101 protein-coding genes, 1 tRNA gene, 1 other RNA gene and 1 riboswitch (1 of these 104 only partly in view) are annotated in these 113,215 nt (G+C 48.0%); of the genes, 49 read left to right on the forward strand and 54 right to left on the reverse strand.

Annotation, left to right across the window (positions count from 1 at the left end):
• The 3 genes from mazG to clpB form a co-directional block, all read right to left on the reverse strand.
• Positions 1–606: the 5' portion of a nucleoside triphosphate pyrophosphohydrolase gene (mazG, locus tag BMZ56_RS20595; protein WP_090630185.1), read on the reverse strand. The gene continues 198 nt to the left of window position 1, outside the view; 606 of the gene's 804 nt are visible here — the first part of the coding sequence; its start codon is at positions 604–606; its stop codon lies off the left edge, out of view.
• Positions 607–642: 36 nt separating this feature from the next.
• Positions 643–3,147, reverse strand: a complete 2,505-nt coding sequence (locus tag BMZ56_RS20600) for an ATP-binding protein (RefSeq protein WP_177195238.1) — start codon at positions 3,145–3,147, stop codon at positions 643–645.
• A 151-nt stretch (positions 3,148–3,298) separates the two neighbouring features.
• On the reverse strand, positions 3,299–5,890 hold the full coding sequence (clpB, locus tag BMZ56_RS20605; protein ID WP_090630466.1) for an ATP-dependent chaperone ClpB: 2,592 nt from the start codon (positions 5,888–5,890) through the stop codon (positions 3,299–3,301).
• Between the two features lie 225 nt (positions 5,891–6,115).
• On the opposite strand from clpB, the gene BMZ56_RS20610 reads away from it, so the two are divergent.
• The 5 genes from BMZ56_RS20610 (at position 6,116) to BMZ56_RS20630 (ending at position 8,073) form a co-directional block, all read left to right on the forward strand.
• Positions 6,116–6,454 (forward strand): PadR family transcriptional regulator, encoded by a 339-nt coding sequence (locus BMZ56_RS20610; protein ID WP_090630190.1) that lies wholly within the window; start codon positions 6,116–6,118, stop codon positions 6,452–6,454.
• Positions 6,451–7,149, forward strand: coding sequence for a hypothetical protein (locus BMZ56_RS20615; protein ID WP_090630192.1), 699 nt, complete (start codon positions 6,451–6,453; stop codon positions 7,147–7,149). The genes BMZ56_RS20610 and BMZ56_RS20615 overlap by 4 nt, the downstream gene beginning before the upstream one ends.
• 74 nt (positions 7,150–7,223) lie before the next feature.
• On the forward strand, positions 7,224–7,592 hold the full coding sequence (locus BMZ56_RS20620) for a hypothetical protein (protein ID WP_090630195.1): 369 nt from the start codon (positions 7,224–7,226) through the stop codon (positions 7,590–7,592).
• 134 nt (positions 7,593–7,726) lie between these two features.
• Positions 7,727–7,924, forward strand: a complete 198-nt coding sequence (locus tag BMZ56_RS20625) for a DUF2683 family protein (protein ID WP_090630197.1) — start codon at positions 7,727–7,729, stop codon at positions 7,922–7,924.
• A complete protein-coding gene (locus BMZ56_RS20630) occupies positions 7,915–8,073 on the forward strand; it encodes a type II toxin-antitoxin system YoeB family toxin (RefSeq protein WP_090630200.1) in 159 nt (52 codons plus the stop codon). Before BMZ56_RS20625 ends, BMZ56_RS20630 begins: the two co-directional genes overlap by 10 nt.
• Before the next feature lie 48 nt (positions 8,074–8,121).
• On the opposite strand, the gene BMZ56_RS20635 is transcribed toward BMZ56_RS20630, so the two are convergent.
• Positions 8,122–8,832: an LOG family protein gene (locus BMZ56_RS20635; protein ID WP_090630203.1), complete on the reverse strand. Its 711-nt coding sequence runs from the start codon at positions 8,830–8,832 to the stop codon at positions 8,122–8,124.
• Between the two features lie 126 nt (positions 8,833–8,958).
• On the opposite strand from BMZ56_RS20635, the gene recR reads away from it, so the two are divergent.
• Genes recR through BMZ56_RS20650 form a run of 3 tightly spaced genes read left to right on the forward strand, consistent with a single transcriptional unit; the run spans position 8,959 to position 11,196 of the window.
• Positions 8,959–9,573 carry a recombination mediator RecR gene (gene recR, locus BMZ56_RS20640; RefSeq protein WP_090630206.1) on the forward strand — a complete coding sequence of 205 codons (615 nt, stop codon included), beginning with the start codon at positions 8,959–8,961 and terminating at the stop codon, positions 9,571–9,573.
• Complete coding sequence (locus tag BMZ56_RS20645) at positions 9,554–10,381, forward strand: class I SAM-dependent methyltransferase (RefSeq protein WP_245893329.1); 828 nt, start codon at positions 9,554–9,556, stop codon at positions 10,379–10,381. Before recR ends, BMZ56_RS20645 begins: the two co-directional genes overlap by 20 nt.
• The gene (locus BMZ56_RS20650; protein WP_090630211.1) at positions 10,378–11,196 is read left to right on the forward strand and encodes an SDR family oxidoreductase; all 819 of its coding nucleotides are present in this window, start codon (positions 10,378–10,380) and stop codon (positions 11,194–11,196) included. Before BMZ56_RS20645 ends, BMZ56_RS20650 begins: the two co-directional genes overlap by 4 nt.
• 12 nt (positions 11,197–11,208) lie before the next feature.
• Here BMZ56_RS20650 and BMZ56_RS20655 read toward each other — a convergent pair whose 3' ends face one another.
• The 5 genes from BMZ56_RS20655 to BMZ56_RS20675 all read right to left on the reverse strand — a co-directional run bounded on the left by BMZ56_RS20655 (position 11,209) and on the right by BMZ56_RS20675 (position 15,902).
• Positions 11,209–12,408 (reverse strand): MFS transporter, encoded by a 1,200-nt coding sequence (locus BMZ56_RS20655; protein ID WP_090630213.1) that lies wholly within the window; start codon positions 12,406–12,408, stop codon positions 11,209–11,211.
• Between the two features lie 94 nt (positions 12,409–12,502).
• The gene (locus BMZ56_RS20660) at positions 12,503–13,468 is read right to left on the reverse strand and encodes a bifunctional metallophosphatase/5'-nucleotidase (RefSeq protein ID WP_090630216.1); all 966 of its coding nucleotides are present in this window, start codon (positions 13,466–13,468) and stop codon (positions 12,503–12,505) included.
• Complete coding sequence (locus tag BMZ56_RS20665; RefSeq protein ID WP_245893328.1) at positions 13,443–14,210, reverse strand: 5'-nucleotidase C-terminal domain-containing protein; 768 nt, start codon at positions 14,208–14,210, stop codon at positions 13,443–13,445. The genes BMZ56_RS20660 and BMZ56_RS20665 overlap by 26 nt, the downstream gene beginning before the upstream one ends.
• 75 nt (positions 14,211–14,285) lie before the next feature.
• Positions 14,286–15,293 (reverse strand): EamA family transporter, encoded by a 1,008-nt coding sequence (locus BMZ56_RS20670; RefSeq protein WP_245893327.1) that lies wholly within the window; start codon positions 15,291–15,293, stop codon positions 14,286–14,288.
• Positions 15,294–15,428: 135 nt separating this feature from the next.
• Positions 15,429–15,902 carry an Lrp/AsnC family transcriptional regulator gene (locus BMZ56_RS20675; RefSeq protein ID WP_090630221.1) on the reverse strand — a complete coding sequence of 158 codons (474 nt, stop codon included), beginning with the start codon at positions 15,900–15,902 and terminating at the stop codon, positions 15,429–15,431.
• A gap of 174 nt (positions 15,903–16,076) precedes the next feature.
• On the opposite strand from BMZ56_RS20675, the gene BMZ56_RS20680 reads away from it, so the two are divergent.
• Genes BMZ56_RS20680 through BMZ56_RS20695 form a run of 4 tightly spaced genes read left to right on the forward strand, consistent with a single transcriptional unit; the run spans position 16,077 to position 22,238 of the window.
• Positions 16,077–16,721 (forward strand): TetR/AcrR family transcriptional regulator, encoded by a 645-nt coding sequence (locus tag BMZ56_RS20680; RefSeq protein ID WP_090630224.1) that lies wholly within the window; start codon positions 16,077–16,079, stop codon positions 16,719–16,721.
• Between the two features lie 33 nt (positions 16,722–16,754).
• Complete coding sequence (locus tag BMZ56_RS20685; protein WP_090630226.1) at positions 16,755–18,110, forward strand: TolC family protein; 1,356 nt, start codon at positions 16,755–16,757, stop codon at positions 18,108–18,110.
• 12 nt (positions 18,111–18,122) lie between these two features.
• Positions 18,123–19,175, forward strand: a complete 1,053-nt coding sequence (locus BMZ56_RS20690) for an efflux RND transporter periplasmic adaptor subunit (RefSeq protein WP_090630229.1) — start codon at positions 18,123–18,125, stop codon at positions 19,173–19,175.
• 6 nt (positions 19,176–19,181) lie between these two features.
• Positions 19,182–22,238: an efflux RND transporter permease subunit gene (locus BMZ56_RS20695; protein ID WP_090630231.1), complete on the forward strand. Its 3,057-nt coding sequence runs from the start codon at positions 19,182–19,184 to the stop codon at positions 22,236–22,238.
• On the opposite strand, the gene BMZ56_RS20700 is transcribed toward BMZ56_RS20695, so the two are convergent.
• Together BMZ56_RS20700 and BMZ56_RS20705 are read right to left on the reverse strand one after the other, a co-directional pair.
• Entirely contained in the window at positions 22,235–22,420 is a 186-nt protein-coding gene (locus tag BMZ56_RS20700) for a hypothetical protein (protein ID WP_090630234.1), read from the reverse strand. The genes BMZ56_RS20695 and BMZ56_RS20700 overlap by 4 nt on opposite strands.
• 58 nt (positions 22,421–22,478) lie before the next feature.
• Complete coding sequence (locus BMZ56_RS20705) at positions 22,479–23,663, reverse strand: AI-2E family transporter (RefSeq protein WP_090630236.1); 1,185 nt, start codon at positions 23,661–23,663, stop codon at positions 22,479–22,481.
• On the opposite strand from BMZ56_RS20705, the gene BMZ56_RS20710 reads away from it, so the two are divergent.
• Positions 23,664–23,933 (forward strand): hypothetical protein, encoded by a 270-nt coding sequence (locus BMZ56_RS20710; protein ID WP_090630239.1) that lies wholly within the window; start codon positions 23,664–23,666, stop codon positions 23,931–23,933.
• Between the two features lie 445 nt (positions 23,934–24,378).
• Here BMZ56_RS20710 and BMZ56_RS20715 read toward each other — a convergent pair whose 3' ends face one another.
• The 10 genes from BMZ56_RS20715 to fsa all read right to left on the reverse strand — a co-directional run bounded on the left by BMZ56_RS20715 (position 24,379) and on the right by fsa (position 33,647).
• Positions 24,379–25,149, reverse strand: coding sequence for a hypothetical protein (locus tag BMZ56_RS20715; RefSeq protein ID WP_090630241.1), 771 nt, complete (start codon positions 25,147–25,149; stop codon positions 24,379–24,381).
• 26 nt (positions 25,150–25,175) lie between these two features.
• Positions 25,176–25,757: a hypothetical protein gene (locus BMZ56_RS20720; RefSeq protein ID WP_090630243.1), complete on the reverse strand. Its 582-nt coding sequence runs from the start codon at positions 25,755–25,757 to the stop codon at positions 25,176–25,178.
• 8 nt (positions 25,758–25,765) lie between these two features.
• Positions 25,766–25,984 (reverse strand): hypothetical protein, encoded by a 219-nt coding sequence (locus tag BMZ56_RS20725; RefSeq protein WP_090630246.1) that lies wholly within the window; start codon positions 25,982–25,984, stop codon positions 25,766–25,768.
• Positions 25,985–26,033: 49 nt separating this feature from the next.
• The gene (locus BMZ56_RS20730; RefSeq protein ID WP_090630249.1) at positions 26,034–26,378 is read right to left on the reverse strand and encodes a HepT-like ribonuclease domain-containing protein; all 345 of its coding nucleotides are present in this window, start codon (positions 26,376–26,378) and stop codon (positions 26,034–26,036) included.
• Positions 26,359–26,676 carry a nucleotidyltransferase family protein gene (locus tag BMZ56_RS20735; protein WP_090630250.1) on the reverse strand — a complete coding sequence of 106 codons (318 nt, stop codon included), beginning with the start codon at positions 26,674–26,676 and terminating at the stop codon, positions 26,359–26,361. The genes BMZ56_RS20730 and BMZ56_RS20735 overlap by 20 nt, the downstream gene beginning before the upstream one ends.
• Before the next feature lie 53 nt (positions 26,677–26,729).
• The gene (rnr, locus tag BMZ56_RS20740; protein ID WP_090630253.1) at positions 26,730–28,859 is read right to left on the reverse strand and encodes a ribonuclease R; all 2,130 of its coding nucleotides are present in this window, start codon (positions 28,857–28,859) and stop codon (positions 26,730–26,732) included.
• A 137-nt stretch (positions 28,860–28,996) separates the two neighbouring features.
• Entirely contained in the window at positions 28,997–29,710 is a 714-nt protein-coding gene (locus BMZ56_RS20745) for a 3'-5' exonuclease (RefSeq protein ID WP_090630256.1), read from the reverse strand.
• Between the two features lie 2 nt (positions 29,711–29,712).
• Positions 29,713–32,115 (reverse strand): penicillin-binding protein 1C, encoded by a 2,403-nt coding sequence (pbpC, locus tag BMZ56_RS20750; RefSeq protein WP_090630258.1) that lies wholly within the window; start codon positions 32,113–32,115, stop codon positions 29,713–29,715.
• Between the two features lie 361 nt (positions 32,116–32,476).
• Positions 32,477–33,010: a Fur family transcriptional regulator gene (locus tag BMZ56_RS20755; RefSeq protein WP_256213849.1), complete on the reverse strand. Its 534-nt coding sequence runs from the start codon at positions 33,008–33,010 to the stop codon at positions 32,477–32,479.
• On the reverse strand, positions 32,988–33,647 hold the full coding sequence (gene fsa, locus BMZ56_RS20760; protein ID WP_090630261.1) for a fructose-6-phosphate aldolase: 660 nt from the start codon (positions 33,645–33,647) through the stop codon (positions 32,988–32,990). Before fsa ends, BMZ56_RS20755 begins: the two co-directional genes overlap by 23 nt.
• 152 nt (positions 33,648–33,799) lie before the next feature.
• Between fsa and BMZ56_RS20765 the strand changes: the two genes are divergently transcribed.
• Complete coding sequence (locus BMZ56_RS20765; protein WP_090630264.1) at positions 33,800–35,008, forward strand: MFS transporter; 1,209 nt, start codon at positions 33,800–33,802, stop codon at positions 35,006–35,008.
• Positions 35,009–35,014: 6 nt separating this feature from the next.
• Here the strand turns inward: BMZ56_RS20765 and BMZ56_RS20770 are convergent, their stop codons facing one another.
• From BMZ56_RS20770 to BMZ56_RS20800, 7 genes are all read right to left on the reverse strand, one after another.
• Complete coding sequence (locus BMZ56_RS20770; protein WP_090630266.1) at positions 35,015–35,500, reverse strand: GNAT family N-acetyltransferase; 486 nt, start codon at positions 35,498–35,500, stop codon at positions 35,015–35,017.
• The gene (locus BMZ56_RS20775) at positions 35,497–36,402 is read right to left on the reverse strand and encodes an EamA family transporter (protein ID WP_090630269.1); all 906 of its coding nucleotides are present in this window, start codon (positions 36,400–36,402) and stop codon (positions 35,497–35,499) included. Before BMZ56_RS20775 ends, BMZ56_RS20770 begins: the two co-directional genes overlap by 4 nt.
• A gap of 63 nt (positions 36,403–36,465) precedes the next feature.
• Positions 36,466–37,860, reverse strand: coding sequence for an exonuclease domain-containing protein (locus tag BMZ56_RS20780; RefSeq protein WP_090630272.1), 1,395 nt, complete (start codon positions 37,858–37,860; stop codon positions 36,466–36,468).
• Between the two features lie 243 nt (positions 37,861–38,103).
• Positions 38,104–38,586, reverse strand: coding sequence for a hypothetical protein (locus tag BMZ56_RS20785; RefSeq protein ID WP_090630274.1), 483 nt, complete (start codon positions 38,584–38,586; stop codon positions 38,104–38,106).
• Between the two features lie 6 nt (positions 38,587–38,592).
• Positions 38,593–39,165 carry a hypothetical protein gene (locus tag BMZ56_RS20790; protein ID WP_090630278.1) on the reverse strand — a complete coding sequence of 191 codons (573 nt, stop codon included), beginning with the start codon at positions 39,163–39,165 and terminating at the stop codon, positions 38,593–38,595.
• Between the two features lie 116 nt (positions 39,166–39,281).
• Complete coding sequence (locus BMZ56_RS20795; RefSeq protein ID WP_090630280.1) at positions 39,282–40,304, reverse strand: NAD-dependent epimerase/dehydratase family protein; 1,023 nt, start codon at positions 40,302–40,304, stop codon at positions 39,282–39,284.
• An 11-nt stretch (positions 40,305–40,315) separates the two neighbouring features.
• On the reverse strand, positions 40,316–41,707 hold the full coding sequence (locus BMZ56_RS20800; RefSeq protein ID WP_090630283.1) for an arginine decarboxylase: 1,392 nt from the start codon (positions 41,705–41,707) through the stop codon (positions 40,316–40,318).
• Between the two features lie 194 nt (positions 41,708–41,901).
• Between BMZ56_RS20800 and argS the strand changes: the two genes are divergently transcribed.
• From argS to BMZ56_RS20830, 6 genes are all read left to right on the forward strand, one after another.
• Positions 41,902–43,686, forward strand: coding sequence for an arginine--tRNA ligase (gene argS, locus BMZ56_RS20805; RefSeq protein WP_090630286.1), 1,785 nt, complete (start codon positions 41,902–41,904; stop codon positions 43,684–43,686).
• 68 nt (positions 43,687–43,754) lie between these two features.
• Positions 43,755–44,822, forward strand: a complete 1,068-nt coding sequence (locus tag BMZ56_RS20810; RefSeq protein ID WP_090630288.1) for an oxidoreductase — start codon at positions 43,755–43,757, stop codon at positions 44,820–44,822.
• Position 44,823: 1 nt separating this feature from the next.
• Positions 44,824–46,032 carry a BaiN/RdsA family NAD(P)/FAD-dependent oxidoreductase gene (locus tag BMZ56_RS20815; protein ID WP_256213850.1) on the forward strand — a complete coding sequence of 403 codons (1,209 nt, stop codon included), beginning with the start codon at positions 44,824–44,826 and terminating at the stop codon, positions 46,030–46,032.
• Between the two features lie 67 nt (positions 46,033–46,099).
• Positions 46,100–47,365 (forward strand): sugar MFS transporter, encoded by a 1,266-nt coding sequence (locus BMZ56_RS20820; RefSeq protein WP_090630291.1) that lies wholly within the window; start codon positions 46,100–46,102, stop codon positions 47,363–47,365.
• Positions 47,366–47,397: 32 nt separating this feature from the next.
• Positions 47,398–47,784: RNase P RNA component class A (gene rnpB / locus BMZ56_RS20825), an RNA gene on the forward strand.
• Positions 47,785–47,797: 13 nt separating this feature from the next.
• Positions 47,798–49,213: a sigma-54-dependent transcriptional regulator gene (locus tag BMZ56_RS20830; protein WP_090630294.1), complete on the forward strand. Its 1,416-nt coding sequence runs from the start codon at positions 47,798–47,800 to the stop codon at positions 49,211–49,213.
• Positions 49,214–49,231: 18 nt separating this feature from the next.
• Here the strand turns inward: BMZ56_RS20830 and BMZ56_RS20835 are convergent, their stop codons facing one another.
• From BMZ56_RS20835 to BMZ56_RS20850, 4 genes are all read right to left on the reverse strand, one after another.
• Positions 49,232–49,414, reverse strand: coding sequence for a hypothetical protein (locus tag BMZ56_RS20835; RefSeq protein WP_143072982.1), 183 nt, complete (start codon positions 49,412–49,414; stop codon positions 49,232–49,234).
• Between the two features lie 94 nt (positions 49,415–49,508).
• A complete protein-coding gene (locus BMZ56_RS20840) occupies positions 49,509–50,690 on the reverse strand; it encodes a homoserine dehydrogenase (protein WP_090630298.1) in 1,182 nt (393 codons plus the stop codon).
• A gap of 22 nt (positions 50,691–50,712) precedes the next feature.
• A complete protein-coding gene (locus BMZ56_RS20845) occupies positions 50,713–51,771 on the reverse strand; it encodes a homoserine O-acetyltransferase family protein (RefSeq protein WP_090630304.1) in 1,059 nt (352 codons plus the stop codon).
• Positions 51,772–51,782: 11 nt separating this feature from the next.
• Positions 51,783–53,084 carry an O-acetylhomoserine aminocarboxypropyltransferase/cysteine synthase family protein gene (locus BMZ56_RS20850; protein ID WP_177195239.1) on the reverse strand — a complete coding sequence of 434 codons (1,302 nt, stop codon included), beginning with the start codon at positions 53,082–53,084 and terminating at the stop codon, positions 51,783–51,785.
• Positions 53,085–53,305: 221 nt separating this feature from the next.
• A riboswitch (SAM riboswitch) is annotated at positions 53,306–53,420 on the reverse strand.
• 105 nt (positions 53,421–53,525) lie between these two features.
• Between BMZ56_RS20850 and BMZ56_RS20855 the strand changes: the two genes are divergently transcribed.
• The gene (locus tag BMZ56_RS20855) at positions 53,526–53,939 is read left to right on the forward strand and encodes a DUF2721 domain-containing protein (RefSeq protein WP_090630309.1); all 414 of its coding nucleotides are present in this window, start codon (positions 53,526–53,528) and stop codon (positions 53,937–53,939) included.
• 34 nt (positions 53,940–53,973) lie between these two features.
• Here the strand turns inward: BMZ56_RS20855 and BMZ56_RS20860 are convergent, their stop codons facing one another.
• Together BMZ56_RS20860 and BMZ56_RS20865 are read right to left on the reverse strand one after the other, a co-directional pair.
• Positions 53,974–56,160: a glutamine synthetase III family protein gene (locus tag BMZ56_RS20860; RefSeq protein WP_090630313.1), complete on the reverse strand. Its 2,187-nt coding sequence runs from the start codon at positions 56,158–56,160 to the stop codon at positions 53,974–53,976.
• A 172-nt stretch (positions 56,161–56,332) separates the two neighbouring features.
• Positions 56,333–59,080, reverse strand: coding sequence for a S9 family peptidase (locus tag BMZ56_RS20865; protein ID WP_245893326.1), 2,748 nt, complete (start codon positions 59,078–59,080; stop codon positions 56,333–56,335).
• Between the two features lie 312 nt (positions 59,081–59,392).
• On the opposite strand from BMZ56_RS20865, the gene BMZ56_RS20870 reads away from it, so the two are divergent.
• Positions 59,393–60,088, forward strand: coding sequence for an ABC transporter ATP-binding protein (locus tag BMZ56_RS20870; protein WP_090630316.1), 696 nt, complete (start codon positions 59,393–59,395; stop codon positions 60,086–60,088).
• 1 nt (position 60,089) lies between these two features.
• A complete protein-coding gene (locus BMZ56_RS20875; protein ID WP_245893325.1) occupies positions 60,090–62,651 on the forward strand; it encodes an ABC transporter permease in 2,562 nt (853 codons plus the stop codon).
• A gap of 7 nt (positions 62,652–62,658) precedes the next feature.
• Here the strand turns inward: BMZ56_RS20875 and BMZ56_RS20880 are convergent, their stop codons facing one another.
• Genes BMZ56_RS20880 through BMZ56_RS20895 form a run of 4 tightly spaced genes read right to left on the reverse strand, consistent with a single transcriptional unit; the run spans position 62,659 to position 66,800 of the window.
• A complete protein-coding gene (locus BMZ56_RS20880) occupies positions 62,659–64,095 on the reverse strand; it encodes a serine hydrolase domain-containing protein (protein WP_177195240.1) in 1,437 nt (478 codons plus the stop codon).
• Between the two features lie 36 nt (positions 64,096–64,131).
• A complete protein-coding gene (locus tag BMZ56_RS20885; protein WP_090630322.1) occupies positions 64,132–64,875 on the reverse strand; it encodes a LytR/AlgR family response regulator transcription factor in 744 nt (247 codons plus the stop codon).
• Positions 64,872–65,915: a sensor histidine kinase gene (locus BMZ56_RS20890; RefSeq protein WP_090630325.1), complete on the reverse strand. Its 1,044-nt coding sequence runs from the start codon at positions 65,913–65,915 to the stop codon at positions 64,872–64,874. Before BMZ56_RS20890 ends, BMZ56_RS20885 begins: the two co-directional genes overlap by 4 nt.
• A 9-nt stretch (positions 65,916–65,924) precedes the next feature.
• On the reverse strand, positions 65,925–66,800 hold the full coding sequence (locus BMZ56_RS20895; protein WP_090630328.1) for a LiaF transmembrane domain-containing protein: 876 nt from the start codon (positions 66,798–66,800) through the stop codon (positions 65,925–65,927).
• A gap of 241 nt (positions 66,801–67,041) precedes the next feature.
• Between BMZ56_RS20895 and BMZ56_RS20905 the strand changes: the two genes are divergently transcribed.
• A complete protein-coding gene (locus BMZ56_RS20905) occupies positions 67,042–67,380 on the forward strand; it encodes a DUF3276 family protein (RefSeq protein WP_090630333.1) in 339 nt (112 codons plus the stop codon).
• 78 nt (positions 67,381–67,458) lie between these two features.
• Positions 67,459–68,316 (forward strand): KPN_02809 family neutral zinc metallopeptidase, encoded by an 858-nt coding sequence (gene ypfJ, locus BMZ56_RS20910; protein WP_090630336.1) that lies wholly within the window; start codon positions 67,459–67,461, stop codon positions 68,314–68,316.
• 4 nt (positions 68,317–68,320) lie between these two features.
• Here ypfJ and BMZ56_RS20915 read toward each other — a convergent pair whose 3' ends face one another.
• Both BMZ56_RS20915 and fabG read right to left on the reverse strand, forming a co-directional pair.
• Positions 68,321–69,301: a long-chain-fatty-acid--protein ligase gene (locus BMZ56_RS20915; RefSeq protein ID WP_090630338.1), complete on the reverse strand. Its 981-nt coding sequence runs from the start codon at positions 69,299–69,301 to the stop codon at positions 68,321–68,323.
• A gap of 12 nt (positions 69,302–69,313) precedes the next feature.
• Complete coding sequence (fabG, locus tag BMZ56_RS20920; protein WP_090630341.1) at positions 69,314–70,057, reverse strand: 3-oxoacyl-[acyl-carrier-protein] reductase; 744 nt, start codon at positions 70,055–70,057, stop codon at positions 69,314–69,316.
• A 383-nt stretch (positions 70,058–70,440) separates the two neighbouring features.
• Between fabG and BMZ56_RS20925 the strand changes: the two genes are divergently transcribed.
• The 6 genes from BMZ56_RS20925 (at position 70,441) to cysM (ending at position 74,717) form a co-directional block, all read left to right on the forward strand.
• Entirely contained in the window at positions 70,441–71,355 is a 915-nt protein-coding gene (locus BMZ56_RS20925; RefSeq protein WP_090630342.1) for a pirin family protein, read from the forward strand.
• A 119-nt stretch (positions 71,356–71,474) separates the two neighbouring features.
• A complete protein-coding gene (locus BMZ56_RS20930; RefSeq protein WP_090630345.1) occupies positions 71,475–71,618 on the forward strand; it encodes a DUF3606 domain-containing protein in 144 nt (47 codons plus the stop codon).
• Complete coding sequence (locus BMZ56_RS20935) at positions 71,615–72,190, forward strand: alpha-ketoglutarate-dependent dioxygenase AlkB (RefSeq protein ID WP_143072983.1); 576 nt, start codon at positions 71,615–71,617, stop codon at positions 72,188–72,190. The genes BMZ56_RS20930 and BMZ56_RS20935 overlap by 4 nt, the downstream gene beginning before the upstream one ends.
• Entirely contained in the window at positions 72,187–72,690 is a 504-nt protein-coding gene (locus BMZ56_RS20940) for a two-component regulator propeller domain-containing protein (protein ID WP_090630350.1), read from the forward strand. The genes BMZ56_RS20935 and BMZ56_RS20940 overlap by 4 nt, the downstream gene beginning before the upstream one ends.
• 332 nt (positions 72,691–73,022) lie before the next feature.
• Entirely contained in the window at positions 73,023–73,835 is an 813-nt protein-coding gene (locus BMZ56_RS20945) for a serine O-acetyltransferase (RefSeq protein ID WP_090630352.1), read from the forward strand.
• Positions 73,836–73,844: 9 nt separating this feature from the next.
• Positions 73,845–74,717 (forward strand): cysteine synthase CysM, encoded by an 873-nt coding sequence (gene cysM, locus BMZ56_RS20950; protein WP_090630354.1) that lies wholly within the window; start codon positions 73,845–73,847, stop codon positions 74,715–74,717.
• A 20-nt stretch (positions 74,718–74,737) separates the two neighbouring features.
• On the opposite strand, the gene BMZ56_RS20955 is transcribed toward cysM, so the two are convergent.
• The 5 genes from BMZ56_RS20955 to BMZ56_RS20975 form a co-directional block, all read right to left on the reverse strand.
• Entirely contained in the window at positions 74,738–77,020 is a 2,283-nt protein-coding gene (locus BMZ56_RS20955; protein ID WP_090630357.1) for a Tex family protein, read from the reverse strand.
• The gene (locus BMZ56_RS20960) at positions 77,017–77,469 is read right to left on the reverse strand and encodes a Sec-independent protein translocase subunit TatA/TatB (RefSeq protein ID WP_090630361.1); all 453 of its coding nucleotides are present in this window, start codon (positions 77,467–77,469) and stop codon (positions 77,017–77,019) included. The genes BMZ56_RS20955 and BMZ56_RS20960 overlap by 4 nt, the downstream gene beginning before the upstream one ends.
• Positions 77,470–77,561: 92 nt before the next feature.
• Positions 77,562–78,770, reverse strand: a complete 1,209-nt coding sequence (locus BMZ56_RS20965; RefSeq protein WP_090630363.1) for a PepSY-associated TM helix domain-containing protein — start codon at positions 78,768–78,770, stop codon at positions 77,562–77,564.
• 89 nt (positions 78,771–78,859) lie between these two features.
• Entirely contained in the window at positions 78,860–80,230 is a 1,371-nt protein-coding gene (locus BMZ56_RS20970; protein WP_090630366.1) for a DUF4374 domain-containing protein, read from the reverse strand.
• A gap of 11 nt (positions 80,231–80,241) precedes the next feature.
• A complete protein-coding gene (locus BMZ56_RS20975) occupies positions 80,242–82,686 on the reverse strand; it encodes a TonB-dependent receptor (protein WP_090630369.1) in 2,445 nt (814 codons plus the stop codon).
• Positions 82,687–82,795: 109 nt separating this feature from the next.
• Here BMZ56_RS20975 and BMZ56_RS20980 point away from each other — a divergent pair, with 109 nt between their 5' ends.
• Positions 82,796–83,812 (forward strand): helix-turn-helix domain-containing protein, encoded by a 1,017-nt coding sequence (locus tag BMZ56_RS20980; protein ID WP_090630372.1) that lies wholly within the window; start codon positions 82,796–82,798, stop codon positions 83,810–83,812.
• Between the two features lie 16 nt (positions 83,813–83,828).
• Positions 83,829–85,193, forward strand: a complete 1,365-nt coding sequence (locus tag BMZ56_RS20985) for an MATE family efflux transporter (RefSeq protein ID WP_090630375.1) — start codon at positions 83,829–83,831, stop codon at positions 85,191–85,193.
• On the opposite strand, the gene BMZ56_RS20990 is transcribed toward BMZ56_RS20985, so the two are convergent.
• The 3 genes from BMZ56_RS20990 to BMZ56_RS21000 form a co-directional block, all read right to left on the reverse strand.
• Positions 85,190–86,524, reverse strand: a complete 1,335-nt coding sequence (locus BMZ56_RS20990; RefSeq protein WP_090630378.1) for a dihydrolipoamide acetyltransferase family protein — start codon at positions 86,522–86,524, stop codon at positions 85,190–85,192. The genes BMZ56_RS20985 and BMZ56_RS20990 overlap by 4 nt on opposite strands.
• A gap of 170 nt (positions 86,525–86,694) precedes the next feature.
• Complete coding sequence (locus tag BMZ56_RS20995) at positions 86,695–87,948, reverse strand: competence/damage-inducible protein A (protein WP_090630381.1); 1,254 nt, start codon at positions 87,946–87,948, stop codon at positions 86,695–86,697.
• Between the two features lie 3 nt (positions 87,949–87,951).
• Positions 87,952–90,585: a putative LPS assembly protein LptD gene (locus tag BMZ56_RS21000; protein ID WP_245893322.1), complete on the reverse strand. Its 2,634-nt coding sequence runs from the start codon at positions 90,583–90,585 to the stop codon at positions 87,952–87,954.
• A gap of 78 nt (positions 90,586–90,663) precedes the next feature.
• On the opposite strand from BMZ56_RS21000, the gene BMZ56_RS21005 reads away from it, so the two are divergent.
• The 4 genes from BMZ56_RS21005 to tig all read left to right on the forward strand — a co-directional run bounded on the left by BMZ56_RS21005 (position 90,664) and on the right by tig (position 94,159).
• A complete protein-coding gene (locus BMZ56_RS21005; protein ID WP_090630384.1) occupies positions 90,664–91,509 on the forward strand; it encodes an N-acetylmuramoyl-L-alanine amidase family protein in 846 nt (281 codons plus the stop codon).
• Between the two features lie 116 nt (positions 91,510–91,625).
• Positions 91,626–92,570 carry an MlaD family protein gene (locus tag BMZ56_RS21010; RefSeq protein WP_090630487.1) on the forward strand — a complete coding sequence of 315 codons (945 nt, stop codon included), beginning with the start codon at positions 91,626–91,628 and terminating at the stop codon, positions 92,568–92,570.
• Between the two features lie 93 nt (positions 92,571–92,663).
• Positions 92,664–92,745, forward strand: a tRNA-Leu gene (locus BMZ56_RS21015).
• A 64-nt stretch (positions 92,746–92,809) separates the two neighbouring features.
• Positions 92,810–94,159: a trigger factor gene (tig, locus tag BMZ56_RS21020; protein ID WP_090630387.1), complete on the forward strand. Its 1,350-nt coding sequence runs from the start codon at positions 92,810–92,812 to the stop codon at positions 94,157–94,159.
• Between the two features lie 80 nt (positions 94,160–94,239).
• On the opposite strand, the gene BMZ56_RS21025 is transcribed toward tig, so the two are convergent.
• Both BMZ56_RS21025 and BMZ56_RS21030 read right to left on the reverse strand, forming a co-directional pair.
• The gene (locus BMZ56_RS21025; RefSeq protein WP_090630390.1) at positions 94,240–95,010 is read right to left on the reverse strand and encodes a copper resistance protein NlpE N-terminal domain-containing protein; all 771 of its coding nucleotides are present in this window, start codon (positions 95,008–95,010) and stop codon (positions 94,240–94,242) included.
• 66 nt (positions 95,011–95,076) lie between these two features.
• Positions 95,077–97,641, reverse strand: coding sequence for a cation-translocating P-type ATPase (locus tag BMZ56_RS21030; RefSeq protein WP_090630393.1), 2,565 nt, complete (start codon positions 97,639–97,641; stop codon positions 95,077–95,079).
• A gap of 110 nt (positions 97,642–97,751) precedes the next feature.
• On the opposite strand from BMZ56_RS21030, the gene nfi reads away from it, so the two are divergent.
• On the forward strand, positions 97,752–98,432 hold the full coding sequence (nfi, locus tag BMZ56_RS21035; protein ID WP_090630396.1) for a deoxyribonuclease V: 681 nt from the start codon (positions 97,752–97,754) through the stop codon (positions 98,430–98,432).
• A 1-nt stretch (position 98,433) separates the two neighbouring features.
• Here the strand turns inward: nfi and BMZ56_RS21040 are convergent, their stop codons facing one another.
• From BMZ56_RS21040 to BMZ56_RS21055, 4 genes are all read right to left on the reverse strand, one after another.
• Positions 98,434–99,531 (reverse strand): L-dopachrome tautomerase-related protein, encoded by a 1,098-nt coding sequence (locus BMZ56_RS21040; protein ID WP_090630398.1) that lies wholly within the window; start codon positions 99,529–99,531, stop codon positions 98,434–98,436.
• Between the two features lie 10 nt (positions 99,532–99,541).
• A complete protein-coding gene (locus BMZ56_RS21045) occupies positions 99,542–100,678 on the reverse strand; it encodes an aldo/keto reductase (RefSeq protein WP_090630401.1) in 1,137 nt (378 codons plus the stop codon).
• A 3-nt stretch (positions 100,679–100,681) separates the two neighbouring features.
• Positions 100,682–101,629 carry an aldo/keto reductase gene (locus BMZ56_RS21050; protein WP_090630404.1) on the reverse strand — a complete coding sequence of 316 codons (948 nt, stop codon included), beginning with the start codon at positions 101,627–101,629 and terminating at the stop codon, positions 100,682–100,684.
• A 130-nt stretch (positions 101,630–101,759) separates the two neighbouring features.
• On the reverse strand, positions 101,760–102,080 hold the full coding sequence (locus BMZ56_RS21055; protein WP_090630407.1) for a hypothetical protein: 321 nt from the start codon (positions 102,078–102,080) through the stop codon (positions 101,760–101,762).
• A 116-nt stretch (positions 102,081–102,196) separates the two neighbouring features.
• Here BMZ56_RS21055 and BMZ56_RS21060 point away from each other — a divergent pair, with 116 nt between their 5' ends.
• The 11 genes from BMZ56_RS21060 to BMZ56_RS21105 all read left to right on the forward strand — a co-directional run bounded on the left by BMZ56_RS21060 (position 102,197) and on the right by BMZ56_RS21105 (position 112,584).
• The gene (locus BMZ56_RS21060) at positions 102,197–103,240 is read left to right on the forward strand and encodes a hypothetical protein (protein ID WP_245893319.1); all 1,044 of its coding nucleotides are present in this window, start codon (positions 102,197–102,199) and stop codon (positions 103,238–103,240) included.
• Positions 103,206–105,671: a hypothetical protein gene (locus BMZ56_RS21065; RefSeq protein WP_090630412.1), complete on the forward strand. Its 2,466-nt coding sequence runs from the start codon at positions 103,206–103,208 to the stop codon at positions 105,669–105,671. The genes BMZ56_RS21060 and BMZ56_RS21065 overlap by 35 nt, the downstream gene beginning before the upstream one ends.
• A 3-nt stretch (positions 105,672–105,674) precedes the next feature.
• Positions 105,675–107,039: a hypothetical protein gene (locus BMZ56_RS21070; RefSeq protein WP_090630415.1), complete on the forward strand. Its 1,365-nt coding sequence runs from the start codon at positions 105,675–105,677 to the stop codon at positions 107,037–107,039.
• A 98-nt stretch (positions 107,040–107,137) separates the two neighbouring features.
• Positions 107,138–107,284 carry a hypothetical protein gene (locus BMZ56_RS25690; RefSeq protein ID WP_177195241.1) on the forward strand — a complete coding sequence of 49 codons (147 nt, stop codon included), beginning with the start codon at positions 107,138–107,140 and terminating at the stop codon, positions 107,282–107,284.
• 53 nt (positions 107,285–107,337) lie between these two features.
• Positions 107,338–108,207, forward strand: a complete 870-nt coding sequence (locus tag BMZ56_RS21075) for an aldose 1-epimerase family protein (protein WP_090630418.1) — start codon at positions 107,338–107,340, stop codon at positions 108,205–108,207.
• Between the two features lie 24 nt (positions 108,208–108,231).
• Entirely contained in the window at positions 108,232–108,768 is a 537-nt protein-coding gene (locus tag BMZ56_RS21080) for an NUDIX domain-containing protein (protein WP_090630421.1), read from the forward strand.
• Positions 108,769–109,089: 321 nt separating this feature from the next.
• A complete protein-coding gene (locus tag BMZ56_RS21085; protein ID WP_090630425.1) occupies positions 109,090–109,671 on the forward strand; it encodes an LOG family protein in 582 nt (193 codons plus the stop codon).
• Entirely contained in the window at positions 109,647–110,594 is a 948-nt protein-coding gene (locus BMZ56_RS21090; protein ID WP_143072984.1) for a hypothetical protein, read from the forward strand. The genes BMZ56_RS21085 and BMZ56_RS21090 overlap by 25 nt, the downstream gene beginning before the upstream one ends.
• Positions 110,591–111,271: an ABC transporter ATP-binding protein gene (locus BMZ56_RS21095; protein ID WP_090630431.1), complete on the forward strand. Its 681-nt coding sequence runs from the start codon at positions 110,591–110,593 to the stop codon at positions 111,269–111,271. Before BMZ56_RS21090 ends, BMZ56_RS21095 begins: the two co-directional genes overlap by 4 nt.
• Before the next feature lie 95 nt (positions 111,272–111,366).
• The gene (locus tag BMZ56_RS21100) at positions 111,367–111,744 is read left to right on the forward strand and encodes a helix-turn-helix domain-containing protein (RefSeq protein ID WP_090630433.1); all 378 of its coding nucleotides are present in this window, start codon (positions 111,367–111,369) and stop codon (positions 111,742–111,744) included.
• Between the two features lie 84 nt (positions 111,745–111,828).
• Complete coding sequence (locus BMZ56_RS21105) at positions 111,829–112,584, forward strand: SDR family oxidoreductase (protein ID WP_090630437.1); 756 nt, start codon at positions 111,829–111,831, stop codon at positions 112,582–112,584.
• Positions 112,585–113,215 lie beyond the last annotated feature (631 nt).

Genomic DNA, 113,215 nt, shown 5'->3' on the forward strand with positions numbered 1-113,215 from the left:
GAATTCGGCTTCTGCCTTTTCGGCGTCGATGGCGGTAGATTCGGCTACGTTAAATTCGTGCTTGAATTCTGCCAGTTCCTCTTCTACCTTTTGCCATACCTGTGCTTTATCTTCCCAATCAAATCCTACGCCCCGCACCTTATCCTGTATTCGGTACGCCTTTACCAGCGCGGGCAACGAGTGAGGAACCCCTGCCAATACTGATTTATTTCCTTCCTTGAGTTTAAGCTGTTCCCAATTGCGTTTCACATCTTCTTCGTTTGCTACATCCACGTCGCCATAAATGTGCGGATGCCGGGTGATCAGTTTTTCACATACCGTATTCAGCACGTCCACAATATCAAAGGCTCCTTGCTCTTCCGCAATACGCGCATAAAACACCAGATGCATCATGAGATCGCCCAGCTCCTTTTTCACTTCATCGAGGTCGTTATCCAGGATGGCGTCACCCAGTTCATACATTTCTTCGATGCTGAGATGGCGTAAAGATTCCATCGTTTGCTTCCTGTCCCAAGGGCAGTCTGTCCGTAGCGTGTTTAGCACAGTAAGCAGGCGTTCAAATGTTTTTGCCGGTGTGTGTTGGGGCGGGGGAGGAGTATGGGACATGATTAATTGTTTTGCGGCAAAGATAGTGAATTCCGCCTATCCAAAATTCGCTTCCTGAGGGGTTCCCTGAATTTGGAGCTGTAGGATGAGGTCGGTAAGTTGGCTGACGATGCTTTCCAATGCCGTCTCTCCGGGTATGTCTCCACTACGAACGTCGATCTCCATCTTTCGCAGTTGGAAGGCGATTTTGTCGGCACCGATTTGTGCAGTACGTCCGGCAAGGCGATGCAATAGCAGTTCTACGCTGGCTAAATTCTGTGTTTTATAGTTTTCTCTCAGTGCAGCAATATCATCTGCAGTGTCGCGTGTATAAAGCGCGATGATCTCACTGGCTTGTTTTTCATCATCGGCAAATTGCGGGAGGGATATCTCTGTCTGCTTGGATGCAGCGTCTGATGGTGCAATGTTCAGCAGGTGCAGTAAGTCGGCCTCCTTAAACGGTTTGAGCAACAATCCATCAAAGCCTTGGGCAAGAATTTGTTCCTGTTCTTCCGGTAGTACCTGTGCAGTACACGCGTAAATCGTTACGCCGTCCATCCCAATTTTTTTACGCAATTCCCGGTTCAACTCCATCCCATTCATTTCAGGCATTCGGATGTCCATCAACACGGTTGTAACCCGAGGATCCCAATCGGTCGACAGGACCTCGTTCGGCGAAGTGAAGCAACGATATGGAATGTGGCGTTTGCTGAGGATGTTTTTGCAAAGCCCGAGGATGAGGCGGTCGTCGTCAATGATCCAGATATGTCCCTCAAAGGGTTTTACGGGTTGTCGGTTGGTTCGGAGAGAAGCTTCAGGGGTCGTGGTTCGGGAAGTCTGGAGCGGAATGTTTACCTTGAAAACAGATCCGTATCCTTTTTTGCTTTCCACGCGGATATCACCATGCATGCTTTCGCAGATTGCTTTCACGATACTTAGTCCGAGACCGCTGCCGAAATACACCCCTGAGTTGGCATTTTCCGATTGTTCAAAGTCGTTGAAGATGCGTTCCAGATCTTCAGTAGGTATTCCTTTGCCCGTATCTTTGACGACGATATTCAATTCGGTCTTCTCCGTATAAACCACCGTACTTACGTTGAGCGTTACTTTGCCTTGGTCGGTAAATTTAATGGCATTGCTCAACAGGTTAAACAAAATCTGTTTGATCCGGAATGCATCACCGATAACCCCTCCCAATCCCAGAATACGGGTGTTGAAATCTAACGTTAATCCTTTGGCCTGCGCTTGCGTTTTCATTACTGCAACCACACTGTTAGCCAAGTCTTCTACAGAAAATGGTCTTTCATTGAGCACGATCTTGCCCGAAGTGATCCGGCTATAGTCCAGAATTTCATTCACAATTTGAAGAAGATGTTCCGACGATTGGTAGATGGCATCTATTTTGGCGTCTTCCACTGAATGCTCCTGTTTCAGTTGTTCGGAGTACCCGATGATGGATTGAAGGGGGGTGCGCAATTCGTGACTCATGTTGGCAAGAAAGCGTTGTTTAGCGGCAGCATGGTATTCTGCTTCTTCTTTCGCGGCTTCCAGCGCCAGCCGGTATGCATTGTTCCGACGGATATCGCCCAAAATCAGGTACAGCATGATGGCGGTGATAATGAAAAAGGCAAGGATAATCGCGCTGATCCGCCATACACTATCATTTACGACCGACTTCGCCTGCTGATTGTCCAATTCCATCTGCTGCATCGCTTCGTTTTCTACGGAATGGAGAATGCTAAGCATATTACTAATTAGCGTATTGCTAACTACGGTCAATTGTAATTCACGATCAACGAATTGTTCGCGCTGTTGCTGTTGAAGTGTCTGAAAACGCTGTACGATGCTGTCAATGCGTGCGAGCGTACTGTCGCGCCGCGTGGCATGAATGGTGTCTACCACTGTTTCCAGTTCTTCTTCCACCATCCGGCGTTCCTCGACGACCGGAAGCGGCTGCTCTTCTTTCTTTCGTCCGAACAGACGGGAGAAAAAGCCGCGGTCATCACTATCTATAGGTACGGCGGTGACGGTACTCGTATCTCCGGCAATGGTTGTGGTGCGACGTTTACGTTCGGTTGTTACCACTTTGCTGTCAGGTCCGGGTTCGTACAAAATATCACTGAGGGACTGCAATTGTTCTGAAAATACATGACTATCCACTACTTTTTCGCGGACCTTTACGTAAGATTTAAACAGATTATCCCGTTCCCGAAGTAGTGTTTTAATGGAGTCAATCCGGGCTTGCTGGATGGAGCTACCTTCGTACGAATGGCTCAGAGAGTCTAAAGACAATTGAATTTTTGCCGATTCCCTGGAGAAACTTTTGTACGATGTACCATTGCCGATAAACGCCTGGGAACGTTGCAGTTGGTCCAGCCGCATAATGTCTCTTGAAATACGGCTAACACGTTCCAATTTCGGGTCGGGAATAGTGATGCTATCCACGGTATCCATCATTTCCGTGAATGCCACTCGGCTGATAATCCAAGCCAATACCAATGCAATCGCGCAGGATACGAAAACAAAAATAACCTTGCGTCGCACACTTTCTGTAGATTGCATGTTTCGGGTAGGCATCGACTATTCTCCCAATTTTAAGTAAAGCTACCAAAAATTGTGCTAAAGTGGTAATTGGCGGTCAGCAATCGGCTCTCAATAATCGGCAGTTCGCTATCAGCTCTCTTGAAAGTAGAAAGCTGATAGCGAAAGTCGATTACTGGTTCAAAAACACAAACTTGTTATCAAACATATCCAGCTTGATGTGGCTTTCTTTATCGACTTTGCCCGCCAGGATTTCCTTGGATAGTTCATTGAGAATATGTTTTTGGATCACACGCTTCAACGGACGGGCTCCATATTGGGGATCATATCCCAATTGTGCCAGCCAATCCAATGCCTCATCACTCGCGGTAAGATGGATGCCCATTTCAGCGAGCTGCTTTTGTACGTTGGCAAACTGCATGTGCACAATCTTGCCAAGTTCTTCTCTGCTTAGCGGGGCAAACATAATTACCTCGTCAATCCGGTTGAGGAACTCGGGTCGTATGGTCTTTTGAAGTAATTCATACACTTCGCCCTGCGTTTTGGCCATAATCTCGTCCTTATTGCTTTCGTCCAATTGGCTGAAATTTTCCTGAATAAGGTGTGAACCGATGTTGGACGTCATGATGATGATCGTGTTTTTGAAATTCACGATCCGGCCTTTATTGTCTGTGAGGTGTCCATCGTCCAGCACTTGTAATAAGATGTTGAAGACATCGGGATGTGCTTTCTCGATTTCATCCAGCAACACGACGGCGTAGGGGTGGCGCCGGATAGCTTCCGTTAGCTGACCACCTTCATCGTATCCGACATATCCCGGAGGCGCACCGATGAGACGGGAGACCGAGTGACGTTCTTGATATTCGCTCATATCAATACGTACTAGGGATTGCTCATCGTTGAATAGAAACTCCGCCAGTGCCTTTGCTAACTCGGTCTTTCCTACACCGGTGGTGCCGAGGAATATGAACGAACCGATGGGGCGGCGTTTGTCGCTGAGACCGGCACGGGATCGACGGATGGCATCGGAAATGGCTTCGATCGCTTCTTCCTGACCGGCAACCCGCTTGTGTAACTCTTCTTCAAGGTGTAGCAATTTGTCACGTTCACTCTGAACCATTTTGGTGACTGGAATTCCTGTCCACCGGGATACTACCCCTGCAATGTCTTCCGCCGTGACTTCTTCCTTCAGCATCCGGCTGTCGCTTTGCTTTTCGGCAAGCTCTTTTTTAAGGGTTTCCACTTTGTCTTGCGACTCTTTGATCCGGCCGTAACGGATTTCAGCCACGCGTCCATAATCACCCGCCCGTTCGGCTTGATCGGCCTCTATTTTATAGTTTTCGATCTGTTCCAGCTCCTGGTTGATCGTATCGACCAGCGTTTTTTCGCTCTGCCATGCGGCCCGTAAGGAATCCCGTTCGGCGCTGAGGTTGGCAATTTCCTTACTCAGTTCGTCGACTTTTTTCGCATCTTTCTCCCGTTTGATTGCTTCCCGCTCGATCTCCAGCTGCATGATGCGCCGCTCAATCTCGTCTACCGCCTCAGGCACGGAGTCCATTTCCAGCCGAAGCTTGGAAGCTGCTTCATCCATGAGGTCGATGGCCTTATCGGGCAGGAACCGATCGGCAATATAACGTTGTGAAAGCTCTACGGCCGCAATGATGGCCTCGTCTAAGATACGCACCTTGTGGTGGGTTTCATAACGTTCTTTTAATCCGCGCAAGATCGAAATGGCATCCTGTGTATCGGGTTCCTCCACCATCACCTTTTGGAAACGGCGCTCCAAGGCCTTGTCTTTTTCGAAATACTTCTGGTATTCGTTGAGTGTCGTGGCACCGATGGCGCGCAGCTCCCCACGGGCTAACGCCGGCTTGAGAATGTTGGCGGCGTCCATGGCTCCTTCACCTCCACCGGCTCCGACCAGTGTATGAATCTCATCAATAAAGAGGATGATTTCACCATCGCTTTGCGTTACTTCCTTCACCACGGCTTTAAGGCGCTCTTCGAATTCGCCTTTGTATTTGGCCCCGGCAATCAAAGCGCCCATATCCAGTGAGAAAACCGTCTTTGTTTTCAAATTCTCAGGTACATCCCCTTTGATAATCCGATGCGCAATACCTTCAGCGATCGCTGTTTTTCCCACACCGGGTTCACCCACCAGGATGGGGTTGTTTTTGGTACGGCGCGACAAAATCTGGATAACCCGGCGGATTTCCTCGTCGCGACCGATAACGGGATCCAGTTTTCCCGATTCGGCATCTTCGTTGAGGTTACGGGCGTATTTATTGAGCGCATTGTACGTAGCCTCCGCATTCTGGTCGGTTACCCGTGCGTTGCCCCGTAGATCGGTAATTGCTTTTTTCAGGTCTTTTTCCGTTACGCCCTGATCTTTCAGGAGTGCTGCGGTTTTATCGCCGGCATTCAAAATACCTAATAAGATGTGTTCAATGGATACAAACTCATCTTTAAATTCCTTTAAATAAGATTGGGCCTTTTGCAACGCGGTGTTGGTTGAGGAAGCAAGGTAGATGTTACTGCCGCTGACTTTTGGAAACGTACTGATCTGTTTGTCGAGCTCTTCCTCCACATGCTTCACATTTACATTCAGTTTTTTCAGTAGATGGCTGACCACATTTTCATCCACCAGCAACAGCCCTTTCAGCAAGTGTGCCGTTTCGATGGATTGCTGTTGGTTGCCCACTGCAATCTCAGAAGCTTTCTGGATGGCTTCCTGTGCTTTGATCGTATAGTTATTGAAATTCATCGTCTTGATTTTACTCATGTGTAATCAAAACAAATACCATGGCGGATTTGATTGCTAAATCGGAAATTTTGTCTTGATTTGTTTAGGTGATGCTGAATAATTGTCTGTTGGATAGTAGATTATACTGAAAAAATAGCAGAATATAGCCGTTAGCATGCGAATGCTCCTAAAACAGCATTAATGCATAATTTTCTTATGTATATTGGAAAACTGTATATTTGCTGTATGAGTTCAGCGAAATTATTAAAAGGCACCCTTCAAACCATTATTTTGAAGTTACTTGAAGATCACGATAAGATGTACGGCTACGAGATCACCCAAAAAGTAAAACAGCTAAGCCAAGGAGAGTTCAAACTTACCGAGGGTGCTTTGTATCCTGCACTACACAAATTGGAGGCAGAAGGTCTACTCGAAACCAGTACAGAGCTGGTGGATGGACGCGTGCGCAAATACTACGCATTGTCGTCCGAAGGAAAGGGGGAAGTAAAAGAAAAAATGAGTGAAGCTGCTATTTTCATTGAAAAGCTGCAATTAGTGTTGAATCTAAAGCCGACCGTATCATGAAACTGAACGAACAGCAACTAAAACACTTACGAACTTTCATCGGTCAGCAAGGCTTTACGGCGATCGATCTCCAAATGGAAATCGTCGATCACGTAGCTTGTAGCATTGAAGAAAGAATGGGCGGAAATCCTGCGTTAACCTTTGAAGAGGCACTGCAACAGACCCATGCGGAATTCGGTGTGTCTGGATTTAGTACGCTGAAAGAAGCGATGGCCAACTCGCTTCGTAAGAAATATTTCCGTCAGATGTCGCTTGAGTTGAAGCGGTGGCTGTCTTTCCCTGCTGTGTTGGTAGTAGGAGGTTTCGCGTTGGTATTATACCAGCTCTTTTTCTGGATTGCCACGCCTTGGCTGTTTGTGATAACGGGTTTTGTGTATCTAGCTTTTTCGGTGGTAGCAGTCGCATATAATCTGTGGTTGCAACGTAAATATCGGAAACTGATGGCCATGCAGTTCGCTAATCAATTTATCATTCTACCAACTTTTCTCCTTTACGGTGGCGGAGGAGGGTGGCCGACGATTTCTAATCAATTCGCCCGCTATCCGGAGGAAGCCTGGGTCTATGCGTGCCTTTTCGCATGCATCACCTTGTTTTTTACATTCCTTTTTGCGGTGTTTTTCAGAGTCACATCGTATGCCATCCGGAATTGCCGGGAGTTTGAGCGGCACGATGTTTTGTTAAAACGGATTGATTGATTTATCTTGTATTTTATAGCGACTTTCGTTATTGTTGACTAACCAGTTGATTACCATAGATAAAAGCATGAAATATGAAAGCAGATAAAATCAAGAAAGTACTTCCCTATATCCCGGAAATTTTGGTGTTAGTAGCAGCAATGGTTTGTTTCCTTGGCGAATGGATTGGGACGTCTTCCTTGACGTCTTTTAGTGGAATAATGGGCTTTGGCATACTGGTGTTCATAGCCCTATTGATTTGGAAGAACAAGTATCTCGCACTTTCGATAGCTATTCTATTGGCGGGCGCGAGTGTTTATTTTCTGTTAGCATTACTTTCGGAGTTCCATGAATTTCGGGTGGAGAATCAGGAAAGGTGGCAAATGTTGCTGGTTGGCTGTGCCATTTTCGGTTCATTGTTGGTGGCCTCACTGATCATGCCTAGAAAATATTTTGCTAAATAGAATCCGGTGCCTTAAAGTACTGGCTATAAAGCCACCGTAGATAATGTAGTTAACGATGGCATTAACGATATTAAATGTTAAGGTGGACATGGCGGAGTAGACAATCATTACAGGAATTTTTGTGAATTTGCGGTATGGGATATTTAATCGTACATCCGGATACTAGCGAAAAATTAACGGCGATCAAGGTGGTACTGAAAGCATTGAAGGTTGATTTTGAGGAGAGCAAAGCAGCCTATAATACTGATTTTGTTGCGAAAATGCAGGAAGGCGAGGAGGATATTAAGGCGGGTCGTACAGTGAAAATGACACTGGACGAGTTATGGAAATAGAATTCACCCGACGTGCATTTAAGGAATGGAAGGAATGGAAGAAAAGCGGCAATGAGAAAATCATAAAGCGTATTGCCGAGTTAACCCAAGCCATTTTACAGGATCCGTTTTCAGGCATTGGTAAACCTGAACCCCTTAAGCACCAATAGGCATTATACCTAAAATTGGTCTTCCGATCAAATCAAAGTGGTCCCACTTTAAAAATTCGGTTTGAGTAGATACTTATCGTAGAACCGGAAGATATGGCCAGCCGCCTCTTCAGCAGTATCCACCAGGCGGTACAAGTTAAGATCTTCGGGACTGATATTCCCTTCTTCCAACATTCGGTTTTTTACCCAATCGAAAAGGCCACCCCAGTAGTCTTGGCCAACCAATACGATCGGGAACCGAGCGATTTTACCGGTCTGGATCAGTGTAATGGCCTCAAAGAGCTCGTCCATCGTGCCGAACCCTCCAGGCAGGACAATAAACCCTTGGGAGTACTTCATGAACATGACTTTCCGAACAAAGAAATAATTGAACTGAAGGAGTTTGTCTCGATCGATATAGGGATTATGGAATTGCTCAAACGGGAGCTCGATGTTAATACCCACCGATTTTCCGCCTGCCTCGTACGCACCTTTGTTAGCGGCTTCCATAATGCCCGGTCCACCGCCCGATACGACTCCGTAACCGCGCTCGGTAAGCAGTCGGGCGATGTCTTCGGCTAGCTGATAATTTTTATGGTCCTGCGGCGTGCGCGCCGACCCAAACATCGATACACACGGGCCTATTTTTGCCAGTTTTTCGAATCCATCGACGAACTCAGCCATGATTTTGAAAATCTGCCAGGAATCTTTCACTTTGATCTCCTGCCAGGTTTTGTTTTCAAAGGCCCGCATAATTTTATCTTCTCGCGTTCTCGCCATCGTTGGTGATTTTTGATTTTCGCTAAAGTACTAATTTTTCGAGCAAAGCGGTTATCCGCTAAATCTTGTTATCAGTGTTCAATCCGTCTTTACAAACTTTTCGGCCCAAACATGTATCTTTGCGTTATGAACTTTTCCTCCAAGCTGCTGGAACAGGCGGTGATTGAATTTGGGCGTCTGCCCGGGGTGGGACAGAAGACCGCCCTGCGCCTGGTGCTGCACCTACTGAAACAACCCGAGGCCGATGTCATGCGGTTTACCGAGGCGTTGAATCGCTTGAAACAGGAAATCCGGTATTGTACCACGTGCCATAATATTTCCGATCAAACAATTTGCGAGATATGTGCCTCGCATAAACGTGACAAGGGATTGATCTGTGTGGTTGAGGATACGCGCGACGTGATGGCCATCGAAAATACCAATCAATATCACGGCGTATACCACGTGTTGGGTGGACTGATATCGCCCATGGACGGAGTAGGGCCGTCTGACCTTCAAATTGACAGCTTGGTTGGCCGTTTGAAGGCCGGAGGGATACATGAGGTGGTCCTGGCGTTAAGTGCTACCATGGAAGGGGATACCACTATCTTTTACCTGTATAAGAAGCTCAAGGATTTCGGCGTGCAGATCAGTACGATTGCGCGGGGCATTGCCTTTGGCGGTGAACTGGAATATGTGGATGAAGTAACCCTTGGCCGATCCATCGCTACCCGCGTACCTTATGAACGGAGTATTGCCTAAGATGGAAGAACTGGATTACATCAGCAAAAACAGGCAGTCGTGGAACAACCGTGTGGATGTGCATGTTCAATCTGCATTTTATGATAACGAGCGTTTCCTCCAAGGGAAATCTTCGTTAAACGCGATTGAACTCGGATTGCTGGGTGACGTTGCAGGAAAAACCATACTGCACTTACAATGTCATTTTGGACAAGACAGCATCTCGTTGGCCCGAATGGGGGCTTCCGTCACGGCTGTTGACCTTTCGGATAGGGCCATTGAAAAAGGCCGGCTGTTTGCGGAACAGATCGGTGTAGCCGTTGATTTTATCTGTTGCGATATTTATGATTTAGCTGGTCATTTGGATAGGCAGTTTGACATTGTATTCACAAGCTACGGCACCATCGGCTGGCTTCCGGACCTGGATAAGTGGGGGGCACTCGTGTCGCGCTTCCTAAAACCGGGAGGTAAATTTGTATTTGTGGAATTTCACCCGGTGGTGTGGATGTTCGATGACGATTTCGACCGCATCGCTTATCCATACTCCAGTTCTGAGGCATTTGTCGAAACACAATCGGGTACGTATGCCGAACGTGATGCTCCAATTGAATCCCAATACGTCTGCTGGAACCATGGACTCGGGAAGGTACTGCAAGCATTGGTGGGTGCCAGACTTGAACTCATTTCCTTTGAAGAATTCGACTATTCTCCCTACAATTGCTTTAAACATGCGATTGAATACGAGCCGGGAAAATTCCGGATCGAGCATATAGGTAACAAAATGCCAATGGTGTATGCGTTGAAAGCCCTTCAAAAAAACAAACCTTGAATGAATTGAAAAACAAAACAGTCGTTATCACAGGTGCGTCATCCGGTATCGGCCTAGCCTGTGCGGAGGCATTTGCACGGCAGGGAACATCTCTCGTGTTGGGTGCAAGACGTTATGTCGATTTATGTACAATCAGCCAATCCTTAGAGTCGACGTATGGCATACGTGCGGTAGCCGTGCAGTGCGATGTAGCCAAAGAAACGGATTGCCAGATGCTGATACAGCAAGCAGTAACTACTTTTGGCGGTGTGGATGTATTGGTAAATAATGCGGGAATCAGCATGCGTGCACTGTTTGCCGATTTGGATCTACAGGTGTTACACAGGCTAATGGATGTCAATTTTTGGGGTACAGTGTACTGCACCAAGTACGCCATGGACGAGTTACTCCACAGTAAGGGATCTGTCGTGGCCGTGTCATCTATTGCCGGCTACCGCGGCTTACCGGGGCGCACGGGGTATTCAGCTTCCAAATTTGCCATTCATGGATTCATGGAATCATTACGCGTCGAAAACCTGAAAACCGGGCTGCATGTGATGCTGGCCTGCCCAGGCTTTACCGCCTCCAATATTCGGCAGACCGCGTTGGATGCCAAGGGCAGTACACACGGAGAAACCAGCATGGACGAACACAAAATGATGACGGCCGGAGAAGTTGCCGAGCGCATCGTGCAGGGAGTTATCCAGCGTAAACGTACGTTGGTCATGACCCGACAGGGTAAGTTGGCCGTATGGATGAATAAGCTGCTGCCTGCTTGGGTAGATGGGCAGGTGTATAAGCTGTTTGCGAAAGAAAAAAATCCGTTGATAAAGTAGGGAATTCGGACGTTACATTTTTCTTACGACGAAATATAGGCCGCCCGAGATGCCAACGAGCACCACCGCCGTGCCCCACCAGAGAATGTTGAATCCATAATTGTCGGCGACGTGTGTGCCGATGAACGGAGAAAAAACATGTGCGGCCGAAAAAGCCAATGCATTCAATCCCATATAGGCTCCTTGGTTTTGCTTAGAAGCGCGTTTTACCGCAACGGAGGCCATGAAAGGCATGGCTAGGATTTCTGAAATACTCATCAGGAAAATGGAAAGGTAGAGTATCCAATAACCTGTAGGAATGGGTAGCAATGCAAAAGAAACGGCACAAAGCGCCGTTCCCCAGAAAATACTGCTTGCATAGGAGAGACGGCGTTCCGCCATATGTACGAGCAACATTTCGAAAATTACAACGACAAATCCGCTGAATCCGAGGATAATACCTACTTGACCTTCCGTAAGGCCGTGGCCTTTTTGGTAAAAAAGTGGTAATGTGCTTAATAGTTGGAAAAAGCAGATCGCGTAGATGCAGCAGAGAAGGCTGAATACTAAGAAAATTTGATCTTGATAGGGTGATCGGGTAGGGGATGCCGGCGTTCCGGTCGTTTCAGTATGTCTCTTTATATTTCCTTTTCGCTTACGGAAAAATGCAACAAAGGTTAGGGTAGCGATAAAGGCTCCCAGCGCATTTCCATAAAAAATCCAGTTATAAGAAAATGAAGCCAGAAAGCCCCCCAAGGCAGGCCCGATGGAGAAACCGAGATTAATGGCCATCCGGTTAAGCGAAAAAGCGCGGGTAATATTTTCAGGTTTTGCATAACGCGCCACGGAAACGGAGTTGGCCGGACGGAAGGATTCGGTGGTTACACTCAAGATGTAAATAATAGCGGCAAGAGCTTCAACCGAAGTAAAATGGGGAATAATCAAAAACAGTGGAACCGATACAAGCAGACTTAGTGTCTGAACCCAGAAATTACCATAGCGATCCGTCAGCCACCCGCCTAACCAGGAGCCCGTTACTGCGCCTAGTCCGAAACAGGCTAGCACAACACCTGCTTCCGTAATCGTGAAGCCCAATGCTTGGGTCATATAGATACTAAGGAAGGGGAGGACCATAGCGCCCGTGCGGTTGATCAACATGACCAATGCCAACATCCATGCGGATTTTGACAACCCCTTGTATGAGTCTATGTATATGCGTAAAAGTTCTTTCATGATACATGCAGATAACAACGATCTGACCAATTAGTGCGGATTTCCCCGCTTACTGCCCGAATGCCACAATAAAAATCCGGAATAATTTTGCGCGTTATCCGCGTTCCATTACTGCAGACATCCGTTCCGACATCTTGTACCGCCCCGCAGTTACCAATTTTTTCTTTTTCGACTGCCGTTCAAATATGTAGTCCAGTCGGCCCAGATTAATACCGGCAAACCCTACCTGGTTGATGGTGGTCATCTGACCGTCGAGATTGCGGATATGTTCCGGTTCGGGCATGAAGGTATGGGTATGCCCACCGATGATCAGGTCGATGTTACGCGTGTTCCTTGCCAACACCACATCGGAAACTTTATTTCCTTGGTATTTGTAGCCCAAGTGGGAGAGGCAGACGACGAGGTTGCATCGGTAGTCCTGTTTGAGTCGTTCGGCAAGTACATTGGCAGTAGTGACGGGGTCGAGATAGCGTACCCCTTGGCAACGTGTCGGATCTACTAATCCGGCCAGCTGGATTCCCAGTCCGAATACTCCAATCCGAAGGCCTTGTTTCCTGAAGATGATGTAATCGCGTGTCTTTCCTTTCAGAAGCGTGTCACTAAAATCGTAATTGGCTGTAAGGAACGGAAATTTGGCATAGGGAAGCATTTTAGCCAAGCCCTCCAATCCATTGTCAAACTCGTGGTTGCCAAAGGTACTCGCATCGTAGCGCATTCTACTCATGAGTTCCAATTCCACCTTCCCTCCAAATAGGTTAAAATAAGGGGTTCCCTGTACGGTATCGCCTGCATCGAGCAAGAGCACGTTACGTTGTTCGCTCCGGATGCGCTCCACCAGGGTAGCCCGACGCGCCACGCCGCCCAGTCCCTGGTTGCGTGAGCCGTCCATCGGAAACGGATCAATACGGCTATGCACGTCGTTGGTATGTAGGATGGTCAGTGTGACATGATCTTCATTGGCCAAAGCAGTCAACGGAATACCGCCGACCGTCGAAAGTGCGGCAAGTGTACCCGCTTGTTTCAGAAAACGACGCCTATTGATCGTGGATAATTCGTCCATCGAGTTGTGTATTTATGTGTTTACCTGCCTGCGTTTGTTCGCTTACATAGGTGATCAATGCTTCCCGTACTTTCTGACCCAGGTTGATGCGGCTAACCGGGCTATTCAGTCCGCGGGAATTGTCGCCTCCGTTGGCGAGATAGTCGTAGGTAATTAGTTTATAAGTATGGGAAAGCTCCAGTGGTTTCCCTGCTACTGCGATATCGGTGGCTTTGCCGTCGCTGATTTTCATGCGCAACCCCGATACGGGCTGGCCGCCAGTGGCAGCGATGAATTCAGCCAGTTGCTGAACACTCTTACCCGAGAGCTCTAGCAGCACCAATTCGTTTTCAAACGGCATCAGTTCAAAAAGGTTGCCTATTGTGATGTCTCCTTGCTGCAATTCAATGCGCAGGCCGCCCTTTGTACCAAAGGAAAATTCAGCATCCGGGTATTGCTTTTTTCCTTCCGCCAGCAACGCATCGGTAAAAAAATTGCCAAGCCGTGTTTCGGGTACGTTGCTGGGTTTGGTAAGGGCAACATCGGTGTGGCCGATTACACGGTCCATTTCGGCTTCCAATTGTTGTTTATAGGGTCGATAATACTCCATATAGGCCGCGTCAGGCGTAAGGGTACTGTCAATCTGCTGTTGGGTGTATTGATGGCTGGCGGGGACAAAATACCGATGGCAGGAAGTCAATAACGCAACGAAGAGAAAAAAACCGAAATGCGAGATGGATACGTTGATTTGGAAATGTTTCATAATCTCCCTTTGAACCGCGCAAAGTTAGTCAACCTGGATGAAATCAGGAATAACTAATTGTTAAAAGGCATCGAGTTATCCCCTTACCTTATCGTCCGGCTGATCGTTGGTATGGGTGGTAAGGACTGTTCGGATCCGGGTCCGCACATTTGTTCTATCCCGTACTTGCGGAAAGCTGCGTTTTTTGATAAATAGATTGGACAATTTATAGGCATCCCAATTAATCAGGAAGACACTTCCCAGAATAACCGCAAGTGCCATTAATTGTGAATAACTTACTGTCTCGTGGGCAAACCAAGCGCCGAGTAATACAGCAACAATCGGATTCACGTAGGTATGTGTGCTTACCTCTGTAGCCGGTCGTACCTGCAGCAGCCAGATGTACGAGCTATACGCGACGATGGAACCCATGCCAATCAGGTAGGTGATAGCCCACCAGGCCGAGGCCGGTACCATGTCAAAACGGAAACCGGTGATTTCCCCCCGGCCGGCGGCGGTCAGTGTAAAGGCAATTCCGGCAATAAACATCTGCCATGCAGTGCCGACCAAGCTGTTTCCTTTCTCAACTTTTTTGGATTTTCCATAATATTTGGAATATAAGGAACCGATAGTCCACGCGAGCGCACCGAGCAGCAGGAGCGACATACCCATAATATTTGACTGCCGTTGAGCGGCATCCAATGCCTGGGCCAGACGGTCGCCGAATAACATGACCACACCGAAAAATCCCATAAAAAGACCGATGACAATTGATAAGTTGCTGAAATTGGTCTTCCAATTTGGTTTATCCAACACAATAAACCAAATGGCAGCAGACGCTGACATAATGGCGACAAGCCCGCTAGGCATGAATTGTTCAACCCATATAATGATGCCGTTGTCAACGTATAAGAGTAACAAACCCATCAGTCCGGCATGAAAGATGGTGGCGCGGTGGAAAAGCCGGTACCCCTGGAAATAACACCAAACCAGCATAAGCAGTCCCGCAGTGCTGAACCGTATGGCCCCCAGCAGGAATGGGCCGAAACCCGCCAACGCTTTGTGGATAAAAAAAAACGTTGACCCCCAGACTATGTAAATCATAGCAAATGCCACGATAATCTGTAATTTCGAATACCTGACTTGTGTTAGCTTTGTCGTCATATCACTTTATCCTTACTCTTTATCCCTCATCTCCCCGTTTCCTCATTCCTCTACGCCTTGTTCCCTCACTTCCTATCACTCGGGAATCACTAACTGCTGTTCTTCTTTAACCGTTTCCAGAACAATGGTCGTGCGGGTGGAAATAATGCTGGGTATCTTTGCAAATGAATTACGCATCAGCTCTACCAGCGCCGCCGAATCTGCCGTACGCACTTTCACTAAGTAACCATCGTCGCCCGCGATGTCGTGTACTTCCTGTACTTCGGGAATGGCTGCCAGCGCCTGCCCCGTGGTGGCGCATCCAATGCCATCGGCTGCGCGGATAAAAATGAACGAGAGTAACGTTTGATCCAATGCTGCCGGATTGATTTTCGTCCGGTATTGCAGGATCACTTCCCGTTGTTCCAGCTTTTTGATTCGTTCCAGGATTGCCGAGGGAGCCATTCCCAATTCGCGGGCAATATCTGCATTGCTGATTCGGGCGTTTTCCTGCATTAACCGCAGGATGGCATGATCGGTTTGATCCAAGTTGTATTCTATTTTGTTCATTGTTCTGCAAATATATATAATATTTGAATTATATTCAAAATTTACGATAAAATATTGAATTATGTTCTTTGTTAGTTGGTGTGAGCCGTAAATAGTTTCGTAACAAATAAAAAGTGAGAAATAAGTTGATTTAATTAACGGTGTTAAGTAAATTTGCTTCGTTAATTTAATGCAATGGGAATCAAAGAAAGAAAAGAAAGGCACAGAGAAGATTTCAAGGCTCGGATTCTGCAGGCAGCTAAGAAGTTGTTTGTGACGGACGGCTATGAGGCGACTTCCATACGGAAAATCGCTGCAGAGATTGAGTTCAGTCCGACGACGATATATTTGTATTATAAGGATAAGACCGATATCGCTTACGCGCTTCATCAAGAGGGATTTGGTTTGATGCGTGAGCGGTTTTCTGCGCTTGCATACGTTGATGATCCTTTTGAGCGATTGAAGGCAATGGGTAGGGGGTACATTCAATTTGCGATTGATCATCCGGACTTTTATGAGTTGATGTTCATCATGAAAGAGCCGATGCAGTATTTGCAGGCACATCACCCGGAAGACGAATGGGAGGAGGGCGAGCAGGTATTTAATACGTTGATGCAAACCGTAGAAGGGTGTAAAGCGCACGGTTATTTCAGCAGTATGCCCACCGAAGAAATGGCGATGCTTTCCTGGAGTGTAGTGCACGGGTTATGTTCGTTACATATTACTAGTCATTTTAAACACATTGCAGAAAAGTGCAGCGATATCGAACTCGTTAAGCAGGATACGTTGCTGGAGAGTGTATTTGGCGCATATTTACAATTGTTGGAGCGACTCAAATAATTTTTTTTTGCTCATATATAAACACTGTTAATAATGAGAACAGTATTAATAATCATGCTGGGGTTTATCGTTGAACAAGGGATGGCACAAGGAGTACTTGATAATTATATCAGGGAAGGATTGGAAACCAACCTGGTGATGAAACAGCGCACAGTATCGCTTCAAAAGGCCACGTATGCATTGAAGTCGGCCAAAAGCATGTACCTGCCTACCGTGGCCTTGCAAGCAGGGTATCAGACGGCCGACGGGGGGCGGAACATCCCACTTCCGATAGGCGACTTGCTCAATCCCGTTTATCGTACATTAAACCAGCTGACAGGAACGGGTGCGTTTCCCGAAATTGAAAATGAAACCATCAATTTCCTGCCGAGAAATTACTACGATGCGCACATCCGCACCACCATGCCACTTATCAATACGGATATCGGTGCGAATAAACGTATTCATGAACAGCAGTTGCAACTCAGCGAACTGGACGTGGCCATCTACAAGCGGGAATTGATTAAGGAAATCAAGGTAGCCTATTTCAATTACCTCAGTGCGTTGCGGGCCAAGGATATTTACCGGGCTGCGGTAAACCTCGCCCGGGAGGGAGAGCGTACCAACGAGAAACTGGTGGAGAACGGAAAGGGACTGCCCGCATATGTGCTGCGTTCAAACAGCGAAGTTGCGGAGTCTGAAGCCCGGTTGACGGACGCCGAAATGAAGGCACGTAACGCACGGGCTTATTTTAATAGCCTGCTCAATCGTGCGGAAGAAGCGGAGGTGGATACCACTTTTGACCATGAAACCGCACTGTTACAGGCTGCGTCTATATTGCGCAACGATAGCGACGCCGGCCGTGAGCGGGAGGAACTCCAATCGTTATCCACCGCCATTGGCATCCGTTCCACGATGTTGAAAATGGACCAACGGTTTGTCGTCCCCAAATTGAATGCCTTCCTGGATCTGGGATCACAATCGGAAGGCTTTCATTTCAACGGCCAGACACGTTATTACATGGCAGGGCTGCAGTTGGAATTTCCCATTTTCAGCGGCAACCGCAATAAATATAAAATCCAGCAGTCACGCCTGGATTTACAGGATGCACAGTTGCAATTGGAACAAACAAAACAACAGCTGCAGCTTGCAAATTCCATGGCATATCGCAACCTACAGTCCGCATGGAAGAACTATCAATCGTTGAAAAGCCAGCTGGAGGCTGCACAGGCGTACCGGCGGCTGATTGCCAAAGGCTACCAAGCCGGATCGAACAGTTACATCGAGACGGTAGATGCACGCAATCAGTACACCTCCGCCAGTATGGCACTGCTGATCAATACCTATCAGGTACTATCAGCAGCAGCAAGCCTCGAACGTGAACAAGCAAGTTATCCCCTTACCCAATAAAAACAGAAGACAATGGACATAAAATCATTCAGCTATTATCCCATGGCCCTTGTACTGATCCTGAGTGCGTGTGGCTCAGATGAGCAGCGTACCGATGACCTGGCAGACAGCGAGGTAATCCCCGTGCGCATTATTCAGCTGGCGGTGCGCGATACCAGCCAGGTAGTCCATGCCACGGGTACCTTTACAACCGACGATGAAACCGTGTTGGCGTTTAAGAACGGTGGCGTGATCCAGCAGCTCCACGTAAAAGAGGGCGACTCCTTCAAGAAAGGGCAATTGCTGGCATCGTTGGAACCTACGGAAATCAATACCGCGGTGAGGCAGGCGCAGCTGGGGGTGGAGAAAGCTGAGCGTGACTACCGCCGCGCTCGGCAGTTGTTCCTCGACAGCGTAGCCACACAGGAGCAGATGGAAAATGCGAAAACGGCATTTGAAGCTGCCAAACAGGATGCAGACCGTGCTGCTTACAACTTGGGACATACCCGTATCCATGCGGCGTTCGATGGGTACGTATTGCAGCGCCCGGCCAGCACCGGGCAGGTGGTCGGACCGGGAGCCCCGGTGCTGTTGGTTAGCAGTACGGGGCGTAACGGCTGGTTACTTAAAGCGGGGGTGAGCGACCGGCAATGGTCGGCCATCCAATTGGGCGATAACGCGGAGGTAACCACAGATGCAGTCCGCGGCAAGCATTTTCCAGCGAAGGTATTCCGCAAATCCGAAGGAATCGACCCGCAGTCCGGAACGTTTACGGTATACCTGAAACTGGCAGGGAACGACGGACTTCCTACTGTAGCATCGGGTATGTTTGGTAAGGCTGAAATCCAGCTGTCGACCAAAACAGGTGCCTGGTTTATTCCCTATGAAGCCTTATTGGACGGCGATGCGGGTGCCGGTTATGTGTTCGTTACCGACGATGGGCAAACGGCACGCCGGATTCCGGTACAAATAGGAAGCATACAGAAAGACCGTGTCGTGGTGACCGGCGGACTGGAAGATGCAACCTCCCTGATTGTGTCGGGCAGTCCTTACCTTCGCGATGGTTCAAAAATAACGGTAAAATAGACAGTCATGGACCTGATCAAATATCCGATTAAGAATTATCAGTTTACGCTCATCATGGTGCTCATGGTGATCGCCATCGGTGTAAGCAGCATCCTGACCATGCCCCGTGCAGAAGACCCCGAAATGCGCCCCCCAAACTTTCCGGTGGTAGTGATCTATCCAGGTACCAACCCCAAGGACATGGAACAGCTCGTTGTGAAGCCCATTGAATCCCGGCTTTATGACCTGGATAACATCAAACGTATTCGCACGACGATCGTCAACGGCTTGGCGGTGCTGTTTGTAGAGTATGAGCACGACGTAGACTACGATAATAAATATCAAGAGCTGATCCGAGAGGTGAGTGCGCTGCGCCCACAGCTACCAGCTGAGCTTTACAGCATCGATGTGCAGCAAATCGATCCCACGGGGGTTAATGTCCTGCAGGTGGCGCTGATTTCCGAAAATGCATCACGCAAGGTGATGAAAGATATATCGGATGATCTCAAGGAGGAGCTGGAGAAGGTAAAAGCGCTTAAGGAGGTGGAGGTAAGCGGGCTGACAGATCAACTGATCCGCGTAGACGTCGAGCCAGCGCGTCTGGCACAATTGGGAATCCCGCTCAATCAGGTGATGCAAGCCATCCAGAGCGAAGGCGCGAATATTCCCGGTGGCAGCGTGCTTGCAGGCGGAAGGATATTCAGTATCAAGACCAGCGGCAATTATCAAAGCGTCGACGGCATCCGTAATACCATTGTGTCGAGTGCGCAGGGGAAAAATATCCTGTTGCGGGACATCGCCGATGTGTATACCGATTTCGCTCCCGAAACACACATCACCCGCTTAAATGGACATCGGGCTGTGTTTGTCAATGCCGCACAAAAGGCGGGGGAGAACATCAGCCGCACGCAGGAGGCCTACCTCCAGGTGCTGGACCAATTCCGGGAACGTCTGCCCGACAACATCGACATGGTGCTGCACTTCGACCAGGGTGAAAATGTGAACAATCGGCTGAGCGGCCTGGGGGTCGATTTCCTGATCGCGGTAACGTTGGTACTCCTCACGCTGCTTCCGCTTGGCACCCGGGCTTCGCTGGTGGTAATGATTGCAGTGCCGCTGTCATTAGCCATGGGAGTTATCATGCTCAATATATTCGGCTATTCATTGAATCAGTTAAGTATTGTGGGTTTTGTGGTAGCATTGGGATTGGTTGTGGACGACAGTATCGTGGTGGTCGAAAATATCGAGCGATGGATGCGGGAAGGATTTTCGCGGGTCGAGGCAGCTATTAAGGGTACGCATCAGATTGCCCTGGCGGTGGTGGGCTGTACGGCCACATTGGCCATCGCCTTCATGCCACTGATGTTTATGCCGGAAGCTGCCGGGGACTTTATCCGCAGCTTGCCCATGGCGGTCATCGGATCGGTGCTCGCTTCCATGCTCGTGGCGCTGTTGGTGGTGCCTTTCCTTTCCAGCCGTCTGCTGAAACCGCATGAAAACCCGGAAGGAAATGCGGTGCTTCGCTGGCTGCAGCGGACCATTCACAGTACTTATTCCGTATTGCTCGACCGGGCGTTGAAACGTCCCTGGCATGCCTTGGGTATAGCGGCATTGATTTTTGCCGTCGCCCTGGCTCTTATCCCCATCATCGGGTTCAGCCTGTTTCCCGCATCGGAAAAGCCGCAGTTTCTGATCCGCATCAGCGCGCCGTTGCAGGCGAATATTTACACCACGGACAGCATTACCCGCCAGATTGAGAGGGAGCTCGATTCGTTGCCTGAAGTACGGTACTTTGCATCCAATGTGGGCAAGGGTAATCCGCGGATCTATTATAACGTGGAGCAGGCCAACGAACGGGCTGATTTTGCCGAAATCTTTGTGCAGCTGCAACCTGAAACACGGGCACGGGATAAAGAGGAGCTGATTGAGCGGCTCCGGAAGCGTTGGACTCCCTACTTGGGTGCCAAAGTGGAGGTGAAGAATTTCGAGCAGGGCGTGCCCGTCATCTCGCCCGTGGAAGTACGGTTATTCGGGGATAACCTGGATACCTTGAAGCAGCTCGCTTACCGGGTGGAACAGATGATGGAGCAAACGCCCGGCGCATTGTATGTAAATAACCCGGTGAGCAACGATAAAACCGATATCCGGGTAGACATCCAGCGCGATAAAGCCTTGGCACTCGGAGTGCCAACGGCCAACATCGACCGTACGGTCCGCATGGTGCTGGCAGGACTGGATGTAACGACGTATACGGATCCTGGATCAGACGACGACGATTACCTTGTGCGGCTGAGCGTGCCCCGGGCGGCGTATCCCGATCTGTCGGTATTCGATCAGGTTTATGTAGACAATGTGCAGGGAACCGCGATACCTTTTAGTCAGCTGGCTACGCTGCAACTGATGCCTTCGCCTCCCGCAATTTACCACATCAATCGCGACCGTACGGTTTCGGTTAACTGCTTCGTGGATGCCGGGTATTCCAACGACGAAGTCATTCAGCACGTCATTGATCAAATGGATGCTATGAAATTACCTGCGGGATACCATTACGAGATGGGAGGCGAGGTGGAAAGCCGGGAGCAATCGTTCGGTGGCTTCGGTACGGTAATTCTGGTTACAGTATTTCTATTTATCGCGGTACTCGTGCTTGAATTCAAGACGTTGAAAAGTACGTTGATCGTACTTTCAGTCATTCCGCTGGGTATCGTGGGAGCCGCGTTGGCACTGTTGGTTACGGGAAACACGTTGTCTTTTGTTGCTACCATCGGGTTGGTGGCACTGGCTGGGATTGAGGTCAAGAATACCATTCTATTGGTCGATTTCACCAATCAGCTGCGTAGAGAAGGTATGGAACTCAATGAAGCGATCGAAAAGGCAGGAGAGATGCGTTTTTTGCCCATCATCCTGACATCGCTGACTGCGATCGGTGGTTTATTGCCCATAGCGTGGTCAAGCAACCCGCTGATTTCGCCGTTGGCGATTGTAATGATCGGCGGCTTAATTAGCTCAACGCTGCTCTCGCGTGTGGTTACACCGGTCGTTTACAAATTGATGCCGCCTAAAATTAACATGAAAACAAATTAACTGTTTTCGTTGCCTTGGCTGTTGTCAATCTTGGTCTTGCCTGTGCGGACGCCGCCCGCATTGGGCAGGCCTTGGTGACGTTTGAGGGTCCGCGTATCTTTGAATGTTTTGTCGGAGGTAGGATTTCCCATTTCCGTGTTACGGCTTCGTTCCGGGGTTTCTGCGATGCTCTTTCTTTTCATGGTGTTTGCATTTAATTACATGAGAGTTAACAGATCACCATGCCAATTGTTCGGGAATTTATGTTTCCGGCCCATCGCCTTTATCCACCGGTGGGTTATTTTTTGCTTTCTGCTCTTTGGCTTCCAAAATATCACGCAGGTTCCATCGCTTGAGCAGAATTTTCGTTGAGTATCGCTTGAGGTGATACTTTTCCGGTTCTCCGATGAGAAAGCCGAATGCGTTCATTGACGGTACGGCATCAAAAATGACTTTAATTGTAGCCGTAAGCGGCAGTGCCAGAATCAATCCAGCAAGACCGAAAAGCATGCCGCCCAGTAAGATGGAAATGATGGCCATGAGGGGGTTGATGCTGACTTTGCTGCCTACAATATTAGGGGTAATCACATTGCCCTCCAGAAACTGCACAACCTGAAACCAGGCGATAACACCCACAGCATACCAGGCGCTGTCTTTGGTTGCCAACGCAAATAAAGCCGGAAGTATCGAACCAATAGCGATGCCGATGTAGGGGAGAAGCATAAGCAGGGAAGCCAGTGTGCCAAAGAACCATGCATATTGGATGCCCATAATCCACAGACCAACCGTGTTGAGTATCGCTACGATGCCCATTACGGTAACTAATCCCAGCAAGTAGCTTTGTACCACCGAATAAATCTTGTTAAGTGTGTTATGCACCACATCCTGTGGTGTTGAGCGGAATGCACGGAAAAAGAATTCACGGAAAAAAACCCGATAATAGAGCAAAAAGAAGGAAAACAAGGGAACCAAAATAGCACCTGCCAGCACATTGCCCAGTGAGCCGAAGGCGGCGGTGATATAGGATGTTGCATTGGATAAAATTTGATTGGCCTGACTTCTTAGTCGTTCAACCACTTCCGTAGGTTCCAGTCCAAAACGTTCTTGCAACCAATGCTGTATCGTGTCGAAAATGGATAGAAATTTGGTTTGGATTTCTGCCCCATCCCGGCCAATCACGATCACCTGATGAACAATGAACCAAATCAATCCGGATAAAATGGCAATGGCTAAAATAACCGCAAGTAAGGCGGAAAACGCTTTCCCCAGCCGAAGGCGTTCTAAAGTTCCAGCCACCGGATAAAGCGAAATGGCAATGAGAATGGAAAACATCAGAGGAAGTAGCACGCCCTGCAGGACGTACATCAATGCGATGATAAGCGCCAGTGAAATCAGGCTTGCCGCCAATTCCATTGCATAGGGTCGTTTGGTAGGAGTTTCTTGCATATGATTCAGATAAGCCGTGTATATAATTTTCCCTCTTTCAAAGATAGTGAAATAAATACGATAACGCTATTTGTGAAGGATTCGGAGAAGGAACAAAAAATCAAACGGAATGTTTTGGCCAGCGGTTCAAAAAAATGCGGCTATGATAAGCTTGTCATTGTCTTCGGCGGTGATGCCACCTTTGTCGCAAGCTCGGTGCACCTTTGTTGCGGATTGTCCGCAACGAGCGTGGGCCAAGGTAGGGACAAAGGTCGGCTGATTGTGGGTTAATCACCGAAGCCGGTCCGAAGCCGTATACCGGTGGCATCTGATTGCGAGCTAAACCGTCACCATTCTTGGTGACTTTGGAAATTGAATAATCCTTCTCTTACATATGTGGGCAACTTAAGGTTGATTTCTTAAAAATTAATTTAAACTGTAAATTTCGATCGAAAGAGCCGGGGATAAAAAGCTAACGTTGGCCACTCTTTATGATTTCAACTATTATGCGAGACTATTGCGATATTTGCTGTCCGTCTTTATACATAAAAGGTCTTTCTTCCCTTCCTTTGGTTAGATTTCGAAGTAAAAGCAAACTGCCCTTCGGTACATTCTCAAACACCAAAAAATTGCTAACCTGACCTCGCTTGGATTCTAAAGGCTTCCATCGATTATCTTCCCAATATAGTAGCTGATAGAGCTCTCCAAATTTGATGAAGTTATCATCATTTCGGCATCAGAACCGTATCTTTTTTATGCTTTTTGGACTTTCAAAAGCCAAGCCTACCCAATTATTGTGAGTACTGTCTCCTTGAAAATAGGTAAGCGCTTCCCCATCAAATGCCCGTTCTCTAGTATTAGGGTTGCTGTCTCCTACCGTTGTCCCGATTACCGTTCCAGCCAACGTTTGTCCATTTTCATCATATGTCTCTATTTCGGCTATATCTCCCTGTGTGGAATCGGGAGCTAAATAACGGAAATATCGATATCTCTTCGAGGTGTCTATCAGTATATCATGATACGTCATTTCGGGGACTGAATCGATGACGTACAGATCATGTGAAGGGGAAAATCCGGCATTGTTGACTGCTTGGAACTTACCACCCTTTAAGGCCTGAGTGCGTGTGTTCCACCAATCAAACACAGGATACTTCCGTGTCAAATGGACTGTTTCCAAAAGTTCTCTGCTAGGCACCAACAATCTGGTTGTCCCGTTTGAATCCAAGAGCAGGGGAGGGACAATGGGAATAATTTTTTGCGACTGGTATAAGACGGGCAAATAGACAACTTGACGACCCATATCAGAAAATACAACTCGATTTCCATGTATTTTGCCAGCTTCGTATTTCTCGGGATCGCTATCATTTCCCGTGTAGTGATTCAGGACCTTCTCCAGCTCTCTTCTGTTGTCGCCTGCTTCTGACAACGTCTGTTCAAGACGATCATCGGCAAGATTACAACTGCACAACAGAATACCGATACCGAAAAAAAACTGCCAGTTTCGCATCGCTTGATTAAGCCTTACAGGGCATTTCAGAACGAACGATCCATTCGATACCCGCCTCGTTTATATTTTAACAGGCGCGATATCGGTAGTTCCCAGGGCCAATCGATGTAATACTGCTTTTGCACCACTTTTTCGAATAAACGGTCTGGTTCCTGATACCACGCTCCGATATAACTGTGTGCAAATATCTCTATTAAATCCATTTCATCATTGGTGAGCGGGACTTTGCCCCCATAACCCGTGAACATGAAATAGATTTCCTTGAACCTAGGCTCTGGAATGAAATACAGAATCGCGCCCAATTCGCCGTCTGGATTTTGCTGGCATAACTCCTCTGCCCGTTCTAAGGTGATTGCACGATCAAACATCCAGATCAATTCCCTGAAGTTGTTCTTAAGAAATTTTTGATCGACAGGCATTGCTTCGGCACTACCATCGTTCCGGGGCGTGCCATACAACCGGTTCTCTTCCCTGCCCACCACCATGAAATCAACCGAGTCAGAGACGTAGAAAATACGGAACCCCGGTGGAACGCGGCGGTCAATTGAATCGGGTTGCTGTGCAACCGCTGTTGCTACACCAAAAAAGATCAACAATAATGTTCTCATATAACAAATCAGTTAGACACACATTCACTGAATGTCAGGACGCGCTTAATCAGGAATGGAGATAAACCGGCAACGTGATCTTCATATATAAATACGTTTTCCTTACCTGCAAGTGGGGCGTCGTGTTTGTTCCTGAATTTGGCAAAGAAAGTAGCATACTCAGTGTTGTTCTGAACATCCATATTATTAAAAAACACCGTAGCGCCGTTGAAATTATCTTCTATCATTCTATTGAGAAATTTTCGGCAGGTTTGTTGGGGGCATCGTGAAAATCCGTTATACTTTCTCTTGCTCAAGGATGATGGTCATATACTCACGAAGTATTGGGACTTCCGAGATTACGGTATCCCAAACGATATCGTAGTCAATCCCAAAATAATGATGAATAATACGATTTCTTAAATCGTTCATTTCTCGCCAAGGAACGAAAGGGTATTTTGATTTGAAATTCGGATGTATTTTACTGCTCGCTTCGCCAATAATTTCTAAACTTCGGCAAATCGCTTTTGAAAGGCGTTGGTCCACTAAGAAATCGTCATAGCCATTTTGGGACGATTCTTTCAGAAGGTAATCGCATTCCGCTAAAATATGCCGGATAAACTCAATTGCCGAGAGATGCATAAGCAACGGTATCCAAGATGTGGGGGCCGATATAAGGACTAAGCGATTGTTTCGTGATCAAGTCGACTTTTGTGCCTAATAAATCTTCAAGGTAATAATTTAAAGCCAAAAAATTGCGGAGCGTCTTATGCTCCTTTTCGATATCCACCAATAAATCGACATCACTATCTCGGTGTGAATCACCCCTTGCATAGCTCCCGAACAATCCGATTTCTTTCACACCATAGCGCCTAAGCTCTTGTTTTTTTTCGGCAAGAGCATTAAGAATGGATTCTTTGTTTTTAACAGATGGCGCCATTTTCTTGTGAGTATTATCCACAAAGATACCAATAATTTACAACTTCAGCGCTCCTACGAAATCAACGTAAAATCAATCTGCCGTTTGGCCAAATCTACTTTCTTTACCCGTATTTGTACCTCGTCGCCGAGCTGATACCGCTTTTTCTTCCGTTGGCCGATGATGGCATAATTCTTCTCGTCCAGCGCATAGAAATCGTCCGTAATATCACGCAACCGGACCATGCCCTCGCATTTGTTTTCTTCAATCTCGACATACATGCCCCATTCCGTTACACCGGATACAATGCCCAGATACGTTTCGCCCACCTGATCCTGTAAAAATTCAGCTTGCTTGTATTTCACGGACGCGCGTTCGGCATCCGCTGCTTTCTTCTCCATCTGGGAGGAATGTTCGCAGAGTTTTTCGTAAGCTTCGGCATTGACTGATTTGCCGCCTTCGAGGTAATGTTCTAATAAGCGGTGTACCATCACATCCGGGTACCGTCGGATGGGAGAGGTGAAGTGGGTATAGTAGTCGAACGCCAGTCCATAATGGCTGGTTTTCTTGGTGGTGTAAATGGCCTTGGCCATCGAACGGATGGCGAGCGTCGTCAGCACATTCTGCTCTTTGGTGCCTTCCACCCGGTCCATCAGGGCATTGAGCGAACGGGTGGTTTCGCGGTCCGATTTCGTATTGAGCTTATATCCAAAGCGGGCGGCAAATTGAGCAAAGGCCATGATACTTTCCTCTTTCGGTACATCGTGCACCCGGTATACGAACGTCTTTTTGTTGTTGCCCTTTCCCTGCTTGCCGATGAATTCCGCCACACGACGGTTGGCCAGCAACATGAAATCTTCAATCAACTTATGGGCGTCCTTACGCTCCTTGACGTATACCCCCAGTGGTTTGCCATTTTCATCCAAGTTGAACTTGACCTCCGTGGTTTCGAAGCTGATGGCACCGTGCTTGAATTTCCGATCGCGCAGGATGTAGGCCAACTGATTTAACGTGAGTAATTCGTGGCTGAATTCGCCTTCTTTGTTTTCGAGTATTTCCTGCGCTTCCTCGTAGCTGAACCGCCTATCGGAATGAATAATGCTTTTTCCGAACCATTCGTGGATGACATTGGCATGCTCATCCATTTCAAATACAGCGGAAAAGACAAGGCGATCTTCGTGTGGCCGCAAGGAGCAAAGGTCGTTGGATAGCCGTTCGGGAAGCATCGGAATCACACGATCCACCAGGTAAACCGAGGTTCCGCGCTCGAAAGCCTCTTTGTCCAAAGGCTGATCCGGTCGCACGAAGTGCGTCACATCTGCAATGTGTACGCCGATTTCATAGTGGCCATTGGGAAGTTGCTGGAAGGAGATCGCATCGTCAAAATCCTTGGCATCGGCTGGGTCAATGGTAAAGGTGGTGACGGGCCGGAAGTCGCGTCGTTTGTCGATTTCTTCGGGAGAAATTGTCGACTGAAACGCAGTAGCCTCCTGCTCCACCGCGTGGGGGAACTCCAGGGGAAAGCCAAAGTCGGCCAGAATGGCGTTCATCTCCGTGTCATTTTCGCCTTTCTTGCCGAGAACGTGTTTTACCCTGCCTACCGGGTTTTTACTATCTTGAGGCCATTCGGTAATGGTTACCACGACTTTTTCACCGTTTTCGGCACCGTTTAGATCAGCGAGCGGCACGAAGACATCATTCAGCATTTTCCGGTCATCGGCGATCAGGAATGCAAAGCGTGGTGATATGTTGATTGTACCGGTAAATTCAGTGCGGGCACGTTCGAGAATTTCGACGACTTCCCCTTCCTTCCGCTTGCCGCGTCGTTTTTCATAGGCGTGCACCTTTACCCGGTCGCCATGCAGCGCCTGCCGTAATTTGCGGGGGGCGATGTAAATATCGTCTTCAAATTCATCCTCGGGCACAATAAACGCTGAGCCGTCTGCTGTCATATCTACCCGGCCTACGACGAATGCTTTCAATTCTTTCAGCGCATACTTCCCTTTTTCCACTTCTTTAAATGATCCTGCGCGGGTTTCTTCCTGTAGAATATTCAGAATGGCATTTCGCGATTCGGGATCGGTTAGATTCAGCTTTGCGGCCACCTGTTTGTAATTCAGGGGCTTATTTCCCGATTTTTCGATCACATCAGCGATCAACTGCGTGAGTATATGTTTAAATGCTTGGTTTTTTTTGTTTGACATGGTTTGAGTATTGAGATTAGTTATCGGCTGTCAGCTATCGGCTACTAGATAGTCTGTTGCATATGTTTTGTAATTGTTTTATGTTGTTTATTTTATCTTGAGTAATTCAATTGTAATTACTGACTGTTAACTACCATCTATTCAGCGAAGCTAATCGCCTCTGGTTCGATCAATGGTTCACCGCGCAACCTTCGCAATATTTGTGCCGTGGTGATAATGTCCTTTTCACAATAGACGCGGATCCGGTCCAAATTGTTTTCGGCGTGGTATACCCGGTACACATCCTCGCCGCTGATATCGTCTTTGGGTGTTGGGATATCCAGCACCGCCGCCATGAGGTTGAGCGAGGTATAGCTGCGGAAATCACCGAATCGCCACAGCTCCATGGTGTCCAGGTAATTAGTTTCCCAAGGCTTTTTGCCGGAGATATCCAGTTGGGCCGGAATGGATAAGCCGTTGATGAGCATCCGTCTGCATATAAAGGGAAAATCAAAGTTCCGGCCATTATGCGCACAGAGGATAAGATTCGGGGGCTGTGCCTGCAATACAGCTGCAAAAGCGGTTAGCAGTTCTTTTTCGTCGCTGTGTGCGAAGGATTTGATACGGAAGCCGGTCTGGCCTCCCCGGTAGTGAAATACCCCGGCCGATAGACAGATAATTTTCCCAAATTCGGCATGTAATCCGGCATTTGGATATACATCGGCGGCGCTTTCTTCTTCTTTTAGTGTATTGCGTACTTTGTGTGTCCATAATTGCTGGAAGTGATCGGGCAATTCGGCGTAAGCGGCTTTCTGGGATACCGTTTCGATATCCAATACCAATATTTGTTGCAAATCGATCGTTTCTAACATGGCTATTTTTGTAAAATTTCAAAACGCTGGCTGATCCGTATGCCCTGATCGTCTACTAAGGTGATGCGATGATTTCCGGTGGGTATATCGAGTGCCAGCTGGTGGAAGGTTTGTGTTTCGCCCACGAATGTGTCATCGAGGTGCCAGTATATCCGGGTGCCTCCTTTGCGGTGAGCAGCATTGAAGATAACCTGTCCGCGCTGTCCGCCGATTTCCAGCGGTATATAGATTTTTGCATTATCTTTTGGGTAGATCATTTCCATGACGCGACCCTCACTGCTTGGATAACAGCCAGCGGCGAAAGGTGGCAGTTCCCGGTAGTTGCTATGACGGGGTTTGTAATAATATTCCATGGCGGGCGGTAGTACAAACCATTTGGCCAACACCATCCGATCGGGAGCGGTGCAGTCTGCCGTTACCTGTAAGGTGCCCTCAAGATTTGTGTGTATGGTTTGGTGGTAGGGGCATGCAGCTGTCCGGTGGCCCGGCACGGGAATATACACCGTGTCGGCGTGCAGGCAATCCGGCCCGGCCAAGTAGCCGCTTTCAGGGCATACGGCCGTCTGCACCATCCGGTCAAGAGGTGCTGTAAACCACCCCGAAGATGGTAGCAGGTCGAATATGTCAAACAAAATAGGGGCTGCAGTTTGGATGCCGGTAAGCCCCGGTCGGCCTTCACCGTCGGCATTCCCTACCCATACGCAGACCACATGGGTGGGAGTGAGCCCCACTGCCCAGCCATCGCGGAAGCCAAAGCTGGTACCGGTTTTCCAGGCAACTTTCTTGGACGATGCAAACTGTTCCCACAAGGCTTCCTCTCCGGGGCGCATCACCTCATTCATGGCCTGAAATGTAAAATAAAGTGAAGCATGGTCGATGACGGAAGCCCGCTCTGGGGCTTTTTTAGGCGTTTGGACGTCGTTTTCCAGGTACGACGGTGCATGATAGTCTTCGGCGTTATAATTTGCATTGTATCGCCCGTAATGATTTAGCGTACGCGCCATACTGGCGTACGTGCCGGCCAGCTCCCACGGGGTGACTTCACAGCCCCCGAGGATCATCGAAAGACCATAGAAATCCGCAGGTTTATTGAGTGTGTGGATACCGACGCGCTTCAGATAGGGGTGAAAGCGCTGATATTTGTATTGCTGCAGCATTTTTACGGCAGGTATATTGAGCGAACGGCTCAATGCTCGGGAGGCCGGAATGGCACCGTCGTATCCAAGATCATAGTTTTGAGGCATGTAACCTCCGATTTGCGTCGGAATATCAGGAATGAGTGTATGAGGTAGCATCAATCCGTCGGTAAGCATGGCTGCATAGAGCAGGGGCTTCAATGTGCTACCAGGGCTCCGCAATGAAGTGATCATGTCTACCTGATTTTCCGATTCATCGGATCTGGGTGTATGTACGTTGCCTACGTAGGCAAGCGCATGGCCTGTTTCCACATCCAATACAAGTGCGGCAGCGTTGTGGATACCGTTGGCACTGAGGTTGCGATGGTAGCGGTCGATAATATCAGATACCTGCTGCTGCAATTGGATGTTAAGCGACGTACGTACGCGTGTCTGAGCAATTCCCAACTGTTCGTATTCTTTTTTGAAACGTTCCAGGAGATGCGGGGCCAGTCGTGGAAGCGGATGAGGTTTATTTGGTAGCGGTTCCAGTTTGGCAAGTTCAGCGGTGCCGGAGTCGATGGTGCCCTTGGAGGCTAATTTGTCCAATAAGGCATTCCGTTTAGCGAGTAATAGCGTTCGGTTACGACCGGGGTGAATGAGGCTTGGCGCATTGGGTAGTACGGCAAGCATGGCTGTCTCTGCCCATGAAAGCCGTTCGGAGGGGCGGCCGAAATAACGCCAAGCGGCGGCGTCCAGTCCCACCACGTTACTGCCGAAGGGAGCATTTGCACTGTACAACCGCAGAATAGCAGCTTTGCTGTAGCCTGCTTCCAGTCGGAGTGCCAAAAATGCTTCAATGAATTTTTGCCAGACGGTGCGGGGCTTATTACGGCTCATCCGAATCACCTGCATGTTGAGTGTACTGCCACCGCTGATTACCCGTTTTCCTGAAATATTTTGGAAAACAGCCCGCATCATCGCAATGGGATCTACACCAGGATGCAGGTAGAACCGCTTGTCTTCGAAAGCCACGATGCACTTAGCGAATTTTTCAGGAACCACATCCCTGGCGGGAAATCGCCATTGCCCATCTGTGGCGATCGACGCACCCAGTAGGTTTCCCATCTTGTCTTCGATCACATAAGATGTGGGGGAGAGAAAGAGATGCTTGGGAAGCGCGATGTAAAAAAGCAATCCTAAAACGGCTATGGAACCTATGGCAATTTTGCCTTTCGGGGTTTTACAAAAAGCGATGAAATACCTAAAATGTATCTTAATCCAAGCCATTACTTCGCTAAGGTACAAAAATAATAGCACCAATTCAGGGAGCGACGCTGGTGTTTGTTTGCTAAAATTAATGTAGAACTAAAGAATAATATGGTTTAATTTTTATGTTGATTAATAAGTTTTTATAGTGTTATTTGCTATATTTTTAGCTATATATTTTGAATGTTTTTAGCAAAAAGATCTTACGTGTATCTTTTCAATGTTCATTTAGTTTTCGATCAATTTGAAGGATATTTGCTAAATAATAGCAGGTGAACTTTATACTTAGTTAATACTATAAAAACCCTGATTTATAATTTTTTATAATTAAATAACTAAAATTTTAACTGAAATTATATTTTTTGTTTAGCAAGAGGTTGAACTATTTGTGAGCCTTGCATTCGGCACAAAGGCCTACGGCATTGATGCCGACGGACTGGAGTTGGTACCCTTCGGGTAGGTTGATTTTGGGTAGCTTAATGTCATCTAGGCAGTAGATGTTGTTGCATGATGAGCAGATGAAGTGTACGTGCTCATCGTGGTGATGGTGCTCATCGCATGCTGTTGAACACAGCGCATACGTAGCGGTGCCGTGAAGGTCAAATATTTTATGGAGAATACCCTTTTCTTCAAAGGTAGCCAATACCCGATAAAGCGTTACACGGTCCACAGCGTCACCCAGCATCCGCTCAAGCTCCGGTTGGGAGATGGCGGTCTCTTTTTCAGAAATGATTTTTAATACGCCGAGTCTTGGCTGCGTAACCTTTAATTTATTCTGGCGGAGCAGGCGGACAAATTTTTCGTCGGCTGTAACCTGATCTTTTTCAGTTGCTGTCCCCATAATGCATGCAATTGATATGCCCACGGTCGAAACCGTGGGCTTGGGGGTGAAATTATTTTCCTGCTGCTTTGGCATGATCCGCCAGGAACTGGGCGAGGCCATTGTCCGTAAGCGGGTGCTTAAGCAAACCTAATATGGCAGACAGGGGGCCGGTCATCACATCGGCTCCGATTTTTGCGCATTCTACGATATGCATTACGTGGCGGATGGAGGCAGCTAATATTTGTGTTTCGTATCCATAGTTGTCATAAATCAACCGGATGTCTTCAATCAAGGACAATCCGTCGGTTGAGATGTCATCCAAGCGGCCCAAAAAAGGAGATACATACGTAGCACCTGCCTTGGCCGCCAGCAATGCTTGTCCGGACGAGAATACCAGCGTACAATTGGTCTTAATACCTTTACTGCTGAAATATTTGATCGCTTTCACGCCTTCTTTGATCATGGGCACCTTTACCACGATCTTATCGTTGAGTTTTGCTAGTGCTTCACCTTCTTTAACAATATTGTCGAAGTCAGTGGCGATCACTTCTGCACTTACGTCGCCCTCCACAATGTCGCAGATGGCTTTGTAATGATTGATGATGTTGTCTTGTCCCGTAATTCCTTCTTTGGCCATCAGGCTTGGATTGGTGGTTACACCATCCAGTACGCCAAGATCCTGGGCTTCTTTGATCTGTTGAAGGTTGGCAGTATCAATGAAAAATTTCATATGTTAAATTAAATATAAAGTTATTGAACAATCTGTTCAGTTACAAGCGGTAAAATTACGCATAATTGTCTGAATTACCGAAAAAGTTTTCGCAGACTGTGGTATGGATTTTGTGTCAAAATGGCTAGCCCGGCACCCATCAATCGCCAAGCATGTATATCTTACGAGCATTCAGACATCGCAACTACAGACTACACTTTACCGGACAGGCCATTTCGTTGATGGGTACGTGGATGCAACGTATCGCGGTAAGCTGGTTGGTATATCGGCTCACGGAATCGGCCTTTATTCTTGGCTTTATCTCGTTCCTGTCACTGGTTCCTTCATTGGTACTGTCGCCATTCATCGGAAGCTTCATAGACCGCCAAAACAAGTACCGGATATTGCTCATTACACAGAGTGGGCTGATGTTCCAAGCCGGTGCGCTGGCCCTACTGGTATTTTTGGGAAACTACAGCGTCTTTTGGATCGGCGTGCTCAGTTTGTTGCAAGGGATCATCAATACGTTCGACGTAACGGCCAGGCAGTCGCTGATGGTGGAACTGGTGCCGGACCGGGCAGACCTGCCCAATGCGATTGCGCTTAATTCCTCGGCCTTCAATGCGGCACGGATGGTAGGGCCAGCAGTCGGTGGCATCCTGCTGAGTACGTATGGAGAAGCCGTGTGCTTTACTGCCAACTTCGTAAGCTTCATCGCTGTATTGGGTACGCTGCTCGCGATGAAATTATCGCTTTCGCCACCTGCGGTCAAGCAGGAAAGTGCGTGGCAGGGATTAAAAGAAGGCTTTAGTTACCTGCGTCATTCTCCTCATCTTTCGTCACTTGTCTTGTTGCTCGGTGCTTCGAGTTTATTAGTGATTCCCTACACGACGCTGCTTCCTGTGATCGCACGCGAAATGTTCAGCGGCGACGCCACCACGTTCAGTTGGTTTGAGAGTGCAGCAGGATTGGGCGCAATGACGGGTGCTATCTACATGGCACTTACGAAAGCGGGTACTAACCTGCGTTTTCGCGTCATGAAAGCCGCCGGATTATTTGCATTCGGGATTCTGATGCTTTCCTTTGCTTCGTGGTTGCCTGTTGCTTTATTGTGTACTGTGCTGGCATCCATGGGAATGATGGTTCAGAACTCAAGTATCAATACTTATATACAAACGCATGCCATGCCTGCTTATCGCGCTCGTGCAATCAGTTATTACATCATGGCCTTCCAAGGTGTCTTTCCGCTCGGAAGTCTGCTGATCGGGGCACTCGCCAATGCATGGGGCATACACTACACGTTGGTGTTCCAAGGGGTGGCAGGTGCATTGATTGCGCTTGGTTTCGTGGGATATATCCGTATCCATATCCTGAAACGGTAACGATAGCTAGGTGCCTTGGAAAGAAGGTAACCGTAATTCCATCCTGATATCGGCACGTTGATATTCGGAGGATTCAACGGGTACATCCTTGAAACCCATAGACCGGTATAGCCTCAACGCTGGTGCTAACTGATGGTTCGAATAGAGAATCAATTGCTTTGCTCCTAGTTCGATAGCTGCTTGGATGGCAGCGGCACAAAGCATTTTTCCGATACCCCTGCCACGGTAGGATTCTTCTAAGCCCATCTTGGCTAATTCAAATACAGCATCGGAAATACGTATGAGTGCTGCAGTGCCAACGATTTTTTCGCTCATCTGCGCCAGGAAAATTTTCCCACCTGTTTTTAAGATCGCTTCCTCGGGATTTGTGTGGACATATATATCCATGGGTTCCAACTGGAAATACTGGGTTACCCATGCGGTATTTATCCGTTCGAAATCTGCGCGAAATCTAGGTTCATAGGGAATAATCAATGGTTTGTCTCTGTTCATATCTTTGCTTTTTGGCGATAACTTTTATTGATGAAAAATACACCACCTAAGGTGACGATCAATGCCAACGCCGTAATTCCCGTGAGCCGCTCATGAAGAAAAAAGTAACCCAGCAGAAGCGCTATAAACGGATTGACATAGGCGTAAACGGATGCCAATCCGGGCGGCAGGTGTTTAAGAGCGTACAGAAAACAACCATATGACGCCAGAGAGCCGAAAATAATCAGGTAAGCCAATGCCCACAGGCTGTCGGAAGTAACGGTGGCCAATTGTGAATAGTCGTCTAGGAAAATACTACCCAAGAGCAATACCACACCCCCACTGGTTAACTGGAAGGCGACATTTACCAAGGTCTTGGCGGCGGAGGGCCGATGCTTGGTATATACCGTGCCGGCAGCCCAGCAGAAGCAGGCGAAGAAAGCCGCCAATACGCCGTAGCGGTAATTGGAGTTGCCCAGGTCCGCCACGTTATCGCGGAAGATAAGACCGACACCAACACATCCCAATAACAATCCGATCACCAAGTAGACATTGATCGCTTTGCGGTCAGTGCCCGCAATGTAGCCGATAAGCACGACATAGACCGGCATGATGGAAACAATGAGCGCCGCCAGTCCGCTGGGTATATACCGTTCGGCCCACCCGACTACACCGTTGCCAAGCGCGATCATCAATGTGCCAGCAATAAACTGCCGGCCGATGTCGCGACGGCTGATGGCCAATCTCTGTCCGGACAACAACAAAAGCACCATCATCAACACACCGGCGATAACCTGTCGGACACCTGAAAACAGAAACGCGGGAACGGTCGCGACCCCGATGCGCATGGCAAAATAGGTGGTGCCCCATACAACGCAGACAACTGCTAAGGCCAAATATGCATTTATAGTTTTTCTATCCATGACGGTGTTAAAGTGATGACAAATTTCGGGCAGTGTGATGGAAGATAGCAGATACAATTTTAACTATTTATACCCGTACAGTTTGGGGAGATTTCCGCCGGGTCTCCATACTTTTGAAGGATGCTTATGTGCATAGTTAACGATCAGCTGCATCATGTACCGGTTGCTGATATAGGGGGTGAGCATTTCTTTCACTTCTTCTGGAGCACGGATATCTGCAAACTGGCTGATGTGACCCATGCCGTGCAATTTGCCGTTTTCCACCCAGATGCAACTGACCTCGGTTTCATCCCGCCCGCTATCGAAAATAGCAAACGTGGGAAGTTCATTCGCTAGGTAATCAAGCGCTTGTTGCACACGCTGGTTGTGGATGTCAGGTGTGTCGACCATCGGCTTTTCTATCAATTGTTTGGGACCACCAAAGGTACAATACTGTGGATGTAGATTAAATTGTTCAATTAATCGGAGAAGTAAGTTTACGGCATCTAATTGGTTGTGAAACAAATGTGTATGTTGGTGATTTCTGCTATGCTTCCCGATGGCGAGCCGGAGATACCCTGCGTGGTCTTCATAGGTGTACAGCGCATATTTGGGCTCAAATCGTTTCAACGAGCGGTTGTATGCGGGCCAATGCCGTTTGATTTCTGCCGCTTCCAACAGAAGCGCCATAAGTTCAGTGCCACAGCGTTCATAAGTGACGGAGTGAATGTGACGGAGAAAGTGTTGCCGCTGGGGGTTGGGGTTATGCCCGGAGAAGTGCTGGGCAACACGGCCGCGTATGTTATTTGCTTTCCCTACGTAAATGATTTTTCCGCCCAAGTCCCGGAAATAATATACTCCGGTATTTTCAGGTAGGGCGTCGAATTGATCTTTGGGTAAATTGGGGGGCAACTGTTGGTGTTTCGATTTCTTTTTCAGCATTTCCGCCAGGCTGCCATTGGTATCCCATTCCATCAACTTGCCAAAGAGAATGGCGGTGGCTTCCGCGTCGCCGCCTGCACGGTGCCGGTTGCTGATGGGGATTCCGAGTGCGTCGCACAACCTTCCGAGGCTGTAGGAGAGCAATCCCGGTCGGATCTTCCGGCTCAGCCGGACGGTACACAGTTTCGGTGAGGTAAGTGAGAACCCCGCCAGCTCCAGGTGGTATTTCAGGAAAGAATAGTCGAAATTCACATTATGGGCTACAAACACACATTCGTCCAGCAGGTCGAAAATACGGGGCGCCAGTTCGCTGAACGTAGGGCTGTGTGCCACCATGTCTGGCGTAATGCCCGTCATGGCTTGGATGTAAAGGGGAATGGAGCACTGTGGATTGACCAGCGACTCGAAACGTTCAACTACCTTTTTCCCGTCGTGAATCCGTATGGCTACTTCGGTAATACTACTGCCAGCGGCATAGCCGCCCGTGGTTTCAATATCCACAATAGCATATAAGGTGATTTCGGAATGCTGCCCCATAGGGCAAATATACTAAAATAGTTAGTCTATTAAGGAATTGAAATTATTTTTTGAGGAGGCTCCTTACTTGCCATTAAATCGCTGCCAGACCGCTGCGTGTGGCTTAGCCGTCTTCCTGCGGTGAGCGGGCGGTCTGCTGCCTGTTTTTCGCACCCCTCCCGCAAGGAGACCGCAGTTTAAGCGCCAACCACCCCCTCTGAGATGCGGAGCCTTTTAGCCACAGACAGGCGTGTCTAGTAAATATTACATCGTATCCGTAGGTGCGGACGCGCTGACAGATGGCTCAGCGGGAGGCTCGGTAGTAACTTCCGCAACCCGCTTTTTGCTACGTGGCGCAATCATGAAATAAAGACAGGAAAGCGACCACGAGCCCCAGAAAAGATAGCCTCCGCTATGAAAACTTTCCTTCATCAACCGGTGGGAGGTGGTGGTAAAATCCAGGTAAGTGAAGTAGGCGCCAATAAGCCCAAAAAGTAGCATCAGCAGGATGGTTGCCAACGCGAGGCGCTGTCCAAGGAGCCGCTTGACGAGCCATAGCACAAAAATTAGTATGAGCTGCAGCGCAAACAGCAAGACGGCTGTTTTCCACCAAATTCTGAAGATACCATACTCACTATACAATACACGAATACCCACTTTTCCAACGAACGACATTTGGGATACCAATATGCCGGAAATTGTAGAAAGTAACGCCTGTAGGGCAATGAGGGTGCCTAAGCCTTTCATCTTGTGCTATTTGATGACTTCCCAACCGGCGTCGCCATTAAATCGTAGCGAATAGGTTTTTTTAGTGAATGAAGCGTTGTTATCCGGATCCTTTTTGGCGAAATCCGCAAAATCAGTCTCGGCTTTCCGAAGGGTTACGGTTGCTTTTACGCGGCTTTTACCGGTTTGTTCCACGAGCACGCCGCCCTCCTCATCGAGCGTGTATTCAAATGTCTTCACAGTTGCCTTTTTGTCCGTTTTTTCCAATACAAAGGGGATGGACTTATCGGTTAGCTTGACGAGGTAGACGAATGTACTGTCTTTCGAAAGGAACCTTTTGCGCTCTTTCAGTCGTTCCAAGGTGACGTAACCACCCTTTTCCAATCGCTCGTAGGCAACGAGGAGATCGCTGTCCGAACGCTGGCTGAATTTTAGTTCCCCATAGTCCATTTCGGCGGTCTCATAGACCGGATTAGCTTCGATGTAATGCGCTATCTCGCCCAGTGCAATACGGTCGCTGATCGATTTTTCATGGCCACAGGCTCCCCAAAGGAAAGCAATAAAGAGCAGGGGGGTGTATCGATAGTAAAAGGGTACCATAAATGAACGTTTTGTCAAAGATAGGTGTTTGCAAAAGTTGTTCCAATACCTCACTCTCGGTAATAAATGGATCTTTCCTAGCACAATCATTGTGCTAGGAATACAAGTATAGGAGATCAAAGTCTTACCGGATCATAGTAACTCAGGTACCAATCAATAAAGTTTTTTACCCCTGTATCCACAGAGGTTTGAACCCGGTAATCGAAGTCTGTTTTCAATTTGTCGACATTGGCCCAGGTCTTTTCCACATCGCCAGCCTGCATGGGCAGGTATTCCTTAATAGCTTTCTTGCCGGTGTGCTTTTCGATGGATTCGATGAAATCCAACAGCCTGACCGGCTTGCTGTTGCCCACATTATAGAGGTTATATTTGGATGGACGTCCCTCTGGTTCGAAGGCGACGATGTGCTTGATGCTGTCGACTACATCGTCTACGTAGGTAAAGTCACGGTATAAGTTACCGTGATTAAAAACCTGGATGGGTTTGCCTTTTAGGATAGCATCTGTAAACAGGAACATCGCCATATCGGGCCTGCCCCAGGGGCCATAAACTGTAAAAAAACGCAACCCGGTTGTTTTCAGTCCATAAAGGTGACTGTACGTGTGGGCCATCAGTTCGTTGCTGCGCTTGGTAGCCGCGTAGAGGCTCACTGGATGATCTACACGGTCGTCTTCCGAAAAAGGAATCTTATCGTTCGTTCCGTAGATGGAAGAGCTGGACGCATAGACCAGGTGGTTAATGCGATAGTGCCGGCAACATTCCAGCACGTTGGCAAACCCTACAAGATTGGATTGTATATAGGCGGGTGGGTTTTCCAAGGAATACCGTACTCCGACCTGAGCGGCTAAATGCACCACCAGTTCGAACGCTTCGCTGCGGAAAAGTGAATCTAGCTTGTCGGCATGGGTGATATCCAATTGCTGAAAAGAATAGTTTGGATGGGTTTTGCTGGGTACCGGTTTGCTTTCCTGTGTTTGCTGTCTTTCGATGCCACAAACCGCCAACCGCGCATATTTCAGGTCGACATCGTAGTAGTTGTTAAGGCTGTCAAGGCCGACAACCGTGTGTCCTTCCGCCAGGAGCATCTGCACGGCATGAAAGCCGATAAAGCCTGCTGCTCCCGTTACCAATATCTTCATCCGGATTTTTATTATTGATATCCCAATAGCCTGAGCACCTGCTTGCTGTTCTGTTCTTCACCGAATACTTCAAAGTTGAAGGTTTCATCGCGGTTTCTCCGGATGAGCACATGCTTGGGCGAGGGGAGCAGGCAGTGGTGGATGCCTCCATATCCGCTTAGCACCTCCTGATACGCACCGGTATGGAAAAAACCAAGGTACTGTATTTTGCGGGTCTTAGGCATGAATACGTTGTTCATGTGGGCTTCCTGGTTGTAATAGTCTTGCCCATCGCACGTAATGCCTCCGAGGTTTACCCGTTCATATTCCGAATCCCAGTTATTGATGGGTAAGAGGATGTATTTCTGATTGAGCGCCCATACATCCGGTAGATTGGTGATGAATGAGCCATCTAGCATCAGCCACTTTTCCCGGTCGTTCTGCTGCTTGCGTCCAAGTACTTTATACAGAATGCCCGAAGCTTCCGCTACGGTGTATTTACCGAATTCGGTAATAATATCCGGCTCCATCACCTCGTGCTGGGCACAGATCTGCTTAATCCGGTTGACGATTTCATTGACCATGTATTCGTAGTCGAAATCGTGCACCAGCGAGTCCTTGAAAGGCATGCCTCCGCCGATATCTAGGGTATCGAGGTCGGGGTTTATTTTCTTGAACTTGCAGTACAGCGTGACGTATTTTTCCAGTTCGTTCCAGTAATAAGGAGTATCCGAAATGCCCGAATTGATAAAGAAGTGGAGCAGCTTAACCCGGAAGTTGGGGTTAGGCACAACTTTATTGTTGTAGAAATCCAGGATATCCTCCAGTCGGATGCCCAGCCGGGAGGTATAAAACTGTGAATCTGGCTGTTCTTCCGCTGCAATCCGGATGCCCAAATTACAGGGTTCATCCAACTCAACTTCGTCGTCGTAGATGTTGAATTCTTCCTTGTTATCCAGCACGGGTATGATGTTCTTGTACCCATCATGAAGCATATCCACGATGTATTGTTTGTATTGGTAGGTTTTGAACCCGTTGCAGATCACGGTGATGTCTTTGTTGACAATGCCTTTTTTTTCCAAGGCGTCAATCATTGGCATATCAAAAGCCGATGACGTCTCCAAGTGGATGTCATTTTTCAAGGCTTCTTCTACTACATGGCGGAAGTGGGAGCTTTTCGTACAGTAACAATATTTATAAGTGCCCCGGTAATTATGCTTTAAGATGGCGGTTTGGAACAATATCTTTGCCTGCTGGATCTTTTTACTGATGATAGGAAGGTAAGTGAACCGCAGCGGGGTTCCGTAAGTCTCAATCATTTCCATGAGGTTGAGATCGTGGAAATACAGCTCGTCGTCGATAATATCAAATCCATCTTGGGGAAACCCCACGCTTAGGTCAAGAAATTCCTGGTAGCTTTGCATTTTCTTTTTTTGTTCTAAATAATCCCCTGCTTTTCAACGGCAGAAGCGAAATAGACCAAACATCCATTTGCATATAAAGGCGTGTTTGTCTAAGTTTGGCAAAGATATGTTTTCGGTGCGAAATGAAACAGTTATCTAAATGTAATTTTATGATTTCGATACCGGTGCTAAGGAATTAATGCTTAAATACTTACATGATCAACGCCATACAGCAACAACTTATAAAATATACTAAACAGGCAGTCAGGGAATTATATCATTCAGACGTACCCGATCATCAAATCACGTTACAGGAAACACGGAAGGAATTTGAAGGACAATTGACGATCGTCACCTTTCCATTTACCCGGTTTTCCAAAAAAACACCCGAGCTGACCGGCCAGGAAATCGGCAACTACCTGTTGCCCCATATTCCCGCCATTGCGTCGTTCAACGTAATCAAGGGGTTCCTCAATATTAGCCTTTCCGATGCGTATTGGGCGGATTTATTTACAACAGCTATCACGAAGAAAAGTTTTGGCACCTTTTCTCCCAACGGCAGGAAGGTCATGGTGGAATATTCGTCGCCAAATACCAACAAACCGCTCCACCTCGGCCATATCCGTAATAATTTATTGGGCTACTCGGTAGCCGAGATTCTGAAGAGGTATGGTTACGAGGTCGTAAAAGCTAATTTGGTGAATGACCGCGGTATCCATATCTGCAAGTCAATGCTCGCCTGGCAACGATGGGGAAGCGGAGAAACTCCCGAAAGCAGCGGCCTCAAAGGGGATCACCTGGTGGGAAAATACTATGTGTTGTTCGACAAGGCCTATAAACAGGAGATCGATGCGTTACGAGCGCAAGGAATGACCGAAGAGGAAGCCAAGAAGCAGGCGCCGGTTATCCGCGAAGCGCAGCAGATGCTCCAACAGTGGGAAGCAGGCGACGAACAGGTTATTAAGTTATGGAAATTGATGAATGGTTGGGTATACGCCGGTTTTGAACAAACCTATGGCCAGCTTGGTGTAAATTTCGATAAGTATTATTACGAGTCAGACACCTATCTGCTCGGCAAAGATATCATTCAGGAAGGACTGGATAAGGGGGTGTTTTTCAGAAAAGAAGACAACTCGGTTTGGATTGATCTGAAGGAAGATGGTCTGGATGAAAAGTTGGTGTTGCGTGGAGATGGTACTTCGGTATACATTACCCAGGATCTGGGTACAGCTCAGCTGAAATTTGACGAGTTTGGGATGGATGAGTCTATTTATGTGGTCGGCAACGAGCAAGACTACCATTTTAATGTACTCTTTCTGATTTTAAAGAAATTGGGCAGGTCATGGGCCGAAGGACTTTTCCACTTGTCGTATGGCATGGTCGATTTGCCTTCAGGCAAGATGAAATCGCGGGAGGGCACCGTGGTAGATGCCGATGACCTGATGGATGAAATGACAGAAACAGCTAAGAAGCGGACGGAAGAGCTAGGCAAGACCGAGGGGCTGTCAGATCCGGAAAAAGCACACCTTTATCACATCATTGGCATGGGAGCCCTGAAGTATTTCCTGCTGAAAGTGGAACCCAAAAAACGCTTACTGTTTGATCCCAATGAGTCTATCGATTTTCAGGGACATACAGGGCCGTTTATCCAATATACACATGCTCGTATTCAGTCTGTCTTGACGAAAGGAAGTTTTTCGGAAAGTACCCCGTTGCCTGTTCGGGATGAGTTAACGGATAGCGAACGTGACTTGATTCGGCTCTTGGGCGACTTTCCGGCTGTTATCGAAGCGTCCGCAAAAGAATTCAGTCCGGCACAATTGGCCAATTATTGTTTTGAATTGGCCAAACAGTATAATAAATTTTATCATGAAGAATCCATCCTCAAAGCAGCCGTGGAATCCATCAAGAATTTTAGATTACACCTTTCAAAGGCTACTGCCCGGATCATATCAGACGGAATGAATCTGTTGGGTATTGAAGTGCCGGAACGAATGTAAGGAGAACTCGGAAAGATGCAGAAGTTGGAAAGACCGGAAATTCGGGAGATCCGGAAATATAGCAGCAAATGAGCAAATCTAGTATAAACGTTGGCCTTATTGGCTTCGGCATAGGTGGACAAGTGTTCCATGCGCCGATTATTACTTCAGTGGACGGGCTGCGCCTGCATAAGGTAAGTGCCCGGCGTCCTGAACACCTGGAAATTCTTCACCGCCGGTATCCGGATACCCTGATCGTCGACAACGCAGATGCCATCATCCATGCCGACGACATCGACCTGGTGGTGGTGGCGACTTCCAACGACATGCATTATCCCTTTACGAAAGCGGCCCTCTTGGCAGGAAAGCATGTTGTGGTGGAAAAACCTTTCACTAACACAACAGCGGAGGCCGACGAACTTATCGCGTTGGCAAAGCAACAGAACCGCTTATTAAGCGTGCATCACAACCAACGGTGGAACAGTGACTACCTTACGTTACGGAAGGTGATTGCGAGTGGAAGGCTGGGACGATTGGTCTCTTTTGAAGCTCGTTTCGACCGTTTTCGCAATGCACTCCGTCCGAATGCATGGCGCGAAGCCAACCTGCCAGGATCGGGTATCTGGTACGACCTCGGGGCACACCTGGTAGATCAGAGTCTGCAACTTTTCGGTCTGCCGCTGGCAATAAATGCGGATTTACGCATCCAACGACCCGGTGCCGGTGCAGTGGATGATTTTGATGTGATTCTCCATTACCCCAAAGTTAAGGTGTCGTTAAAGGGAGCCATGCTCGTTAAGGAGCCTACCCCCCGGTACGCACTGTATGGAATGGACGGCGCGTTTGTGAAACCAGGCATGGATCCACAGGAAGCTGCATTGCGGGGTGGTGCATGGCCCAAGGGTGATCCCGATTGGGGAAAAGAACCGCAGGAAATATGGGGCAAGCTCAATGTCCTGGAAAATGGCGAAGATCGCCTGGAACAGATAGAAAGTGAACGGGGGGATTATCCCGGTTTTTACCGGAATATACGGGATGCGATTGCTGCTAGAGAAGAGCTGGCTGTTACAGCCGAACAGGCTCGGAATGTCATTTACGTAATTGAGATGGGTGAAAAAAGCTGGGCGGAGCGACGAACGGTAGATTTACGATTTTAGGTTGGCGACGGAAGACAATCCTTACGATGCCGTGATCGTCGGCGGCGGTGCCTGCGGTCTCATGTGCGCCATACAGGCGGGGCTGCGGGGAAAACAAACATTGGTTTTGGAACGAAACGACCATCCGGGGGCGAAGATTCGCATTTCCGGCGGTGGTCGTTGTAATTACACCAATTTGAATACGGGCATTGACAATTTTGTATCCGTTGATCCTTCGTTTGCTAGCCATGCCCTGTCGAGCTGGACGGTAAAAGATACGGTTGGTTTTTTTGAACACCAGGGAATCGTTGGTAAAGAGAAGACGCTTGGCCAGCTATTCCCAATAAGTAACAACGCGAAAGATGTCGTGTCTGTATTGACGCGGCTGATGCAACGGTACGGGCAGCGGTTGCAAACCGGAAGCAACGCATTGTCCGTCGATAAACGGATGGATGGCCTATTTGAAGTAACCTATGAAAGCAGTGGAGTGAGGCATCGCATGATCACCCCAAAAGTGGTTTTTGCAAGCGGTGGGTTGCCGGTAGCAAAGCTGGGTGCCAGCGACTTTGCCATACGGATAGCGCGCCGGTTCGGATTAGAAATTGTGCCGACGGCTCCGGCGCTGGTTCCGCTGACGATCACGGGCAAAGATGCGGAATGGTTTGCCGCATTGTCGGGCAATAGCGTGTTTTGCCGCGTATCCAATGAGCGTATTCACTTCGAAGAGAATATCCTGTTTACACATTGGGGAGTGAGCGGTCCGGCAATTCTGCAAATTTCTTCTTACTGGAGGCCGGGAGAAAGCATTGTCCTGAACCTGCTGCCGACACATTCCTTGGAACAGTTGATACAGACCGAACGGGCAGCTGGCGGAAGGCGACTGGTGGGACAGCTTTTGGGCGATTTTTATTCGCGGAGACTGGTAGAAGCACTTGGCCGTTTTCTTCCCATTCAAACTAAAATAGCCTCGTTGGGCAAGGCAGACGCCAAACGGATTGCAGACACAATTCATCACTTTGTCGTGAAGCCTGCAGGAGATAAAGGGTATGACAAAGCGGAAGTGATGCGTGGGGGCATTGCCACCCGGGAGTTGGCGCAGACAACGCTGGAAGCGAAGAAAGTACCCGGATTATATTTCGGCGGAGAGTGTGTAGATATGACGGGGTGGCTGGGTGGCTATAATTTTCAATGGGCATGGGCCAGTGGCTATGTCATTGCTCAGGCAATTTGATGTGATATTTTTTTTGGAAGGCTAAAACGGTTTATTATATTTGGGCCACTGATTTAAAACCTTACGAATGGAGAACACCTTACCGCCGGCAGCAAAGGAAGTGCCGGCTCGTCACGCCGCCAAACTCACAGAGCGCAATTATTTATTGGTATTTGGATTTGTCACGTTGTTGTTTCTGTTATGGGGCGTGGCCATCACCATGGGGGATGTTCTAAATAAGCATTTTCAGGCAGTGCTTGGGATCAGCAAAGCCCAGTCTGGCTTGGTGCAGTTTTCCATCTTTGGGGCCTACGCTGTCATGGGAATTCCTGCGGGGCTTTTCATGAAGCGGTTTGGTTACAAGAGCGGTGTATTGTTGGGGCTAGCGCTTTATGCCGTGGGAGCGTTCCTGTTTGTACCTGCGGCAGAGGCCGAATCGTTCGGCTTCTTCCGGATAGCCCTCTTTGTCTTAGCTTGCGGCTTGGCTACACTGGAAACCGTGTCACATCCCTTTATTGCTGTATTGGGCGAACAGGCGTCAAGCGATAGGCGAATCAATTTTGCCCAATCGTTCAACGGGCTGGGAACCATTATCGGCCCCACGCTAGGGAGCTATTTTATTCTAAGTGGAAACATCGGTACAACGGGAAGTCTTACTTCGGTGAAGTTGCTGTACATCGGTATCGGGATCACGATTACCCTCGTGGCGGTGGCATTTAGTCTGTTGCGTGTTCCGGCATTGCCTACGGAACACGTTCCTAGCAGTTCCGATCCGGCGGCAACGACAGCACCCAAAAAAAGTCTTTTCCAGCATCGTCATTTTGTTTGGGCCTTTGTGGCGCAATTTTTTAACACCGCAGCCCAGGGCGGTACCTGGGCGTTTTTCATTAATTACGGTCATGAAAAGATGGGGCTCAGCGACGAGATGGCCGGATACTATTTTGCCGTGAGCATGGTGATGATGACAGTCGGACGGTTTGTGGGAACATTCCTGATGAAATTCATTGCGCCAAACAAGTTGTTGGCTGTGTTTGCACTGTGTAACGTGCTGATGTGTTTGCTTATCGCGCAAAGCTGGGGATGGCCGTCGTTTGTGGCGCTGTTGATGCTTAATTTCTTTTTCAGCATTATGTTTCCGACGATTTTCAGTCTTGGTCTCAAGAATCTGGGACCGCATACGCAGCGTGCCTCTTCCTTCATTGTAATGGGCGTAGTAGGAGCGGCCCTCTTCCCGTTTGTTATGGGTAAGGTAGCTGATTACGATGTCGCTACGGCGTATTACCTACCGATCATCTGCTATTTGGTGATTTTCCTGTTTGGGGCAAAGCTGTATAAAACCGGTCCACGCTTCTGAATTCGTGACTTATTGTTTACCTTTGCAGCAAAAAGCAGGCCCGTTCTATCGCCGCGGCAGCAGCCGGGGAGGAAAGTCCGGACAACACAGAGCACCTCGCTTCCTAACGGGAAGGGCCCCGATGCAGATTGGGGTACGGAAAGTGCCACAGAAAACAAACCGCTTCGATTCGTTGGAGCAAGGGTGAAAACGTGGGGTAAGAGCCCACGGCTTTGTATGGCAACATACATCGCGGTAAACCCCGGGGGTTGAAAGGCCAAATAGGTTGCGGATTACTGGAGCTGCTCGCTTCTAATTTGCCGGTAGGCAAACACCGCAACGGGTAGGCCGATGGAGCCTGCTAGTGATGGCAGGCCTAGATAAATGATAGAAGCCCCGCTTGCGGGGAACAGAATCCGGCTTATAGGGTTTGCTTTTTTGTAAAATACAAATATGACCAAGATATTAATCATTGACGACGAACGGGCTATCCGTAGTACCCTCAGAGAAATTCTTGAATACGAAGATTATAAGGTAATCGATACGGACAATGGTATCGATGGTTTGGCGATTATCAAAAAAGAAGATATCGATCTGGTACTTTGCGATATTAAAATGAGCAAGATGGATGGGATGGAAGTGCTTACCGAAGCAATAGCCATCAAACCCGATCTACCTTTTATCATGATATCGGGGCACGGTACCATCGAAACTGCTGTCGAAGCGAGCAAAAAGGGTGCTTACGATTTTATTTCCAAACCACCCGATCTGAATCGGTTATTGATCACGGTACGTAATGCATTGGAACGCGGTACTTTGGTTACCGAAACGAAGGTGCTGAAGCGGAAAGTAAGCAAAACGCGTGATATACTTGGTGATTCAGGTGCCATCCAACGCATCAAAGAAACGATCGAGCGGGTTGCTCCAACCGATGCCAGGGTACTGATAACAGGGGCCAACGGTAGCGGTAAAGAATTGGTTGCGCGTTGGCTGCATGAAAAATCGCCGCGGGCGGGAGCGCCATTGGTCGAAGTGAACTGTGCTGCCATCCCGTCAGAATTAATTGAAAGCGAGCTTTTTGGACACGAAAAGGGGTCATTTACATCTGCCGTAAAACAACGCATCGGGAAGTTCGAACAGGCGCATAACGGAACGCTGTTTTTGGATGAGATCGGCGACATGAGCCTTTCTGCCCAGGCAAAGGTGCTGAGGGCATTGCAGGAAAATAAGATCACCCGCGTAGGTGGGGAGAAGGAGATTACCGTCAACGTACGGGTGATTGCAGCGACTAACAAGGATTTGCTCAAAGAGATCGATGCGGGTAATTTCCGTATGGACTTGTACCATCGATTGAGTGTTATCATTATTCATGTTCCGCCGTTGACCGAGCGGAAAGGAGATATCCCTACTTTGGCCGAGCATTTTTGCGAGGAGGTTTGCAACGAATACAACATGCCGGTGAAGAAAATCACCGTGGACGCAATGGACGCCCTCAAAGAACTGCCCTGGACTGGCAATATCCGGGAACTGCGTAATATGGTAGAACGTCTGATTATCCTGAGTGATAAGTCGATTACCGACAGAGATGTACGGACGTTTGCAAACCCCAGTTTAGCAAGTGTGAGCCACGAAGAAGTTGCAAAAGTGGATGAAGCGGCTATTTCTCACCCCGCAGTAATCAACCTGATGACCCAATACGATGATTTCTCCTCATTTCAGGACTTCAAGGATCATACAGAAAAAGAATACATCAAATACAAATTGGAAAAAAATGGATGGAATGTATCCAAAACAGCGGATGAAATTGATATCCAACGCAGCCATTTGTATAGCAAGATCGAAAAATACGGTTTGAAAAGAGAATCATAGCCCACATGGGCTATGATTTCATTCGTTAAATTTTCTGTATTGTTTCCGAACAAGTACAATCACAACGATAACCAGTACAATTCCCCCAAGAACGATGTAGCCATACGTCTGCCAGGGGCTTGCAGCCGTTTCGGGTTCGCTGTGCTGAATAACGGCGATGAGGTTAAAAAACGCAAATAATAAGGCAACGGTACTGTGCATGATGGCATCATAATTTCCGTACAATATACAAATATAAATGCACAAATAACCGTTATGTTTTTTTTATTTCGCTTTTTGACAAAACGTATGCCCGCTAGGCAATTTCAGCGATAAATACGCCATCACGGTTGACCGCATCCCGGTTTTTAAGGATATTTCCCAAATTTACCTTGCCAATTACATATTTGAAATTGTTGGCGTAAAAACGTTCGCTGATGGACGAAAATCCGAGTGTTTCGATCAGCTGTTCATCTTCATAACGAAGGTAGACCTGAATGTCCCAATCGGTGCTATATGTCAGTTCACCCGCCCCAAGATGTTTTTTATATTCGTATTTGTATCCGTACCGGAGCGCAGCAATGTCAGACAACACCGCAGATCCGGTGGGATGCCCTCCAGCACCCTTGCCATAGAAAAATTGTTCATCAGCAAATGCAGCTTTAACCAGTACACCGTTATACTCGTTTTCCACGGCGTAAAGGATGTTGTCGGGAGAGACCAGTTTTGGCAGTACGTAGAGAATGACTGCTTTGTCGTTAATTTCCCGTGCGGTAGGAATTAGTTTTATTCTGAAATTTTTCTCCCGCGCAAATTGAATATCCGAAGCGCCCAACTTATCGATTCCGATGTTTAAGATGGCATCGGGGGATAAATACAAGCCATAAGCATGGGAGGCAACGATGGTCAATTTAAATTTAGCGTCAAATCCGCCGACGTCTAACGTAGGATCGGTTTCCGCAAACCCAAGGTCTTGTGCTTGTTTCAATGCGGTTGAATACGCTAAGTTTTCATTGAATATTTTCGAAAGAATGTAGTTGGATGAACCGTTGAAGATACCAGTTACCGAATGCAATAGCTCGTTGTCATAGTATTCTTCCAGGTTTCGGATAATGGGGATACTGCCGCACACAGCACCTTCGTAAAGTAGGCTGGTGCCATGTTTATGCTGAATATCCACCAATTCTTCCAGGTGGGTGGCGATCATCTTTTTATTTGCCGAAACCACATTCTTGCCCGATCGGAGTGCTGCGGAAACGATGTCAAAGGCTGCCGCGGCGTCATCTATTAATTCGACCACGGTATTGATTTCGGGGTCGTCCAACACAGACCTCGCATCCGTGGTGAATAACGATGCGGGCAATGTTCTTTTTTTTTCGGGATGTTTGATGACGAACCGTTTGATGGCAAGGTTGAGATTTTTGGTCTTGATGATGTCGTGTAGCCCTTGTCCCACTACGCCGAAACCGAAAAGTCCTAAGGTAAGTTTGTTGTCCATGTTTGCTGTTATGTCAATATAGTTAGCTCACTTGTTGATAAGCTAGTTGATTTTGGGTCGCCTTGTTGTGACTGAGGAACCTTGAGATCTCTTCCGTAATCCGCTCGGTCTCTATAAGAAAGCCGTCATGTCCATAAAATGAGTTGATTTCGGCATATACCGCGTCTGGAATGTGGTTGGTTAGGAATTTTTGCTCCGTTATGGGGAATAAGAGGTCGCTGTTGATTCCAATGACCAATGTTTTTGCCTTGATCTGGCGCAAAACGTCACGTATATCCGCGCGTCCGCGTCCGATATTGTGCCCATCCATCGCTTTGCTCAGGAACCAATAGCTATAAGCGTTGAAACGCTTGACCAGTTTCTCTCCCTGATAATTCTGATACGAAGAGGCCCGGAAGCCATCTGTTTTTTCATTCGAAGTTTCCAGTTGAGTGGCCCCATAGGTGTCATATCCGCGATAAGACAGCAATGCCATACTGCGGGCCGCTTTCAGCCCTTTCGCCCCCCCATTAGGTTTGTTCGCATAAAAGGTCCGATCGGCACTGATGGCAAGTCGCTGACTTTCATTGAATGCGATACCCCAGGGAGAATGGATGGCATTTGTCGCAACAAGTACCAGGCGGTCAATCCGGCTGGAATCCATAATAGCCCATTCCAACACTTGCTGGCCACCCAACGAGCCACCAATGGCCAACGCGATTTTTTCGATGCCTAAATGAGCTGCAAGCAATCGGTGCGCGGCCGCTACATCCCGGATAGAAAACGAAGGGAAAGCTAAGTAATAGGGTTGTCCGGTTGCCGGATTGATGCTCAAAGGGTAGGTAGTCCCGTAAGGAGATCCGATACTGTTTGCACAAATTATAAAATAATCTTTCGGATTGAAGAAATCAGTTGAGCCGAACAATCCCGGCCACCACTCGAAAACGTCCGAATTACCCGTAAGTGCATGACAAACCCATACCACGTTATCTTTCCGTTCATTCAGGCTACCATATGTGTGGTAAGCGATTCGAAGGTTTTCGATTCGCTTACCACTTTCAAGTGTGAATGTATCTGAACACGTAAATGTTTGTATGCTCATACGAGGCATAACTAGATTTTGTCGAATGCTTGTTGCAGGTCCGCTTTGATGTCGTCGACATGTTCGATGCCCACAGCCAGTCGCAACTCTCCCGGGAAAACACCTGCACTTGCCTGTTCCGCTTCACTGAGCTGCTGGTGGGTGGTTGCCGAAGGATGGATAATCAATGTTTTGGTATCGCCTACATTCGCAAGATGGCTAATCAACTCCAGGTTGTCGATAAATACATTAGCTTTCTCAGCGTCGCCTTTTATTTTGAACGACAATACGCTGCCAAATCCGTTTTTAAGGTAAGTTTGGGCACGTAAGTGGTTCGGGTGACTTTTCAATCCTGGATAGCTGACCCGTTCGACCTGTGGATGGCCTTCGAGCCATTTGGCGATTTCCAACGCGTTGTCCACATGCCGTTGCACCCGCAGCGATAAGGTTTCTAGCCCTTGTAGTAAGAGAAATGCATTAAAAGGAGACAAGGCCGGCCCGAAGTCCCGTAGCCCTTCCACACGGGCCCGGATGATGAACTGAATGTTTCCCAAGGGGCTATCTACGCCAAATACGTCGCTGAAAACCAATCCGTGATATCCGTCGGATGGCTCGCTGAATTGCTTGAATTTGCCGTTACCCCAATTGTAGTTTCCCCCATCAACGATGACGCCGGCGATGCTGTTACCGTGTCCGCCAATCCATTTTGTGGCGGCCTGTACGACCACATTGGCACCGTGTTCGATGGGCTTAAAAAGATAGCCGGCAGCACCGAACGTATTGTCGACGATCAAGGGAAGGTCGTATTTCTTCGCAACGGCTGCGATGCGATCGAAATCGGGAATGGAATAACTGGGGTTGCCGATGGTCTCCACATAGATTGCTTTGGTTTTTTCATCGATCAATGCCTCAAAGCTTTCCGGATCATCATTTTTCGTGAACCGGGCTTCTATGCCCAAGCGCTTGAATGAAACTTTGAATTGGTTGTAGGTGCCACCATACAGGTTTGCACTGGTAACGAAATTCTCTCCACTTTCCAAAATGTTGGTCAACGCAATGAATTGGGCCGATTGACCCGATGCGACCGCAAGACCGGCGACACCGCCTTCAAGCGCTGCTACGCGTTTTTCAAAAACGTCGGTCGTGGGGTTCATGATGCGTGTATAGATGTTTCCAAATTCCTTCAGGGCAAATAGATTCGCACCGTGTTCCGCACTGTTGAATACAAAGGAAGTGGTTTGGTAAATGGGCACCGCACGTGAGCCGGTGGTAGGATCTGCTTCTTGTCCCGCATGTACTTGCAGCGTTTCAAATTTTAGATTTTCGTTAGCCATGATTTATTGTTTTAGAATTTTAAATTTGTTTTAAAATGGATAATCCGATTGGATGCTATTTAGCTATAACCGCCTTAAACGGCGGCTACTCGTGAATAGCTGGCAAAGGGCCTAGCAACATCCGCACATACCCTGTACGCCCGGGCACATTCGGCGGACTCCCGCCCTTATGGATGCTAAATAATGAAAGTTACTTGAAAAATCCGTATTCATCGTCTTATTATTTATATGCTCCCAATCGATATCGTTTGGGACAGGAATTGGCACCTTTTCCACCGTTTGCGAATGGTTGCCAGTGGGTCACTGAGCCAGTCTCTCGCCACTTCTTTATAAACCAAGACCTTAAAGAGGAATTGATTTGTATGTGCCTAAACACATAACGGATGCAAATATAGCGGGTGCGATTTGGTTGTGCAAAGTTTTTTTGATTTTTTTGCGAAGATGAGCATTACTTTTAATACTGCGGCGTTGTTATTCCCTGCGATCAGCTTGATTATGTTGGCATATACCAACCGGTTTCTGGCGCTGGCGGCGCTGGTCCGTAGCCTGCACGCGAAATACCTTGAACATAATAAAAGCGGGGTCCTGCATGGACAGATCAAGAATCTGCGCTATCGGCTTAAACTTATCAGGCAAATGCAAGCCTTGGGTGTAGTAAGCTTTATTACCTGTATTGTTTGCATGTATTGTATTTACATGGAATTCAAGTTTTTTACGGAGCTGACATTTGCCCTGAGTCTGCTGTTCTTTGCCGTATCGTTGATTATTTCATTGGTTGAAATTCAGGTAAGCAATAGAGCACTGGAATTGGAACTTGGAGATATGGAGGGCAGGAAAAAAAGCGGCCCCCAGTAGGAGGCCGCTGAATTTAAGTTTAGAAGGGTGTTAGTTATCGTACGAATAGCAGCTCCCGCAATTTTGGCAACGGCCATTGGCCATCGTCCACAATCTGCTCCAACTTATTGATGTGATAACGAATCTTATCAAAGTAAGGTTTCACATTTTCATCGTAAGCAATTGCTTTTTCACGGACATCTTCCAGTATATTGGCTTTTTTGCGTTCCTGACGCATCGCTTCAGCATCGATAAGGATGGTGTTGATGTGGTTGGAAATACGCTCAATCAGGTTGGATTGTGAGCCGTAGGCCTCGGATTTAAAGCCGAGATCTTTCAATCCTTTTACATTGGTAATCAAATCGTTTTGGTAATGGAAAGCTGCAGGAGCCAGGATACTATTTACGATCTCCCCAATGACGCGGGCTTCAATCTGAATTTTCTTGTAATAGCTTTCCAGCAGGATCTCGTGCCGCGCTTCGCTTTCACGTTTGCTCAACACGGACAAACTTTCAAACAACTCCAGTGATTTTTCACTGACGTATACATCCAATGCTCTGGGTGTGGTCTTGATGTTAGAAAGGCCGCGTTTGTGCGCTTCTTCTTCCCATTCTTTGCTGTATCCATTGCCTTCAAAACGGATGGCTTTGGACTCTTTGATGTATTTGCGTACAACGTTGAGCAGCGCCAGGTCTTTTTTCGTGCCCTTTTTGATTTGTTTGTCCACTTCCGACTTAAACTCGATCAATTGGCTGGCAACGATCGCATTGAGCACCGTCATCGGACTCGCGCTGTTGGCAGAGGAACCAACGGCCCGGAATTCAAATTTGTTTCCAGTGAATGCAAACGGCGATGTCCGGTTGCGGTCGGTATTGTCTAACTGCAATTCAGGTATTTTCGGGATCCCGTGCCAGAGCATTGCTTCGTTTTTCACTTTTTTGGCTACTCTTGCCGTTTCCACTTCGTCAAGCACGGCATTGAGCTGGCTTCCGAGGAAGATGGAAATGATGGCGGGCGGCGCTTCATTAGCACCCAGACGGTGGTCATTTGCGGCGCTGGCAATGGAGGCGCGCAGCAGATCTGCGTGATCGTGCACCGCTTTGATGACGTTAACAAAAAAGGTCAAGAACATCAGGTTGGTCTTCGGAGTTTTCCCCGGGGAAAGCAGGTTGACGCCTGTATTGGTAATCATCGACCAGTTGTTATGCTTGCCAGAACCGTTTATGTCGGCATAAGGTTTCTCGTGAATGAGTACCTTAAATTTATGACGGAGTGCCACCTGCTCCATCAAATTAAGAAGCAATTGATTGTGGTCGATGGCAAGGTTGATTTCCTCGAACATGGGCGCACATTCGAACTGCGAGGGAGCAACCTCGTTATGACGGGTTTTCAATGGAATACCCAATTTAAGTGCTTCTTGTTCCAAATCTACCATGAAAGCCAACACGCGCTCAGGAATTGCACCGAAATAATGGTCCTCCAATTGTTGCCCTTTGGCTGACATGTGTCCGAACAAGGTCCGACCGGTCAGTTGTAAATCAGGCCTTGCATTAAACAATGCTAAATCCACCAGGAAATATTCCTGCTCGATACCAAGCGATGCGAAGACTTTCGTGACCGATTTATCGAAGAAATTGGCGACATCTACCGCAGCTTTATCCAACACATTCACTGCTTTTAGCAACGGTGCTTTGTAGTCGAGTGCTTCGCCGGTATACGAAACAAATATCGTAGGGATACAAAGCGTCTTACTGCCACCGGTTTCGTAGATGAATGCGGGAGAAGAGGGATCCCAGCCGGTATAGCCCCGGGCTTCAAACGTATTGCGGATACCACCACTGGGAAAGCTGGATGCATCTGGTTCCTGTTGTACCAGTGCACTGGCGGTGAATTTGTCAATGGCAGATCCGTCAGGCAAGGGTTCAAAAAATGCATCGTGCTTTTCAGCCGTCGCGCCTGTTAGTGGCTGAAACCAGTGGGTGTAATGTGTTACGCCATTGCTGATCGCCCAGCTTTTCATCGCTTGTGAGATGTGTTCGGCAAGATCCAGACTGATTGTCTTTCCTTCATCAATCGTTTCCATCAATTCCGCGTAAGCGTTTTTTGGAAGAAATTCCTTCATCTTGGCGGTTGTGAATACATTTTTGCAGTAATAAGATGATGGTTTGATGGTTTCAGATGTTTTGTCGTTGTTTAATCTGGATATGGCAGTCTCTACTGCTTTAAATCTTAATTCTGACATTTAATTTTCATTTATTTGTTTAACGCGCTGTTATTTTTTTGAATTATGCTCCAATATTCGAAAAAAAAAATGACATTTCCTTATTTTTTTGTTATAAATGAAAATATTTTTCATGTTTTATGAAAAATTACTCTGTTTTTTCATTTATCGTTGCGTAATTTACAATGTAGAACTAATTGCCGAACCCCCAGTCGATCCCTTTCAGGGTTGCCGGAACACCCTTTTCTATCCAAGGCGCTGCAGGTTTCCCCTTTAGGAAATGGTCGAAAAACTCCAATTCACGACGCTGGATATCTTTGCGGTTTTGCCGTTGTACTAAGTTATGTGCCTCGCCATTGTAGTTCAATAGCCAAACGGGTTTCTGCAACCGACGTAGGGCGGTAAACATTTCGATACCCTGGTACCAAGGGACTGCACCATCGGCATCGTTGCTCATGATCACCACTGGCGTGGTCACATTGGGCAGGTGGAATAACGGAGAGTTTTCGATGTAAAGAGCTGGATTTTCCCACAGTGTAGCGCCTATGCGGCTTTGGGTACGCTCGTACTGGAACTGGCGGTTCATGCCACTTCCCCAGCGGATGCCTCCATATGCCGATGTCATATTTACAACCGGTGCACCAGACCATGCCGCCGCATACATATCGGTGCGGGTGATTAAGTGAGCCACTTGGTAACCTCCCCAACTTTGTCCCTGAATGCCGAGCTTGCCGCTATCGACCCACGGTTGTTTTTTCAATTCTTCCATACCTGAATTGACGTACTCCTCCGCCGATCGGCCCGGATAGCCGGTTTCATAGCGGATATCGGGCGCGAAGACCAAGTATCCGTTGCTTACGAAAAAACTGATGTTAAGGCGTGAAGGTGTGGGAGTAGGCGGAATGTACGTATGAAGTCCGTCAGAAAGTCTTTCATAAAAATAGGCGATAACGGGATATTTTTTATTGGGATCAAAATCTTCCGGTTTATAAAGAATGCCTTCAGCAGCATGTCCTTTCGGTGTCGTCCATTGCATCAGTTCAGCGGTTCCCCAATTGTAATTTGTTTGCTGGGGGTTAATGCTGCTCAATTTGGTTTCACTTGTGAAATCAGGCGACGTGTATAGATCGGGAGAACTTACATAGCTTTCTTTGGTGTATAAATAGTGCTTGGTTTCTGTGGCCCTTTGAACAGCCCCCAGGCGAAAAGGTCCCATGCTGATTTCCTTCGGGTCCCGGTTGTTCCGACCATTGGATACATACCAACCATTTTCTTTGTTGATATGATTAAATGCTGATAAAATCAAGGGCTCCTTCTTATCAATAATGGTGGGTTTCCTCGGTCTGCCTGGCAAATTTCTGTCATTGGCAAAATGGATGTATCGAAACGTAACCTGATTGCTTCTGCCGGCCCCGTTTGTGAGGATTCTGCGTTCGGTGCCATCGAGGGCAAACGCCCAGATGTCGTATTTATCATTTATGAACACGGCCGCATCGTCTTCCGTCCAACCGGCGATGCCATATCCATTGGGCTCATCGGGTACATCATTATCTTCATCTGAAAAGATTACAGGCAAGTCGGCGTTTAAACGCAGTGTGCTGCCCGACTGGATGGTGTGACTATACCAGCTGCTATCCGATCGATTAAACCAAACGATATAGTTGCCGGTTGGTGAAAGGCTGATGGAGCCTCTGATGTTAGCTGCTATTTTTTTTCGGCTTCCATCTGTGGTAGATACCGCGTAGATATCCTGAAATGACCCCGTTTGCCATTGCGTTTCGATGCGCCTTCCTATATCGGTCGTGCCCAATGCAAATTCATTGTCTGCATCATACGTCAATCGCACTTCGGGTAGCTGTTCATCGGCCAAAGGGATCACCTTCCTTCCTTGTTTGGGATAGGTGACAGCCAGGTAACTCCGGTTTAGCTCTTCCCGGAGGTTAACCAATTGCTGAGGTTGCAGGTAATCGTCTTTCCAATGCCAGATGTCTACATTGGCATGTTCAAATTCAACGAGGGTTGTATCTTTTACCCGTGGAACAGGGGCAATGCCAAAAAAGAGTTTTTTTCCGTTTTTACTAAATCTGACATCGCCGTCGCCGCTTATATACCAATTGGACGGCACGCCGTTCGTATACGCATCGGCAATGACAATGGCTGTATCTTGGGCGGGTGTATAGTAATATAATTTGAATGCTTTCTGAAGGGACTTTTCAGGACTTTTGTCGGCTGTGAACGCAAGCTGCGAGGTAGATTCGTCAAAAGCAATGTTTTTATATACACCCTTTCCGCGGCTGATGTGATGAGCCGCATCGGACACCAGGTCGTAGTAATATAGTCCAGCGTCTGCGCCGATGCTATCTTTTTCGGCAGCAGTACGCACAAATACCAACGCGTTTCCGTCTTTGTTGAAGTGATACATGTTTACGCGTTCAAATGTGGTTTCGTTGCCGCTTGCCAGGTTCCGAATATGCAAGATAGATACAGGCTTTTTGTGAGAAGGTTTGTCGGTTTCAGCCGTGTCTGCTTTCAGGGTATCCGGGGATGGTGGAAGGTCTTCACGTACATAGGCTAGGTATTCGCTCGTTTCCTCGGGGATTTTGTAGGATTTTACGTTAGGTATTTTAATAAGGTTTGCGGTTTCCAGGGCAAATATCGCTAGTGAGTCCTTGGGCATTTCATCGGGCTTCTTTTTCCGGATGCGCGCTTCGCGGGATTCGCTGAAAAAAGGTTTGATCAAGGCGACCAGAAACCGTTGGTCTGCAGAAAAATCGGCTTGAAATCCCCGGTCGATCTTTCCAATCTGCTGCTTATGCGGCGTAGTAATAAACAGCTGTGCATCCCCTTCTTGGGGCGTGACCGTATAAAAAATAAAACTTCCGTCTGCCGAAATTCCCGATGAACCAATGCTTTGCCAGCCATCATATACGCTATGATCCAATGGTTTTTTTTGAGCAGATGTAGTATAAGGGACTAATAAAAAAGGTAAAAAGAAGGCGATGTTTCGCCGAATAAAAGAAACTTGGGTTTTCATGGATGCAATATTGGTATAATTAGCTGTAATTGCGGGCAGCTGTACTATTTTTTTTACAAGCAAAGAAAACACGGTCAGGCAAGTTTGGTGTTGCCAACGTAACAAAGCTGTTGAGAGCGTGTCAAAATTACTGTTTTTCGCATGATCTCGGAATGAGGTTTCTTGTCCTGAAGGCAAATAGTTTATTTTTACAGCAATCTTAGATTAAATGAATCATACGTGGCGGCTATATTAAGTGTAAAGGAAGTGGGCAAGACCTACGAAAGTGCAGGCAAATCACTAACTGTTCTGCATCGGATTAATTTTGAGGTGGAGGCGGCTTCAACCGTGTCCATCGTTGGCCCTTCCGGGAGTGGAAAAACCACCTTATTGGGGCTGTGCGCAGGATTGGATCGCGCTAGCCTGGGGAGTATCGTGCTGAACGGAGTCTGCTTAGATGAACTTGGCGAAGACGACCGGGCTAAGGTGCGTAATCAGTATGTAGGCTTTGTTTTTCAGAATTTTCAATTACTCCCTACCTTGACTGCACTGGAAAATGTAATGGTGCCGCTTGAACTTCGCGGCGAGCGGGGAAGTAGAAGCCGGGCATTGGAACTGTTGGATAAAGTAGGATTGGCCGATCGGGGTCATCACTACCCGTTGCAGCTTTCGGGGGGTGAACAACAGCGGGTATCGATTGCCCGGGCGTTTTCCAATTCACCGCAGATTCTGTTTGCGGATGAGCCGACAGGAAATCTGGATGCTGAAACCAGTGAAACGATCGAGCGTCTCCTGTTTAATCTCAATCGGGATATGGGAACCACGTTGGTGCTGGTGACACATGATATGGAATTGGCATTCAAAACAAAGCGAGTCATTCGCATGAAAGGAGGAGGCGTGATTTCCGATGAGGTTACACAACCTAAAGAACTGTAATATGGCAATGCCTTCAACGCGTAATAAGCTGGCCGCTGATTGGATTGTCCGCATGGCGTGGCGTGATAGTAGGAGGAGCCGATCCCGCCTGTTTTTGTTTGTCTCATCGATTATTATCGGAATTGCTGCGTTGGTAGCCATTTACGCATTGGGCGATAATTTGGAGAAAGATATCGACAATCAGGCCGCTACGTTGGTAGGGGCTGATCTGGTGATCCATAGCAATCATTCTTTAGAAGAGGCAGAACAACGGCTCGTCGATTCGGTTAAGGGTTTGAGCGCGGCGCATTCCGAAGAGCGGAGCTTCGCATCCATGGTGCTGTTTGCGAAGAACGGTGGTACGCGACTGGTTCAGGTACGGGCGCTTGGAGGCGACTTTCCCTATTATGGGAAACTGGAAACCGTGCCGGAAGCGGCCGGAACTGATTTCAGAAACCATCGGCAAGCACTCGTTGATAAAACACTCCTGTTGCAGTTTGGTGCCGAGGTGGGCGACTCGATAAAAGTAGGCGATGTGCTATTTGAAATTGCCGGCCGCTTAAACCAAGCTCCGGGACAAAGTGGACTTTCCACCACCGTAGCACCGGCGGTATTCATTCCATTGGCGTACTTGGATGCTACGGGGCTCAATCAGAAAGGCAGCCGGATTAATTACAACTATTATTTTCAATTACCGGATGGCTCGGATGCAGACGAGCTTGCCGGCGGTCTTGATTCACTGCTGGAAGTGCATCGGATGGGGTATGATACGATTGCTACGCGCAAACAGGAAACCGGGCGGTCGTTTTCCGATTTAAATAAATTTTTATCGTTGGTCGGCTTCATTGCGCTGCTGCTCGGATGTATCGGCGTTTCCAGTGCCATCCATATCTATATCAAAGAAAAGCTAGGTAGCATAGCGATCCTGCGCTGCCTGGGAGCCAGTTCGCGGCAGGCGTTCCTGATTTTCTTGGTACAAGTAATTGGCGTGGGGTTTATCGGTTCGTTAATCGGAGCGGTACTTGGAACATGCATCCAACAATTTTTGCCGTTGGTGTTCAAAGATTTTGTTCCTGTTGACATCAGCAGCGACATCTCGTGGAGCGCCATTTTGCAGGGAATTGGCTTGGGGGTCTGGATATCCGTCCTGTTTGCCCTGCTGCCGTTGATCGGTATCCGGAATATCGCACCGTTGAATACCTTACGACTGTCGTTGGATTCCCAGAATCCGGTCAAAGACCGGCTGAGTTGGATTGTCTACGGCCTGATTGCGTTGTTCATCTTCGGTTATGCCTATTTGCAATTGAGTGGCTTTCTGCAAACCCTTGTATTTACCGCCGGTGTCGCACTGGCATTCGCGGTATTATTTGCGACAGCAAGTTTGTTGATCTGGTTGGTCCGGCGCTTTTTCCCCGCGTCGTGGAGCTACCTGTGGAGACAGGGGCTTTCCAATCTGTTCAGGCCCCATAACCAAACGGTTATCCTGGTCATTTCCATTGGACTGGGAACGGCCTTCATTGCCACGTTGTTGTTGGTTCAGGAAATGCTTATCGCACGTGTTTCGTTATCGGCAAGTGATAACCAGCCCAATATGGTGCTTTTTGACATCCAGTCGTCCCAAAAGGAGGACGTAGCTGAATTGGTTACGGAACAGGGGCTCCCGGTATTGGACCAAGTGCCGATTGTGACCGTACAACTGGAAGCGATCAACGGCATTACAGCAGAACAGGCACGGGCAGATAGTACCCTACAGGTGTCACGACGAGCATTGGGTGGTGAGTTGAGGACAACTTACCGCGCTGCATTGAGCGATTCGGAAAAAGTCACAGCTGGAACGTGGGTCGGCAAAACTGCTCCGGGAGATACGGCACGTGTATCGCTGGAAGAAGGATATGCAAACCGGATCCGGGTATCGCTCGGGGATACGCTCTTATTTAACGTGCAGGGAGTGCGTATTCCGACCATCGTTGGCAGCCTGCGAGAGGTGGATTGGAATCGTGTGCAGACCAATTTTCGGTTGATTTTTCCGATGGGCGTGATTGACAATGCCCCTCAATTCCATGTATTGATGACCCGGGTTCCAGATGATGTGGTATCTGCCCGGATGCAGCAAGCTGCGGTCAGGCAATTTCCCAACGTATCCATTATTGACCTGGGGTTGATTTTATCTGTATTGGATGAAATTTTGGATAAAATTGGATTTGTTGTCCGTTTCATGGGAGGGTTCAGTATGCTCACCGGTTTCGTGGTATTGGTGGCTTCTGTGATGATCAGTAAATATCAGCGAATCAAGGAAAGCGTTCTGCTACGTACCATGGGTGCCTCGAGAAAACAAATTTTAGTCATCACTGCACTGGAATATTCCTTTTTGGGATTATTGGCGTCCGTTGCGGGGGTATTGCTTGCGCTGGTCGGCAGTTGGGCGTTGGCTATTTTTAGTTTTGAAGTACCGTTCGTACCGGATCTGCTTGCCATGGGGTTGCTGATCGTAGGAATTACAGCCATCACGGTGTTCGTTGGCCTTTTCAACAGCAGGGGTATCACACAGCGACCACCACTCGAAATCCTGCGTAAAGATATCTGATTACGGATTACTTCAGCATGTATTTTAAGATGGCCAACGCGACGGAATCCACCGATTCCGCTGTATTCGACAAAACAACAATGGCCATTTTTTTGTCGGGTGTTAACGCGAGGTAACTACTGCTGCCAAATGTACCACCATTGTGCCAATAGATAAGCTCATCGCCAACTACGTTCATGTGCCAAGCCAACCCGATATCCGTTTCGGGGGGATTGAAATAGGTGAATTGCCGGGTGAGTGCCAACGCGTGCTCTAAATCGGTTTCAGGCATTTTGAAATGTGCTTTGGCGTACAAGAGTAAGTCAGATACGGTCGATTTTAGTGATCCGTGCGCAGTAAACGCATCAAATGTCCACAATGGAGTTTCTATGCCTTTTTCATTGTAACCTTTCGCCACATATTGACTGTCAGGATTAGGATGTTCTGTTGTATTTTTCAATCCCAATGGCTGACAGATAATTTCCTGAATCATTTCGTCGTATGGCTTTCCATAGATGGTCGAAAGGATATCACCCAGAATTCCAAAGCCGAGATTGCTGTATTGATAGATGGAATCCGGCGGAACCGTTGCTTTGTAGGATTTCAGGTAGGTATATAAGTGCGCTTTCGTATAACCGCTATACGGATTGAGGGAATGGCCGGCGGCCGTTGCATCAATATTGTCAGGCATCCGGGGCAAGCCGGAAGTGTGGTTAGCCAATTGCCTCAGGGTGATCCGTTGCAGGTCGGGATTTACGGCGACTGAATCGGGCAGGTAGTTGGTAATCGAATCATCTAAATTTACCTGCTGGGTTTGGGCAAGATAGGCGAGTAGGGTGGCGGTAAAAGTCTTGCTGATGGAGCCGATTTCAAACAGTGTGTTTTCATCGGGAAGCTGCTTATTGCCCTTTTCGGTTTCACCGTAATAAAAAGCACTGGTTTTTCCGGCATTGATGATGCCGATGGCCAGCGCATGGGTATGACCCTTGCGGCTGTAACTTAGTGCCACGGAATCTACATACCGATCAAATTCAGAGGCAGCCGTATTGCTTGATTCAACGGGTACGGTCTTCTCCGGTACCGGATCACCGGCATAAGGCTGGAAAAGAAAAACGTCGATTTTGTTGAGGCTGTCCAATCCCAATACCAATTGAAGGGGGGTACTGATAAAATTCAGCTTATAAATACCCGCACCTTTCTCGTAGGTTTTTAATTCGGCCGACTGAATCTGTCCCAATGGATACAGCTGTTGGGTCATCACCGTCTGGAACGCCTGCAGCGAAAGCGATTGCTTAAATTTCGAACTGCCCAATGCATAGATGGAATCCGTTTCCTGTTGATTAAAATGGTACTCTACCTTATTGAACACCGCCTGATTGATTCGTTGGGCCGGATCTTCCTCCTGGGCAAACACCGCAGCACATAAGGACAATGAAATAAGTAAGACACAGGTGGTTCTGATCATGATTCCAAACATCTCGCAAAATTACGTGAAACGTATTTACATTCCTAATAATTGTTTGAGACGTGTGTAGCCGTTTTTACTGACATTTACTTTTTTTCCGTTGGATAGGACGGCAATGTGGCTGTCTTTCTCGTGGGGTTCCAAACGGACAATGTGATCGATTTTGACGATAAACGAACGGTGCACGCGAATGAATTGGCCGGAATCCAACTGCTCTTCAAAAGAGGTCATGGTCCTATTTTTCAAAAATGTCCCTTCATCGGTATGGATTTTCACATAATCGTCATCGGCTTCCAGGTAAATTATACTGGCTGTAGGAATAATTTTAATTTTGGTGCCCGTCTTTACCACAATACGTTCAAGTTGGCCCGGCGTGTGACTGATATCGTCAATCAATTTTCGTGTATTTTCCCGGTCGGTTGTCAGCTGGCGCGTATCAAGAAACTTGGCAACGGCCTGATCAAAGCGCGCCTTGCTAATGGGCTTAAGTAAGTAATCGACGGCATGCTGCTCGAACGCCCGGATGGCCTGGTCATCAAAAGCAGTCGTAAAAATAACCGCTGGTTGTTTATCGATGATCTCGAGCATTTCAAAACCGTTGATTTTCGGCATCTGTATGTCCAGGAATATGAGGTCTGGCTGGTGTTGCATGATTGCTTTGACGCCTTCAAAACCATCGTTGCATTCAGCCACGACAGTTATTTGAGGGTAGCTTTCGAGGTACTCCGCCACCATGCTCCGTGCCAAAGGTTCATCATCTATCAATACCGCTTTAATCATAACTGGGGAATCTTGATTATGCTGGTAAAGATATGTGTTGTTGCTTGAGTTTCCAACAAATCTGTTCGTCCGAACAACAAATACAAGCGACGCTGCACGCCACGTAGTCCAAATCCCGTACCTCTGCGCGGCTTGTTGCTTTGGCTGTCGTACGGGTTTTCGATTTGTATTTGCAGCATGTGGTTGTGACAGGAGCAAGCCACCCCGATGGTCACTTTTTCCGTGGTGTCGTACAATCCGTATTTGATCGCATTTTCGACCAGGGGCTGCATAATCATTGCCGGCAATGTTTTCATCAAGCATTCTTCGTCGTAGGTAACCCGCGTTTCCAGTCGATGTCCAAAACGTACTTTTTCAATTGATAGGTACAATTGCAGATGTTCCAGTTCGTCTTTCAGGGCAATTAGTTGCTGGTCATCTTTACGTAGGGTTCCGCGCAGAAAATCCGACAATTGAAAGGTCATGTTCCGTGCTTCTTCCGGTTTACGCCCAATCAGCGCAATAATGGAATTGAGACTGTTGAAGAGAAAGTGGGGCTGAAGCTGTTGCCGGAGGTTGTAAAGCTCGGCTTCCCGTGCAAGCCGCTCGGCATCGGCTTTCCGTTGCTCGTTTTCTTTGTGCTCCTGTTGAATGTTCCAAAGGATATTGATCATAGCAATCCAGGCAATCAGCAGGGTATTGATGAAAAAACGCAGGGGTAGTGATAGATCGATATGGTTGAGGTAATTTTTGTCGTAAATAACGTATTGCAGTATCCAACGATCGAGCGACACACTGATGGCTGCCAATGCAAGCCCCCAAACGACAATGTAGAAATAGCCCTTTCGACGGGGGAGATAGTGGTTTAACGCATTGGCAATGATGTAGCAACAAAGTGAAGTCGCCGTTGCACTTACTAAACTGTCATTAAGCGCCAAATTGAAATCAACTTCAAACCACCAAAGCAGCACCGTTTGAACGAATGCATAAATGATCCAGATGATAAAGCAGCTGATATTGATCAATCGCTGTCTCGATGAGGTATATGGGATACCGCTCACTTGTGTCGATTATATGCTTTTGATGGTAATCCCTCCAAATAGGGAAGTACCTTTTATATAGACAACTTTTTGGTCATCGTGAGGGATACCTTGCGTAAAACGCTTGTCATCCACTTCGCCAAATACCGATACTACGTCTGAATGAATTTTCCAATGGGAAGGCACGATGATTTTTGTTCCTGCGAAAATCTGGAACACGTCGATTACAATGGGCTGTTGGATATCTGCCTGAATCAGGTTGATATCCGTACCGCCAAAAATATTGACCACTTCTCCACCTTGAAAGTTCTTGGAAATGATCGTTTTTTTTACGTCGCCGAAGATCGAAGTAGACTTTAGGTAATCTTCGCTAGAAAAGCCAGCAAACTCCTCAGATTCTTCTGCTTGGCTAAATTCTTGGTTAAATGCCGGAGCCCCACCGGATGCAGGGCTGTCGGGTTGTTCGTTTACCACACGTTTATCCCATTCGTAGTAACCAGAATCATATCGTCTACGGAATCGATGACGGCGATCAAACCTTGGCGGGTGAGGACCGGTTCGCCCTTTGCCCAACAGAAGCCATAACCCGATGCCAATAATAAGAGCGGGCCAAAGAAACGGACCGATATCAAGATCCGTTATGTTCCTGAGGAGAAAAAATGATCCGATTCCCAGTAATATATAGGATGATGGATTCCGGAAGTTGGAATTTCCACCGATAATCAGGCCGATAACGATAAGTATCATGGGCCACATATTGCCCCAATTGAATATCCAATGGGGAAAGAGCCAACCGAGACCCAATTTCCCCGCAAGCAATATGGCGCCGATGCCTACGATAATAATTCCCGCCCACATTCTGCCGGTATTCGGACTATTATGTGTTGGACGATGTTGCTTATTCATGATATATGGTTAAAATATTTTACGTGCAAAAGAAATACTTGTTCAAAGGTATATGGATTCGATGCGTTCTGCAAGTCCGATTAGGTGACGGATCACTTTTTCTCGGTGAATTGCCGGTTTATTTCGGTGAAAAAGTAGCTAAAAATATTTTTTTACAATTTAAGGGAAAGATTTGCATTAATAAACTAAATTCTTTTATATTTATCCCGATTCTGACAACAAGAAATAAATAAGCTTAACAATGGGAGATTTTGACAACAAAGAGCGTGAGGAGGTTTTTTCAAAAAAGGTAAGGGCAGGTAAGCGCACTTATTTTTTCGATGTAAAGGCAACGCGATCCAATGATTATTACATTACGATCACGGAGAGCAAGAAGCGGTTTGAGGATGGCGTATTCATCAAACATAAAATATTCCTGTATAAAGAGGATTTTGAAAAATTTGCGGAAGGGCTGAGCGATGTCGTTGATTACATTAAGGATCATCAGGAGGTCGTTGAAAAGCGCTACGAACCCGGTTTTGAAGGCAATGGCGTGGGGGTGGCAGACGACGCAGATTCCAAAGACGACTTTTCTTATTAGCCAATAGGTGATCGTATTATCATAGAAAGCCTTGCATTCCTGTGAGGCTTTTTTAGTATCTACTAAGTTTTTTCAGTTATGCGTTGGAAAGGTGGCAGACAAAGTGACAATTTTGAGGATCGCCGGGGGATGTCTTCCGGAGGAAAACTTGCATTAGGCGGCGTTGGCGGCATCATTGTGCTCATCGTTGGGTTATTGCTGGGTGGCGATCCGCAGCAGATGCTGGAACAGTTGCAAACCGGTACTCAGACAACGGAGGGACCGGTTGAAATCAGTGCCGAAGAAGCAGAACTCACCGAGTTTGTGAAGGTGGTTCATGCCAGTACGGAAGACGTGTGGCAAACGATTTTTCGCTCCCAAGGGCAGGAATTCCGGCCGAATACCTTGGTACTTTACCGGGATCAGACACCCACGGATGGATGCGGTATGGGCGCTTCTGCGTACGGTCCGTTTTATTGCCCCGCCGATGAAAAGGTATATATCGATCTCAGTTTCAATGACGAACTGCATGAGCGTTTTGGTGCCACGGGTGATTTTGCGATGGCCTACGTCCTGGCGCACGAGGTGGGGCATCACATTCAGAAGTTAACCGGAGCGATGGATCAGGTAAATGCGGCCAGACAGCGGCTTAGTGAAGTTCAGTATAATAAGCTACAGGTGATGCTGGAGCTGCAAGCTGATTTTTACGCTGGTGTGTGGGCACATCATTCCAATAAAAATTCAGATGTTTACCTGGAGTACGACGATATCCGGGAGGGGATGGAGGCCGCGGCGGCGGTTGGCGATGACCGGTTACAGATGCAGTCGCAGGGACATGTGGTGCCCGAAGCATTCACCCATGGTACTTCTGAGCAGCGGGCTTATTGGTTCAAAAAGGGATTTGATACGGGTGATATGCAACAGGGAGATACGTTTACTGATCCGAGTTTGCAATAAGTAACTATTGAATCAGTAGGTTACATCCCCGGATGTCACTTTGATCGAAACGCCCCAGTACTTCAAAATGGCCCTCGGAATGCGTTTTCCCGAGGTCTTGGGTGGCGATGAACGCGCAGGATTGCATGTTGGCCAGGTCGATCACATTAATGCCCCCCGTTAACCCTTCTGGAAGGGTGCAAAAGGGGTCGTTCGTATCGCGGACGACAATTTTCATCCATGGAGGACCGCAAAATAAACCATTTCCTGTCGAATAGGCTTGTGATAGCAGTTCGGTCATGCCATACTCCGAGTGTATGGATGCCACGTTAAACCCCGCGCAAAGCAGTTCATGTACTTCTTCCCGGACCATTTCCCGTCTGCGGCCCTTCATGCCGCCCGTTTCCATGACCAAAAGCCCGGGAAAATCCATTCGGTATTTTTCCACAAAATCTAACAATGCATACGTAACGCCAATCAGCAATGTTTTACTACCTTTTGCTTTCAACTGCTCCAAAGCGTCAAATAATGCTGCATGGTCATACAGGAAATAGCCGCTCAACGGGTCCTTGCTTTGGTGGATCAAATCGTTCACCATGTAGATAAGCGACGATCCCTCCCGTTCGGCATAAGCGGGGAGGAGCGCCAAGATGGTCCAATCTTCGGCAGATCCGTAGCAGCGCGTAAATGCCGTGCGGAAACTTTTTTCATAAATAGCCACGTCGGCAACGAAGTGTTTGCTTTGCACACTGCCCGTAGTGCCCGAGCTGCTGAAGACCACCTGCGGCTCCCGATTTACGGACAAGATCGTATGCTTTTTGAAAAACTCAATAGGTAAAAAAGGGATATCTTCTGGCTGTTTGATGAGATCCGTATTTACACCCAGCAAGGCGAGGTACTTGGCATACACTGCGCAATGGCGGGACTGATACCGAAAGATTTCCAGGCAGCTATCGTCAAACTCCTGCGGTGAAGCAATGGAAAATATGTGATCTGCCGATAACATGCGTATGAACCGTTACAGCATTCCGCCACACACGGAAAGTACCTGCCCATTGATGTACGAAGCAAGGTCAGATGCGAGAAATAGACAGGCGTTAGCCACGTCTTCAGTCTCTCCAGCTCGTTTCAGCGGGATGTTTTGCTCCCAACCTTCCACAACCTTCGGGTCCAGTACATCCGTCATTTCCGTGCGGATAAATCCCGGTGCAATGACATTGGTGCGGATGTTGCGCGATCCCAATTCTTTGGCTACCGATTTGGAAAAACCAATGATGCCTGCTTTTGAGGCGGCGTAATTGGCTTGTCCGGCGTTTCCCTGTACGCCCACCACGGAGCTCATGTTGATGAATACGCCTTTGCGGTTTTTCATCATGATTTTGGAAGCCGCCTTCGTGACGTTAAACACAGATTTCAAGTTTACTTGGAGTACGTCGTCCCATTGATCTTCGGTCATCCGGAGCAACAAACCATCCTTGGTAATTCCGGCATTGTTGATCACCGCATCCAGGGTTCCAAATTCTGATACAATATCGCTGATTAATTTTTCGGCTTCGTCAAAAATGGACGCATCAGACCGATAGCCTTTTATTTTAGTGCCATGAACCAGAAGCTCCTTTTCAAGGGCTTCTCCTTTCTCTACAGACGATAGGTAGGTAAATGCCACATTTGCACCGTGCATGGCAAATGTTTCCGCTATTTTCCGGCCAATTCCTTTGGATGCACCGGTAATTAGTGCTGTTTTTCCTTCGAGTAGTTTCATTCGTTCTATATGCTATTACAAGGTATGAGCGCAAACTTAGAAAAAAATACCGACCTGTCATTGCAATTTAAATTATTGTAATCCTTTTACGAAAGCCTACGATACACAGCACTTGCAAGGTACGGTTGGATATGGCAGATACCAGTATGTCGAACAATCCTGTGTTGGTGAACGATGTAGACAAACGTATGGCTGTGGAGCTTGGGTGGTTTGCTGTATTAACGGCGATTTTTTGTTGGTAGTTTTGTGTATATTTCCGCTATAAAAGTTGTCTTTCAGTGGCAGCCGAGTAGATCGACAATTCGCTTTTATATTCAACGCGATTATATTGCATATAAAAGCGAATTTATCTAAGTTTGACGTGATGTCTCAACTGTAAATTTATGCTTGATATCGTTATAGAAACCCGGCAGGCCGAAATTGCACCAGGTTTTGCCGTTAAGCGTATACTTCCCTACCGGCTTCGGAGAATGGTGGGGCCGTTTATTTTCATGGATCATGGTGGTCCGGTGAATATCCCTGCAGCGCCAGTAAACAATTTAGATGTGCTGCCGCATCCGCATATTGGCCTATCCACAGTCAGCTATTTATTCAGTGGTCATGTAACCCATAGGGATAGTCTTGGCGTGGAGCAGGTGATAAAACCCGGTGAGGTCAACTGGATGACTGCCGGGAAAGGCATTGCGCACAGCGAACGATTTGAAGATCCGGCGATGCTGAACGGAGGAGAATTGGAAATGATACAAACATGGGTGGCACTCCCCGAAAAGGATGAAGAAAGTGACCCCTCCTTTAGCAACTACAAGGCCGAACAATTGCCCGTTTTTACGGACAAAGGTGTTTGGATGCGTTTGATTGCAGGCGATGCCTACGGCTTGAAAAGTAATGTCAGCACACATTCCCCGTTGTTCTATGTGCATGTCGCATTGGAGCCGGGTGCTCGTTTTGGTCTGCCTACAGGACATAGCGAAAGAGGGGCATACATTGCTCGGGGCAGCGTCGAAGTAAGCGGGATTACTTATACAGCAGGACAGCTATTGGTATTCACCAAGGGGGTTGATCCGTTGATTATTGCCCGCGAGCAAACTACATTGATGCTGCTTGGTGGAGAACATCTGGGCGAACGGCATATTTGGTGGAATTTCGTTTCCAGTAGAAAGGAGCGGATCGAGCAAGCTAAGGAGGACTGGAAACAAGGGCGTATTGTGTTGCCGCCAATGGATAACGAAACGTATATACCCTTGCCAGAAGGCCGCGGCAAATCCTCAAATGATCCGCCCCCCAATGCGCTTTCTTGACCAATTTTATAATAAAGAGTTCCAACTAGGTCCTGGTTTACTTGCTTTATTTATTGTGCTCCCGAAAGCAAGATAAAACAAAACCTGCCACTGCTTGTCTTACGGGAAAGACCGCGCATATGACAGACAATAAAAATAAACCCTACGAACTATGCTATCTGCAGGAGAAATTCGGCGTCAGCCCTGAAGGGGTACAGGCAACGATGGATGCCCCGGGCAACGACCGCGACAAAGTGGAACAGTACCTCAAACAGAAGCGGTGAATCACCAGGGGACGTTATTTCCCGAGCCGCAACGTATGCCAGATGGGTTCACCTATCAAGATGAGTTTCTGGAGGCCGAGGAAGAGCAGGATTTGCTACGGATAGTCGCTAATGAAGTACTCCATCCCATGGTGTTCCGTGGCTTTGAGGCGAAGCGTAAGGTGAAAAGCTACGGCTATCATTACCATTTCGACAGCCGGACGATCACCGAAGGGGTACCGATTCCGGAAGGGTACCGTTGGCTGCTGGAAAAAGTGGCGACCGCGGTTAGCCTGCCGAACACGGCCTTGAAAGAATTGCTGGTTACCGAATACCCACCTGGGTCGGTCATTAACTGGCATCGCGACGCACCCCCGTTTGAACTCATCATCGGCATTTCCCTACAGTCCGATTGCACGTTCCGCTTCCGGCCATACGATTCGGACAAACGTACGCGACGGTCGGTAATCGGCTTTCCACTCAGGCGTCGGTCCATGTATGTGATGAGCCGCGAATCGCGCAATGAATGGGAGCATAGCACCGCGCCGGTTCAGACGACACGTTACTCCCTGACGATACGGACGCTACGGTGATTCCAGTTCTTCAAAGCTTTTTGCGCATTTTAGTAAGGATAGTACCTGCACTAGTCAGTTTTAACACGATTATATTCTTCCGATTTCTCCACTACCTTACGACTAGCCGAGCCAGGGTTATCTTCTTAAGAGCTAACTTCCAGCTTATACCTTTTAAGAATGTGCGTTCAATAATCGAAGATAAAAAAGGCAATATTTGGCTCGGTGGCGATGATGGACTTTGGCGCTATGACGGCAGTATATTTACTAATTTTACACAGCAGTTTGTTGGCTATGTTTACGAAGATACAAATGGAGACATCTGGATTAGTTCAGAAAGTGATAGAACGAAAAGTCCCGGCTGGACGCTTTCCCGCTATACGGAAAAGTGGTTAGCAAATCATGCGACTTTACCCGAAATAATAACGACGAATGAAGGAATTATCTTTGGAATTCTGGAAGCGGATAATGGAAGTATTTGGTTTGGTACTTTACATGGGGTTATGACGAAAAAGCCATAATTGGCGCGCTATTGTCCCAAACGAACACAACCGATTTACTATATAGACCTGCGGTCCCGTTACCCTTCCTTCGGGTTCTATCCCCATATGTCCTGCATATACTTCGGTAAAAAGGCCGAAAAGTGAGACTTTAGCGAAGGGTAGGCGGCTACATCGCGGAAGAAAGGTTGCTTTATTAGGTGTGCGATTCGCTGATCGAGATGAATATTTTACGTGATATCCTGATGCTGACGCGCGTAGACAATTATTTTATTGTAATAATTAAACGATACTGTTGTCAAGCTGCAAATTATTTGCGTCCTTAGCATGCCAACAATGGCAACACGTAAACAATGAACGACGACTTTTTTAGTCAATTATACCGTAAACAACAAGAGATTAATGACGTACCTCCCAACGGCGTAATTGCAGGGTGGGCGTTGGGTTTGCTAGACTTGCTGTTTCCGGAACGCCAAACGCATCCCAACCGGACGATTGACCAGCTTAAGACACAATTTAGGCAATCTGAAAAAGAACTGATCGGTATTCTGAATAGAACCAAGGCGTGCGAGGATTGCAATAATGGCTTGGTTGTGACCCAATTTTATAGCTCCCTTCCCGAACTACAACGGATGATGTATACCGATGCATCGGCGATTTATGAAGGCGATCCGGCAGCAACCAGTCAGTTTGAGGTAATCCGTACGTATCCGGGCTTTTTAGCGATAGCACTCTATCGCCTAGCACACCAGCTGATGGTGCTGGATGTACCGCTTCTACCACGTATCCTGACGGAATATGGGCATTCGCAAACCGGTATTGATATCCATCCGGCTGCGCAGATCGGGGAGTATTTCTGTATTGACCACGGTACCGGGGTGGTTATCGGAGAAACTGCAGTCATCGGCAATCAGGTGAAGATCTATCAGGGAGTGACACTGGGAGCGATGAGTGTTGAAAAGATTTTGGCAAATACGAGGCGTCATCCCACGATACAAGATCGGGTGATTATTTATGCCGGAGCGACCATCTTGGGGGGCGATACCGTCATTGGCCACGATAGTGTAATTGGAGGTAATGTATGGCTGACAGCAAGTATTCCGCCGCATTCCACGGCCTATCATCAGTCTACAGTGAAAATTGTCGATACCAAAGCAACTCACTAGATAATAGTTATGCAAGCGTTGATTGATTGCGTGGGAAACACGCCGCTGGTTGAATTAACCAAACTGAATCCGAATCCACGGGTCCGGCTGTATGTCAAGCTGGAAGGAAACAATCCTGGAGGAAGTGTGAAAGACCGTGCGGCGCTTAATATGATCCGTAGCGCGATGGACCGCGGCGATATCAAGCCCGGCGTGCGGCTGATTGAAGCGACCAGTGGAAATACCGGCATTGCACTGGCCATGATTGCCGGTATTTATGGTTTGGAAATCGAGCTGGTTATGCCGGCCAATTCGACCCGCGAGCGTACGTTAACGATGGAAGCTTTCGGTGCGAAAGTGACCCTGTTGGATTCCATCGAAGCCTGCCGCGATTACGCAGAAGCGAAAGGGCAGCGGGAAGATCATTTCCTTTTAAACCAATTTGCCAACCCCGACAATTACCTGGCGCATTACAAGACCACCGGGCCTGAAATCTGGCAGGATACCCAAGGACAGATTACCCATTTCGTGAGCGCAATGGGAACCACCGGCAGTATTATGGGCAACTCCATGTACCTCAAAGAGCAGAAGCCCGACGTTCAGATTATCGGTTGTCAGCCCACGGAAGAATCCTCGATACCGGGCATCCGGCGCTGGCCCACCGAATACCTTCCTAAGATTTACGACCCACAGCGGGTAGACCGCGTAATGGACGTTTCGCAAGCAGAGGCTACGGAGATGACTCGGCAGCTGGCACGGATGGAAGGAGTGTTTGTGGGAATGAGCAGTGGAGGCGCCATGGCCTGTGCCAGCCGGTTGGCAAAAGAGCTGGACGAAGGAGTGATTGTGTTCATCGCCTGCGACCGCGGCGACCGTTACCTTTCAAGTAACTTGTTTGGCTAAGAAGTTCGGGGCGCGTTTCTTCACGACCCAAACTTGCTCTTCAAGGCGGCTAACTTGGAAGCCATATCCGTTTCTTCGCGTTTCGGACGGTCCGGTTTTCCGTTTTTGCGGCCTTCCGTCTTTTTGAAGTCACCTCTTTCCGGCTTCCGGTCTTTCTTGTCCGGTTTCCCCGTGCTTTGACTTTCCGTTTTCATCGAAAGACTAATCCGATTACGCTTTTCATCCACTTCAATCACAGTTACCGTTACCTTTTGTTGAACTTTCACCACCTCGTTCGGATCTTTGATGTACCGGTTTGCCAGCTGGCTGAGGTGTACCAATCCATCCTGATGCACGCCGATGTCGACAAAAGCCCCGAAGGCAGTAATGTTGGTGACGATACCCGGCAGCTTCATGCCGATACGCAGATCTCCCACACTGTTCACACCTTCTGTAAACGAAAATTGCTCAAATTGTTCACGTGGATCCCGGCCGGGCTTGGCCAATTCGGCAAGAATATCCCGAAGCGTGGGCATCCCCACCGAATTGCTTACGTATTTTTTTAGATCGACTTGCTTGCGGAGTTTCTCATCCTGTAGTAAGTCCACCACACGGCAATTCAGGTCGGCGGCCATCCGTTCAACCAATGCATAACGTTCAGGGTGTACCGCGCTGGCATCAAGCGGGTTTTCGGAATTCCGGATCCGTAAGAAACCGGCAGCCTGTTCGAAAGCCTTGTCGCCCAAACGGGGCACCTTTTTTAGCGACTCCCGATTGCGGAACGCTCCGTGGGTATTGCGGAAATTGACGATTTGCTGGGCCAATGAAGGGCCCAAACCGGAAATATACGACAGGATTTGTTTGGATGCCGTGTTGAGCTCTACGCCGACTGCGTTGACACAACTAATTACCGTATCATCGAGCGAGGATTGGAGTTTCGTTTGATCAACGTCGTGTTGGTATTGCCCTACGCCAATGGATTTCGGGTCTATTTTGACTAATTCAGCCAGCGGATCCACGAGCCGTCTACCGATGGAGACGGCCCCGCGTACCGTAACATCGTGGTCGGGGAATTCTTCACGGGCTACTTCTGATGCTGAATAGATGGAAGCGCCACTTTCATTGACCATGACAAGGGTTATCCCGGGGAGAGCTAGTCTGCGGATAAACTCTTCCGTTTCGCGGCCAGCCGTACCATTACCAATGGCAATGGCCTGTATGCGATGTTTTTCAGCAAGGAACCGGACGGTCTTTGCCGCTTCTTCGGCCTTTGCCGCCCCGGTGTGCGGAAATATAGCTGTATTTTCCAGCAAAGCCCCCTGTTCGTCGAGGCAGACGGTTTTGCAGCCCGTTCGGAATCCCGGATCGATGGCCATCACCCGTTTCTGTCCCAAGGGCGCTGCAAGCAATAATTGCCGCACATTTTCAGCAAATACCCGGATGGCTTCGTCGTCTGCACGTTGGCGAGTCAGCATCCGTACCTCAGTTTCCATAGCGGGTTTGAGCAGTCGTTTATATCCGTCCAGCATGGCTATGCGTACCTGTGCACTTGCCTCTCCGGCACCTTTTATATACGCGTTGTCTAACAGCGGAAGTACTTCATTTTCGGGTATATCAATGTCGAGATAAAGCATCTCTTCTTTTTCGCCCCGACGCATGGCGAGTACGCGGTGTGAGGGTGCTGTTTTCAGCGGTTCGGACCACTCGTAGTAGTCCTTGTATTTGATGGCTTCCTCTTCTTTGCCGGGAACCACACGTGATGCGAACTGACCTTTTTCCATAAACGTTTGCCGTACCTGTGCCCGGATACTTGCATCTTCGGCGATGGTTTCAGCAATGATATCACGGGCTCCGGCGAGCGCTTCCTCCAGATCCTGCACCCCTTTTTCTGTATTTACGAAGCCCTGTGCCGCTTCGATAACGTCTGTGCCATCCTGCGCAAGAATAAGTTGCGCCAGTGGTTCGAGACCTTTCTCGCGCGCCATGCTTGCGCGGGTTTTGCGTTTGGGTTTATAGGGCAGGTAAATATCTTCCAGGTTGGCCATCGTTTCCGCGGCGTTTACCTGCTGTTCCAGCTCGGCGGTCAGCTTGCCTTGGTCGGTCAACGATTTAAGGATGGTTTCCCGGCGTTTATCCAAATCCCGCAATTGCTGTGCACGGTCGCGGATTTGTGTCAGTTGCACTTCATCGAGACTACCGGTCATTTCTTTTCGATAGCGTGCAATGAAAGGGATGGTGGCGCCTTCCGCTAATAACGTCAGGACAATACCCACCTGGCGCTCGGATAGAGCGAGCTCATTGGAAATACGAATTTCGTGGGTCACGCGTTCTTTTCTTCGCTTACGGGATGTTGTGGATCTTGATTAGAAGTTGGGGGGGTATCGATGTTGCCCGCGTCCGATGTGTTTTCGGTTGTGCCGTATTCACCGTCGTGATAATAGGGGCCTTCACTGCCATAATAATCAGGCTCACGTCCGGGATTATGTTCGTACGTGCCCGCTGGCGTGGAAGCATTCGTTTCGTTTAGCTTTTTGGGCTCTTCGTCTTTGACGATCACATCTTTTACTTCGATATCTTTCTCAAAATTGTTGATCTGGTCACTGATATCCCGCTTAATACTCTCTGATGCGTCTTTAAATTCACGGATTCCCCGGCCAAGCCCTCTTGCTAGTTCAGGTAATTTTTTGCCCCCAAAAAGCAATAGCGCCACAAATACGATCAACATCATTTCGCTCGTGCCGATATTCAGGAAAGCCAATACTGTACTCAACATAATACAATCTCTATTTTTACCACAGCTAAGGTAGGGGTAAATTTTGTGAAATCCATACGTTGCGAAAAAAAAGGCCGTGAATGCACTCCCGGCTACCGCGTCTTTTTCTTCATTTTATTGAGCCAGATAAGCGTACCGGTAACGGGTAAGCTGGTGGCCACCAAACAAGCCAAAAAATAGAGCAGCTTGGTAAACTGGCCGTAGACATTGCCAACGTGCAGGGCTTTTATGGAGCTGGCTACCCGCTCGTTGAATGGTTTGTCGCGAAAAATCTGCGTTTCTGTCACAGTAGCGGACGATGCATCCAGGGTTACCTGATCGCCCGCGGCTGGTGCAAAAAAGCCAATGCGGTTCTTACTGATAGATAACGGGGCTTTCGCGTCTTGGGGCAGACTGATGCGATAGTCGCCTTTATACGGTAATACCCGATCGGCCGCGGCAAGGTAGGTTGCGAAGGGGAGGAGCTGCGGCGACCTCGGCTTTTCGCTGCTTTCCGCGTGGCGACGGTCACCACCCCGTTCAGCTCGTTGTTCTTTATAGGTGCCCAAGGTTTTTTGTAGGCCGGTACGATACCAGGGGAAGGACCATTGCGGGCCGGTAATGCCCATAAGAAATAAAAAGATGAGTGAATAAAACGCCAACGAGTTATGCAGGTCGTGGTTGATCCGCTTCCAGCCCGCTGACCACTTGACGTTCAAGCCTTGCCTCCAGTTTTTTAACTTATTTGGAAACCAAATGATGAGGCCCGTCAGCACGCCCAGCGTGAATAGAATGGTGGCCGTACCGGAGATATAGCTGCCTAATTGGCGGTTGGGCAATTCGCCGATCAGCGGTTTTTCAATTTTATCCAGCAACAACCAGCGGTGCAGGCTAAACATCGTTTGCATAAACTCGCCGGTTTTAGTCGTTTCTTTGGAGGTGCCGGTAATTTCCCCGCTGTATGGATCGACATAATAGGTAGTGCCAAAACGGCTGTTGTCGCCCGCAATGCGCGCCGTAAATTGGTAGGTGCGGGCGGGGTCTGCCGATAGGGCAACGGCGGTTACCGTGCCTTCGGATACCCGGGCAATTTTTGAGACAAGGGAATCGGCTGGAAGCCGCTTTCCATCTACGGGAATAGCTACTTTATACAGATGTGGCGAGGCCCATTCGCGTAGTTCGGTATTATAGGTGTAGATGGTGCCGCTGAAGCAGATGACAACCACCACTATGCCGCTGATGAGGCCCGTCCAGAGATGGATATCGTTAAAAAATTTCCGGGTTTTTTGCCAGGTTGTTTTCTTGCGCGTTTTTTTAGTCATGATCAGTCGCTGGAAATAAGAACGACGGTGTCCCGGTATTGCACAGGCAATCCGAGACATAGCCGTTTCTTAGGTAGGTGTTTGTATTGTTAATAAGCACCGATATAATGGCTTCCCGAGCCGTTAATTAATTTGGCACCTTTCGTGATTTCCTTGGTTTTCCAGTTGACCACATATAGGTTCCCGTTCTTGCCAGTGGGGGTTAGCGGTACATAAATGTAATCGCCATCAGCACCGATATTTTGGAATTGGCCAAACGCCGTTGCCAGCGCTTCATCTCCCTCATAATCTGTTGTCAGCGGGGTTGCCGTATGGTTATTGAGGTCTACGAGTGCCAGGTATCCACCTTCAGCCGTTTCTCGGGTGTACAGTACCAGGCCGATCCCATCCTGAACGTAACGGAAAGCTCGGATACCGGCGTCATTGATATTCAGTGCCGCATTCAAATCAAAATTATAGGAGTTATCATACTCATTGGTCGATTTATCGATACGCAATATCTGGTGTCCACTACCCATAGCGGTCGCGGCCTGATAAACATGCCCATCCGTGCCTACATACTGGGTCATGGTCCGGTAGGAAAGGTTGTCCGTTTGGGCCACCGTAGAGGTGATTGTTTTTGGATTCCTCAACGAGGGGTAGTCAACCACATAGGTAACGGTGCCCAAATCCCGTTCGTCGGTCGTCGCCCAGCTCAACGCTCCACCGCGGCCAGCTTCCAGTTCCCGGTTGTCAAGGTCGTGCCGACGGATGCCCACACCGATAAAGAGCTTGTCTTGTGCCTTGTTCAATACCGGTACATCCGCCCGCCATACATGGTAACCTTGTCCTTCCAATTCCGCTCCCAGATCCACTTCGATGACACCGGTATTGGTAATGGCGTTATTATTCAAGTCGATGTTCGCCATTCGGATTTCGCCTTTTGGATGCTGATATTGGTGATTAGGCACCTCGCCGGTATAGGAATCCCGAGCATTGATAAAAGATACGCCTACGCCGATGTTTTCAGCAGCCTTGGTCCAACGGGGCGAGGTACCTAAAATGATAGCCGTATTGAGCTCAAGGCCGTCTTCTACGTATTTACCTTCGCCAGATACTTTGTATTTGTTGAAAACACCTCCTTCTGCTCCTGTGTACTGGATGTTGTAGAGGTATTGGCCGTCAGCGGATGCCTGTACACGTGCCGTGCGTTCTGATTTAAGCGAAAACCCGTTGCCTGCATCAAATATCTTTACTTCGTAATTCGGATCAGCCGCATTCTCGGGAGTGATGGCATAGGCAAGTGTGCCGCCATTGCCCGCTGTGCCGTTATCGTCAGGGAAGGCTGCTGTAAGCGTAATCCAGCGCGTCCCATCGTCAACAGGGGAGGTGGGGCCGGGCGTATCATTCTTACTACAGCTGCTTAGCGTTACCGCTGCAAGCACTGCCGCATACATCACTTTTGTTAGTCGATTGTTCATGCTATTTGTTTTTAGAGAAATTTACTGATGGTATAATTCAATTTGAAATAAACACCTCGCCCCGGCTTCTGGACCATGAAATTGTCGTACATTTCGGCGTTAAAAAGGTTCTTGACGTCTACACTGGCAACCAGTTTTCCGTTCGGAAACCGGTAGCTGGCGCCCAAGTCGTGGGTGAACTGCGTTGGGGTTTTCGACCATTCGGGCTGCCCCCACACAATGTAAAATTCGCCGACATATCCGGTGTTGTAATACAGATTCATCACCGACTGCCGCTGGAAAACATGATTCAGCCGGTATTGAATGTTTGTGTTGATGGTAAAAAAAGGCTCATTCGGCACCTGCTCGTTGTAAAGGTCGTGGTCTTCGCCAGCAGCATCGTTGCCGCCTTTGAACAGGTTGTTGAACTTAGAAAAATTCACCGTAGCATTCAGGCGATTGCTATATATGTAGTTGATTTCACCCTCTACGCCCCGTGCCTGGGTTTTGCCCAGGTTGATGTAGCGCGTAGTTTGGATATCGGCATCCGACTCTTCCTCGATTTCGTCTGCATCCACTACTTGCTGTGTGATTTTATCAAACCCGTTCCGCCAGAAAGCACTGCCGTAGATAGATAGGCGGTGTTTGCCGAAATCAACCGCCCCCCAACGGAGTCCGAGATTATAATTGACGTTTTTTTCCGGCATCAAACGGAGATTGGGAAGGATATTGATCTCGGGATCACCATATAATTGCCGTTCGTTGGGCATAATCTGGGCATTCTCGCCGGAGGCAATCACGAACAGTTTGGAAATTACATTGTACGATACCGTGGCACCGTAGCCGAAATTGTCGGCAAATGTGGTGGTGTCTCGCCGCAAAATCCCAACCTGCCCGTTTTGGGTGACGAATTCAGGCCTGCTGGTGCTCGTCCGGTTGGCGGTATATTTAACAAGCAGGTTCGTCCGCAGCCGGTCGTTCAAAGTCTGTGCTTCGTAATTGGCAGAAAGGATATTTTTAGCCAGTTTGCTAACGGTTACCAAGTCTTTATTAATCGGGTTCAGGAGGTCGTTGTCGTCCCGGTCTGTTGTCTCAAACTTATGGTTCAACGAGATACGATGCCCCCGAGCGAGGGTGTACCCCAGGTTGGAGCGCACATTGGTGATCTTCCGGTCGATCTGCGAAATGGTCTTTTCGCCCTGTTGTCCGCCGCCGGAAGTCCGGAGCGGTACCCGCTCGCCAAATTCAATCACTTCCCTTACCGTCCCGTCCCAATTGTATGCAAAGCCGACGGTATCCTGTAAGTACGTGCTACGATTGCTGTGTACTGCATTCACTGTCAATGCCAATCCATCCACCAGCAGGTCATTTTTGTGATAATTTAAACTCAGCACGTGTGCCTGGAATTCCGAAAAGCGGCCTACATACGGTACGGCCATGGTAGTGCCGTGGGGGATTTCATTGTACGTCTTTGAAATGTTGTATCCGATGAAGAACTGATCGGCCCAGCTAACATCGGTAAATCCGGCCTGAAACCGTCCACCAATTGACTTATAGGTATCGTTGAATCGTTTCGCGCGGTATGGCCGGGTTATCTGCTGCAGGTGGTTGACATAGGTAGTCGACCGTCCCCACGTGGTGAAGCTATTGTCTGTATACGTATAGAACCCCGAGGCCCGAGCTGAAAAGCCACTTTTTCTATCGCGGAAGGTAGCCCCAATGTCTGTCTGAAACGTATTGAATGATCCATAAGAGGTAGCAAGGGTGAGGTTGTTCTGCGACGCATCCTTCTTCAATACCACGTTGATGGCACCGCCTACGTAGTCGCCGGTCAGGTGTGAAGGTAATACGCCCTTATATACCTCAATCCGCTCGATCATGGCAGGTGGGATGTTGTTTAAATTAAAAGAGGAGCCATAGGTCGATATTTCAATGCCATCCAGGAATAGGCCGACAGCGCTGCCAGACAACCCATTCAGGTTGTATTCCACCTGAGATCCGATCCCACCATTTTGCCGAACACGTACCCCGACGGTGCGGTCCAGCAGTTCATTGGTTGTTAGGTTCCTAAGCGAGGCTTCTTTGGTTTCAATAACGGCTACAGCAAACCCACTGGTTTCCATGTCTTTTTTTTCTGTATTGCGAACCACCGATACTTCCTCCAACCGGCTGCCTTCGTTGGGCTCCGCAACGACGTTTTCGTGCAAGCGGGCCCGGTTCAGAATCACCCGAGCTTCCACAGTCTGTATCTCCAGGGAAGTGATTACGAGCTCATATTCGCCAAACGGGATGCCAGCGAAGGCATACCGACCGTTTTCATCCGTCATTGTCGCTTGCTCACCGGGTTTCAGGCTAACCGAAGCACCCACAACGGGCTGGCCGGTAGGCGTGGTAACCATACCTGAAAGTCCGCCGGTTTGGGCAAAGGCAACGGAAGTTGTGAGGAGTAGTAATGCAACGGATAACAGGCGGATCATATCTTTTTTTAAAACTATTATTTATATGTAGTCTAAATAGTTTATTTTTGGCGCAAATATAGAGTTACGTACGACCTGTAAATTATAAATAAGGGAATACAAATTATATATGACGGAATTTTCCTCGGAGCGCGACGAATTCACGCATGGTTTACTGGCAGACGGAGGTGTTCACAAGGAGGCATTGAAGGAAGGCACGGTTACGATAAGTCGTTTTGGTGTTTTTAGTTATTATCAAATCAGCACCTTCTATGCGGTTGATCGTTGTCGTATAGTAGCGCAGCCGAGACCCGAAGTCCGTTTAATTTTTGTCTCAAAGGGACAGCACATCCACATCGGATGTGACGGAGAAACAAAGTCTTTTTCGGCTGGAGAAAGTAATTGTCTGTTGGTGATAGAAGGCTGCACGCAGGACGTGGTTATTCAGAGTGATGGAGCTGTTGAACTATTTATGCTTGTTGTCGGCCTTTCAGATATTTCCTTGCCGATTGCCGATAGCCAGCCACGTCTCCTTGATTTTCTGAAAGCCAAAAGCTGCACCTGGTTATTGGATGAGCTAAATATGGTGTTAGGAATGAGGAAAATCGGTGTCATCCAACAAATACTCCATGAAAAGAAGCCTACCTATTTGCAGGCGGCCTACATGCAGTTGAAGTTGGCCGAGTTGTTCGTTCTATTTTTGGAGAAAGCGGATAAATTGGGTAGCTCGGAAGTGTTGACGCAGCTACGGCCGGATGAGTTAGAACGCGTCCGGAAAGTTCGCGATATGCTGCGCGATGATCCGGCCGCTTCTTATTCGCTGGTTGGATTAGCGCATACGGTCGGTACCAATGAAACGACCCTGAAAACTCACTTTAAAGCGGTGTATGGAGTGACGGTTTTTGGCTACCTAACGGCATGCCGCATGGAGCGCGCAAAGACCTTATTGGTGAAGGAGAATCTGAAAGTAGCCGTGGTGGCGCAGGAAGTGGGCTATAAATATGCATCACATTTTTCAGCAGCTTTCCGCAAATATTTCGGTTATCTACCCACGAAACTCCTGCGAATGGTTGTATCTGTTCCTGCCTATTTGTCGACTGCTGCGTTTTCAGAAGGAAATTATTTAAGTTTGCCGCTCCTAATTTAAACAGGGAGGGGCAAACGTGCGTCAAGGATTCAAATCATACAAACCGTACGCGCTCAGTACACTTGTACTGGCCGGGCCGGTCGTGATTTCCCAATTGGGCCAGATGTTGGTGCAGACCGCAGACAGCATTGTGGTGGGACATTTTGCAGGTACCATTCCGCTCGCAGCGGTCTCGTTAGTGCACAGTGTATTTATGATCGTAATGGTCATCGGCATTGGTATTTCCTATGGCCTTACGCCATTAATAGCACAAGAAAACGGTCGTAAAAACCATGCAGAATGCGGAGTGCTGCTTTCCAATAGCCTATTCATCAATATCCTATCCGGGCTCTTGCTGTTTTGCTTTGTCTATTTCGGATCGATGGCGGCGATCGATCATCTTGGGCAGGACCCGGCTGTGGTACGTGAAGCGAAACCCTATCTCTTCATCCTCAGTCTGTCCATCGTTCCATTAATGGTCTTCAATACGTTCAAGCAATTTGCCGAGGGATTGGGATTTACCAGGCAGGCGATGAATATCACCATATGGGGAAACGTGCTGAATGTGCTGTTGGCGATCGTTTTTGTGAAAGGCTTGTTTGGCGTGGCGCCGATGGGGGTAAGCGGGGTGGGGTATGCAACACTCATTGACCGTTGCCTGATGGGGATCGTAATGGGCATGTATGTGTTTCGATCTGTCAACTTTACACGTTACCTCGCGCAATTCAATGTTTGGCACGTAGGTTGGGTACGGTGTTTCGCGTTATTGAAAATCGGCGCCCCGGTAGCGATGCAATATGTATTCGAAGTGGGAGCTTTCGCCGCCGCGGCAGTAATTGCTGGGACGATCGGAGCCAACGAACAGGCTGCCCACCAAGTAGCCATCACCCTCGCTGCGACAACGTATATGATGGCGAGTGGAATAGCGTCTGCTGCCACCATCAAGACGGGCAACAGTTACGGAAACCGGAATGTTTTCCGACTGCGACGGTTTGCTTCTTCGAGTTACCTGATTGTGTTGGTTTTTATGGGGTTATCGGCCTTGCTTTTTACCGTATTTAACCATTATTTACCTTGGATTTTTACCAGCGATACGGTTGTTATTGGCATAGCAGCCCAATTGTTAATTATTGCCGGACTGTTCCAGCTTTTTGATGGCACACAGGTGGTCGGCTTGGGCATTCTGAGGGGGATGGGAGATGTGAATATTCCCACATTAATTACTTTTGTAGCCTATTGGGTAATAGGACTTCCGGTTGCCTACCTGCTGGGAATCGTAATGGATATCGGCGTGTCGGGGATATGGTATGGGCTGACACTCGGCCTGCTTACTTCGTCGGTATTACTGTATGCAAGATACCGCAGGGTAGTGGCGAAGTTCAGATTATTCCATCACACTTAGACCTCTCGATTCACATTCCAATTTTCCAGGTAGTCAGCCACTCGTTTGACAAAACGGCCTCCGAGTGCGCCATCTACTACACGGTGATCGTACGATAACGATAGGTACATCAGGTGCCTGATACCGATGAGGTCCCCATGTTCGGTTTCAATAACTGCGGGTTTCTTTGTGATGGTACCGACAGCCAAAATAGCCACTTGCGGCTGGTTAATGATCGGCGTACCCATGATGTTGCCGAATGCGCCGATGTTGGTCAGCGTAAACGTTCCATCCTGGATATCATCGGGACGTAATTTATTTGTTCTCGCGCGATTCGCCAAATCATTTACCGCTTTGCTGAGCCCCACGAGACTCAGTTGATCGGCATTCTTAATAACCGGAACAATCAGGTTGCCCGTAGGCAAAGCCGCCGCCATTCCGACATTGATGTTGCGTTTTTTAATAATCTGCGTTCCACTGACAGAAATGTTCACCATGGGGAAGTCCCGCAAGGCCTTGGTTACAGCCTCGATAAAAATAGGCGTAAAGGTAATTTTCTCCCCTTCGCGCTTTTCGTAAGCGTCTTTTATTTTGTTGCGCCAGCTAACCAGGTTGGTTACATCGGCTTCCACAAACGAGCAGACATGGGGCGAAATCTGTTTGCTACGAACCATGTGTTCGGCAATCAAACGACGCATGCGGTCCATTTCAATGATTTCGTCTTGAGGAGATAGGGTAATGGCTGCCGGAGGTGGGGCCGAATAAACCGTCTCGGTTGCGACGTGGGATACCTGAGATGCTTCGTACGCGTCGGATCCTTGTTGCTGGGTAGCTTTTTTTGTTTCCAGGTAGTTTAGTATATCTTGCTTGGTTACCCTTCCTTCACTGCCAGTACCGGAGATGCGATCCAGTTCTGCTAGGCTGACTCCTTCTTCGTTGGCGATATTTTTGACCAAAGGTGAATAAAAACGCCCTTCTCCACCTCTGGAAAGGTGTCCATCCGCTGCGTCTTCCAATTGCTCGACCCCGGGAATGTTAGGTGCAACGGCATCGTCGTCAGTCATTTCAGACGGGGCGTTCTGTTCGCGGGTCACCGGTTCCTCATCGCTCCCCTCGGTTTCAATGATCGCAATGACATCCCCCACTTGGGCAATGTCGTTTTCCGCAAAGCGTTGCTCTTTTAATATTCCGGATACGGGAGAAGGAACGTCGGAATCCACTTTATCCGTGGCAATTTCCAATACCGGTTCGTCTTCTTCAATCGAATCACCGGGATGCTTCAACCACCTCACTACAGTTGCTTCTGATACGCTTTCGCCCATTTTGGGCAATTGTAGGTTATATATTGCCATATTGAATGCTCGTTTTATCCGCGCAAACCCGCATACTAATTACGTCCGTTTGCCTATCAAAATCGGCCTAAGTTACATAAATAATTGATTAAAAAATAAACATCAAAATTTAATTTCGTTTATATGTGTATATAAGAAATTTAATAATGTATAATTAGGGGGAATTCAGGTCACTTGCGGTCTTTTTCGGAATTTAACAATTGCCAAAGCATCCCTAAAGCGGCCATGGAGGAGCGCTCGATGTTGATGGCCCGATCCTGGCCAAACAGGTATTTCCGGGCAGTTACATGGTCTTTTCCAGCTACAGCGATCCATACCAGCCCAACAGGTTTTTCGGGTGTACCGCCTTCGGGGCCAGCGATTCCACTTACCGCAATGGCATAGTGGGTGCGGAAAACTGTCTTGGCGCCAACAGCCATTTCCCGTACCGTTTCCTCACTTACAGCTCCATACTGATCGAGTGTCTCCTCTTTGACACCAAGTACGGAATGTTTTACGGCATTTGAATACGTAACTGCACCGCCTTCAAACATGGAACTACTGCCTGGCAAAGAGGTGATGAGCCGTGCAATATTTCCCCCCGTACAGCTTTCGGCGGTCGATAACAAAAGTTCGTGTTCCTGCATGAAATCCCGGATCAACTTTTCGAGGGTCGTGTCTTCGTCTGCAAGAAAATATTCCCCAATGCGTTCCTTCAATTGATCAGCGAAGGTTTGTGTTTCTTGTTTCAGCCTTTCCTGATTTTCTCCGATCGCCGTGAGTCGCAATCGTACCAATCCGGGTTTGGGCAGATAAGCGAGATGGATATGAGCAGGTAATGCAGCTTCGATATCTGCGATTTTTTCGGCTAGGAAAGACTCTCCGATGCCGCCTGTCAGCAGGGTGTGGTGCCACACAGGTACGCGCCCATCCAAGCTGCGGAGGCGGGGCAACACGCGTTCCCGCATGATATGCTTCATTTCGAAAGGGACACCTGGCATAATCACATAGGGTCTTTCCTTATGGGTTATCCACATGCCGGGTGCCGTGCCCATTTCGTTGAACAATACCTCGCTTTTCTCCAGTACATCGGCTTGCCTTCGGTTAATTTCCAGTATGGGACGGTTGCCTCGCCGGAAGATGGCCTCGACATGGGCCAGTACTTCGGGAGCGCGGCGCAGACCGCAGTCGAAATAAGTGGAAAGTGTTTGTTTGGTCACGTCGTCTTTGGTAGGACCCAATCCCCCGGTTACCAGAATAAGATCGGCTCTACCTGAGGCCAATGTCAGCGCTATGAGGATGTCTGACGGGTCGTCCGCAACAGAACTTATTTGTTTGACATGGATGCCGATCGAATTCAATTGCTGTGCAATCCAAGCCGAATTGGTATCGACGATTTGACCGATGAGGATTTCATCGCCTATGGTAATGATCTCTGCTTGCATATATTAGAAACCTCCGAAGTTATCGTTTCGCTTGGTCAATTTCAGATCCTGCAGAATAGAAGCCTTGGCGCGGATGGTTACATTATAACTTTGGAATCGCCCGAAAGGCACCCATCCGAAAGACATATCCCAGCAATGCAAATCGCGGTAAATGCTGAAACGCGTCATGGAAACCTCCTTCTGTCGGAAATCGTAACCCGAATTGAATTGAACCTTCCATTTTGGAGTCAGGCTGAAGTCACCATGTACATTTAATGTCGCGGTTACCCTCGATTGGTTTCCCGGATTCGAGTACTGAAAACTAAACGAACCCGCCAAGTTCCAGGGAATATTGAAATCAACAAATGCATTAGGATCTGAACTGATACGGGCCAATTGCTGCTGCTGTTCGGGCGTCATGTTGGGTTTCTGTGCGTCCAGCGAATCAAGGCCCTGTTGACGGCTTTTATTGGCGTCGGGATTGAAACTGTAGTCGAATGATAAGCCAAATTGCGTAAGACGGGCAAGCTTGCCATCCTGGATGGCGTACCGGTTCACCCGCCTTTCCGCCATTCTATCATAACTATATGGGTCAAATGTACCATTGAAATTGAGGTTGATTTTCTGATTGAATAATGCGGTACGCCCAGAAAAGTTGATGTTGGATAATTTAAAAGAATCCGCAACGAAATTATAATTTCCACTGAAAGTTAATCCCTGTAAAATGGGGACTTTCTTAACTCCACCATCGGTTGTGTCCTTTTTGCTTAAGATTTTTGCTTCCAGGTTATTGTCAATGGAAAAGCCGATCCCCATGGAGCGGCCACTTCCCGGCGACCCATACTTGCTTCCCTGGAAAATGGAATAGAGATTTTCTTCTCCCCGTGCATCAATATACCGGCGATAAAATCCATACATCGGATCGGAAAAGTCCGGGCGGTAATTAAGGTTAAATGAGGGAGTGATGACATGCCGCATCGCTTGGATCTTTCCGATTTTTGGATACATTCCATAAATTTTAGTCGATAAGCCCGAAGAGACAGAATAATCATATGACCGACGGAACCCCTGGACGGTATCCCGGAGTTCCTCAAATCCATTTACGGTATTTTCCAGCCTCCGGCGGTAGGTCTGAAAGTGCCATCCCTCGTTGTAGCTTACACTGCTATTAAACTGGAAGTACTTCAGCACATTCAGTGAAAGGCTTACGGGAATGCTGTGCTGGAAGCCATGCTGGAACTGCCCCAGCGTCTCTTTACTGAACAAACCGGTTTCCTTTGCATTCAGTGTATTATCTCCGCGCAGGGAATAACTGACATTGATCCGTTGATACCACTTCTGTTCACCTACACGGTCTTTGGAATCAAATGGATTGAATGAAGCAACGCTTAGTGAAAACGTAGGAAGATCCAAAGAAACCGTCTGGTTCGCCATATCCTGCGAATGCCGCATACTGGCGGTAAAATTTACTTTCCCATCGGCGAAGGTCCGGCCATAGCTGATACTGGAATTCATGGTATTCCGGGTGATTTCCTCGTAATTGGTCGAGCCTGCTGCGGCCGTGTTATGTGCGTATCCACTCGTGCCGAATTGTACGCTAGCACTAAACGTAGTGCCGGGATTGGCTTCCTGCAACTGCGTATGGTTCCAGTTCACACGGAAATCGTGCCGTGCTCGGTATTGGTCTGTTCCTTCCACGCCGCTTTTCGTATTGGCAAAATTGATGTTAAATCCACCATTATACTTATAATTCACGCGGTAGCGTGTTAGCACAGAAGTTTCCCAGGAACCCTTCGAATACAGGGTTCCTCTCAATTCACTGTCCCAATAGTCGTTGAATGCAAGATACCAGCCAATGTCTCGCATGTAGAAGCCCCGATTGAATTCTTCGCCAAACGTGGGGAACAAAAAGCCTGAGGAACGTTTGTTCGGTTTAGGGAAAAAGCCGAAAGGAATGGTAATGAATCGCAGTGGAACACCTTCCATTACGAGATAGGCCGGTCCTGAAATAATCTGATTTTCGGTAACAATTCCCTTGCTTATCTGGATGCCGAAATGTGTATGCGGTTGGGGTAAATTACAAGTGCTATACATGCCGTGGTACAACGACATCTCATTATACTGATCCTTACGCACCCTGCTTGCCTGGATAAACCCTCCATCGACCTCGGTAAAGATGCCAAAGGTGACGCCATTTCCGGTGTCGAAGTTGTACCGGAGTGAATCGACGGCTTTTGGGGGTTCATTCGGAAAGATGACTACCGGGCGACCTGAATATTTGTTATTATGGTCAATGAGCCCGCTGGCAAAAACTTCGTTGATCGACTGATCCACACGGATATAGTCGGCTGCAAGTTCAAATCCTTCATATTTAACTTTGGCGTCGCCGTATAAGTGGATGATGTTGGTTTTGAGTTCCGTGACCTGAGAGTCTGCTGCGGCAATCGTAACCATGGCCTTCAATCCATCGGTGGAGTCTCTTCGGGCAGTGTCGGCTTTGTTACCGAGCGAATCGGTCGCCAGTGTATCTGCAAGGGCATTTCGCGTGGTGTCAGATGGAAGCGTTGCGGGGGAACTTTCCTGCCCATATAGGGTTATACAGGAAAATACCGTTAATAATAGTAAAAAAAAGACAGCAACAGACCTCAAATTTGACAATGAATACTATTTTTGCAATAATTCAAAATTGGCACAAAATTAATTAAAATAGTTAGGATTTTGGTGTATTACATCGACATGATAAAACATCTCACAACATATATTCTTTGTTTCTTTTCCTTATACCTACTAATTCCAACGATTTCTTTCGCAAATAAGTATCAGGATACGCTTTATACCGTAAAAACCATCGTGCTCGATGCGGGGCATGGCGGAGATAAGCCGGGTACGAGGGGAGCCATATCATTGGAGAAAGACGTGGTGTTGCAGGTAGCGCTGAAGCTGGGAAAAGCTATTGAGGCCAAAATACCCGGTGTGAAGGTGCTTTATACACGTACCACAGATGTTGATGTGGAGTTATATAAGCGCATCGAATTTGCCAATGACAAGAAAGCGGATTTATTTATTTCCATTCATTGCAATGCTACACCTGCGCGGAGAATACGACGACGTAACAGCAAAGGAAAGTATTATTATGTCACCAGCCAAAACAAAACAGTTAGAGGCACGGAAACCTTTGTTTCAGGATTTGGCAGGCTGGGAGAGCAAGATGCGGCACTGCGCGAAAATGCTGATATTCTCCTCGAAGACAATTATCAGGAAAACTACCAGGGTTTCGACCCCAATGATCCAGGGAGCTATATCGTATTTTCATTGATGAAAAATCAATACCGGGATAAAAGCATCCGGCTGGCATCATTCATTCAGGAGGAGTATGTCAAGTCTGGGCGGGAAGATCGTGGCGTACAAGAACAAAGCCTAGCCGTGTTGGCACGTGCAGGAATGCCTGCAGTATTGACTGAAATAGGGTTTTTAAGCAACCCAAATGAAGAGACGTTCATGAATTCTGAAAAGGGCCAGGCTGAAATCGTTGATAACTTGGTAGAAGCAATCAAAGCCTATAAACGGCAGGTTGAGCGTTGACAGAATCGCGCTAAACAATATGGACGGGAACGTTGTTTTATGGATGGACGGTATCGTTTTTGCTTGTCTTTTTGCAAAAACAAAAACGGAAGCATAGAAATACAAAAACTCGGCGTGTGAAGATAGCAAATGAAACGAAAGTGGGCATATTGGCGGTCGTAGCCATTGCCATCTTAATCTTGGGATATAGTTTTCTGAAAGGAAACGATGTGTTCAGTAGCGACCACACGTTTTACGCAACGTATGACCGCGTGGATGGGCTCACCGAGTCCAAGCCTGTTCTTGTAAATGGTTACCAAATTGGCCGTGTGTCGGATATGCAGTTGCAATCGGACGGTCGCATTCGAACCGAATTCAAGGTACAGCGTAATTACGCCATCCCCGCCAATACGGTGGCGCTTCTCGCCAGTACCGATTTGTTGGGAGGCAAAGCCATCGTTTTTGAGTTGGGCAACGGATCGACGTATGCCAAAGATGGCGACGAATTGACGGCGGGAATACAGAAAAACATTATGGAGCAGGTTGAGCCCATCCAAAAAAAGGCTCAGGATATCGCTGCCGTATTGGATTCGGTATTGAGCTCCATTAACAACACAATCAATAAAGATTTCCAACGGGATTTTAATCGAAGTATCAATAGCATTGCCAATTCCCTTCAAAACCTCGAAGGTATTACCCGCCAATTAGACGGACTGGTGGTCTCCGAACGGAATCGCATCAGTCATATCATGGGGAATGTGGAATCCATTACCGATAACCTTAAAAATAACAATGAACGAATTGGCAATGTCTTGGCCAATTTGGACAGTATCACCGATCAAGTGGCCAAAGCTAATTTTGCGCAAACCATTCTTAGTGCCAATAAGGCGATGGCCGATTTCCAGTCGATTACAGATCGAATCAATCAGGGGCAAGGATCAATCGGTATGCTGTTGAATGATGAACAGCTATACAACAACCTCAATCAGGCTTCACAAAATCTGGAAGAACTGATCGCAGATATGAAAGCGCGGCCGGGTCGGTATGTGCATTTCTCCGTGTTTGGCCGTAAAAAAGATTGAAAAGTTGAAGATTAATTGAACGTTGAAAGTGAAAAAAGGTATTGTCGTTTTAAAGAATTAACTTTACCTTTGCAGTCCAAATAAAATCCTACTGCGGAAGTGGCGTAATTGGTAGCCGCACCAGACTTAGGATCTGGCGCCGCAAGGCGTGGGGGTTCGAGTCCCTTCTTCCGCACTTCGATCCTCCCGAAAGCATCGGGAGGATTTTTTATATATGCGATAAACGCTTAAAATTGAGTATGAACATTTCACACCAAAACATCGACGAAATCAATGCCGTCATTACTGTAGACCTCGGTCCCGAGGATTACAATCCCCAAGTAGACAAAGCCATTAAGGAACAAGCAAAGAAAGCTAAATTACCCGGATTCCGTCCGGGGATGGTGCCTACTTCCCACATCCGACGCACCTATGGGAAGGCCATTCTCTTTGACGAAATCAATCGGTTGGTAAGCGATCAAATCAATCAATACATCAGCGAAAATAAACTGGACATTTTAGGACAGCCGCTACCCAAGGAAGATGATAAAAACGATTATCAATGGGATTTCAACGATACCTTCTCATTCAATTACGAAATTGGGTTGGCACCGCAGTTTGACGTTCCGTTCAACGAAAAGTCAAAGTTCCCTGAGTATGTGATCAAAGCCGATGAGGAAACGTTGGAATCCCGCATTAAAAACCTTCGCCGTAGCTACGGAAAAATGACCAATCCGGAGGTCTCTGAAGATGGCGACGTACTTTACAGCGAGCTAAAGCAATTGGATGCCGACGGCAATGAGCTGGAAGGGGGAATCGTTAACACCGCTTCGGTGCGCACGGATCTGGTGGATGATAAAAAGATTAAAAAGACACTGATCGGGCTGAAAAAGGATGACGAACTGACGTTGGATGTCAAGAAGGCCTTTAAGAACGTATCTGATGTCGCCCGTATCCTGGGTGTTAAGGAAGAGGAAGCGGAGTCCCTGGAAAACACGACGTTTAAGCTGACCGTGAAGAATGTAAACCGGCTGGAGGAAGCGGATTTGACGGAAGACTTTTACGACAAGTTGTTCGGCGAAGGAACCGTAAAAACTGAAGCTGAGTTCAAAGAAAAGGTAAGAGAAGAGGTTGAAAGTAATTTAGCACAAAATGCCGCCCAGAAATTGCAAAATGATCTGTATTTAAAAGGTTTGGATGCAGTGAAAGTCGATTTTCCAGAGGCGTTTCTGAAAAGATGGTTGAAAGCAACTAATCCGGAGATTAAGGAGGATGAGTTGGAAGAGGGGTTTGCTGATTTCATTAAAAATCTGAAATGGACCCTTATTGAAAACCGTATCATTACACAAAATGGTTTGGAGGTGAAATACGAAGAAGTGTTGGCACTAGCCAAGGAACGTATAGCCGCTCAAATCAGGATGTATAGCCCAGGACAGGAGCCTACCGACCAGCAATTGGCACAATATGCGGTACAATTGCTCGGTGATAAAGAACAAGCCAATCGCCTGTTCGATGAAGTGAAGGCATTGAAAGTGTTTGATTACCTGAAGGGATTGGTGAAACTCGAGAAGAAGGAAATCGAATACAATAAGTTTCTGGAATTGAAATAATCCCATTAACGATTATCGTAAGCAGGGATGCACGGAGAACCGCGAAAAGTAACTCGTTTCTCTATGCATCCCTGATTTATTTATTTTTCTACCGCAACAAATCGTGCGAGGGGAGCCATCCGCGCCCGGAATAACTGAAGGGTATCTCCCTGCAGGTGATAGCTGTCTGCAGATTCCAATGCACGTCTTAATCCATTTTCCACTTCCATGTTTTCGCAGGCCATCATGGTGCCGATCAGTTGCGAGAATTTAATCCGGTTTGGATCGGATAATTCATAAGTGCCGCCCATACCATTGCAACCGCCATTTGCTTCGACTCGATTCTCTTCCGTATTCAGGCGTATATAAGGCTCTTTTTGGGTGGTTCCATCCACAACGGCCTTACCCTGTATTTCCACCAGCTTCCAATACCTTCCGGTAATGGTTGCTGTGGCTTTGCTTAAGATGTAATGTTCAGCCAAATCCCCGGTGATCCGATTGCCTTCCATATCGAGATGAAACAGGCGATTTTCGCCAACCTGAAATTTTTCACCCCGGTCGGCAAGCGTAATTTGGTTGCCATTTTCATTCCATGTGAAATTGCCGGATTCGGTAAATACGGAATCACCACGCTCAAGATATTGCGTTTTCAGTTGATAGGAGTTGTCCTCGTTCAACGTCAGTACATACCGGATGCCGGGGCAATCGGCGCAGGGAAGCGTTCCTTGATAGGTGCCGCTCCAATCCAGCGAATTCTGGCTGTTATGTGCGGGATCTGCTCCTGGGTTTGAGGCTGTCCGTTTGGTTTGGCATGAGGTAGCAGCGACTGTCACGGCCATCATGCAATAGATTGTCCATTTTAGATGTTTCATCTGTATTAAGTGTTATTCATCGTCCTTTTTAAAAATAACAAAAAAAGTACCACGTTATCAAACAACTCAGTTGTTTGATAGTTTGGCAATCCATAATTTCGAACTCTCGATACATGCTACGCAGGAAACCGATAGCAAGATGGTTAGACCCATCGCTTCCGCCGGCAATGCGACGGTTTTGAATACAGGTTGGAGGAAAGGCGTATACACCAGCAGTAGTTGCAATCCGATCGAAAACAGAACGGTAACGATTAAGAACGGATTCCTGAACAAGGGAAGCCGGAACAGAAACGTATTGGAACTTCTAACTACCAAGGCATTTCCCAATTGGACGAAACTTAGCATCGAAAACACCATGGTCTGTTGGTATGCAATATCGTAGCCCTGGTTCATAGCCAGGAATTGCAGAACAAATGCTCCGATGGCCATCAGTACCCCGGTAAGTACGATACGTGGGATAAGCCCGCCTGCAAAGAGGTTTTCATCCGGCCGGCGTGGCGGCCGTTGCATGGCGTTTTTCTCTGCTGGCTCGGATGCCAGCGCTAATCCCGGTAGGCCGTCTGTTACGAGGTTTATCCAAAGGATATGGATGGGAAGCAACGGAATGGCCAAACCCAACATGGGGGCGAAGAAGATGACGAGGATTTCGCCGAGGTTGCAAGACAGCACGTACAGGATGAATTTCCGGATATTGTCGTAGATGCGGCGACCTTCTTTGATGGCTTTCACGATGGTAGCGAAATTATCATCAAGCAAAATCATGTGTGCGGTTTCCTTGGCGACATCCGTTCCGGTTATCCCCATGGCTACGCCGATGTTGGCCTGCTTCAACGAAGGTGCATCGTTGACACCGTCTCCGGTCATGGCGACAAACTCACCGTTTTGTTGGAGGGCTTTTACGATGTTGAGTTTCTGTTCAGGGGAAACACGCGCGTAAACAGTGGTTTGCTTCACCTTAGCTTTCAATTCGTCGTTCGAAAGTTTATGTAGGTCTGCGCCGGTAAGTGCCTTCTCCTCTGGGTTGGTTATCAGTTTCAATCGTTCAGCAATGGCTACTGCCGTAAGCGGCTGATCGCCGGTGATCATAACCGGTTTGATTCCCGCCGTTCGGCATAGATCAATGGCTTCCACGACTTCCTCGCGCGGAGGGTCTATCATACCGGCCATACCCAGGAAATCCAATTCCGCTTCCAGCGAGGCGTCCAATTTTTCCGGGCGCTTATTAAGCCACCGATAGCCAAAAAAGAGTACCCTTAGGCCTTCACGTGCCCATTCACGGTTGGTGTCCAGCCACTTTTCTTTTTCGTCGGTGTAGTTGGCCGACAGGGCTTCGGCAATTTTTCCCGGCGCACCCTTTACCAATAAGAGGTATTTATCTCCGTGCTGATGCAGCGAGCTCATCCGCATGCGCTCCGAATCAAAAGGCAATTTGTCGGCGATTAGATATTCTTTTTCAGCCTGTTGCCGTGCTATGCCCTCCTTTAATGCATGCGCGACCAAGGCGATTTCCGTGGAGTCGCCCATGGGGGTTTCGTTTTCGTCAAACCGGATTTCGTTGTTCAGTAAAAATGCATGCAAGAGCAATGCCTCCTGTCCGTCGGGTTGCCAGACCTTTTCTACTGTCATTTTATTTTTGGTGAGCGTGCCGGTCTTGTCGCTGCAGATGTAGGTGACCGATCCCAGTGTTTCGACGGCAGGCAGCCTTCTAATGAGTGCCTCTTGCTTGACCATCCGCGCTGCGCCGTTGGCCAGGGCAATGGTGATTACCGCAGGTAGCGCTTCGGGCAATGCCGCGACGGCCAACGATAAGGCGGTCAGGAAGATTGTTAGCATTTCTTCGCCGCGGTATAAGCCGTAGGCAAATATTGCTGTACAGATCACCAATACGATAATCACCAGTTGTTTGCTGAATTTTTGAAGCCGTCGCTGCAATGGCGTCTGCTGGGATTCCCCTTCGAGCAGGGAAGCGATTTTTCCCATTTCGGTGTTCATGCCCGTTTCCGTGACGACCATCCGGGCCGATCCATTGCTTACTACCGTTCCTTTGAAGACCCTATTGAGCTGATCGCCGGGTAATAATTCGTTCCCTTTGATGGGGTCGGTATGTTTTTCCACGGAATGGCTTTCGCCCGTGAGCATAGCTTCTTCCATTTTGAGGGCGCTGATTTCCAGTAGTCTTCCGTCTGCCGGAACGATATCTCCGGCATCAAGCAGCACCACATCCCCTGGAACCAATTGGCTGGCCTCGATTTCCATAGGGGTGCCTTTCCGCACAACCATCGTATGCTGGGCAGCCATCTGCTGGAGTTTCTGGATGGATGCTTCCGCCCGGCTCTCCTGGATGTAGCCGATGATCGCGTTGCCTAAAATGATACCAAGGATGACATAGGCGTCGGTATGCTCACCGACGAAAAAGGAAATGGCTGCAGCCACAGCAAGGATGGCAATCATTACATCCTTGAATTGGGCAACGAATAGGGCAAGTTTGGAGGTTTGCTTGCCGGCTTCGAGCTGGTTCGGACCATGCCGTTCCTGCCGTGCCGCGACGGCAGCTTTGCTTAGTCCATCCATGGAGGAATCCAGGTGTTCCAATACCTGTTCAGTAGTTTGCTGGTACCAAGGTGAGGCCATACATCGAGCGAGCTAATTGTTTCAAGGATAACTGTTTTTAAAGCTAACGGTATCGGGGCGATTATGTTTGTCTGCAGGATAATTGGTATCTTGTTTGCCGAATTGATGTGATGGAGAATTACGATACATTAAGTATTACGGAAGCAACCGTGTTACAGCAGGAGTTGCGCAAGCGTACGGATACAGCAGAAAGGGAAGTATCCATCCAGCTTATCGGAGGTGCAGATATTTCACTGAATCTATACAGCTCCACGATCTATGCCGGTATCATCCTGCTCTCGTTTCCCGCATTGCAGCCTGTCGGCTGGTCGCTGGTCAAGGCTGAAACGCACTTTCCTTACGTACCGGGATACCTGGCTTTCCGTGAAGTGCCCGCGTTGAAGGAAGCCTGGAAACGATTGGCGGAAAAACCCGATGTATTGGTCGTGGATGGGCATGGCATTGCGCATCCACGTCGATTGGGCATCGCTACACATTTCGGTGTCGAGACCGGCCAACCGAGTATGGGTTGTGCCAAAAAACTGTTAACAGGTAAATATAACGAACCCGGCCTATTAGCGGGCGATCATAGCCCCATTATGGCTGGTAGCGAACAAATCGGCTATGCATTCCGCAGTAAAAGCAAAACTGCGCCGGTATTTGTTTCACCGGGGCATCTCTTGGGCATGGAAAACAGCTTGCAGCTCATCCGGCAATGCCTCGGGAAATACCGGATTCCCGAACCGACGCGCCTGGCGCATGAGCTCGTAAACCGCTTCCGGCGCGGGGAACTGCCGGAGGGCGTGAGGTGATTTACGGCAACTTCACTTTATAAATCTGATACGGATATTCCACCTTGTCTTCGCCATCGTTCCATTGCGGGTCACGCTGCAACTGGGCACACGAGAAATAAAGGTAGCCATCCGAGCCAATCCCAAATGAATCCGGCCAAAGCAGGCGCGAATCCTGTACGAGCGTATGCAGCTTGCCGTCGGGAGAAAGGTACTTGATGCTGTAATCCATGGACGAGGTTAAATAGATGTTGCCTTTATCGTCAGCTATCAAACCGTGCGTTACCGTAGTTTTACCCATATCTTCCACATGCGACGCCAACTCAGCGTCCGTTAGCGATGCATCAGCCAGGTGCCGGGTTTCGATGCGATAGAGGTTGAGCTTATTGATCGGCTTGAAGTAAAAATACCGATTGTCTTTGGTCAGTGCAACGCCGTTGACATTCGAGCGGAAAGGATTCCCGTTTCCGTCGCGCATTTCCTTGCCATCGTAGGTAAGGATAACGTCCGGATCAGCCGTGGTAAAAGGCCGGCCTTTGAGTACCGTGCGCGTCGTGCCGGATGCTAGATCCAGCACAACGATCGCTGCGCGGCCGGGGTCAGAAAGGTAAGCCAACTCTTTATCGGTATCAATACGCATATCATTGAGCCCGGCCGTATTTTTGTCTAGATCGTCAAACGTATATACCCGTTCCACCTGATTGGACGCAAGGTTGATTTTCAGTAGCTTGAAAGCACCCATCGAACCCTTCCGAGCGGGCTTTGAGTCCAATACCCAGAGGTTATCTTCGATATCTACATACAAATCCTGTACGTTGGCGAAACGGGTGGCGGAATCGCCCGTATGGGCATTCCACGCTTCGTCCGGAAAGGGCAGGGGCTGGCCATCCACAATCTCCGTGAGCCCATATAGGTAATCCCTGCCCTGGTGAGGAAAGGAGACAAATAGCCGATTATCCGAAGACACGCTGACGCCAATGGCCCGGCGTTTACCCAGGTCGGCAACGGGAATAAGTTTGTCACTGTGATGGGGTTGTTGACCGTGACCTGCTACGCTCGTTAGCGTACTGAATGCCGTAATGGCCAATATGATTTTGCTGTAGATCTTAACGGTTACCATAGCTAGCTTTTTAGGTGCCTACAGGACAGTCCGGATGAATAAGTTTTTCGTCCTTCAGGGTCTTCCACAGTTCTGCGGGTATGTCGGTATGAAACGATTGCACGTTTTCTTTTACCTGTTCGGGGCGGCTGGCACCGGGAATAACCGCAGCCACTACGGGATGTTGGGCTGCAAATTGCAGGGCAACGGTCGATAGGCTCACTTTATATGGGTCGGCGATGGCTTTTATCCGGTTGCGTTTTTCTACCATGTCTTTGGGTAGACCGGGACCGTAATTCCAGCGGTCTAAGCCGGCAGCAAATCCACCGTTCAATGGCCCGCCGATAACGGCCTTGACTTTTTTTGCGGCCATCGCGGGAAAAAGGTTTTTAAGAGCATCCTCGTGTTCGAACAGGGTATATTGGATGGCAACCAGCATGACATCCGGATCAGCTACCTCCAACGCCTTTAGGATAGGTTGTGGCCGGTTTACGCCGAGCCCCCAGCCCTTGATGATACCTTCTTCGCGCATTTTTGTCAATGCAGGGAAAGCACCTTTGGTTGCCACGTCAAATTGTTCCGTCCATTGGTCGCCCAGGTCCCCATTGTCGGGCGACAGGTCGTGCACGAATACGATATCGATGGATGACAGCCCCAGTCGTTGCAGGCTATCTTCTATGGAACGCTTCACACCGTCGGCCGAATAGTCGTAACGGAATTTGAAATTGAGCGGACCCTTCCACAGCCCGGCCGATCCGGGTTCGAAGGTTGGGTCCGCCTCGAATATCCGGCCGATTTTGGTAGACAGCAGGTACTCCGAACGGTCTTTCTCAAAAAGGAAATGACCAAAGCGGCGTTCGCTCAGCCCGTATCCGTAGAACGGAGAGGTATCGTAATACCGGACGCCGGCTTCCCAAGCGGCCTCCAGGGTTTGATTGATCTGCGCGTTGGTGTTGGTATGCCAGCCATTGCCGGGACCTACACCACCCAGCCCATAGTTCTGCGGGAATGTTACGTTGTTTGATAAGATACTCATTGCTTGGTGTTCTTTGGGTGTGGTTTGACTTCGATTGCGATGTAAGATAGCCGATGCTTGCTCAGGGGCGAGCACTGCACCGGTTGCGGCCATCACCGCTGCCTGCTGGATGAATGTCCTTCGCGTTGTCATTCCTTACTTGTTACTTGCTTGGTCCAATCGTTCAAGGTCTTCGTGATCCAGTTTTAATGCAGGTGCGGCGAAGATGGTTTCCAGTTGGCGTTTGCTGGTAGCGCTGACAACCGGTGCGCCAATATGCGGCTGTGCGAGCAGCCAAGCCAGCGACACAGAAGCCGGCGTGGATTGATGCTTGGCAGCCACTTGGTCCAACGCGGCCAAAATCTCCATCCCTTTCGGGTTAAGGTATTTCTTTACACCACCGCCACGTACACTTTTGCCGAGGTCGGCTTCGCTGCGGTATTTCCCGGTCAGGAATCCCGCTGCCAGCGCCCAATAAGGAAACACCGTCAGATCGTATTTTTCTGCCAAAGGGGCATAGTCGGTTTCATAGTCCGCACGTTCCACCAGGTTGTAGTGCGGTTGCAACGCTACATAGCGGGGGAGGCCCTTCTTTTCAGCTAGGCCAAAGGATTCCGTAAGCCGCTCAGGAGAAACATTCGATGCAGCGATGTAACGCACCTTGCCCGCTTTGATGACCTCGTCGTACGCCAGGAGCGTTTCCTCAACGGGTGTCTTATTGTCATCGTAATGCGTGTAATATAGGTCGATATGATCGATTTGTAATCGCCTGAGTGACTCATCCACAGATTTCAGGATATGTCTTTTACTGATGTCAAACCCGTGTTCCTTGGTTTCGGATCCCACTTTGGTGGCAATGACTACCCGGTCGCGGTTGCCACGGATCTTGAGCCAGTTGCCGATGATGGTTTCCGATTGGCCTCCGGTACCATTCAGCCACCATGCATAGGTGTCTGCGGTGTCAATGAAATTGAATCCGCCGTCTACGAACGCATCCAGTATTGAAAATGACTCTGCTTCGTTGAGTGTCCAGCCAAATACATTGCCGCCAAAGTTAATCGGTGCTACTTCCAGGTCCGATGAGCCTATCTTTATTTTTTCCATTTATTTGCCCTCTCTGCTATGTTAACAATGGCAAGTTAATAAGGTTTGAGCAGGTATGGGAAGGGCAAATGCCATGTTTTTGTCAAAAGGCTTTCATGGCCTTTTTTAACAGGCATAGACATTGCAGGTTTTATTTTAGCGTAATGCTCCGGAGCTGGATTTTTGGATGCCCCGGCGTACCGGACGGAGCAAAGCAATAATGTTCTCCGTTCAATGTTTTGAAGGTAATTGAAACAGTGATCCCATTTTTCTGAAACTGCTCGTTTAGATTTACAGGGTAGTAAAACGTGTCGTCTACCTGAAACAGCCAACCGCAACCATCCAAAGCCGGCGAACCGGTATCAACGATGGTTCCCGTTAACGCCTGTAGGTCGTCGTTCTTTTTGCACCCGAGGATTAGTGCGGTGGAGGTAAAGATGAAAAAAGTAATAACAAGGGATTGGTGTTTCATATTAATAAGGTTTGCCCAACTAGTATAGATTAAACGTGGCCGATGTCGTTAACGCTACATCCTCTGAATCCCTGAAAATGACTATTGGTCACCATTTCAGATTGCCTTATCTTTGGATGATGAAAATCAGACATGCTTGCTGGTTGATCGGTCTAATTGGTGTGATGATTGCCACGATAGCATGTGATGGACAACGGAACACGGTCGACGCTTCGTTTTATTATTGGAAGACCGCGTACGAACCCGACAGTATCGAAAAACATGCACTTGCGCAAATCGGCGCAAAACGATTGTTTGTCCGCATCATGGACATCGATACGCAGGGGCCGCAGGGTGAGGCCGTCCCAGTTTCGGCAATCACATTCCGGGAGCCGCTTCCGGATTCGGTAGCCATTGTTCCGGTGGTATACGTCGTTAACAAGGTGCTGAAAGACATGTCCGCCGTGCAGCAGGACGAGCTGGCCGGCCGACTGATAGATTTCGTGACAGCAAAGGTAAAGCAGGCGGGGAAAACGGGATTTGATGAACTCCAGATTGATTGTGACTGGACGGCATCCACAAAAGAAGCATATTTCGGACTGTTAACAGCATTGCGCACACGCGTGGCCGATTCTGTTCGGCTAACGGCTACCTTGCGCTTACATCAGGTGCGCAACCGGCGAAGTAGCGGCATACCACCGGTAGACCGTGCACTGCTGATGTGCTATAATATGGGTAATTTGAGGAAACCAGGAGCACACAATTCCATTATGGACCTGCGGGAAATGGAGATTTACCTGAAAGATTTCCTGCACGAATATCCATTGCCGATGGATATTGCATTGCCTTTATTCAACTGGTCGGTCGTATTTCGCAATGGCGAATATGCCGGCATCAGCAAACGACTCGATCCAACCATGCTATCGGATACCGCGGTTTTTGCCCGGAATGCAAAGTCGTCGTTATATCGATTGAAGGTTGCCCTGCCCGCCGCGGGATTACGTCGGGGCGATGTGGTACGAAGAGAGGAAACCCGGTGGGAAGATCTATCTGCTGCTGCAGATTTCCTAGTCAGGCATAGGCGGAAGGAAAAGTTTACCTTATTGTTTTATCACTTGGATAACCAGGTACTTAAATCATTTTCTGATGAACAGCTTCAAGAGATTGTGCATCGTTTTTAGTGCATTCTCGCTCAGTTATTTCGGCGAGATAGCCATCAACATCGCATGCGGTCCGGAACCAGATCCGTACGATTATTACGTGTCATTTTTCCACAATAATGTGCCGGGTAATGGCTATGTGCCTTTTTCATTTACGAACATGACTTTTCTTTACGAAGAAACCGAACCCGAATCCGAGGCGCTGATCAATAGCCGGGAATGGGCGGATTACCTTGGAAAGGGCGTGCAAGCGGTGGATGTGGAACACTTGATGTACCACACGGACATCGCAACGGATTCGGTTATCCTGCGTTACCTTACCGGAAAGGATACTGTGCTTCCTGACAGCCTCGCAGCCAACACGTATCTCAAGGGGTTGAAAAGAAACGAAGCGGCGGGCAACTATTTCCTATTTGCCAAGGAGCTGGAGCCCTATGCGGCGGTAACTTACAACCACTATTGGGATCCGGATCCCAGAGATACCATGGACCTTAGCCGGATGGCGGGGCTTGCAGACCGGGCGCTCGAACTGGCCGACGAATATCCGCGGAATAGCTTTCTTCGCCTCCGTTATGCTTACCAAGCTGCTCGAATGTATCATTATTCGGGCTCGTTTGAACGTTGCCTGGAAACCTATAACGGATATATCGATCCGTCGCGGGAAAAATCTGCGGTCAAAGGATGGGCACGTGCACTCAAAGCAGGTGCAACCAGGCGCCTTCATGAGCCCGCTGAGGCCGCATATCTATTTTCAAGGGTATTTGCCACGAGTCCTGAACGACGGGTACAAGCTTACAAGAACTTCCATTACATAGACGTTCCATTCGAAGAGGTACTTGCCCTCGCCCAATCAAACAAGGAACGGGCAGCCATTTGGGCAATCCAGGGATTCAACAACGGCGACTTTGACAGGGAAACGCTGGCATCTGTATACAGTCTTTCCCCGAAAAGCCAGCTTGTGGCGGTGTTGCTTACCCGGGAAATCAACAAATTGGAAAGCCAGCTCACGGAGGCCTCGCAATACTACGGCGGGGGATGGTGGACCACCTATTACCGGCCCGATTCGACTCAGGCAAAAGCCCGTGATCATGCGGTCTGGGTAGCTGATTTCGCTCGACGACTGGCGTCTGAAAGGCAATATGCTGAGCCTGGATTGGGGATTGTGAGTGAAGCGTATGTAGAATGGCTGCTAGGCAATGTTAGCGAAGCGGAGACGTTGCTGGCAGGCATAAAAGTGGACCGGCTTTCTGAACGGTTGGCTGACCAGTACCGTATTGTTGAACTGTTGATCAAGATAAATCAGCTGGCCGTAACGAATACCGTGGATGAAGCCGCTATATTACCAGCATTGCAATGGTTAGACCAAAAACGGCGTGCCGAAATCGACCAGGCAAAAGCGCGTTACGGAAGCGAACAATATTCCTGGATGGGCGCAGGCGACCTTCGATTCAACCGCACCGCAACCAATTTGTACCAATCCGTACTGGCACCGCATTATATGCAGCAAAAGGATACCGCCATGGCTGCCTTGTTGATGTGGAAAGGGGAATCTCCGTGGGAAACCGAAACTGAGCAGACCGGAGAACTATACGGCCGCCTGGGATGGCCTACACAAGCCTTTTGGCAAGAACAATTGCAGCCAGCAACACTTGAACAACTGGCGACCTGGAGTAAAGAGGGGTTGAATAGGCCATGGGCACCACTTTTTGCGCAACAATTGGGTGGGTTGGAATCCGACCAATTCTGGGATTTACTCGGAACGGCCTACCTGCGCATGCACGACTATCCCGCGGCGGCAAGGGCGTTTGCTAACCTTTCGGCAGGTTTCGCCCTCCCCACACCCGTGAATTGGTACAGCGCAGAGGAGGATACGTTATGGCCCGATCCGTTTGTGGCGACACTCAATGACTATCCGAAGCAATTTGGTGATGAAGCGCTAACCAAAGCAGAATTTGCAAGAAGCATGGCCGATTTGCAGCGGCGGATTGTGGAAGATCCGGGTCACGCCGCTGATTATTACTTCCAGCTGGCCAATGGGGTCTATCAGACCGGGGCATTTGGCAATTCCTGGCAACTGATCAGCTACAGCTGGACGAGTTCTGACAATTATGTGAAAGGCACCTACTACTATTCCGGTGATTTCCACGAGGCCCGGCAAGCGGCAGTATGGTATAAGAAGGCACGGGAGTTGAGTAAAGATCGGGAGTTCCGGGCCAAATGCACATTCATGCTGGCAAAATGCGAGCAGAAGTCGTATCTATTCAACAGCGTTAGCGACTATTACAATGCACGTACGTGGGAGCGGGATCAACCCGATCCGTACTGGCTATTCAGTCAACGTAATCAGTATTTCAAAGAACTGAAGGAGGACTACCTCGATACCAAGTTTATCGGCAGCGCAGTTGCGGAATGCACCTACCTAGCGGATTTTATTAGGCCAAATTCCCCATAAAGGATGTCGTACCTGAATAGTTATGTCCGGTTTTTAGGAGTATGGATGATTTTGTTGATCGGATTCCCGTGGACAGCGTCGGCACAATCCGTATGGACGGGAACGTGGTCCTTGTCGTACAAGCCATGGCCGCATATCCCGGCGATCGACATAACGTTACAGATCGCAGATCCTACAGCCAATATGCTGTATCCTGCCAAGCTGGAGTTGACGCACGGTACATTCAACGGTGAGTATGAGCTGTTACTCGTCAAGAAGAACGATGGCCAACTGGGAGTAGGGCGCAACAAATACCCACTGGTAGAGGAGCCTTTCGGACTCGGACCCTGGATGATGTATCTGAATGGCGTATTGGAATGTCAACAAACGGATACCACAGGGGAACGTTTGGTGCTGAAACGGCTTTGGCTGGATAATTTCGGGATTTTCATGCGGGGGCTTTACGATAATGAATTTTACACCAATACCAAGGCATTTCTACGGGATTTCTTGTATCGGGTGGACATTGCACTTGAGCGAGTAGATGATAAGCCCTGGGAGCACCCGCATACGATCCGAATGATCAATACCGATACCATCTACTACGGCGTGTACGATCCGATCAAGAGCGATCGGGATGTTTTGAGCTTGACCATTCAGGACGAAGAACGTTACGATCGCGATACCGTCAGCATTGTACACAATGGCAAAATACTGGCGGACAGGTTGCCCTTGGAGCAGGCAATGGCGTTGGATAGCATAACCTTGGACACTGGTGAGAATTACTTGGCTTTTTTTGCTGACAACTACGGTGATCTACCACCCAATACCGCTAAGTTTATTATCGGAACCGATGGCGACAATGGCCAACTGTATGGGTTTGATTTCAGTGATCGTAGCAACGCCTATTCAACGGTAATGGTAGCACGTTTCCAATATCAACCAAAAGCTCCTATAACAACCCAACTACCTGTAACGCCAGTACCCGATGCGCTACCCCGTACCATCGACCGCGACGAACCAGCTACCCCGGGAACACCTGTCTATACGAAAGGCCGACGCAACCAACGCATCGGGCAACTGACAGTCAGTGCCGAACAGGTGATGCTGGAATTACGCGACGAGCAGGTGGAAGATGGCGACGTCATCTCGTTGGAGGTCAATGGTGCGGTCGTTGCGAATGGGATGGAAGTGACTCAGCAAGGGCGTCGGTTTGGCGTAACATTGAAACGCGGTCGCAACCGTATCGTCTTCCGTGCGGAGAACCTCGGCCGAATCCCGCCAAATACAGCGGTATTACTGGTGGATGCGGACGGAGAACAGCGAAAATTCCACCTCAGTACAGATTTCGAACGGAATAACGTGCTCGATGTGATCTTTCATCCCTGATTGTTCATCCTGTGGGCAAAGCCGGCTGAGATAACCCAAGATTTTCGTTGCAAAGCCCGATTGGATTAACGACTTTTGCCGAGGACAAATCTCCATTCATGATGAAGAAAGCGTTATTCGGGTTGGCGGCTTTGGCATTGCTTTCCTGTGAAAAGACAGAGTATTCACCTGACCCGCCGCATTCGAAGGAAAGCCTTCTGGAACATACACAGAAATCAGCGGAAAGTGGAGAGGTGTTACGGTAGCCAATGTGGATAAACAGATTCAATATCAGTAGATCACAAAAATAGTTTGCCCAATGGTTTTGGAAAACGGATTTCTACGAGCGGAAGTCAACGCGAAGGGAGCCGAGCTCAAAAGCTTGAGAAGTACCTCAGATGGATATGAATATCTATGGAGTGCCGATCCGGCATATTGGGCGAAGACGAGCCCGGTGCTATTTCCCATCGTTGGAGCGTTGAAAGACAATAATTATTATTACGCCGGCGAAAAATACGAAATGCTACGTCATGGCTTTGCGCGCGATCATTTTTTTGAAGGGTCGCAATTATCGGATGACGAGGCGCTGTTTGTCTTGAAAGATACGAAAGAAACCCGCATTTCCTATCCATTTGCCTTTCGCCTTTCCCTGCGGTATGCATTAATAGATCATTCCCTTCGTTGCACATACGAAGTACATAATCCAAGTAACGACCATCCGTTATTTTTTTCAGTCGGTGGCCATCCTGCTTTTGCTGTCGGCGGTTCGGGAAAAAAGCCGGTATATCAAGATCATTACTTGGAGTTTTCAGAAGATCACGTATTAGACTGTCATGTCATTGACCAGAATCTTATTTCGGGTCATATGGAGATCATTGCATTAGATCACCATCGGCTGCCGCTCAAGCACGATTTATTCTACAACGATGCGCTGGTGCTGAAAACGCTGAAAAGCCCAATCATTACCCTGCGTAACCGTATCAATGATCACGGAATACATGTTAGGCGTGAAGGTTTTCCATATTTCGGTATATGGGCGGCCAAAGATGCTGATTTTGTGTGTTTGGAGCCGTGGTGTGGAATTGCGGATTCGATACACCACAACCAGCGGCTGGAAGACAAGGAAGGAATCCAACGCCTGGACGCTGGAGAGACGTGGATGCGTAGTTGGGAAGTAGCGTGCTTTTAAGCAAATAATCTTCAAGAGATAACAATGAATAACTGGAAAACCAATCACATAGATCGGGTGTACGACAATCCCTGGATACAAGTGGAACACCGTGAAGTGATCACTCCTGCGGATAAACCAGGCGTTTATGGGGTGGTGAAATTCAAGAATAAAGCCATCGGTATTGTTCCCGTAGACGATGAAGGATTTGTTTACTTGATAGGACAATATCGCTATCCGTTACACGAATATTCGTGGGAAATCCCCGAAGGGGGAGGGCCGCTGGGCGAAGATCCATTGGCGACTGCCAAACGTGAACTGAAAGAGGAAACCGGTTTAGTAGCTGAAAAATGGATGCACCTCGGACGTATCCATACCTCTAATTCCGTCACAGACGAAGAAGGGTTTATTTATTTGGCAACCGGATTGCAATCCGGCGAAGCCGAACCCGAAGAAACGGAAGAACTGCAATTGAAGCGCGTGCCACTAACCGAGGCGGTGGAAATGGTGATGCGGGGGGAAATCACCGACTCCATTTCTATGTGCGGTATTTTAATGGTGGCGCGGATTATGCATATATAACAGCGCTTGCTACCACCCTGTCCATTACATAAAACGATAATTTATTAAGGAGGTTTGCCTCTGCTGCTCCTCAGGTTTATGCCAAAACTACTATTTACTCGGTGTATAGTCTGGTTTTATTCGGTGTTCATTCGGGGTTTATTCGGGAGTTAACCGAATAAACTAAAAGTAAACTAAAAAGGATAAATGAATTTTCTGAAATGTATTGGTGTGTTTGGTTTAAGAAAAAGGTAAGGCATAGTTGAAGCGAATCAGGTTACTTTTATTAAGCGATTATAATTGCAGAAAAAGGCAACTTTATCTAAGTTTGTTTCATTATATATGAAGCATATCGTTGTTTTTTGCGGTTCGAGCATGGGAACGGATCGCATTTATGAAGAGCAAGCCTACCTACTTGGCAAAACACTGGCCGAGTCTGGCATCGGATTGGTATATGGCGGTGCCAAAGTGGGACTCATGGGGGCCGTAGCCAACGGTGCGCTTCGGCACGGTGGGAGGGTAGTGGGCGTGCTGCCCTATTTTTTACAGACCAAGGAGATTGCCCACGAAGGACTCACAGAACTGGTTATCGTCGATACAATGCATGAACGGAAGACGAAAATGAACCAACTTTGTGATGGTGTCATCGCATTGCCCGGCGGCTTCGGTACGCTCGAAGAGTTTTTCGAGATGCTGACCTGGGGACAACTGGGGCTGCATCAGAAGCCCATGGGATTGTTGAATACGGATGGGTTCTACGACGAACTGATCGCGCTTGCGCAGCACATGGTCAATAAGGGGTTCTTAAAGGAAATCAATCAACGGATGCTGTTGTGGAGTGCAGATATCCCGGATTTACTGAATAAGATGCATAATTATCAACCCCCCGCCGTGGGTAAATGGATTACCCAAGAAACCACTTGATGACCGCCTTGTCTTATTTCTTTCGTCTGCAGGTGAAAAGAATGCGCCGTACGATCAGCGATTGGGGGTTGAATCCTTGGTTGATCTATATCGGTGCCCCCCTGCTATTTGCAGGTGGGTCCATCGCGTTATTTTCACGCACAACATACGCCAATTGGATTTATGTAGGCATCGCAGCCATTGCGCTTGTTCAATTGAGTGGCTCGGTGCGTTTAGGCTTTCTCCAACAGGTCTTCGATCAACAGACTTATTGGCGCATCCGTATGCTCGAAAACACGCTGATGGTTATGCCATTTATGGTATTTCTTCTATATAGGGGCGAAGCGTGGTTTATTTTGGGCCTGTTGGTGTTGGCGGTGATCACGCTGCCGCTCAGGCTTGGTTCGAAAGGATCGACCCCATTGCCTACGCCGTTCTCCAACCGTCCTTTTGAATTTGCCGTGGGTTTTAGAAACTCCGTCGGGCTGCTATTCATCGCCTATGTATTGATGATTGTCGGTATCTCGGTAGGCAATGGACATCTCAGCATAGCTACGTTGTTGTTGGTTGTGTTAGTATGTTCCAATTATTATGCATGGAGTGAACCCTTGCTGTATGTTTGGATTTACCAGTTGACGCCCCAGGCTTTTCTTTGGCTGAAGGTAAGGATAGCATTTGGACACCTGACCGTCGTGTTGCTTCCCTTGGTTCTGGCTGTTGCCTGTTTTTTTCCGGGTGATTGGCTTATTGTGCTGGCGATTGTTGCAATGGGATATGGTTATCTGGCCTTGGTTGTGCTGGCCAAGTACGCAGCTTTTCCGCGGGGTGTGAGTTTTCTACAGGGTATTATCATGGCTGTGTCGTTGATGTTTCCCCCCTTGCTATTGGTTTCTGTGCCTTATTTCTTTCGTCAGGCAAAAAATAATATATCATTGATTCTATGAATGTTGAAGTACGTGGTTTAATGAAATCATTCGGACAGAATGAGGTGTTGAAAGGGATCGATCTGGATTTCCGTTCGGGGCAGGTATATGGCCTGGTGGGACGAAATGGCGCGGGAAAGACTACCTTTTTTAATTGCCTGGCGGGGCTGGAAAAACATCGCGGCAGCATAACCGTCGATAGCGGGAGGCTGAAAGACCGATTGGGTTTTTTACAGACTGAACCTTATTTTCCGTCGAAGCTTACCGGACGCGAGTATTTGCGGTTATTCTGCAAAGCGCGGAGGGTGCCGGACGAAGGCCTCGACGAACAAAATGTATTTGACCTTCCGCTTGACCGGTATGCGCAGCAGTATTCTACCGGTATGAAGAAGAAGCTTGGCCTGCTGGCAGTTCTTTTGCAGCGGAACGGCTTTTTTATCCTGGATGAACCTTTTAATGGCGTAGATATCCACAGTGGGTTGCTGATTACTGAAATTATCCGGCGGTTGAAAGGAGAAGGAAAAACCGTCTTAATCTCATCCCATATCTTTTCGACGCTCAAGGAAACCTGCGACACGATTCACGTACTAAACGAAGGTAGGATTACCGAAACCATTGGAAAAGACGAGTTCGATCGATTGGAACACGATATGGTTGCCTTTGCCGTTGGAAATAGATTGGATGCGCTTCGATTTTAGGGTTTTTATCTGCAGGGAAAGTTCCCATAAAACCGAAAAGTTCACCATAGATAATCCTTTTTTAATCGGCATCTTTGTACTACCTTTCCATTAAGATGAGCGAAACAAACAACGACATATTGACGAGAGGCGAGGAGATTACCCAAACTTACTTTCAGTTTTTGGATAAACACATTGCTGACGTCATTTCGGGTACGGTAAGCGACTTTATGGAAATCAACCAGATAGCAGGTGAGCTGTTCATAACCCACAAACATCTGACGGATACCGTACAAAAAGAAACGGGGAATCATCCCTGTTATTTTTATGACCTCAAAATCATCGAGCAGGCAAAACAAATGCTTTCCGAAACCGATAAATCCGTTTCCGGGATAGCCCGCATACTCACGTACGACCCTTCCAATTTCTCCAAATTTTTCAAGAAATTTACCGGACAAACCCCAGGGAAATTCCGGAAAGGAACCAACAGGTAAAAGTTCCGAAAAGTTCACCACGAAATAAATAAAGCGTCTTGCCATCTTTGTAATATTAATTGCAAACATTTAATATTCAATGAGATGGAAATAAATGATTTAAACGGAAAAGTGGTTTTAATTGCAGGAGGTGCAAAAAATTTGGGGGGCTTATTAAGTCGTGACTTTGCGGCTAAAGGCGCAAAGGTAGTTATCCATTACAACAGCGACAGTACAAAAGCAGATGCTGAAAACACGTTGGCGGCTATTACTAATGCAGGCGGAGAAGCCATTTTATTTCAGGCAGACCTGACCGATGTACGGAATATTACCAAACTTTTTGACGCGGCTATCGAGAAATTCGGGGGTGTTGATATTGCGATTAACACCGTCGGTAAGGTGTTGAAAAAGCCATTTGGGGATACCACGGAAGCGGAATACGACAGCATGAGCGACATCAATTCCAAGGTGGCGTATTTCTTCATTCAGGAAGCCGGTAAGAAGTTAAATGACAACGGTAAAATCAATACCATTGTCACTTCGTTGCTGGCTGCATTTACGGGATATTACTCAACGTATGCAGGTGCAAAAGCGCCGGTAGAACATTTTACCAGAGCGGCATCCAAAGAATTTGGTCCACGCGGCATTTCCGTAACGGCGGTTGCCCCCGGTCCGATGGACACGCCTTTCTTCTACGGACAGGAAAGCGAGGATGCGGTGGCTTATCACAAATCGGCATCTGATTTGGGCGGACTGACGGACATCAAAGATATTGCTCCGCTGGTGGAGTTTTTGGTAACCGATGGTTGGTGGATTACTGGACAAACCATTTTTGCAAATGGTGGTTATACCACGCGGTAATTAACAAGACCGGTTATATGAATGTAGGCGGAGGCTGTCTCAAAAGTAAATTGAGGCAGCCTTGTTTTTCTGTTGTTTTTCCTAGGTTTTATCCACGATTTGTTGGATAATTGTGGGTAACTATATAATATCAACTTCTCGTCGATTTTTGGCGCTTTGCGCATAGGAAGTAATTTTGGCTTTTTACGACGACCAGATAGCACAGCAAACCCTTCGATCAGTAGCTTGAGACGGAAACCTCCTGAACACAATGTATTGACATGAGTAAATAAATCACGAGCATTATTAGCAGTTTTGGTCAATTTCAAGCATTGGTACAAAGGTACTAAAAATGCTTTTAAGGTGTGGTTTAAACCCCATCTTGCAACTCATGTCAAATTTGGCTATATTTGTACGTATCAAATTTTCAAGGTATGAAAACAACGATCAACGCACCTTCTGTAAACGCTGTAATCCGATTATTTAACCAGCTTGGCAAGGCCGATAAAATACATTAAGCTACAACAAGCATTACGTTTTATCGAGCTAATATTACCTAACCCGTTGTGCGGTTTAAACAGCAAGCGCATGTTTCAACCTGTTAATATTTCTGTTGTTTAAAAAGTTCGTGTACTGCAATACTGCTACTGCG

It is taken from the genome of Parapedobacter indicus, from assembly GCF_900113765.1.
Classification (GTDB): Bacteria; Bacteroidota; Bacteroidia; order Sphingobacteriales; family Sphingobacteriaceae; genus Parapedobacter; species Parapedobacter indicus.

Coding starts and splice junctions, on each gene's coding strand:
- BMZ56_RS20600 (WP_177195238.1), bottom strand. CDS start 3,147: ATGCAATCTACAGAAAGTGTGCGACGCAAGGTTATTTTTGTTTTCGTA.
- clpB (WP_090630466.1), bottom strand. CDS start 5,890: ATGAATTTCAATAACTATACGATCAAAGCACAGGAAGCCATCCAGAAA.
- BMZ56_RS20610 (WP_090630190.1), top strand. CDS start 6,116: ATGAGTTCAGCGAAATTATTAAAAGGCACCCTTCAAACCATTATTTTG.
- BMZ56_RS20615 (WP_090630192.1), top strand. CDS start 6,451: ATGAAACTGAACGAACAGCAACTAAAACACTTACGAACTTTCATCGGT.
- BMZ56_RS20620 (WP_090630195.1), top strand. CDS start 7,224: ATGAAAGCAGATAAAATCAAGAAAGTACTTCCCTATATCCCGGAAATT.
- BMZ56_RS20625 (WP_090630197.1), top strand. CDS start 7,727: ATGGGATATTTAATCGTACATCCGGATACTAGCGAAAAATTAACGGCG.
- BMZ56_RS20630 (WP_090630200.1), top strand. CDS start 7,915: ATGGAAATAGAATTCACCCGACGTGCATTTAAGGAATGGAAGGAATGG.
- BMZ56_RS20635 (WP_090630203.1), bottom strand. CDS start 8,832: ATGGCGAGAACGCGAGAAGATAAAATTATGCGGGCCTTTGAAAACAAA.
- recR (WP_090630206.1), top strand. CDS start 8,959: ATGAACTTTTCCTCCAAGCTGCTGGAACAGGCGGTGATTGAATTTGGG.
- BMZ56_RS20645 (WP_245893329.1), top strand. CDS start 9,554: ATGAACGGAGTATTGCCTAAGATGGAAGAACTGGATTACATCAGCAAA.
- BMZ56_RS20655 (WP_090630213.1), bottom strand. CDS start 12,408: ATGAAAGAACTTTTACGCATATACATAGACTCATACAAGGGGTTGTCA.
- BMZ56_RS20660 (WP_090630216.1), bottom strand. CDS start 13,468: ATGGACGAATTATCCACGATCAATAGGCGTCGTTTTCTGAAACAAGCG.
- BMZ56_RS20665 (WP_245893328.1), bottom strand. CDS start 14,210: ATGAAACATTTCCAAATCAACGTATCCATCTCGCATTTCGGTTTTTTT.
- BMZ56_RS20670 (WP_245893327.1), bottom strand. CDS start 15,293: ATGATTTACATAGTCTGGGGGTCAACGTTTTTTTTTATCCACAAAGCG.
- BMZ56_RS20675 (WP_090630221.1), bottom strand. CDS start 15,902: ATGAACAAAATAGAATACAACTTGGATCAAACCGATCATGCCATCCTG.
- BMZ56_RS20680 (WP_090630224.1), top strand. CDS start 16,077: ATGGGAATCAAAGAAAGAAAAGAAAGGCACAGAGAAGATTTCAAGGCT.
- BMZ56_RS20685 (WP_090630226.1), top strand. CDS start 16,755: ATGAGAACAGTATTAATAATCATGCTGGGGTTTATCGTTGAACAAGGG.
- BMZ56_RS20690 (WP_090630229.1), top strand. CDS start 18,123: ATGGACATAAAATCATTCAGCTATTATCCCATGGCCCTTGTACTGATC.
- BMZ56_RS20695 (WP_090630231.1), top strand. CDS start 19,182: ATGGACCTGATCAAATATCCGATTAAGAATTATCAGTTTACGCTCATC.
- BMZ56_RS20700 (WP_090630234.1), bottom strand. CDS start 22,420: ATGAAAAGAAAGAGCATCGCAGAAACCCCGGAACGAAGCCGTAACACG.
- BMZ56_RS20705 (WP_090630236.1), bottom strand. CDS start 23,663: ATGCAAGAAACTCCTACCAAACGACCCTATGCAATGGAATTGGCGGCA.
- BMZ56_RS20710 (WP_090630239.1), top strand. CDS start 23,664: ATGATTCAGATAAGCCGTGTATATAATTTTCCCTCTTTCAAAGATAGT.
- BMZ56_RS20715 (WP_090630241.1), bottom strand. CDS start 25,149: ATGCGAAACTGGCAGTTTTTTTTCGGTATCGGTATTCTGTTGTGCAGT.
- BMZ56_RS20720 (WP_090630243.1), bottom strand. CDS start 25,757: ATGAGAACATTATTGTTGATCTTTTTTGGTGTAGCAACAGCGGTTGCA.
- BMZ56_RS20725 (WP_090630246.1), bottom strand. CDS start 25,984: ATGATAGAAGATAATTTCAACGGCGCTACGGTGTTTTTTAATAATATG.
- BMZ56_RS20730 (WP_090630249.1), bottom strand. CDS start 26,378: ATGCATCTCTCGGCAATTGAGTTTATCCGGCATATTTTAGCGGAATGC.
- BMZ56_RS20735 (WP_090630250.1), bottom strand. CDS start 26,676: ATGGCGCCATCTGTTAAAAACAAAGAATCCATTCTTAATGCTCTTGCC.
- rnr (WP_090630253.1), bottom strand. CDS start 28,859: ATGTCAAACAAAAAAAACCAAGCATTTAAACATATACTCACGCAGTTG.
- BMZ56_RS20745 (WP_090630256.1), bottom strand. CDS start 29,710: ATGTTAGAAACGATCGATTTGCAACAAATATTGGTATTGGATATCGAA.
- pbpC (WP_090630258.1), bottom strand. CDS start 32,115: ATGGCTTGGATTAAGATACATTTTAGGTATTTCATCGCTTTTTGTAAA.
- BMZ56_RS20755 (WP_256213849.1), bottom strand. CDS start 33,010: ATGCCAAAGCAGCAGGAAAATAATTTCACCCCCAAGCCCACGGTTTCG.
- fsa (WP_090630261.1), bottom strand. CDS start 33,647: ATGAAATTTTTCATTGATACTGCCAACCTTCAACAGATCAAAGAAGCC.
- BMZ56_RS20765 (WP_090630264.1), top strand. CDS start 33,800: ATGTATATCTTACGAGCATTCAGACATCGCAACTACAGACTACACTTT.
- BMZ56_RS20770 (WP_090630266.1), bottom strand. CDS start 35,500: ATGAACAGAGACAAACCATTGATTATTCCCTATGAACCTAGATTTCGC.
- BMZ56_RS20775 (WP_090630269.1), bottom strand. CDS start 36,402: ATGGATAGAAAAACTATAAATGCATATTTGGCCTTAGCAGTTGTCTGC.
- BMZ56_RS20780 (WP_090630272.1), bottom strand. CDS start 37,860: ATGGGGCAGCATTCCGAAATCACCTTATATGCTATTGTGGATATTGAA.
- BMZ56_RS20785 (WP_090630274.1), bottom strand. CDS start 38,586: ATGAAAGGCTTAGGCACCCTCATTGCCCTACAGGCGTTACTTTCTACA.
- BMZ56_RS20790 (WP_090630278.1), bottom strand. CDS start 39,165: ATGGTACCCTTTTACTATCGATACACCCCCCTGCTCTTTATTGCTTTC.
- BMZ56_RS20795 (WP_090630280.1), bottom strand. CDS start 40,304: ATGAAGATATTGGTAACGGGAGCAGCAGGCTTTATCGGCTTTCATGCC.
- BMZ56_RS20800 (WP_090630283.1), bottom strand. CDS start 41,707: ATGCAAAGCTACCAGGAATTTCTTGACCTAAGCGTGGGGTTTCCCCAA.
- argS (WP_090630286.1), top strand. CDS start 41,902: ATGATCAACGCCATACAGCAACAACTTATAAAATATACTAAACAGGCA.
- BMZ56_RS20810 (WP_090630288.1), top strand. CDS start 43,755: ATGAGCAAATCTAGTATAAACGTTGGCCTTATTGGCTTCGGCATAGGT.
- BMZ56_RS20820 (WP_090630291.1), top strand. CDS start 46,100: ATGGAGAACACCTTACCGCCGGCAGCAAAGGAAGTGCCGGCTCGTCAC.
- BMZ56_RS20830 (WP_090630294.1), top strand. CDS start 47,798: ATGACCAAGATATTAATCATTGACGACGAACGGGCTATCCGTAGTACC.
- BMZ56_RS20835 (WP_143072982.1), bottom strand. CDS start 49,414: ATGCACAGTACCGTTGCCTTATTATTTGCGTTTTTTAACCTCATCGCC.
- BMZ56_RS20840 (WP_090630298.1), bottom strand. CDS start 50,690: ATGGACAACAAACTTACCTTAGGACTTTTCGGTTTCGGCGTAGTGGGA.
- BMZ56_RS20845 (WP_090630304.1), bottom strand. CDS start 51,771: ATGAGCATACAAACATTTACGTGTTCAGATACATTCACACTTGAAAGT.
- BMZ56_RS20850 (WP_177195239.1), bottom strand. CDS start 53,084: ATGGCTAACGAAAATCTAAAATTTGAAACGCTGCAAGTACATGCGGGA.
- BMZ56_RS20855 (WP_090630309.1), top strand. CDS start 53,526: ATGAGCATTACTTTTAATACTGCGGCGTTGTTATTCCCTGCGATCAGC.
- BMZ56_RS20860 (WP_090630313.1), bottom strand. CDS start 56,160: ATGTCAGAATTAAGATTTAAAGCAGTAGAGACTGCCATATCCAGATTA.
- BMZ56_RS20875 (WP_245893325.1), top strand. CDS start 60,090: ATGGCAATGCCTTCAACGCGTAATAAGCTGGCCGCTGATTGGATTGTC.
- BMZ56_RS20880 (WP_177195240.1), bottom strand. CDS start 64,095: ATGATCAGAACCACCTGTGTCTTACTTATTTCATTGTCCTTATGTGCT.
- BMZ56_RS20885 (WP_090630322.1), bottom strand. CDS start 64,875: ATGATTAAAGCGGTATTGATAGATGATGAACCTTTGGCACGGAGCATG.
- BMZ56_RS20895 (WP_090630328.1), bottom strand. CDS start 66,800: ATGAATAAGCAACATCGTCCAACACATAATAGTCCGAATACCGGCAGA.
- BMZ56_RS20905 (WP_090630333.1), top strand. CDS start 67,042: ATGGGAGATTTTGACAACAAAGAGCGTGAGGAGGTTTTTTCAAAAAAG.
- ypfJ (WP_090630336.1), top strand. CDS start 67,459: ATGCGTTGGAAAGGTGGCAGACAAAGTGACAATTTTGAGGATCGCCGG.
- BMZ56_RS20915 (WP_090630338.1), bottom strand. CDS start 69,301: ATGTTATCGGCAGATCACATATTTTCCATTGCTTCACCGCAGGAGTTT.
- fabG (WP_090630341.1), bottom strand. CDS start 70,057: ATGAAACTACTCGAAGGAAAAACAGCACTAATTACCGGTGCATCCAAA.
- BMZ56_RS20925 (WP_090630342.1), top strand. CDS start 70,441: ATGCTTGATATCGTTATAGAAACCCGGCAGGCCGAAATTGCACCAGGT.
- BMZ56_RS20930 (WP_090630345.1), top strand. CDS start 71,475: ATGACAGACAATAAAAATAAACCCTACGAACTATGCTATCTGCAGGAG.
- BMZ56_RS20945 (WP_090630352.1), top strand. CDS start 73,023: ATGAACGACGACTTTTTTAGTCAATTATACCGTAAACAACAAGAGATT.
- cysM (WP_090630354.1), top strand. CDS start 73,845: ATGCAAGCGTTGATTGATTGCGTGGGAAACACGCCGCTGGTTGAATTA.
- BMZ56_RS20960 (WP_090630361.1), bottom strand. CDS start 77,469: ATGTTGAGTACAGTATTGGCTTTCCTGAATATCGGCACGAGCGAAATG.
- BMZ56_RS20965 (WP_090630363.1), bottom strand. CDS start 78,770: ATGACTAAAAAAACGCGCAAGAAAACAACCTGGCAAAAAACCCGGAAA.
- BMZ56_RS20970 (WP_090630366.1), bottom strand. CDS start 80,230: ATGAACAATCGACTAACAAAAGTGATGTATGCGGCAGTGCTTGCAGCG.
- BMZ56_RS20975 (WP_090630369.1), bottom strand. CDS start 82,686: ATGATCCGCCTGTTATCCGTTGCATTACTACTCCTCACAACTTCCGTT.
- BMZ56_RS20980 (WP_090630372.1), top strand. CDS start 82,796: ATGACGGAATTTTCCTCGGAGCGCGACGAATTCACGCATGGTTTACTG.
- BMZ56_RS20990 (WP_090630378.1), bottom strand. CDS start 86,524: ATGGCAATATATAACCTACAATTGCCCAAAATGGGCGAAAGCGTATCA.
- BMZ56_RS20995 (WP_090630381.1), bottom strand. CDS start 87,948: ATGCAAGCAGAGATCATTACCATAGGCGATGAAATCCTCATCGGTCAA.
- BMZ56_RS21005 (WP_090630384.1), top strand. CDS start 90,664: ATGATAAAACATCTCACAACATATATTCTTTGTTTCTTTTCCTTATAC.
- tig (WP_090630387.1), top strand. CDS start 92,810: ATGAACATTTCACACCAAAACATCGACGAAATCAATGCCGTCATTACT.
- BMZ56_RS21025 (WP_090630390.1), bottom strand. CDS start 95,010: ATGAAACATCTAAAATGGACAATCTATTGCATGATGGCCGTGACAGTC.
- BMZ56_RS21030 (WP_090630393.1), bottom strand. CDS start 97,641: ATGGCCTCACCTTGGTACCAGCAAACTACTGAACAGGTATTGGAACAC.
- nfi (WP_090630396.1), top strand. CDS start 97,752: ATGGAGAATTACGATACATTAAGTATTACGGAAGCAACCGTGTTACAG.
- BMZ56_RS21040 (WP_090630398.1), bottom strand. CDS start 99,531: ATGGTAACCGTTAAGATCTACAGCAAAATCATATTGGCCATTACGGCA.
- BMZ56_RS21045 (WP_090630401.1), bottom strand. CDS start 100,678: ATGACAACGCGAAGGACATTCATCCAGCAGGCAGCGGTGATGGCCGCA.
- BMZ56_RS21050 (WP_090630404.1), bottom strand. CDS start 101,629: ATGGAAAAAATAAAGATAGGCTCATCGGACCTGGAAGTAGCACCGATT.
- BMZ56_RS21055 (WP_090630407.1), bottom strand. CDS start 102,080: ATGAAACACCAATCCCTTGTTATTACTTTTTTCATCTTTACCTCCACC.
- BMZ56_RS21060 (WP_245893319.1), top strand. CDS start 102,197: ATGATGAAAATCAGACATGCTTGCTGGTTGATCGGTCTAATTGGTGTG.
- BMZ56_RS21065 (WP_090630412.1), top strand. CDS start 103,206: ATGAACAGCTTCAAGAGATTGTGCATCGTTTTTAGTGCATTCTCGCTC.
- BMZ56_RS21070 (WP_090630415.1), top strand. CDS start 105,675: ATGTCGTACCTGAATAGTTATGTCCGGTTTTTAGGAGTATGGATGATT.
- BMZ56_RS25690 (WP_177195241.1), top strand. CDS start 107,138: ATGATGAAGAAAGCGTTATTCGGGTTGGCGGCTTTGGCATTGCTTTCC.
- BMZ56_RS21075 (WP_090630418.1), top strand. CDS start 107,338: ATGGTTTTGGAAAACGGATTTCTACGAGCGGAAGTCAACGCGAAGGGA.
- BMZ56_RS21080 (WP_090630421.1), top strand. CDS start 108,232: ATGAATAACTGGAAAACCAATCACATAGATCGGGTGTACGACAATCCC.
- BMZ56_RS21085 (WP_090630425.1), top strand. CDS start 109,090: ATGAAGCATATCGTTGTTTTTTGCGGTTCGAGCATGGGAACGGATCGC.
- BMZ56_RS21090 (WP_143072984.1), top strand. CDS start 109,647: ATGGATTACCCAAGAAACCACTTGATGACCGCCTTGTCTTATTTCTTT.
- BMZ56_RS21095 (WP_090630431.1), top strand. CDS start 110,591: ATGAATGTTGAAGTACGTGGTTTAATGAAATCATTCGGACAGAATGAG.
- BMZ56_RS21100 (WP_090630433.1), top strand. CDS start 111,367: ATGAGCGAAACAAACAACGACATATTGACGAGAGGCGAGGAGATTACC.
- BMZ56_RS21105 (WP_090630437.1), top strand. CDS start 111,829: ATGGAAATAAATGATTTAAACGGAAAAGTGGTTTTAATTGCAGGAGGT.